Consider the following 114839-nt stretch of genomic DNA (forward strand, 5'->3'; position numbering starts at 1 on the left):
CGATGTTGCTGTCCGAGTTGCTGAAGTCGACCTTGCCGCCCGGCGCGACATTGCCGCCTGTGGCTTCGCCGTTCGCTGCGACATTCCAGCCCGCGCTGGCCGTGTCGTTGACCAGCTTGAGCTGTTCTTCGGTGGCGCCACGGCCCACAGTCGCGAAGGTCGGGTCGGTCAGCGTCTTGTTGCTCAAGCCTTGGACGTCGTTGGTGACACCGCTGAGATTCACGGTGCCGCTGGTCACGCCGCCGGCCGCGACGGCCGTGGTCGTCGTGCCGTTGTTGACCGTCAGACCCGTGGTGTTCAGCACGCTCTGGCCCACCGTTACGCTGTTGTTGACCTTGACGTCATCCGCCAGCTTGAAGTCCAGGTTCGTGCCGCTTCGCGTGATCGCGATGTTGCTGTCCGAATTGCTGAAGTCGACCTTGCCGCCCGGCGCCACATTGCCGCCTGTGGCTTCACCATTGGCTGCGACATTCCAACCTGCGCTGGCCGTGTCGTTGACTTGCTTGAGCTGCTCTTCGGTGGCGCCACGGCCCACCGTGGCGAAGCTCGGGTCCGTCAGCGTCTTGTTGCTCAGGCCCTGGATGTCGTTGGTGACGCCACTCAGGTTGACCGTCCCGCTGCTCACGCCGCCAGCGGCCACAGCGGTGGTCGTGGTGCCGTTGTTGATCGTGAGGCCCGTGGTGTTGAGCACGCTCTGGCCCACGGTCACGCTGTTGTTGACCTTGACATCGTCCGCGAGCTTGAAGTCCAGGTTCGTGCCGCTTCGCGTGATCGTGACGTTGCTGTCCGAGTTGCTGAAGTCGACCTTCGCACCCGGCGCGACGTTGCCGCCCGTGGCTTCGCCGTTGGCCGCCACGTTCCAGCCCGCATTGGCGGTCGCATCGACGGCCTTGAGCTGGCTCACGTTCACCGCATCGGTGTCGAGTGCGCCTGCGGCCACGTTGGTGATGCGCCGTTCAGCGCCCACACCGCCCACAGACACCTCTCCCACTGGCGTCGCACCGGCGACCGACGTAGCGCCCGGCGGCACATAGGCTGCGTTCGCATTCAGCGTCGCGAGGTCCGCGGCCGTCGTGCTGTTGGCACCCAGTGCCACCGCATTCGCGTAGGTGACGCTGGCATCGGTGCCAATGCTGACGCCGCTGTCGCCCGTGGCCTTGGCACGGTTGCCGATGGCGACGGTATTGCTGGCGGCGATGTTCTCGCCCGCGTTCAGGCCGATCGCGACGTTCGCGCTGCCCGTGACCCCACCGCCGGAAAGACCGCCCAGCGCCACGTTGAAGTCGCCGGTGGTGCCCTGCCCTGCGGAACTGCCGATGCCCACATTAGAGAAGCCGGCGGTAATCGCCCCCCCGTTCACGCCTATGCCGACGTTGGAGTCACCGGTGACGCGGTAGCCCGCACCCGACCCCAGCGCAGCGTTGCTCCCCCCCGTCACCGACACGCCGGCATTGGTGCCGACAGCGGTGTTGTCTGCGCCGGTGACCTGCCGGCCCGCACCGTAGCCGACGAAGGTGTTGTGCGCGTTGCCGGCCGCCGTGCTGCCCGAACCGGCCGTGTTGCCGACCGCCACCGTGCCCACGCCCGCGGCCACGGCATCCACGCCTGCCGCGATCGCATTGACACCGGTCGCGCCGTTGTTCTGGTAGTTGCCGCCGACCACGCCGTTGTCGTTGACGCTGTAGTAATGCGTCTGCGCGGCCTTGAGCTGGCTGACGTTTACCGCATCGGTGTCGTCAGAACCGGCGGCCAAGTTGGTGACGCGGCGTTCTTTGCCCGCGCTGCCCACCGACAGCTCGCCCACCGGCGCGGTGCCGGCCACAGTCGTCGCACCTGCCGGCACATAGGCGTTCTTGAGCGCCAGCGCGGCAGCGTCCTGCGTCGCCTTCGAATCCGCGCCGAGCGCGACGCCGTTGGCGGCGCTGGCCTGGGCTCTGCTGCCGATGGCCACGCCGTCGTTGTTGCTGGCCACGGCGCTGTTGCCGATGCTCACTGTGTTGTCGGCGGTGATGCCAGTCAACGTCGCCGAATCGACGACGCCTGCCAAAGTGCCGATGGCGATGTTGCTGCTGCCCTTGGTGCCGGCGCCGGCCACCGCGCCGATGCCGATGTTCGCATCGCCCGCGACAGAGGTGCCCGACAGGTCGCCCATGGCGATGTTGTCGTTGCCGTTCACGGCCTGGCCCGCGCTGCCGCCGATCGCGGTGTTGTAGGTGCCCTTGGTACCGATGCCGCTGTAGACGCCCATCGCCAGGTTGTAGTCGCCCTCGACGCTCTGACCCGCCGCGATGCCGAACGCCGCGTTCGAGCTGCCGGTGACATCCTTGCCCGCAGCGGAACCCACGGCAGTGTTGGCGGAACCCACGACACCGCGACCCGCTTCGGTGCCAATGCCGACGTTGTTCTGGCCGACCAGGCCGGCGCTGGCTCCCTCACCAGCCAGATAGCCGATGGACACACTGCGCTCGCCGTTCGCCTGCGCACCCACGCCCGCCGCCAGTGCATTGATGCCGGTGGCGCCGTCGTTGGCGTAGTTGCCGCCCTGCGTGCCGTTGTCGTTCACGCTGTAGTAGTGCGTCTGCCCCGCCTTGAGCTGGCTCACGTTCACCGCATCGGTGTCGTCCGAACCGGCGGCCAGGTTGGTGATGCGTCGCTCTTTGCCCACGCCGCCCACCGACACCTCGCCCACCGGCGTGGCACCGGCCACCGACGCGACGCCGGCTGGCTTGTAGGCCTCCTTGAGTGCCAGCGCCGCGGCATCCTGCGTCGACTTCGAGCCCGCGCCCAGTGCCACGCCGTTGGCCGCCGTCACTTCCGCGTCGGTGCCTACGGCAACCCCTGCGGAGACATCGGCCTTCGCGTTCTGTCCGAGTGCCGCGCCGGCCACCGTGCCTGCGACGGTCGCACCGCCGAGGTAAGTGGCAGTCGCGCCGTCGCCGAAGGCCGCGCCGCCATTGCCGGCGCGCGCCGAGGCGCCCATGGCCACGGAGCCGGTCGCGATGGCGTCGTAGCCGACCGCGATGCTCTTCTCACCCAGCGCCTGCGCCTTCACGCCGACTGCCACCGCGCCGCTGGCGACGCGCGTGTCGTTGCCGATCGCCACGGCGTCCTTGCCGTCCGCTGCCGTGGCGAACGAGATGTTGTCGCCCAGTGCGACGGTGTTGGCCACCGTGGTGGTGGCGCTGCCCAGCGTCTGGTGGTTGCCCAGTGCCAGCACGCTGGTGGCGTTGTTCACGCGGTTGTCCGAGCCCGCGACGAACACGCCCGACGACTTGTTGACTTCGCTGTCGGCGCCGACGATGAACGCGTTGTCGATGCCCTCAGCTTTGATTTCGAAGCCCTGCACTGACGCCTTCACGGCACTCGTCACCGTGTTGTGCATGCCCGCGACCAGCACGTTGCTGCCCTTGTCCAGCGTGTTGCCCGCACCGATCACGCCCACCTGGCCGAGCTGGGTGTTCTTGTCGCGGATGAGTGCGGCAATGCCGCCGGGATTGAAGGCTTCGGCAATGCCGCTGACATCGATCTTGTCGTTGTACGAATCGGTGATGGTGTTGCCGTAGCCGGCCACCAGCACACCGTTGCTGTCCTGCACGTTGTTGGCCGAGCCCGTCACCGTGACCGCAACACCGCTGAAGGTGCGGCTGTTCGTCGTGACGTCCGTGGTCGAGGTGCCGCGCGTGCCGACCGTGTTGTAGGCGCCGTAGAGGTTCGAGAACGCGCCTTGCGCCACGAACGAGGTGCCGAACAGGCCGCTCGCCGTGATGTTCTGGTTGACCAGCAGGTTGTTGCTGTTGCCCACCACCGTGGAGAACAGGCCCTGCGAGTTCGCGCTGTCGCCGATCAGCGTGCTGCCGCGGCGGAACGCGCCCGTGTGGTTGCTGCGGTTGCCGGTGACGGTAGACGTGCCGATCTGGATCGCATCGACACCCGCATAGGCGCTGCGGCCGATCGCGATGGCGCCGTCCTGGTTGGCGTCGGCGCTGTGGCCCAGGGCCACGCCGAAGGTATTGGCGCTCGCATAGCGGCCGACGGCAATGGCGTTCGCGGCGGCAGTGCTGTCGCCGATCGACACGCTGTCGGTGCCTGCGGCCGTGGCGCCCCAGCCGAGTGCCGTGGAGCGCAGGCCCTGCGCCTGCGCGGCATTGCCCGTGGTGGCCGCGCCGCCGATGGCGGTGGCGTTCGCGGCAGTGGCTGCGGCGTTGCGCCCCATGGCCACGGCCTCGGCCGCACTGGCGGTGCTGTCGCCGACGGCGATGCTGTCGGTGCCGCTGGCCAGGCTGCCGTAGCCCAGGGCGGTCGCCTGCGTGGCGGTGGCCGTCGTGGCGGCGTTGACGCCGGCCGCCAGCGAGTTGGTGCCTTGGGCACCGTCGTTGTCGTGATTGCTGCCTGCGCCGGTGGCGGTCGACTTGACGCTGTAGTAATGCGTTGTGGCTTCTTCCTGGGCCGCCTGGAGTTGCGCCACGTTCACCGCGTCGGTGGCTTGCGTGCCCGCTGCCAGGTTCGTGATCTGCCGCGTCTGGCCGTTGCCGCCGACGCTCGCTGCGCCCAACGTGCTCGTCCACGTGGACGAGGTGTCGGTCGACGCTGCGCCCGTGGTCGGGTCGAAGCCCGCCACACCCTTGTCGGTGCTCGCCACCGACTGGCTGCCGAGCGCCACGCCGTCTGCCACGGTCACGCGGGTCGAGTCGCCCAGTGCGGTCGACCGCTCACTGTTGGCCTGCGCGCCCGTGCCGATGGCAATGGCCCTGTCCTTGCCGACCTTTGCGGCCGTGCCCATCGCGATCGTGTTGCTCACGCTCAGCAAGGCCACGCTGACGGGGTTGCCGCTGGCATCGAGCTGGACGCCGCTGCCCGCGCCGGTCCCGAACGCCACGTTGTCGTCGCCCTTGAGCATGCTGCCCGCCAAGGTGCCGCTCGCCGTGTTGCGATTGCCTTCCAGTTGGGCCCCTGCGCTCTCGCCGCTGGCGGTGTTTCTGTCGCCCGTCACACCGTTGCCGGCGCCTTGCCCCACGGCGTTGTTGGAGTTGCCCGTCACGCCGTAACCAGCAGCCCGGCCCATGGCGTTGTTGTAGTTGCCCGTCACCTGAAAGCCTGCGCGCTCACCGACTGCGGCGTTGCCGTCGCCCGCCACATGCCGCCCCGCCTCGGGGCCCAGTGCTGCGTTGAACTTGCCTTTGACATCGGCGCCGGCACTCGAACCGACGGCACTGTTGCTCACGCCGTCCACGTCCTGCCCGGAACCCGAACCGACGGCGGTGTTGTAGTGGTTGGTCGCTGCCGATCCCTTGCCCGCTTCAAAGCCGATCACGGTCGCGGTGCCTCCCATGGCCTGGGCGCTGTCGCCGATCGCAATGCTCCGCGGCCCCTTGACGAGCGCGTCGCGGCCGATGGCGAGGGAGCCCCCGGCAGAGAAATTGGTCCCAGGCGCGGGGAGGGGCGCACCGTCTGCGCGAGCCCCGTGGCCGACGGCAATGTCGCCGGCTTCGTCTGCCCGCGCCTGGACGCCCATCGCCACCGATTGGTCTCCGTAGGCCCTGGCGCTGTCGCCGACCGCCGTGCTCGAATCGCCGTTCGCGGACGACATGGCACCGATCGCGACGGCGCCGTCGCGTGTCGCGCGGGCGAACTTGCCGAGCATCACGGTGTTGCTGGCGGACACCGACATCTGGCCGCCCTGCTCGTCCAGCCTTGGCGCGGCATTGGCCGTGGTCGTGTTCAACCCGGCCACGTCGGCCGCCGAAAGCACGGTAGCGCCGGACGCAGCGTTCACGACGTTCCCGCTGGCATCCATGGTGTATTGGCCGTTGCCCAGGCCATCGATGAGGCCCTGATAGGTCACGCTCAAGCCGGATGCAGTGAGGAACCTGTCGGCCACTTCGATTTCGAGCGCACCCCTGTTCGCCTGGATGGCCTTGCTGTCGGCAGCCGAAAGTGCGGTTTGGGCAGCGGCATCGCCGGCAGAAGCCCCCGCGCCCACGCCAAGCACCACGTTGTTGCTGCCGACCAGGGCTTGGGCCGCAGCCGCCCCCTGCGCGATGTTGTGGCTTCCCTGAATCCCGTTGCCGGCATTGGCGCCCAGCGTGCTGTTGTAGCTGCCTTGTACCGACTGTCCCGCCCCAACGCCCAGTGCGGTGTTTCTGTCGCCATTCGCGCTGCTGCCTGCATCCGCGCCCAGGCTCACATTCAAGTTCCCGGTGGCGCCGCGCCCAGCCCCGGTGCCCACGGCCGTGATCGCCTCGCCGGCCCCTTCGGCGCCGGTATACATGCCGATATAGACACTGCGCGCGTCTGCACCTGTGTGCGAGGCGCCTGCGCTCTCGCCCACCGACACCATGCCTTCGCCAATGGCGCGCGACCTGGAACCGATCGCGATGGTCCCGAACCCCTGCGCCTGTGCATCGCCGCCGACGGCAACGCTGCCTGAACTCTTGGCCGAGGCCCCGTCGCCGATGGCGACGGCCGAGTTGCCAGAGATGCCGAACGGGCGATCGAGACCGTCGGCCACCGCGTTCCGGCCAATGGCAACATCAGCCAATCGGACCGCGTTGGCGCCGTTACCCATCGCAACCGCATCGCTCCCGATCGCCTTGGCGTCGGGTCCGATGGCCGTGCTGTTCACCCCGAGGGCGCCGGAGTTGGCCTGCGTCGAATTGCCGACCACCGTCGAGTTCACATGCAGATAAGGCGTCTCGTCGACGCTCACCCAGCGCCCGCCCTTCCACGTCACCAGGCCTTGCGTGAGGCCGTTGGTGGTGGTGCCGGCGGTAGTATTGAAAAGCATCATCCCGTCGGCCGGCACGCCGCCCGGCAGGCCCCAGGTGGTGGCGTCGGTGAGCGCGACGCGCGGCATCATCACACCGCGGGTGTACGAGTTGATGTCGAGAACGGCGCCGGGCACCGCGTCAGGACCCGGGTGCCCCGTGGGGATGCCTTCGTTGATCATCATCTGCGACCATGCCTGGCCACCGCCCAGCAACGCCGCCCCCATCACCCCAGCCGTCACGGCCGCACGCACCACGCTCCCGCGCTTGCCGCGCGCCCGGGTCGTTTCCGACGCAGCAACCCAGGCGCCGAGCGCCTCATTCCAGATGGACCGATAAGACTTGTTCATTTCCCCAGTTCCTCGAATTCAGCCCGGCCCTTCCTCCGCAGAACCGCGACATGGCGGGCGGAGATAACCGGAGATGTGGAGTGATCGGAGCGCCGGGTGGCGCTACAGGGGGCGGATGATGTCGAGGGCCTTCACCGGGCACAGGGCGGGCGTGAGGTTTGGTCAGAATTGCAGCCAGCTTTTGTCTGCATTTGTGAATTTCTTTACTACTTCATAACCATCGCCAACAATGTTGCGTCCGTTCACGCTGCGGAATTCGTCAGATTTCGGGTTTGGATTCACTGTCAAAATTGCCCCCGCCACCTCTGGAGTCCATGCGCATCGCCATCCTTGAAGACGACCCGAACCAGCTCTCGCATCTCGTGCGGACACTCGAGCAGCTGTTAACAATTGGCGAGACGAATGTGACTTGCATCACGTTTTCAAATGGGTCGACCTTGCAGCAGGCGCTGCGGCGGGAAAGCTACGACCTGCTGGTGCTCGACTGGAACGTGCCCGGGCTGGCCGGCGTCGAATTGCTGCAGTGGTTGCGCAAGTGGCAAACCGACAAGGTGCCGGTGCTCATGCTGAGCTCGCGTGCTTCCGAGCACGACGTGGTGCAGGCCCTCACCCTGGGTGCCGACGACTACATCGTCAAACCTTTCCGACCGCTGGAATTGCGCGCACGCGTGCAGCGCCTGATGGCGCGGCGCGTGCCGGTGGCGGCGTCCGACGGCGAGCGCTTCGGGCGCTGGGAGTTCGAACGGGTGTCGCAAAGCGTGCTGATCCACCCCGCGCCGGGCGACGACGACGCAACGCCGCAGCGGCATGCCCTCACCGACCGCGAGTTCAAGCTCGCGCTGACGCTGTTCCAGCACATGGGCGACGTGGTGTCGCGCGCGCACCTGCTCGAAAGCGCCGGCTACAGCACCGAAGAATTGCCGTCGCGCACGCTGGACAGCCACATCTACCGGCTGCGCAGCAAGCTCGGCCTCGACGCCGAGAGCGGGCTGAGCCTGCGCACGGTCTATGGGCGCGGCTACCGGCTCGAAGCCACGCAGCAACCACTGCAGGCGGACGCCTGATGCCGACGAAAGACACCACGACCCACCTGCGCCGCCTGATGGCATGTGCCGGACTTATCGTCGCCGCAGCGGCGAGCGCACAGTCGCCACATGTGGTGAAGCCCGGCGAAACCTTGTGGGGCATCTCGGGCCAGCAGTTGGCCACGCCGCTGCGCTGGCCCGAAGTGCAGCAGCGCAACCAGGTGGGCGAGCCCCGCCTGCTGCAGCCGGGCACGGTGCTGTACTTTGCCGACGGGCGGCTCGTGCCCGAGGGCGCCGCGGTGGTCACGGCGGTCGAAGGCCAGGCCTCGCGCAAGCGCGCGGGCGGCGGCGAACAGGCGCTCACGCCCGGCATGCCGATCCAGGCTGGCGACACGCTCATCACCGGCACCGACGCCTTCGTGACCCTCGGCGTGGCCGGCGGCAGCCGCGTCGTGCTGCCCTCGCGCAGCGCGCTCGAGGTGCTGGCCATCGACGCCCACACGGTGCGGCTGCGGCTCATCGAGGGCCGCGTCGAATCGCAGGTGCACAAGCAGCAGCCGAACCAGCAGTTCGAGATCCGCGCGCGGTCGATGGGCCTGGGCGTGCGGGGCACGCACTTCCGCGTGCGCGACGAAGACGGCGTGCTGACCGGCGAGGTCATCGTGGGCGAGGTGGTCGTGCAGCGCACTGCACAGTCCGAACCGCCGCTCGTGCTGCGCGAAGGCCGCGGCGCGGTGCTGCTGGAGAACGGCCCGTCGCAGGCCGCAGGCCTGCTGCCGGCACCCCAGCTGGTGGCCGAAACAACGGCGCGCAACGATCGCACGTTCCGCTTCACGCCCGTGCCGGGCGCACAGACCTACCGCTTGCAGCTGGCACGCGACGAACGCTTTTTGCTGCCGGTGCACGAGCAACGCGGCCCGGGGCCTTCTTTCACGGTGCCGGCGGAACTGGCATCGGGCCTCTACCAGCTGCGCCTCACGGCCTTCGATGCCGCCAGGCTCGAAGGGCTGCCGGGCGACGGCACGGTCTACCTGCCCACGGTCGAAGGCGGCGCGGGCGGCCAGGGCACGTCGTCGGTGCTGTCAGACGGGCGCGTGGAGGTCCGCTGGCCGGGCGTCTCCGGGCAGCGCTACAGCTTCGAACTCTCGCGCAGCGCCGACTTCGCCGTGTTGCTGCTCAACGAGCCCTCGGTGTACGCCACCGGCATGACGGTCGGCCCCTTCGCGCTCGGCGGGCGCTACCACTGGCGCGCGCGCCAGGCCACAGCCGACGGCGCCACGCCCGCTGCAGCCGCTTTCAGCGGAAGCTTCGACATCCCGGTGCGCTGAAGCGGGGCCACGCGCATGCGGCTCCTCATCGAACGCCTGCTGATGGCGCTGCTGCTGCCGCTGGCGATGCTCGGCCTCGCGCAGCGCCCCGGCCTGCTGCAGATGGACGCCTACATCCACGACCGCCTGCTGATCCTGGCCTCGCACCGCGCGTCGCCCGACATCCTGATCATCGCCATCGACGAGCACAGCCTGCGCGAACTCGGGCGCTGGCCCTGGAGCCGCGAGACCCACGCGCGCCTGCTCGAAGGGCTCGCGCCAGCGGCGCCGCGCGGGGTGCTGCTCGACCTCTTCCTGACCGAGCCCAGCGCCGATCCGCGCGAAGACGCGCGCCTGGCGCAAGCCATGGGGCTGCTGCCCGTGTACCTTCCGCTGCTGCATGCGAGCCCCCTCGCCTTCACGAGCCACGAGTGGCCGGGCTTCCTACCGCCTCTGCCGGACTTTGCCGCGCAGGCCCGCGGCGTCGGGCACGCCGGCCTCGCACCCGACACCGACGGCGTGGCGCGCACGCTGTACCTGCTCGAAGGCTATCCGGCCCATCTGCAGCCCTACGTGGGCACCCTGATGGCGCAGCGAATCCCGCAGCCCGCGCCCGCCCCCGAGGCCACGTCGACCGACTGGTTGCGCCAGAGCCCGCTGCGCCTGCTGTTCGCCGGCCCGCGCGGCAGCTACCGCACCGTGCCGTATGTGAGCGTGCTGCGCGGTGAAGTGCCCGCCGAGCTGCTGCGCGACAAGCTGCTGCTCGTGGGCGCCACCGCGCCCGGCCTCGGCGACCAGACACTCACGCCCAACGCCAGCATCCGCGGCGTGCTGCCCGGCGTGGAAGTACATGCCAATGCCATCGACAACCTGATGCACGGGCGCAACGTGAGCGTGTCACCCCCGCTGTGGCATGCAGCCTGGACCGTTGTGCCGCTGTGGATCGCGCTGTGGCTGCTGGTCCGGCGGGGCCGGTACGCGCTGCCGATCGCCGTCGGCCTCGCGAGCACTTGCCTGCTGATCAGCGGCATCGCCATGCTGGCATGCCACTACTGGCTGCCGCCTGTCGCGCCGATGCTCGGCCTGGCCATCCTCTACCTGCTGTGGAGCTGGCGGCGCCTTGAATCGCAGTTCGTCTACCTGCGCCGGCGCGCGCAGGTGCTCGACGCCCTCCCCGGCGGCACCTTCGAAGTGATGCCCGTGCGCGCGCCGGCCCCTGCCGACCCGACTGAGCACCCCAAGCAGGCGCTCGACCGGGCCATTGCGCGCCTGCGCCGCATGCAGCAGCTGATGGACAAGGCCATGCAGGCCATGCCCGTGGCCATGCTGATCTGCGATGAAGAGGGGCGCATCGGTTCGGGCAACGCGGCGGCCTTCCGGCTCCTGAGCAGCGGTACGCTGCCATCGCACGGCGACGATGACGCCCCGGCCGTGCTGCGCGGCGTGCTGCTGCCCGAGCTGATCGCGCCGCTGGCCGTGCCGCCCGCCAACGGCGCGCCGCCCCGCACGGACGCCACCCACTGGACCGACCTGCTGCACGGCGAGTACGTGACCTCCGACGCGCGCGTGTTCCGCCTCGAAGCCGCGGCCTTCAGCGGCGACGCCCCCGAAGACCGGGGCTGGGTCGTGATGCTGCCCGAGCTCACGGCCGAGCGCGAAGCGCAGCGCCAGCGCGACGAATGGCGCCAGTTCCTGTCGCACGACCTGCGCAGCCCGCAGGTCACGATCCTCAGCATCCTGTCGATGCATGAAGCCACCGCCGATGCCGGCCTGCGCACGGCGATCCGCCGCGAAGCCGAGCGCACCCTCGCGCTGGCCGAAGGCTTCATGGACTTCGCGCTCGCCGAGTCGGACGACTACCGCTTTGCGGACACACACATCGGCGCCGTGCTGCTCGATGCGAAAGACCAGGTGTGGCACTACGCGCAGACCCACGGCGTGCGCGTCGAAGCGCGGCTGGACGACGACGCCGGCGACACCATCCTGCGTGCCGACGGCGCGCTGCTGACCCGCGCCATCGTCAACCTGCTGAACAACGCCATCCGCCACAGCCCGTCCGGACGCAGCGTGGAACTGCGCATGTCGCTCGAACCCGGCACCGGAAGTGCGGGCGCGGCCCGCGTGCGTATTTCCGTGGGCGACCAAGGCTCGGGCATGACGTCCGATCAGCTCGACGCCCTGATCCACGCACCACGCGGCCGGCGCGTGCCGGCGACGCCGGAAGCCGCCCCCAGCGAAACGAAAAGCGCCGGCACACGGCGCATGGGCCTGGGCTTTTCTGTCGTGCGCGCGGTGGTCCAGAAGCACCACGGCACCCTGGGCGCGAGCAGCACGCCCGGCGTTGGTACGACCGTCTGGTTGCTGCTGCCGTTGACCGATTCACGGCCTATCACATCAACATGACGGGTTTTCCCAATCCGATGGGGACAACGTTGTGGAAAACCGTGTGTGCAGCGCTCAGAACCGTTGCCTGGCGGGGCCTGCAACACGGTGCCTGCGAAAGAGGCAGCGGAGGTAAAAAATCCGGGGAAATATTTTTCTCGGCGTTTTTGCCACAGTTTTGGCGGCCATTCAGAACGCGCCGAGGCGATCGGCGACGTAGTTTTGGCACCGTCCGCCTGCCATCAGCCTCGTCGAGCCCGCCAGATCTGCTGCCGAGGCAGTGAGCGTCGACCGGGTTGCCCTCTTCAGCTGAACACGCTTTCGAGATCGACCTCTTCGGCGCTGTCGTCGAGCTTCAGGCTCTGCTCGATGTGGTCGAGGTGATGCAGCATCAGCTTCTCGGCGCGCGCCGCGTCGCCGCGGTTCACGGCGGCGACGATTTCCTCGTGCTCGTCCGCGCGGCAACTCGTGGCCGTGGGCGCGTCGTACAGCGAGATGATCAGGCAGGTCAGCACCGACAGCTCGCGCATCGAGCGTGCCAGCGCCGAGTTGCCGGCCAGCTCGGCCAGCAGCACATGGAACTCGCCCGACAGCCGCACGATGGCGCGCTTGTCGTCGCGGCGACGTGCGTCGGCCTCGAGCTCGATGTGGCGTTGCAGGCGCTCCCGCTTGGCGTCGTCGAGCGTGCGGATGAGCCGGCGCAGCACGCCCGGTTCGATGAGGCGGCGCGCCTCGAACACATCCTGCGCCTGCTCGATGGTGGGCTTGGCGACGAAGGCGCCGCGTTGCGGCACCAGCTCGACGATCTGCTCGTGCGCCAGCCGAGCCAGCACTTCGCGCACCTTGGCGCGGCTGGTCGCGAAGATCGTGGCCAGCCGGTCTTCGCCCAGCTTCGTGCCCGGCGCGAGACGGTGTTCCAGGATGGCGGCCGAAATCTTCTCGGCGATTTCATCGACGCTGTGTTCGCGGGCGTTGGGGGCACCGGTCGTGCCGGTGGCGCCAGCGGCGCCGTTCGCGCTGGTCTTGCGGGCTGGGGCTTTGGTGGGCATCGGCGCCGATTCTATCGACGCACCCTCCAGGCTGCAGTGCGCCACGGGGCCCACAACCTCAGCCTGCGGCGCGTGCGCCGTCGCGCGCCAGCAGCCGCGCCATGGCCTCGGGCAGGCCCTGATTCGGCTTGATCGGCGGCGGCGCAAAACTGCCCAGTCGCGCCGGCGCGGGCGCCAGCGACACGAGCGTCTGCGCATGGCACACGGCGCTCGACACGCCGTCGACCACGGGCACCGGAATGCGGTCCTTGATCGAACGCGCCAGGCCCGCCAGCGGCGCGCCGGCAATGATGATCACGTCCGCGCCGTCGTCCTCGATGGCCGACATGCACAGGGCCTCCAGCCGCTGGCCGTGGTCGTCCTGCACGTGGCCGATGTCCTTGAGCGGACCGTCGAGGCTGCGGATGCTCGCGAGCCGGTCGATGAGGCCGTTGGCCTGCACGCACTCGCGGTACCAGGCCGTGATGCGGCGCGAGATCGCGATGATCGAGAAGCGCTTGCCGAGCAGGCACGCGCTCATCAAGGCCGCTTCGGTGAGGCCGACCACGGGAATGTCGAGCGCCTCACGCAGGCCATCGATGCCGGGGTCGCCGAAGGCCGCGACCACGATGGCGTCGTGCCGCGTATGGTGCTCCGCTGCGAGCGTGGCGGCGGCGTACGCGCCGATCAGCGATTCGAAGCGGGTCTCGATGTAGGCCACGCCGAAGGGCGCCGTGAGCACCTCGATGCGCGTGTCGCTCGCTGCCGCGCGCCGGGCTTCGGCCGCGATCAGGTCGGAGACGCTTTGCGAGGTGTTGGGGTTGATCAGCAGCAGGTTCATGGCAATGTCTCCAGGCGAAAGGCTCAGGCCGGTCGGCGGCTCGGCAGCAAGGTGGGCTCGCCCCGGCGCAGGAATTCTCCGCGTCCGGCGCGCGGATGAAAACGTTCGCCGTCCCACACGACTTCGCCGCGTGCCAGCGTCAGCGCCGGCCAGGCTTTCACCTCGACGCCTTCATACGGCGTGTAGTCGACGTCGTGGTGCAGGTCGGCGTTGCGGATGGCGCGCGGCGTGGTGCCCCAGACCACGAGGTCGGCATCGGCACCGACGGCGATCGTGCCCTTGCGCGGGTGCAGCCCGTAGGCCTTGGCCGGGTTGGTGGACGTCAGCTCGACGAACTTGTTGATGGTGATGCGCCCGTCGAGCACGCCGTGCGAGAACAGCAGCGGCAGCCGCGTCTCGATGCCCGGAATGCCGTTCGGAATGTGGCGGAACGCCACCTCTTCGCCGCCGGGCTTCTTGCCCTCGGGCGCGTCGTAGCGGAACGGCGCGTGGTCCGACGAGAAGATCGTGAAGAGCCCATCGGACAGCCCGTTCCAGATCACCTGCTGGTTCTCGCGGTTGCGCGGCGGCGGGCTGCAGACGCAGCGCGCGCCCTGGTAACTGTCGTCGATGCCCAGGTCTTCAGCAGTCAGGAACAGATACTGCGGGCAGGTTTCTGCGAACACGCTCAGGCCATGCGCGCGCGCCCAGCGGATCTGCTCGACCGCTTCGCGTCCCGACACGTGCACGATCATGATCGGCACGTCGACCAGCTCCGACAGCGCGATGGCGCGGTGGGTCGCCTCGCGCTCGACCAGCATCGGCCGCGAATGCGCGTGAAAGCGCGGCGCGGTGCGCCCGTTGGCTTCGAGCCGCTTGGTGAGCCACTCGATGCAGTCGGCGTTCTCGGCGTGGATCATGGCCATCGCGCCCTGCTCTCTTGCCACCGACAGCACGTCGAGGATCTGGCCGTCGTCCAGCTTCAGATCGTCGTAGGTCATGTAGATCTTGAACGAGGTATAGCCCTCGGCGATGAGCTGCGGCAGCTCATGCTTCAACACTTCTTCGGTCGGGTCGCTCACGATCAGGTGGAAGGCGTGGTCGACGTGGGCGCGGCCCTCGGCGCGCTGGTGGTAGTCCTGCACGGCGGCGCGCAGCGACTGGCCCTTCTGCTGCGCGGCGAACGGGATCACGGTGGTCGTGCCGCCGCAGGCTGCGGCGCGGGTGCCGGTGTCGAAGTCGTCGGCCATGCGCACCGGCGGCTCCATCGGCTGGTCGAGGTGGCAGTGCGCATCGACACCACCCGGCGTCACATAGCGGCCGGCGGCGTCGATCTCCTGCCGACCGGGCGGCAGGCCGAGGCCGAGCTGCACGATGCGGCCGTCGCGGATGCCGATGTCCGAATCGAAGGTGTCGCTGGCGGTGGCAACGCGGGCGTTGCGCACCACAAGATCGAGGTCGCGGAAGGTCATGGTCTTTCTGTGCTTTTCTGTCTTGTCTGTCTGGCGGGATGGATGGGCCTCAGGCCTTCGCGTCGAACAGCCGGCCCCAGCCCTTCACGGCGCTCGGATCGACGCCGACCGTCTTCAGCGCGCGCCAGACCACGGTGGCCACCGAGTCGTAGATGGGGATGCCGAGCTCGCGCTCCATCTCCTCGACCAGCTGCGCACCGCTCAGGTTGGTGCACATGATCGTGATGGCGTCGGGCCGTTGCTGCGCCACTTCGCGCAGCATGCGGCGCAGCGTGTCGGGCTCGACCTCGCTGAAGGCGAAGTTCACCGTCAGGTCGAGGTGCCGCTCGGCCACGCAGTCGATGCCGATGCCCGCGTAGTTGGCGACGATGCGCTGCTGCACGTCGTCGACGTACGGCGACACCAGGCCCAGCGTGCGCGCACCCTGCGCGGCGAGCAGCTCGTTGAGCGCCAGCACCGAGGTGGTCGCCGGAATGCCGGTTGCCTCGGTGATGCGCGCGCACAGCGCCTGGTCTTTCTCGAAGCCGAGCCAGCTGGCCGAGGTGCCGCTCCAGCAGATGGTGTCGACGCGCGCGTCGGCCAGCAGCCGCGCGGCCTCGAGGATCTTGCTGTCGTCGAACTGGTTCAGCGATGCGTCGCGCATCGAGATCTCGGTGACGGTGAAGCGCGAGAAATGCGCCGAGACGCCGGGCACGCCCGCGACCATCGCACTGGTCAGCGGCTCGAGCGCGGTGTTCGACGAAGGCGTGAGCACGCCGATGAGTTTGCGAGGGGTCATGGCAGTCGAGGTGGGTGGCATCAGACCGGCAGCTTCTTGCTGTAGTCGATCAGCATCGTCGAGCAGACGAACAGGCCCGCGCCGGCCGCCGTGAACAGCATGAGCGCCATGAAGTACGAGCCCGTGGCCTGCACGATCAGGCCGACCACGATCGGCACGCCGATGCCCGCCACGTTGCCGCCGAGGTTCATCGTGCCGCCCAGGAAGCCGACCCGGGCACGCGTGCCGAGGATCGAGGGCACGCACCAGAACAGGCCGCACCAGCGCAGGAAGAACAGCGTGACCGACAGCAGCACGACCACGGCGATCGGGTCGGTGATCCGCGTCACCATGAAGATGGCGATGGTCGCGATGATCGACGAGATGCCGAACAGCGTGCGCAGCACCTTGCTCTGCGAGGCGCCGGCGGCCATCCATTTGTCGGCCAGCCAGCCGCCGAACATTTCGCCGACGAAGCCCGAGAAGAACATGATGAACACCGCGCCGCCCATCTGCTTGATGTCGAAGCCGTGCACCTTCGACAGGTAGTTGGGCATCCACGTGAGCAGGCCGTAGAACAGCGCGTTGAAGCACATCCAGCCGAAGAACATGCCCCACACCGAGCGGTAGCGGAAGAAGTCGAGCACACGGCCGCTCGCATTGGCCGATTCCTTGGCGGCGTCGGCGGCGTGGCTGGCCTCGATGTAGCGCGCCTCGGCTTCGTTCACGTCGGGATGCTGGCGCGGATGGTTGCGGATGTAGCGCCAGGCGAAGTAGCCGGCGATGACGGTGCCGACGCCGGCGATGACGAAGGCCAGGCGCCACGAGCCGAGCACAGCGATCAGCGCCGAGATCAGGATCGCGCCCAGCGCCGCACCCAGGGGGGCGCCGCCGTCGAGCAAGGTGGCGCCGCGTCCGCGTTCGGTCTGCGTCATCCAGATGCCGTTGAGCTTGCCGCCCGCGGGATAGATCGGCGCTTCGGCTGCGCCCAGGCCCAGCCGCGTGAGCAGCAAAGGCATCCAGCCCGTGCAGACGGCAGCGATGGCCTGGAAGAAGCCCCAGCCCACGGTGGCGCCGGCAATGACGACGCGCGGGCCGAAGCGGTCGGCCAGCATGCCGCCCGGGATCTGCATCAGCGCATAGGTCCAGAAGAACGAGCTGAGCAGCAGGCCCTGCACGGCCGGGCCGATGTCGAATTCCTTGGCGATCAGCGGCATGGCCACCGAGAGCGAAGCCCGATCGATGTAGTTGATCGAGATCAGGAACAACATCATCAGGAAGATCTTCCAGCGCACCTTGGTGGGCTGGAGCGTGGCATCGGGTGCTGCGGCAGTCGCCTTGGCGCCGTCCGTCATGGTGTTTTGCATCGGTTTGTCTCCTTGCAGTGGCACGGATGCCAGCTTGCAAGGAAACGACCCGGCACGCTGGCGAACTTTGCAGTCGCGGGTCGGGCTGGTCCGGGCCAGTGCACCACCGAGGCTGTGGAGCGGAATTTAGGCTTTGTCGAAATCAACGTCAACAACAATGTCGACAATCTTGTTAACGATAATGGAAAGCACCTAGCCCGCAGCCCCTTCCCGAGGGATCACGCGGCGTGGACGGCCGGTGTTTCCGCAAAGTACGCCATGGCCGCCGCCACCCCGCTGGCGGCCATCGGCACGCCCGCCAGCTTGAAACCCATCTCGACGCCGGTCAAGGCGGCCATGAGTGTCAGGTCGTTGCAGTCGCCCAGGTGGCCGATGCGGAACATGCGGCCTTTGAGCTTGCCCAGGCCCGCGCCCAGCGACAGGTCGAAGCGCTGGTGGATGAGGCGGCGCAGCGCGTCGGCATCGACGCCCGCCGGCGTGATGACGCCGGTCAGCACGGGCGAGTGCACGCGCTCGTCGGCGCACTGCGTCGGCAGGCCCCAGGCCTGCACGGCGGCACGCACGCCGCGGCCCCAGCGCTGGTGGCGCGCGAAGATCACGGGCAGGCCCTGCTCGAGCACCATGTCCAGCGCCTCGCTGAGGCCGTACAGCAGGTTGGTGCTCGGCGTGTAGGGCCAGTAGCCGCCCGCGTTCATCTCGATGATCTCGTCCCAGGCCCAGAAGGCCTTGGGCAGGCGCGCCGTCTTCGCCACTTCGAGCGCCTTGGGCGACACCGCGTTGAAGCTGATGCCCGGCGGCAGCATGAGGCCCTTCTGCGAGCCGCTGATGGTGACGTCCACGCCCCACTCGTCGTGCCGGTAATCGGCGCTCGCGAGCCCCGAGATGGTGTCGACCATCAACAGCGCCGGATGGCCCGCCGCATCGATCGCGCGGCGCACCGACGCGATGTCGGAGGTGACGCCGGTCGAGGTCTCGTTGTGCACCACGCACACGGCCTTGATGTGGTGGGTGGTGTCCTGGCGCAGGCGCTGCTCGATGAGGTCGGCCTGCACGCCGTGGCGCCAGCTGCGCGGCAGGCCGGTTTCGTCGCTGCCTTCGAGCGCGAGGAACTCGGGCTCCAGCCCGAGCCGGCGCGCCATCTTCTGCCACAGCGTCGCGAAATGGCCGGTCTCGAACATCAGCACGTGGTCGCCGGGGCTCATCACATTGACGAGCGCGGCCTCCCACGCGCCGGTGCCCGACGCGGGATACACGACGACCGGGTGCCGGGTCTGGAACACCTGCTGCAGCCCGCTGATGACCTTCTTGCCCAGCGTGGCGAACTCGGGCCCGCGGTGGTCGATGGTCGGCAGGCTGATGGCCCGCAGGATGCGGTCGGGCACGGGGCTGGGGCCCGGAATCTGCAGGAAGTGGCGGCCGCTGGGGTGGTTGTCGAGGGCGATCATGGTGTTGTCTCCGTTCTGTGTTCTGGATGGGTGGATGAAAGAAAGGTCTAGAGCTGCACCGACGCGTGGCCGATGCCCGGGAATTCAGCGGTGACAAGGTCGCCCTCGCCCGCTTCGAGAATGCCGACCCACGTGCCGGTCGTGACCACCGTGCCGGCCGCGACGGTCTCGCCGTGGCGCGTGGCGTGGCGCAGCCACACGGGCAGCAGCCACGCGGGGTCGCCGAGCGAATGCGTGCCGCGGCGCATCACGGTCGCGCGCGTTCCGATGCGCACCTCGCACGCTTGCGCGGCCCAGTCGCGGGCCACGAACGGCACCCATTCGCCGAGCACCAGCGCGCCGTGCGATTGCAGGTCGGCCAGCTTGCACAGCGCGGGCGCGTCGATGGCCTCTTGCCAGCGAGAGTCGACGATCTCGATCGAGACCGTCATCGCATCGACCAGGGCGCGTGCGCCGTCGACAGCCAGCGTCAATGCCAACGCCGCATCGACATCGCGCCCGATCCGCAGCGCGATCTCGGCCTCGATGCCGCGGATGTGGAACGGCCAGTCGCGCGCCGTTGCCGGGCTGGTCCACACGCCGCGCGGCGGCAGCGGTGCATGGGTCAGCACCGCATCGCGCGACGCGCCGCCGGCTTTCCAGTACCGGGGCGGCGCAGTGCCGAACCAGCCGAACGCCTGCGCCACCTGCTGCTGCACGGCGTAGGCATCGTCCGCCTGTGTGAGCAGGTCGGCCATCGACGCCGCGGGACACGTGACGTGTGCGCCGCGCGCACGCACCAGCGCCTCGGCCACAGCGTCGATTCTTGAAAGGGACATAGCGGTTGCCTCCAGTGATCTCGGAAAAAACAAACAGGAAAAATTCAGAAGCTCGCGCGCAATGGCGCGAGCCCCTTCACCTCCACCCGCACGGCCGTGCCCTGCGAGGCGAACAACATGCCGGTGCACGAACCGGTCGTCACGACCTGGCCCGCGCGCAGGCCCTGGCCCCGGGCCGCGCCCTGGTTGGCCAGCCACACGAGCAGCGCACCGACGTCGGGGTGCGTGTGCTCCCCGACCGTGTGGGCGACAACCTGCTCGTCGAAATGCATCACGACCTCGGTCTGCGCCAGGTCGAGCCACGCGCGCTCGAAAGGCACGGGCTCGCCGAGCACCAGGCCGCCGTGGCACAGCAGGTCGGCCAGCAGCGCCGAGGGGCTGGCGTCGAGCCAGTCGATCAGGCGGGTTTCCGCCACCTCGATCACGGGCAGCACCGCCGCGATGGCACCGGCGACCTCGTCGCGCGTGTAGGGCGCCGCGCGCGGCGGCAGGTCGGTGCCGAGGCGGAACGCGAGCTCGGCCTCGACACCGCGCAGATGCCATGCGCCGCCGACCAGCGACGCGCCGCCGGGCACCAGCCCTTCGGCCGGCAGCGGCGCGCACACGGGCTCGCGGCCCGGCGCGCTCGCACCGACCTTCCAGCCGCCGACAGTGCCGAGCGCCGCCAGCGTCGCATCCTGGATGGCATAGGCCGTGTGCCGGTCGTGCAGCGGCAGCAGCGACGACATCACGCGCCGGCCGTCGCGCCGCGCGCGGCACAGCGCCTGCGCGGCTTCGGCCGGCAAGAGCTGCGGTGCGACGGCCTCGGCCAGCGTCACAACACGGGGAAGCGCTGCCACGGATGGGCCTGTTCGAACGAGCGCGCGAGCGCGAGCAAGGCGTCGTCCGCCCCTTCGCGCGCCACGAGCTGCACGCCGACCGGCAGCTGTCCCGCAAAGCCGCACGGCAGCGCGATGGCAGGCAGGCCGACGGCGTTCGCGAAGCCGGCGAACACCGCATGGCCGCGCGGGCCGACCTCGCGCCCGTCGATGCGCGTCGGATGCGTCTCGCTGGCCGGCCAGGGCAACGCAGCCGCGGCGGGCGTGAGCAGGAAGTCGTAGCGATCAAACAGCTGCGCGAGCGTGTTGCGCAAGCGCTCGGCCTCGTACAGCAGCTCGAACAGCTCCGACGCGCTGGCCTTGCGGCCGTTCTCGGCATTGGCCTGCATCGCGGGGCCGAACAGCGACGGATCGAAAGGCCGGTTCGACAGCTCCTGCGGATGCGCCACCAGCCAGGCCAGCCCGACCTGCGCCAGCAGCGGCCAGCGCTGGTTGACGGCTTCGACGAGGCCGAAGTCCTGCGCTGTCGTGACCTCGTGGCCGAGTGCAGCCATGTGCCGCGCGGTCGCTTCGGTCAGCGCCGCGATCTGCGGATCGACCGGGTGATCGCCGAAGCGCGGAATGAAGAGAATGCGCGCGCGCTGCGGGCCCGCGCCCTCCTCCACCGGCCGGTCGCCGATCACCTGCATCACCGCCGCCACGTCGGCCACGCTGCGCGCGATCGGGCCCGCAACCTCGAAGCCCAGAAAGATCGGCGGCAGCCCGTCGCCACGCGGCACGCGTCCGCGCGAAGGCTTGAACCCGACGAGGTTGGTGTGCGAGGCCGGCCGGCGGATCGAGCCCCCGCCATCGGTGCCCAGCGCGATCGGGCAGCCACCCGCGGCCACCAGCGCCACCGCGCCGCCCGACGAACCGCCGGGCGTGAGCCTCGGGTCCCACGGGTTGCCGGTGGGGCCGAACACCGGGTTGTCGGTGTAGCCCTGCATCGTGAACTCGGGCACGTTGGTCTTGCCGAAGATCACGGCGCCGGCCTCGCGCAGCTTCGCCACCGGCAGCTCGTCGCGCGTGGCCACCACGCCGGCCAGCGCGCGGCTGCCCCAGTGCGTCGGCAGGCCGCGCACCTGCAGGTTGTCCTTGATGGTGACGGGCACGCCGTCGAGCGCGCCCAGCGCCCGGCCGTTGCGCCAGCGCGCCGTGCTTTGCTCGGCCGCGTGCGTGGCGCCTTCGCTGTCGAGCGTGATGAGCGCGTTGAGCCGCGGGTTGACCTCGGCGCTGCGCTGCAGGCAGGCATGCAGCGCGTCGGTCGGCGTGAACGCCGCATCGCGATAGCCGGCCGCGAGCTGCGCCGCATCGAGTTGCCAGAGCGGTGTGGTGCTGTGCATTGCTGCGTGCCTCACATGTGCGCCGGCAGCCACGTCACCAGCTGCGGCACGGCCATCAGCAGCAGCGTGAACAGGATCATGATCAGCGCGTACGGCAGCGCACCCCAGATCGCGTCCTGGATGCCGCCCTTGTCGGGACGGATGCCATGCACCACGAACAGGTTCATGCCCACCGGCGGCGTGATCAGGCCCAGCTCGCACATCAGCACGATGAAGATGCCGAACCAGATCGGGTCGACGCCCACAGCAATCGCGATCGGATAGGTGATCGGGATCGTCGCCACCTGCATCGACAGCACGTCCATGAACATGCCCAGGATCAGGTAGAACACGATGAGCGCCAGGATCAGCCCCGTGGCCGACAGACCCTGGCTCGCGACCCACTTCGTCATCGACTCGGCCACGCCCGTGAGGCTCACCGTCAGGTTGAGGATGAAGGCGGCCACGACGATCAGCAGGATCATCCCGCTCACGCGCGCCGTCGAGATGAAGCAGTTGCGCAGCAGCTCCCAGTTGAGCTTGCCCGACTGCCAGACGAAGCCCAGCGCCGCGAGCACGCCCAGCGCCGCGCTCTCGGCCGCCGTGGCGATGCCGAAGTACAGGCTCCCCATCACGATGCCGAACACCACCGCCGGCGGCACCAGGTGCACCAGCACGCGCAGCCGCTCGCGCATCGGCACCTTGGGCTCGCGCATCGCGTTGCCGCTGGCCAGGCTCGACACGGCAATCCAGACCATGAAGCTCAGCGTGAGCAGCAGGCCCGGGATGATGCCTGCGACGAACAGCTTGCCGATCGAGTTGTTGGTGAGCGAGCCGTACACGATCATGTTCACGCTCGGCGGGATCAGGATGCCCAGCGTGCCGCCCGCGGCCAGGCTGCCCAGCGACGCGCGCATCGGGTAGCCGCGCCGCTGCAGCGACGGCAGCGCCACCGTGCCGACCGTGGCCGCGGTGGCCACCGACGAGCCCGAGGTGGCCGCAAACAGCGCGCAGCTGCCGATGTTCGTGTGCAGCAGCCCGCCCGGCAGGCGGCCCAGCCACGCCGACAGCGCGATGTACATGCGGTCGGCAATGCCCGAGCGCAGCAGCAGCTCGCCCAGCAGCACGAACAGCGGCACCGACGTGAGCAGGCTCTCGTTCTGCACGCCCCACACGACCGGCGCGATCGAGTCCATGAAGGGCGCGCCGTAGGCGGCAATGCCGCCGATGATGCCGATGGCCGCCATCGACACCGCGATCGGCAAGCCGAGCAGCATCAACGCGAGCATCGCGAAGAATGCGAATCCGATCAGGGCGATGTTCATGGTGCGGCTCCTTCGGCGTGCTGCCGTGCCTTGAGGTCGTCGAGTTCTTCCTTCAGCTCTTCCTTCGCGCTCTTGGGATGGAAGTCGCTGTTCAGCGTCCGGATGTCGCCGCTGGCCAGCAGCCGCGTCGCGCGCCAGGCCAGCGCGCAGGCCACCAACGCGAAGATCACCAGGCCCGCGTACCACACGCCTTGCGGAATGATCAGCGGCGTGGCCCACGGCGTCTGCGCGGTGCTGCGGTAGGCCGTCGTGTCCTGGATCACCTTGAACGCGACCCAGGCGATGAACAGCGCGAACACCGCCAGCGAGACGATCGAGAGCCAGTTCAGCAGCGCCTGCACGCGCGGCGGAAACTTGTCGTGGAACACGTCCACGCGGATGTGGTTGCGCCCCAGCAGCGACAGGCTGAAGGCCAGCGTCGAGCCGACTGCCAGCGCGTAGCCGCCCAGCTCGTCCGCGCCCTGCAGCGAGACGTTGAACAGCTTGCGCGAGATCGTCTCGATGGCGACGATGAACGCCAGCCCCAGGAAGATCGCGCCGAAGGCCGTGGCCAGCACGGTCTCCATGCGGGCCCTGAAGTCGGCGCGCCGAGTGTGCGCAGAGGCGGCCTGGGCCGGTTGCCGGTCGCGGGTCATGGCGGCGCTGTTCATTGCAGGCCCAGCACCGGTGCCACCGTCGCCTGCCAGGTCTTCAGGCAGGTCGGGTTCGACTTGTTGCACACCTCGGCCCACACCGGCAGCGACACCTTGGTGACGGCGCCGCGCAGCAGCTCGGTGTCGGCGGGCGCGACGGGCACGTCGATCAGCTTGAACTTCTTGCCGGTGGTGCACGGGTCCTTGCCGGCGTTGCAGTTCAGCGCGTCCTTGAAGAGCTCTTCGGAGTACTTCCACATGTCGTCGCTCAGCGTGTCGAAGGCCTGCTTCATCTTGACCTTGGCCTCAGGCGCCAGTGCGTTCCACGACTTCATGGTCATGCCGTAGCCGTTCAGGGCCATCTGGAAGCCGATCGGCATCTGGTGCGTCGTCACCTCCGGCCAGCCGGCCGAGTTGGCCGAGCTGGGCCCGGTGATGGCGCAATCGACCACGCCCAGCGACAGCGACTGGTGCGTGTCGGCGAACGACACCGGCACCGGCGTGCCGCCCACCATCTCGATGAACTTGGCCAGGTTCTGGTCGTACACGCGGACCTTCAGGCCCTTGATGTCGGCCAGCTTGGCGATCGGCTTCTTGCAGAAAAGAATCTGCGGGCCGAAGGGCCACACGGCCAGCAGCTTCACGCCGAACTGCGCCTGCAGGCGCGCATCGACCGTGTCGAAGTAGGCCTTGGCCACCTTGCGGCCCGTGGCGTAGTCGGGCGCCGCGCCCACCAGGTCCAGGCCGAGGATCGTGGGCTCGTCGCGCGAGTTCTGCGACACGCGCAGCGAGACGAGGTCGAACAGGCCCGCCTTCATCACGCGCAGCTGCTCGGTGTCCTTGATGCCCAGCGTGTCGATGGGCTTGTAGTCGACATCGATCGGCAACCCGGTGCGGGCCGCGAAGTTCTCGAAGAAGGGCTGCTCCTTGTTCTTCTGGAGCAGGCCGGTGGCCAGCGGCTGGCCGATGGCTTTCATCTTGATGCGGTCTTGCGCGTGGGCCGCGGGCAACGCGAGCACCACGGCCAAGGCAACTGTGGCGAATGACTTGAAGCGAAGGTGAAACGGCATGAAAACTCCAGCAGAGGTGGGTAGGAGGGAACGGGGCGACATCGAAAGAAAGACGTGCCATTGAATCCCGCAGCGGCGCAGCGCAGCGGACTATCCCGCTGCGCGGGACAGCCGAAAAAACTGGTTTGGAATCAAGCACTTGGCGCGTTGCGCCAGTGGAAGACGCGCCGAAGACGAGGGGCCTTCAGCGACCGCCGTAAGCGGCAGTGATCTCGTCGGCGGCGGCGCGCACGGTGGCGCCCAGGTGCAGGAAGTCGGTGCTCTTGATGCGCTGCGTCGGGCCGACCAGCGAGATCGCGCCGAAGGGCTGGCCATGCTCGTCGCGGATGGCCGCGGCAATGCAGCGCAGGCCGACCGCGTTCTGCTCGTCGTCGATCGCATGGCCCGCGCGGCGCACCTCGCCCAGCGTTTCATGCAGCCGCGAGGCGCGCGCGATCGTGTTGTTCGTGAGCTTGGGCAGGCCGTAGGTGCGCAGGTACTGCAACACATCGTCCTCGGACATCGCCGCCAGGATCGCCTGCCCCATCGCGGTGCCATGCAATGGCGCACGGAAGCCCGGCTTGCCGATAGCGCGCATGAGTTCGCGGCTCTCGACCTGCGTGACGAACACGATGTCGCCCAAGTCGGCAATGCCCAGGTTGATGCTCTCGCCCGTGCTGTCGCGCAGCCGGCGCATCACCGGCAGCGCCAGGTGCGCGATGCGGCGGCGCCGCCCGAAGGCCGCGCCCACCGAGAAGCAGCGCACACCCACGTACCAGAGGTTCGTCTCGCGATCGAACTGCACGAAGCGCCGCTGCTCCAGCGTGGTGAGCAGCCGGTGCGCGGTCGACGACGACAGCCCCGTGTGCGCCGCGATGTCGACCAGCCGGAAGCCTTCGTCGTCCTCGGCAAGGAGTTCGAGCAACTGCATGGCGCGCGTGAGCGACTGCACGGTGCTGTCGTTGTCGCGGTCGATGCGGGTGACTTTGGGGGTCTTGGTGGAGGTGCGCGGCGAGCTGGCAGTCATGGCGGGCGTTGTGCAAATTGCGTGCCATCCGGCCTGCCCGTCCGGCACGCCATCCGGTCGCCGATGGTCTGCGACAACGCGCGCGTCAAAAACAGTGTTTACACTGATGTCGACATTTCAATGCAACCCCGCCACGATGGGCCGCCGCGCGCCGCCTGCAAGGGGCGGCCATGGCAGCGGTGGCTGGCCTTACGCCAGGGGCAATTCGCGCATGAGGTTGCTGCGCACCCACGTGAACGCGCCCGAAGCGAGGTTGCTGGCCTGCCAGCGGCGGAATTCGGGGTCGGCGGACAACAGGTCCGTGACCTTGGCATACGCCGTCGCGTTCTCGAACTGCACGGTCAGGACATAGTTGCCCAGTTCGCCTGCCGCCACGCTCCAGAACTGCGGGTTCGACGCGCCATGTTTTTTCCAGAGCGCCGCGCCCGCCTTCACGGCGTCGATGACGGCCCCGAGATCGGCGCCGGAATTGGGTCGCAGAACATATCGCGCTTCGTAGGCCATGGAAGTCTCCTTCGTCACCGCAAGAGACCGACATTGAAGCACCGGGGCGCGCGCGGGGCAAACGGCATGTGTGGCGCCCGCCGCTGCGCGCTGCCCCGGCCCGCGCGAAGCGGGCTTTTGCGGGCTGCTACTGCCCCAGCACCATCACCGAGGAGTAGTACTTGTAGCGGGTGTCGATGGGCGTCGCCTTCACATCGATCGAGCCGCCCAACGCGCCCGCAGTGACGGTGCCGATCACGCTCTTGTCGGTCTGCGAGGTGACCGACAAGGCCCTGTCGGTGCCGGCCGAGCCGACCGTCCACGTCACGGGAATGTTGGATTCCACTTCGACGGTGACACCCGCCGCGGCCACGAACTGCAGGGTCTGTCCGGAGGTCACGCTGGTGAAGCCGTTGTAGCCCGTCACCGGCACGCCGTTGATCTTCGCCCTGAGCGTGACATCGGGCTGGAACTCGAGGTTGTACGGAAACTCACCGCCCGTGACCTGGTACTCGGAGGCACACGCCGCATCCTTGCAGAGCTTCAGCTGCAGCTTGCCGGCGTACACGCCCGGCGTCGTCTGCACCTTCGGCGTGAGGAACACGGAGTAGGCGCCGTCCGCGCCCCGGGTCACCGCGAGGTTTCCGTACTGCGTGCTGAGCACCTGCTGCGCATCGACGATGACGGGGTACACGGTGCCACTCAGTTCGCGACTGAGCCGGGCCTTGACGAGCACCGGTGTCGGTGCGGCGTAGTTGCTGCCCGAGATGAACAGGCCGCTCAACGACCCCTCGAACGTGACCGCGACCGGCGCTTCACCTGGCGCGGCGGGGTCCGGAGAAGCCGGGACACCCGGCGCAGGCGTCCCCGTTCCCAACCCCAGGGGTGCCACGCCACCACCACCGCCGCCTCCACCACCTCCCCCGCAGGCGGCAATCGACAGGGCAAGGCAAGCCAGAAGGGCCGCAGGCCCTCCACGTTTGATCAGCATTTGAACTCCTCGGTTTTTTTATTTGCGCCTGCCGCACAGAGCGGCGGGCGTTCTGTGGGATGTCACTCCCGGAAACAATCTTCTCAGAAATGCGTGACGCGCATCGGACCGAGCCGCGGCGACGGCGGCGACGCCCCCGAGGTCTAAAGGGCTGTCGGCTACGCCACCGAGACGTTGCCCTCCTTGACCAGCCCGGCGAACTTGCAGCAGTCACCAGGAAAACTCGCGCCGGTCTGAGCGCAGGCGCGAGGTCTCGCCCGCCCTACGCGCTGCCCCAGCCCCCGCCGAGCGCCTTGTACAGGTTCACGGTGTTCACCGCCGCCTTCAACTGCAGTTCGATGAGCTGCTGCTGCCCGGTGTACAGCTCGCGCTGCGCATCCTGGCTCGAGAAGTAGTCTTCCATGCCGCTGCGATAACGCGTGCGCGAGATGCCGGCCACCTTCTCGAGCACCTGAACGCGCGCCTGTTGCGCCTCCAGCTGCGGTTGCAGGTGGTCGCCGGCGATCAGCGCGTGGGCCACCTCGCGAAAAGCCACCTGCGCCGCGGATTCGTACCCGGCCATCGCGGCGGCCAGCCGCTCCTGGTTGGCGCTGACATTGGCGGAGCGCCGGCCCCAGTCGAAGATCGGCAGCGACACGCCCAGCACGCCGGCCCAGCTGCTGTTGCTGCTGGCGAGCAAGGTCGACAGCTCCTTGCTGACACCGCCGGCCAGCGCCGTGAGCGAGATGGTCGGCAGCATGGCGGCCTTGGCCGCGCCCACGCCCGCGTTGGCGGCCTCGACGCGCGCATACGCCGCGAGCAGGTCCGGCCGGCGCTGCAGCAGGCTGGACGGCAACCCGGCCGCGACCTGCGCCGTCGAGTTCTCCGGCCAGGGCCGTGCGGTGCCCGTCTCGGGCGGCACGGGGCGGCCCACCAGCACGTTGAGCCATTGCAGGTCCTGCGCGACACGCATGCGGTATTCCTCCTGCCGCACGCGCGCGTTCTGCAGCAGCGACTGCACCCGGTACACGTCGAGCTGCGCGGCGCCGCCGACGGCGCGGGCGCGACCGATCATGTCGGCATTGGCGTTCAGCGCGGCCTCGTTGGCCATGGCCAGGGCGAGTAAGGCGCGGTCGGCGCGCAGCGTGAGGTAGGCGTTCGACACCTCGCCCACCAGGTTCATGCGCGCGGCGGCGTGGTCCTTGTCGCCGGCCTCGGCGAGCGCGCCGCTTTGTTGCGCGGCGCTTTGCTGGCGGCCGAAAAAGTCCAGCTCGTACGACATCACGCCCGCCTGGATGTCGAAGCTGTTCGACACGCGCCCGTCCGACGGCAGGTTGCCGACCGGGCTGAGCGAGCCCTGCGGCGTGGTCTGCGCCCGCTGGCCGTGCGCCGACAGGCCCACCTGCGGGAACAGCGAGGCGCGGCTGCCGGCATAGGTGGCGCGCGCCTCGCGGGCCTTCGCGGCATAGACGCGCAGGTCGCGGTTGTTGTCAAGCGCCGTGGCGATCAGGCCGCGCAGCTCCTCGTCCTGCACGAAGCTGCGCCAGTCCACGGGCTGCGCGCTGGGCGCCGTGGCGCCAGCCGGCCATTGCGTCGGCACCGTGAGGTCGGGCTCCTTGAGCGGCGGCGTGAGGTTGCAGCCGGTCGTCACCAGCACGATGCACACGGCCAGCACCGCGAGGAGCAGGCGCAGCGACAGGCGCGCAAAGCCCGCGCCCGGGGCGCGAATCCCCGCGCTCGCCATCAGGGCCGACGCCGCCTGCCAGGGCCGTACCTGCACCGCCACATGGCTCGGCGGCACGTTGAAGACGTGACGTACCAGGTGTTCGCGCTGCGCCTCGGTGGCAGCAAACTTCAACTCGGCGCCCGCCCTGCCGCGCGCGGCGAGGTGGGCCGACAGCCAGCCGATGGGCTCGACATGCACCTCCAGCGGCTGCCCGACGCGCAGGCGCTTCAGCAGGCCCCGGCCTTCGAGCAGTGCGCCGTCGGTCGCGATGTTGACGAAGCGCGACTCGCCCTCGCCCGCCGCCGTGCGCACCCGTGTCAGTGCGCGCCAGGGAAAGCGCTCTTCCTGCTGCGGGCGCGGCAGGTCGACGCAGGCCATGAGCGCGCCCAGGCACAGCACCAGCGCGATGCCGGTCCACACGAGGTTGAGCTGGTCGCCCGGCGTCAGCGCCGCGCCGCTCAGCGCCGCCATCGCGGCCGCGCCCTGCAGCGCGACGAGCAGGCCGCCGAAGACGCCCACCAGCTTCCAGTGCACCACCGTGCGCGAGCGATCGAGCCCCTTGGCCGTCACCTTGAACGGATGGCCGAAGGGCTTGAGCATCGCGCGGGCCAGCGTGCCGCTCACGGCCATCGCCGCCACCAGCTGGCTCACCTCGCTGAACACGGGCAGGCAGCGCCGCTGGCTGATCCAGTAGCTGTAGGCCCAGAACATCATGAGCGACGGCAGGCCGTAGGCCGCAAAGGCCTGCGGCGTGGCATGGAAGGCCGAGACGCCGGCATACCAGTACAGCGCCGGCGCCAGCAGGATCAGCACCATGAACGGCTTGCCCAGCCAGTGCAGCAGCCCGTGCACGAAGTGCAGCCGCGCCGGCAGGCTGTAGCCCCGGCCGAGCAAGGGCCCGTTGGGCAGCAGCGCGAGCTGCACGGTGCCCAGGCACCAGCGGCTGCGCTGGTTGATGTAGTCGACGATGCTTTCAGCCGACAAGCCGTTCGACAGCCGCTCGCCCAGCCAGCGCGTGATGCGGCCCCGGCGCAGCAGCAGGTAGGTGGTGTGGATGTCCTCGCACACGCTGCCGACCGGGAACCCGCCGGCCTCGGTGATCGCGTCGCGCCGCACGATGAACGAGGTGCCCACGCAGAAGGCGGAATCGACCGCGTCCTTCGCGGGCTGCAGCACGTCGAAGAACACGCGCTGCTCGTCGACCCAGCTGTCGGTGGCGCGCAGGTTGTGCTGGATGGGGTCGGCGTTGTAATAGAACTGCGGCGTCTGCACGAGCCCCACGCGCTGGTCCTCGAACAGGCCGAGCATGCGATAGACGATCTGGCGCTGCGGCGCGAAGTCGGCGTCGAGCACGAGGATGAACGGCGCATCGGTCACGCCCGCGGACAGGCGCAGGCCGTTGTTGAGGTTGCCGGCCTTGGCGTAGCTGTTGTCGGGCCGCCGCGCGTAGTGCACGCCGCGGCGCTCGCAGTAGTCGCGCAACCAGTCGCGCCGCGTGTCGTCGAGCACCCAGACGTTCAGCCGCGGGTAGTCGATGGCCTGCGCGGCGATGATGGTTTTCTCGAGCACGGCCAGCTCTTCGTTGTAGGTGCAGATGAAGACATCGACGGCCGGCACGTCGTCACCACGAGCGCGCAATGCGGCCTCGCCCCGGTCGGCCTGCGCGCGGTTGTCGCGGCGCCGCATGAGCATGTGGATCGACATCAGCGTGTAGACGATGGCCGTCAGCTCGAAGCACAGGAACACCCACGCGAACAGGGTTTCAAAGCCCAGGTCCGACGGCGGCATCGTCGCCACGATGCGCCAGACGGCGTAGCGCAACAGCAGCAGCGCCGTCAGCGCGCCGAACAGCACGCGGTGGGACATACGCTCGACTTTGGCCCAGGTCATGAGGAGCAAGGCAAGCCCCCCGACCAGTGCGTTGAGCTGGAATTCCGGAGTGGCGATCAGGCTGGACATGATGGAACGGCTCCTGAGGCAGTGGTCTTGCCGGTGAAGGGGTTGAAGCCCGTGGCGGCCAGGGCGATCCAGGCGGTCGCGCCGAGGTGCGGCCAGCGGTAGTAAAAGAAATCGGCACCGGTCGAATCGGGGCCGATGGCCAGGCCGGTGGAGATGCGCGCGCTCGGCGTCGCGTAGTACAGGCCGTTGCCGGCGCGCTGCGAAGCGAGCAGCTGCCACAGCGCCTCGGGCGCCGCACCCTTGCGCGCCACCAGCGTGGCAGCGGCCTGCGCACTGCCTTCGGTCCAGATGCCGTCGGGCTCGCGCGAGAAACCGTAGCCCGCGCCGGAGCGGTGGTGCTTCTCCACCCAGTCGAGGCTGCGACCCCACGCACACGAGCCCTCGGGCGCCGCGAGCAAGGGCCACAGCTGCGCGTCGAGGCCGGAGCCTTCGGTGGAGACGGTGGCGCCGTCCTCCTTGGTGCCGATGTGGAAGCGCTGTTCCGACGGGTTCCACATGCGGCCCACGAAATCGAGTGCGGTGCGCGCCTGTCGTTGCTCCGCCGCGTCGGGCTGGCCATCGGCCCGCGCCGCGCGCGCGGCCCATGCGGCGGCCATCGCGATGTCCAGGTTGTGCTCGGTGGACTTCCAGGTCTGCGCGCGCTGGGCGTTGTCCCAGCCGTGGCGCCCGCCGTTGTAGCCGTCGGGGCCGTTCTTGGCGCGCGTGTTCTGCTCGGTCCAGGCCAGCAGCCGACGCGCGGTCGCCAGGTAGGCGGGCGTCGGTTCGGCCTGGTGCAGGTTCAGCAGCAGCAGCGCGGCCCAGGCCACGTTGCCGGTGGCGGTGCTGACCTGGTAGGCGTCGGCGATCCACTGCTTGCGCCCGGCGTCCCAGCGGCCGGGCAGCGCGGGCTTTTCCTCGGTGACCGGCCCCGCGCGGTAGGCGTTGCGCACGCGGCCGTCGGGCATGGTCTGGTCGTGCGCCACGGCACGCACCACGGCATCGCCGATGCGCCGGGCGGCAGCGCGGTCGCCGCACGCCAGCAGCGCGATGCCGGCCAGCGCGTTGTCGTAGGTGAAGCCGGCGCCCGCCAGCGCGGGCTCGAACGGCGGCTCGCCGGGCGCATTCGCCGGGCGGTAGCTGGTCAGGAACAGCGGCCCCGAGGCCGCGCTGCCCTGGTCTTGTGCGACCGCACGCCGCAGCCCGTCGCAGCTGTCGCGTGCAAGGGCCTGCTGCGTGGCGCCGGGCGAAGGCGCAGCAGCAGCGACGCCAGCGAGCGCCATCGATGCGGCGGCGCACCGTGCCAAGGCGCGGAAAGAAGGAGGAATCGACATGGCGTTCTCAGTGGGCTGCGCAACATGTCCGCTCATGCTTTGGCCAAGCTGGCCGACACCACCTTGCCCGGCACGCACAAGGTCTGGCGGCTCCCGTCTGCGGACTGCGGCGGCTCGGCCGCCTCGATGCGCGCCACGGCGTAGATGGAGCCCTGCTCGGCAAAGGGGAAGGGCACGCTGTACGTGCTCTGCAGCGCATCCGAGGCCACGGGCAGCAGCTGCTCGACGCGCGCCGGCACCGCGACGTTTTCCGCCACCTTCACGTCGAGCATCGAGCCGACGCTCAGGCGCTTGGCCAGCCGCGCGGGAAACACGGCGACGACGCCGATCCGACTGCAGTCGGTCACGCGCACCAGCGACGCACCCGCGGTGACGTACGCGCCCTCGGGCGTCAGCACCGTGTGCACCATGCCGGGCTGGGTCGCCTTCACCTCGTAGGCTGCGAGCTTGTCGACGCGGCGGCGCTCTTCTTCCTCGAGCTGCGAGATCTCCTTGAGCTGCTTGTAGATCGCGGTGCCGTCCTGGCGTGCGCGGTCGGTGCTGTTGCGCAGCGCTTCGCGCCGGCTGGCGAGCGTCTGGAACATGCTGTTGCCGCCGGTGCCCACGAAGGCGCCCTGCCCTGCGCTCGCCACGGTCTGCGCCTGCCCCGCGAAGGCCTGCTCGGCCACCGCCGCGGCGGCGCGCGCGGTGCTCAACTGGGCCTCGGCCGCGTTCATCACCTGTTCGCTGATGGCGCCCTCTTTCAGCAGCGCTTCGTTGGTGCGCACCTTGTTCTCCTGCTCGGCCACCATGCTGTGTGCCACGTCGCGCTGGCGCTGCGCGATTTCCCACGCATCCCAGGTCTGCGCCAGCGAGGCCTGCCGTGTCACCTGCGCCTGCTGGCCGATGGAGCGCATCTCCTGGCTGTCGGTCTTGTACTGGTTGCCCAGCTGCGCCATCTGGCTCTGCAAGCCGAGGCGCTGCGTGGTCAGCGTGGTGAGGATCTCCTGGCTGACGGTCGGGTTGCGCACCGTGGCCACCAGCGTGCCGGGCGCTACCGCGTTGCCCGAGCGCACCGCCATCTGCGTCACCACACCGTTGATCGGCGAGGTGACGATGCCGACCGGCGCCTGCAGCACGGCCCGCGTGGCCTGCGAGGACATCAGCGGCTCAACCAGCGTGGCGACCATGAGCCACAGCACGAAGGCCAGCAGCACATAGCCCGCCAGCTTGGGAACGAGGGCGCCTCGCTGGCGCCGGCCGCGCCCGGCACGCGCATGCGGCCTGGCGGGCTGTCGGCCCGGTTTCGATGGAGAAGAATTGGATCTGAGCACTCGCATAGCCACCTCTTGAAAACGTCGATGGCCTGCCATGTCCGGCATGCCCTCAGATGAAGAAAAAAGTCTTGACGCACCCCTGCCCGATCGCAGGTCCGCGCCTTCGATTTCTCGTGCTGCGGTGCAATAAAGTTACGCCCAAAGCGCGGCGCGAGCTGCTTCCGGGAGAAACAATATGTGCGAACTTCACATCTACTTTTCGACCCCGGACCGGGCGAAGTCCTACATTGGTTTTGCTGCGTCGGGGGGTTGACACGGGCGGGAGGTGTCGGCACGCCGGAACGCCGCGGAATCGCGTTTGTCTCGGGAGACCGCAGGCGCGGCGGAACGCGCGAGCCGATGAAGCCATCCGCCGGCGCGTGGCGCCAAAAACGCGGCGTGTGCGCCGCGATCAACAGGCCGTAACGATATTGCCGCGAATGGTCACAGCCGCCGCCAGAACGTGTGGCGGGCGCGCATCAGCGCTTGCCATGCCCGCGACAGCAGCGTGGGCTCAACACGGCGGCGCCGTCCCCAGGCGTTGCCGCACGGCCCATTCCTGGATGAAATACTCCGCGCGAAACTTCAGTCGCTCGAGCGCGACTTCACGGCTGGGCTGCTGGGCAATGACGAGCACGCACCGCTGGGCGGGACCCTCGCGCAGTTCTGCCTTGCCCGCGTAGGCGCCCTCGGCGGTCTGCTGGAGTTCGAGCCAGCAACTCCAGCCTTCAGGCAGACCCAGGTTCGCAAGGGCAGCGGTCATGGCACTTCCAGAATAGTTCGCCGCCGGGCGTTACTCAAATGCCGGGGCATTGACCCTGCCAGTCGTGGGTCGGGGGTCGTGGCCGAGTGGCCTGGCCGTTCAATCCAGCGTCGCAAGGTAGGCCGCGATGTCGCGCGCGTCCGCTTCGCTCATGCCCATCTCGGGCATGAGCGAAGCGGATCTACGGTGAGTGTGGCGCAGCCATCGCACCATGTGTTCGGGCGTGTTGGCGAGCTTCCCGACGATGATGTCGCGCCGCGCGATACTGGCCAGCGACGGTCCCCCGTGCGGCGACGGGCCCGTGACGCCGGGGATGACGTGGCACGCATTGCAGGCTTACTGCGACAGCGCCCGCTGGCCACGCCGGACGCTGTCGTGGATGCTGTCGTTGGCGCGCGCTCCCCTCGACAGCACGCGGCCTCAGGCCACCGCGCCGAGTTCTTCCATGAGTTCTTCCTTGCGCTGCGCCAGCTGCTCGCGCATGGCCACGAGGTCAAGGCCGCGCGCGGCACGTGCCTTCACGAAGATCTCGTTGCGCTCTTCCTTCACGTGATGGTCGATGTACTCGCCCAGCACGATCACCTTGGCGTCGAACTTCTCGTCGATGTCGGTGGCGTCCAGGATCTGCGCGATGAGTTCCTTGGCGCTGGCGTGTTCCACCTCGGCTTCGTCGAGCAGGTCGGTCTCCTTGATGGCCTGGCGCAGCGCGGGGTAGAAGATTTCTTCCTCGATCTGCGTGTGGACCTTGAGCTCCATGCAGATCTCGTTGGCCAGCTCGCGCTTCTTCTGCGCGGTGGAGGCGGCGTGCGACTCGACCAGTTCGCCGTACGCCTTGAACATCTTCTTCACGTGGCGGTGGTCGGTGTCGAGAAAGCTGCAGGCATCGGGATCATTGCGTCGGGTCGTGGGCATCGTGGGGCTCCTTGGGTTGAAGGAATGATGAAAGGAACGGAGATCGCACGATGAAACGGCCGCAAGAAAAACGACGTAGGAAAGCTCCGTACCCGCATGGCGGCGCACGGCGCAGGCCGCAACAACTCGCAACAGCGGTGCCTGCCGCGTCCGCCACGTCCGACCCGCAGCCGGTGCGCGGCCTGACACCGTGGCGATGCCGGCGCGCTAGCGTTGAACCGACCCCACGGCGCCGACGAAGAAGAAAGAAGTTCGGCGCCATCCGTTCAACGAACCCTGCGAAAGGAGCTTTCCGATGATCCGCAAACTCGCTTCCGGCCAGTACCGCCTCTATGCCCGCAAGGTCGATCCGCAGACGGGCAAGCGCCGCAACCTGGGCACCTTCGATTCGCGCGAAGACGCCCAGCGACACGAGCGCGAGGTGCAGTACTTCAAGCATCACCACTGAACCACGGGGCGCCCGACATGAAGCGCTCGGACTGGACGCACGGCAACGCGGCGCGCCTGCTGGAGAACGGCGACGCGTTCTTTCCACGCGTCTTCGAAGCCCTGGGCCAGGCCCGGCACGTGGCTTTGCTGGAGACCTTCATCCTTGAGGAAGACAAGGTGGGCAACGCCCTGTGCGACGCGCTGTGCGCCTGCGCGGGGCGCGGCGTGCGCACGGTGCTCACCATCGACGGTTTCGGCTCGCCCGGGCTCTCGGAGCGCTTCCTCGGCCGGCTCACCGGCGCCGGCGTGCAGGTGCGCATCTTCGACCCCGGCCGCTCCCTGTTCGGCCAGCGGCTGAACCTGCTGCGGCGCATGCACCGCAAGCTCGTGGTGGTGGACGACGCCGTGGCCTTCGTGGGCGGCATCAACTTCTGCGCCGACCAGATGCTGGACTTCGGCGAGATGGCCAAGCAGGACTACGCGGTGGAACTGCAGGGGCCGATCGTCGCGCGGATTCGCGCGTTCATGGCGCGCACGGCGGACATCGACAGCAGCGCCGGCTCACCCCGTTCAGCCGCCGGCACCGCCGCCGTGCTGTTCGCGGCCCGCGACGACAAGGCCTCGCCCGACGGCATCGAGAAGATCTACCGGGAGGCCATTCGCACCGCACGCTCGCGCGTGTGCATCGCCAATGCCTACTTCTTTCCGGGCTACCGGCTCTTTCGCGACCTGTGCCGCGCGGCCGGGCGCGGCGTGGAGGTGAAGCTGTTCCTGCAGGGCATGCCCGACATGAAATCGGTGCGCTTTGCCGCGCGCCTGCTCTACGGCCACCTGCTGCGCGCGGGCGTCGAGGTGCATGAATACTGCGCCCGCCCGATGCACGGCAAGATCGCGATCGTGGACGACGGCTGGGCCACCGTCGGCTCGAGCAACCTCGACCCGTTGAGCCTGGCGCTCAACATGGAAGCCAACGTGGTCGTGGTCAGCCGGTCGTTCAATGCCGAAGTGGCCGCGCGGCTCGCGACACTGGAAACCCACTGCGAGCCCGTGCGCCGGGACACGCTGCCGCTGTGGAACCGATGGCCGCCGCTGGGCAGCTTCCTCGTCTTTCATGTGCTGCGCTGGGTGTCGCGCGTGGGCGCGTGGCTGCCGCGCCGGCGGCAGCGCGTGAAGGCCCTGGGCGACGGCGCCGGCCACCGCCCTCCTCACAGCAGCCCACCGCCGCTCAGATGAAGGGCACGCCGCCCGTCACGGCCACCGTCGCGCCCGAGATGTAGCTCGCCTGGTCGGAGGCCAGCAGCACGTACACCGCCTGCAACTCGGCCGGCTGACCGGGGCGCTTCATCGGCGTCTGCAGGCCGAAGTTCTTCACGCGGTCGGGCGGCAGCGTCGACGGAATCAGCGGCGTCCAGAACGGACCTGGCGCCACGCAGTTCACGCGGATGCCCTTTTCGGCCAGCAGCTGCGCCATGCCGCCCGACAGGTTCTGGATCGCGCCCTTGGTTGCGGCATAGGCCACGAGCGTGGCGTTGGGCTTGTCGGCGTTGACCGAGGCGGTACTGATGATTGCGCTGCCGGGCTTCATGTGCGCGACCGCAGCCTTGCACAGGAAGAAGTTCGCATACACGTTGGTGCGGAAGGTGCGGTCGAATTCTTCTGCCGTGATCTCGTCGAGGTTCTTGTGCGACATCTGGAACGCGGCGTTGTTCACGAGCACGTCGAGCCGACCGAAGCGCGCCATGGCGGTGTCGACCAGACGCACGCAATGCGCCTCCTCGCAGATGTCGCCCGGCACGGCCACGCAGGTGCGTCCGGTCTCCTCGACGAGCCGCACGGTGAACTGCGCATCGTCTTCCTCCTGCGGCAGGTACGAGATGAGCACATGGGCGCCCTCGCGCGCGAACGCGAGCGCCACGGCGCGGCCGATGCCGCTGTCTCCGCCGGTGATGAGCGCGGCCTTGTCCTTGAGCTTGCCGGAGCCGACATAGGAGGTCTCGCCGAAATCGGGACGCGGGTCCATGGCCGACTCCAGGCCCGGGGGCGTCTGTTCGGGGGTGTCGAAAGGCGGCCGGGGCCCGGCCTGCATGGGGTGTGTCATCGAAGGCTCCATTCATTCAACAGGAAGAAGGTGGGTAGCAAGGCTCATGGTCGGCCCCGCCCTTTTGCCCCTTTTTCGGCAGGCAGGCGGATGCGCGACCCCGGCGTGGTCGCGATGTCGAAGGTCAACTCGCACTGCGCGAGAAAGATCGCCTGGCGGCGCGCGGTCTGCGTGCCGATGCAGTCGCGCGGCAGCAGCACCTCGAGCTGGTGCATGCGCGCGTCGGTGGCGGTGCTGAGCACGCACTGGTCGCTGGCAACGCCCGTCACGATCAACCGCCGGATGCCCAGCACTCCCAGCAGTTGCGCCAGCGGCGTGGCAACAAACGCCGACTGCTGCGGCTTGAGCACGAAGTAGTCGTCGGCCTCCGGCAGGAGCTGGGCGGTGATGCGGGCCCCGGCCGCGCCGTTGCCCATCGACAGCTCGACCTGCGCGGCGAAATCGGAGCGCCACCGGCCGCGGTTGTCGTTCGCGTAGATCACCGGCACGCCCCGCGCCTTGCACCGCCGCCGCAGCGCCGCGATGCGCGGTGCGACGGCCAGCGCCGCAGGAAGCAGCTTGTCGGCGTCCGGAAAATCCCAGGCGCTGATCATGTCGACGATGAGCAGGCCCGTCGCCCCGTTGGCGGTTTCGACCGCCAGCGAAGAAGCCTTCGAGGGCTGACTGTCAGTTGCACCACCCGGTTCGCGCGCCGCAGCCATGCACGGCGACCTTACTTCGAGGGGGTGTCCGAGGTGGCCGGTGGCGCGTTTTGCGGCGCTTGCTGTTGCACCGCAGGCGGCGTGCCTTCGTGCGCCGGGCCTTCGCCGCGCCGATCGATCGCATAGAAAAACAGCAGCGCGCCGATGAACACCAACAGCGCGACGCCCGCGCCGTAGACGAACAGGTTCGAATTCTCCCGGTCGTCGTTCCTGGCTTGCCGTCTTGCAGAGCTTCTGTTCATGGCGTGTTTCCTTTCTTCGGCACCTGGAAAAGTGCATGCGCTAGGTGTCGCGCCATCGGCCGGGCCGCCGCATCGGTGGCCGCAGCAACGCGGTGTAGGAAAGCTCCGTTTTCTGGCCGGCTTCTAGGCGAACGTGTTGACGACGATGCGCAGCACCTCGACCCGCTCGGGCAGTTCGATCAGAAACTCCGGGTCGCGCGGCAGGTGGTGCACGACGTTCGGGTCGCCCCCGGTGAACGCGCTCATCGCGGCCACGTCAGGCCAGTAGGAGGTGGTGACGAACTCGGTCTCGGTGGCGCGGTCTTCGCGAAACAGCTGCACCGCGAGCGCCGTCTTGAGCAGCGGCGGAATGCCTTCCACCTGCAGATAGCGCTCGTAGGCGTCGGCGCGGTCCCGCGCGACGCGCCCGCGCCAGATGCGGGCAATCGTGGCGGTGCTCATACCGGCACGCCTTCGATCATCTTGTCCGGTGCAGCCCCGGAAGTGGGCAGGTGCCGCCCCAGGAAATCGCGCAGCCGCGGCACCACCTCGGCCAGGTGCGTCTCGAGCAGCCAGTGGCCGCCATCGTCGAACGCGTGGAACTCCGCATGGGGCAGATCGCGCAGGTAGGCACGCCCGGCCTCGATCGGCATGTAGCCGTCCTGCGGGCCCCACAGGATCAGCGTCGGCGGGCGGTAGGTGCGCAGGTACTCCTGGTAGCGGGGAAACCACCGCAGGTTCTCCTTCAACCCCCTCATGAGACCGAGCGCCACGCCGCGCCGGGCGGGCGTGTCCATCAACGCCCAGTGCAGCCGCCAGAGATCGGGCGCGAGCCGCGGCGCCACGCGCGGCGACACCTCGCCGATGAACTCTTCACGAAAGCCTTCTTCGCTCACGGCGCCCGCCAGCACCGCGAGATGCGCCGGGCTCGGGTCGTTCCAGTACGCCTTGATGGCCGCGTACTTCGGCCCCAGCGTGTCTTCGTAGATGTCGCCGTTCTGGATGATCAGCGCCGTGATCCGCCCCGACCGCCGCATCGCATGGCGCAGGCCGATCTGCGACCCGTAGTCGTGCAGGTACAGCGCGTAACGGCGCAGCGCGAGCGCGGCGGTGAAGCGATCGAGAAAGTCGGCGTAGCCGTCGAAATCGAAGGCGAAGCCTTCATCGGGCGTGCCGCTGTAGCCGAAGCCCGGAAAATCGGGCGCCACCACGCGCCAGCGGTCGGCCAACGCCGGCATCAGCGCGCGGAACTGGAACGAAGAACAGGGGTAGCCATGCGGCAGCAGCAGCACAGGGGCGCCCACCGGACCGGCCGCGCGGTAGAACACCTCGACGTCGTCGATCTGCACCGTGCGGTGCGTCACCGCCGTCGTGCCGGTGGTGGATGCCGCAGCAGAAGGCGCCTCTGTCGGCGCGCTCATGGCATCGAGCCGCCCCCCCGGCGGGACTGATGCTGGTTGCCGCTGCCGACCTGGCTTTCGCGGTCATGGCGGCTTTCGGGTGTGCGGCGCGGCTCGTTGCGCGGCGTGAGGGGTTGGTTGCCGGCCTTGTTGTGTTCGGTGTCGCGACCATCGTCGTCGGTCGCGTCGTTCTTTCGGGGGTTGGGATTCACCATGTCGACTCCTTGAAATCGTGAGACATACAAAGGAAGAGGCTTCTTTTTCGTCCCGTGCCGGAGGCGCGAATGTGGGAGGAGACCGACCCCGGATGTCGTCCTGGCCGCGCGGGCAAAGCGGCGCGCGCCCGCTGCGGGTACCGCGCTCCACATACTGCCACGTACTGCCATGTACTGCGTTTCCTACGCCGCAGGTCGTCCATCCCTGACAACACGTCACCCTGACCTGCCTAGTCTGCGAAAGGTCAGCCATGAGACTTGCAATCCGGCGCTCGGCAGCTGGCATCTTTCTTTGGAGACCCACCATGACCCTCTCACGTCTTTCCACGCTCCTGGCTTCCGGCACCCTCGTCCTCGCAGGCGTGGCCTTCGCCCAAGGCAATCCGCCGACCACCGCCCCCGCCAATCCCGCGACAGGGGCCGGGCAGCAAAGCCCCACCGGCGGCCCGATGGGCACCACCGGCACCACGCCGCAAAACACGCAAAGCGGCAGCACCATGTCGCCGGCGCCGAGCACCGGCAGCACGGGTTCGAGCACGATGAACACGCCGCCGCCGAGCACCGATACGTCGACCATGGCCGCCAACGATCCGCGGCCCGCACGTGCCGACCGCAACTGAGCCCGGCGGACGGCCTCCCGCATCGGCCCCTGTGCAGCGCGCGACCCGGTTCACGGTCGCGTCGTTCGCAGGGGTGATGCTGGTTGCGGCACTGGCGGGCCTGCCACCCCAACCCGCCAGCGCCGCCAGCGCCGGGCCGCTCCCTGCGGCTGAACAGTTCGCCCAGGCGGCCGTCGCCGCCGGGGACAACGCGTCGCAGCCGTTCGCCGTCCTCGACAAGACGGCCGCACGCCTGTACCTGTTCGACCGCGCCGGGCGCATGACCGCGTCATCCCCCGTGCTGCTCGGCTTGGCCCGGGGCGACGATTCGGTGCCCGGCATCGGCACGCGGCCCATGGCCGACATCCGCACCGAGGAGCGCACGACACCCGCGGGGCGCTTCAACGCGGAACCAGGCACCAACACCTCGGGCGAAGACATCACCTGGATCGACTACGACGCCGCGATCTCGATGCACCGCGTGCGGGCCACCAACCCCAGCGAGCAGCGGCTGCAGCGGCTGGCCTCCGCCACCGCGAGCGACAACCGCATCTCGTACGGATGCATCAACGTGCCGGCGGCGTTCTACGACCGGCACGTGAAGCCGATGTTCGCGAGCCGGGGACGCGCGGTGTATGTGCTGCCCGAAGTGGCCTCGCTCGACGCGCGGTTTCCGTTCTTGCGAGCGAGCGGGAACTGAGCGCGCCCGCCTTAGGGCGCTGACGGCGCCCTGGCGTCGGCCGGCTCGCGCGGCAACTCGTAGAGAAAGAACGGTGCCGCATCGGGCCGGCTGCGCTGCAGCAGCGGCTTGGCCACGTTGTAGACGGGCACGCCGCTGATCGTGCGTGCCCGCAGCGTGCCCCGGTGCGCGTGGCCGTGGAACACCGCATCGATCGGGTAACGCACCAGCGGGTCCTCCAGTCGGCTGCTGCCCAGGAACGGGAAGATTTCGACCGGCTCGCCCTCGACCGTGCCGACCACGGGCGCGTAATGCAGCAGCGCAATGCGCCGCCGCGTGCGCAGCTTGGCCAGCGCCGATTCGAGCTTCATCGCCTCGTTCAGCGCCTCCTGCACGAACAGCTTGATCGCAGGCTCACCCCACGCGCCCAGCGCACCACGCCCGAACCCGCCGCCGAAGCCCTTCACGCCCGCAATGCCCACGCCTTCGATCTCGCAGACCGAGCCGTCGAGCACCCGCACGCCGGCGTGCGCGAGCGTGCCGCTCACCACCTCGGGCGTGCCCGATTCGTAGTCATGGTTGCCCAGCACGGCGACGATGGGAATGTGCACCGCGCCCAGTTCCTCGGCGAGCACGCGGGCTTCCTCTTCGGTGCCGTAGTCGGTCAGGTCGCCGCACAGCAGCAGCGCGTCGGCTTCTTCGTTCGCCTGCGCGAACAGGCTGCGCAAGGTGCCGCCGGCGTCCTTCTGGACGTGGATGTCGCCGACGGCGGCGAAGCGGATGTGGGATGAGGATTTGGGCGTAGACATGGGTGATCCGGTCGGTTGCGCTTCAAACGTGGGAACCAGCCTGTACCCCGCCGCGCGCGGCCGTCATCGGCCTCTTCCCGCAGCGGCTGTAGGCGCCTGCCGACGCGCGATGGGGCCGTTGGCTTTGCCCTGTCGTCCCTTGACAGCGCGACCTTTCACACATGCCATCGCCCCCCACGCTCGCCCGCTCGCTCGAGGAAGAAGTCCCGCCCCGCGTGGCCGACTTCTATCGGCAGAGCCTGCGCGCCCTGCGCGATGCGGGCATTCCGTTCCTGGTGGGCGGCGCCTTTTCGCTGGCCTGCTACACCGGCATCCGCCGCGCGACGAAAGACCTGGATCTGTTCATCCTGCGCGAAGACTTCGAGCGCACTGCGCAACTCATGCAGCGGCACGGCTGGCGCACCGAGCTGACCTATCCGCACTGGCTGGCGAAGGTGTACGACGGCGACGCGTTCATCGACCTGATCTTCAACTCGGGCAATGGCGTGACGCCGGTCGATGCGCGCTGGTTCCACGGCAACTGCCGCGCCGACGTTCTGGGCGTGCCGGTGCTCGTGGCCAACGTCGAGGACTGCCTGCTGTCCAAGGCCTTCATCATGGAACGCGAGCGCTACGACGGCGGCGACATCGCCCACCTGCTGCTGGCCCGCGCCGAGCGGCTCGATTGGGCCAGCCTGCTGGTGCGCTTCGGTCCGCATTGGCGGGTGCTGCTGAGCCACCTCACGCTGTTCGGCTACATCTATCCCGGCGAGCGCCACCGCATTCCCGACTGGGTCATGGCCCGCCTGGTCGATCGCCTCACCGAGGAAATGCACGGCCCGCCCGCCCCCTCGGAGCGCCACGTGTGCGCAGGCACGCTGCTGTCGCGCGAGCAGTACCTGCACGATGTCGAACAGGCCGGCTACGTGGACGGGCGCCTCACGCCGGCCAGCGGCATGACGGAACGCGACGTGGCGGTGTGGACGCGGGACATCGCGCCCGCTCATGCACCGCCGCGCGCCCCCACCGATGAGAGGGAGCAACCCCCTGCAGGAGGTTCCCATGGACGATGACAACCTGTGGCGCATCGAAGAACAGTTCTGGTCTGCCGGCGCCGACTTCTACGAACAGCACCTGGCTGAACACGCGTTGATGGTGTTCCCCGCCCCCGTGGGCGTGCTGGACCGCGCGGCGACGCTGGACTCGATTCAATCCGGCAGCCGCTGGGTTCACGCCAACTTTGAAAAGCGAGAACTGCTCAGGCCGTCCGACCACGTGGCCCTGCTGGTCTATTCGGCGACGGCGTCACGGCATGAAGGCGTGGCCTATCGCGCCCTGTGCAGTACGACGTACGTGAAAGAGGGCGATGCGTGGCTGCTGGCCTTGCACCATCAAACGCCGCAATGAGGAGCGCGCGCAAGGCGGCGTCCACGCGTTCTTCCTTTGCACCACCGGCTTTTCGGTGGTTGTCCTACACCTGCGGCCGCAGAGAAGACTAGACCTGTATCTGCGCCGGCTCGCAGTTGTGCGCACCTTATTTCTTGCCGCAACCGCGGCCGCCCAACCTACTTTTCTTCAAAGGATTCCAGATGCGAAAAGTCAACGCTGTGATGACCCGCGATGTCGAGGTCATCAGTCCCGACGCCACCATCGCGGAGGCCGCCAAGCGCATGCGCGACGGCGACTTCGGGATGATGCCGGTGGGCGAGAACGACCGCATGATCGGCGCGATCTCGGACCGGGACATTGCGATCCGCGGCATCGCCGAGGGACACGACGGCAACGCCAAGGTGCGCGACGTCATGTCGGACGGCATCCGCTGGGCCTACGAGGACGACGCCGTCGATCATGCGGCGCAGCTCATGGCCGAGCACCAGGTGAGGCGCCTGCCCATCGTCGACCGCGACAAGCGGCTGGTGGGCATCCTGGCGCTGGCCGATGTCGCGGTGAAGGAGCCCAAGGCCAAGCCGGCCACGGAAGCGCTCTGCGGCATTTCGCAACCCGTCGAGGCCTGACCCGACGAAGCGCTGCCGATCGATTCATCACCCCCTTGTTGGAGGACTCGCCATGTACGTCGCACCTTCCCGCCTGCTTGCAGTCGCCGCCATCGCGGCGAGCCTCGCCGTGACCGGCTGCACGGTCACCCGCCCCACCGGAGCGGCGAGCGACGTCCCGGCTTCGTCGGCATCGGCCATCGACGCCCAGGTCGACGCGTCGTTGTCCCGGCTCTACGACACCGTCACCGGCTCGCGCGCACTCGTTGCGGGCGCGCAGGGCGTGCTGGTCTTCCCTTCCGTGGTCGGCGGCAGCCTGGGCGTAGGCGCTGAATATGGTCGCGGTGCCCTGCGCACCGCGGGCCGCACGCAGGCCTACTACAGCACGACCGCCGGCTCCATCGGCTTCCAGGCCGGTGCCCAGTCGAAGGCCGTCTTCTACGTGTTCACCTCCAAGGAGGCGCTGGACAAGTTCCGCCAGAGCCGCGGCTGGACCGTGGGCGCCGACGCGACGGTCGCGCTGGCACGCTACGGTGCCAACGGCGTGATCGACTCGAGCACCTTCCGGCAACCCGTGGTCGCCTTCGTGGTGACCAATGTGGGCCTGGAGGCGGGCGCGTCGGTGCAGGGTGCGAAGGTCACCGAAATTCGACCTTGACGCTGGATCACCGGCGATGAAGCCGAGCTGCTGCGGCAGCACGGCATCGGTTGAGAGGCCGCCAAGCACTGGCGCGGTTCAGGGTCAGCGTCAGGACGATGTGCGGGCGTGGAACGCCCCCCACGGCATGCACCGCAGCGCGTCGGCCAGGTCGATGCGCCCTTCTCCGGCCGTCAACGACTCACCGGTCAGCAGGCTCTCGAACGCCATCTCCCTCACGCCTTCGGGCAGGCGCACCGTCGTGCCTTTCCAGACCTGCGCATCGGGCAGCGCCGGCGCCACATCGTCGCCCGTACTGCGGCGCGACAACGCGGCGAACAGGCGCCCCGTCACGACCACGAGCATCTGCCCCTCGTGGCGGCGCGCGAAGGCCACGACATGCCGTGCCAACGGCCCTTCGACCTGCAGCGGCTCGTAGCTGCCCTCGCGAAACAGCAGCGGTTGGTCCCGCCGCAATGACAGCAGCCGCCAGATGAACCACAGCTTGGCGCGGCCGTCGTGCGGCGACGCCACCATCGCGCGCACCTGCACCGCCAGGTCGCCCTGCCCCGCCATCGCCTGCAGCGCGGCCAGCCGCTCCTGCCGCAGTGCGTAGTCCACCGGCCGCCGGTTGTCCGGATCGACCAGCCTCAGTTCGATGAGTTCGCTGCCCTGGTAGAGGTCGGGCACGCCCGGCGAGCCGTATTTCAGCAGCGTGAGCGTGAGGCCGTTCCAGGCGCCGAACCACGCCAGCGTGTCGGCCAGCCGCTGGATGTCGGCGAGGCAGTCGTTCGTGGCCGGATCGGCCAACAGCGCGCGCACGAAATGTTCGAGCCCGGCCTCGTAGTCCGCGTCGGGTTGCGACCATCGCGTGCGCAGCTTGGCCTCGCGCGCGGCCTTCTGCATGTACTGCCAGATGCGCTCGCTGAAGCCCGGCGCGGTGTCGGCGTCGAGGCCTCCCACGGGCAAGGTGCCCAGCAGCGTCTGGTACAGCAGGTACTCGTCGGCGCGCGACGGTGCCTCGCCGCCGGCCCGCTTCGTTCGCGCCCCACGGCACAGGCCATGCCAGCGCGCCAGCGCCTGCATCCATTCCTCGGGCATCTCGGACAGCACGTCGATGCGGTGGCGCACGTCTTCCGAGCGCTTGTTGTCGTGCGTCGAGGTCGCGAGCATCGTGTGCGGCCAGCGCTGCGCGCGGTCGGCGCTCGCCGCATGGAAGGCCTCGACCTCGATGCCGAAGCGGTCGGGCTCGCCGCCCACCTCGTTGAGCGCACTGAGCGGAAAGTAGCGGTAGAACGCCGTGTCCTCCACGCCCTTGGCCGCCACCGGCGCGCTGAACTGCTGGAAGCGCACGGCGAAGCGCCGCACCTGTTCGTCGAGCGCGGCCGGCGCCGAGGCGACGGCCTCGCCGCGCAGCGCGCTGCGCACGAAGTCGAAGACCGAGCGGTCGGCATCGCCGCTCTGCCGCACCGCCTCGTCCACGGCCTCGTCGATGAAGCGTGCGTCCTGTGCCGAGGGCCCGTCGACGATGTAGGTCCGGTACACGGGCATGCACGCGCCGACCTCGGCCAGCGCGCGGCGCAGTGCATTGAGCGTGTAGTCGCGCGTGCGGCGGTCGGCCCGCGCGATGCGCAGCAGCTCGGTGGAAAGCACGTTCAGCTCCGACGACAACGCATTGCGCATCACCTCGCGCCGCCCCGCGCGGCAGACCGCCGCGAAGTCGTCGGTCTCGCCCGTGAAGCGCTGCCAGGCATGCACCACGGCGGCCTCGGCCGTGGTGTCGACGAGCACGCCGTTGGCCACGTTCGCGAAGCGGTAGCCGGTGGTGCCGTGCACGTGCCAGCGGTCGGGCACCTCTTCGTGCGCGCCGGCGATCTTCTCGGCCACCACGTACAGCGGACGCGCGGGTCGGCCGTCGACATCGTGCGTGGGCAGCACGAGCCCGGCGCGGCGCGCATAGCCTTCCTGCAGCTTGCGGAAGTAGTCCGCCGGGTCGTACAGGCCGTCGGGGTGGTCGATGCGCAGGCCGTCCACCACGCCCGCCGCCGCGAGGTCGAGCGCGAACGACTGCGTGGCCTCGAACACCTCGTCGCGCTCCATGCGCACGGCCGCGAGGTCGTTGATGTCGAAGAAGCGGCGGTAGTTGATCTCGTCCGCCGCGACGCGCCAGTGCGCGAGCCGGAAGGCCTGCGCCTCGATGAGCCGGTGCAGCGCATCGCGCGCGTCGGGCTGGGCCAGGTTGAGCTCGGCCACCGACGCCGCAAGCGCCTGCGCGACCGCCGGATGGCGCTGCGCCAGCCGCGCGAGCCGGGCCTTGAGCAGCTCCTTGTCGCGCACGCGTTCGGCCTGCGCCTGCGGAGAAGTCGTGTCCCGCCGCGGCAGGTGGCCGAACGCGGTCGACAGGCTTGCGAGCCGGTCGACCGCCACCGCATCGCCCAGCCGCGCGAGCGCGCGTTCGAGCACGAAGGGATAGCTCTCGGGCGCCAGCGGAAAGCGGTGTTCGTAGTAACCGACGGCCAGGCTGCCCGTGTCGGCCTCGAAGCGCAGCACCAGCTCGCCATGGTCCAGCGCTTCGCCGTAGTGCACGCCCAGCACGGGCAGCAGCACCTTGCCGGTCAGCTCGACGTTGAGCGGGTGCCAGTCGATGTCGAAATACGGCGCGAACGGCGAGGCGGGGCCGTTCTCCAGCACGTCCATCCACCACGCGTTGTCGGCGCCGAACACGCCCATGTGGTTGGGCACCATGTCCAGCAGCTGGCCGAGGCCGTGGGCCTTCAGCGCGTCGACGAAGCGCGCAAAGCCTTCCTCGCCGCCGAGCTCGGGGTTGACCTGTGCGTGCGCGACCACGTCGTAGCCATGCATGCTGCCCGCGCGGGCCCGTTGGATCGGCGAGCAGTACACGTGACTCACGCCGAGCTGCGCGAGGTACGGCAACACGCGGATCGCGTCGTCGAAGCCGAAGCCCTTGTGGAACTGCAGCCGGTAGGTGGCGCGCGGCACGCGGGTCTGCAGGCCGGGTGATTCGATGTGGGTCTCGACCTTGTGAGGTCGCGCCGCGCGCAAGGCCTCGCCCAGCGCGCGCATGCGTTCGCCGCCCACCAGCGCCGCCACCGGCTCGGGCAGCTTGCGCCGCCAGTTCGGGTGCGTGTCGACGGTGCCGGGCAGGTTGGCCTGCGCGACCACGCCGGCCACGTCTTCGAGCTGCACCATCATCAGCGCCGAGGGTGTCGCCGCGAGAAAAGCGTGTGCCGCTTCCACGAGGCGCGCGGACGGCAGCGCGCGCCCCGCGGCCTGCGCCACCTCCTCGCGCGACAGCAAGCCCGCCTGCTGCAGCGCCTGCATCAGCGCGATGCGCTCCTGCGCGCGGTCCATGAGCTGCTGGTCGAACACCGCGGGGTCGGGGAACAGGTCGAGCGCGAGGCGTTCGCGCAGGTCGGCGGCGGTCCACCAGCCGGCAAAGGTCGCGAGGTCGTGCGTGCCGATCGCGACCAGCGCGGCGGCCGGGTAAGCCTCGGGCGGCTTGAAGCGGCCGATGTCGTGCTGCTTCTCGAAGTACAGCAGGCGGTACGAGAGCACGTCGGCCTGCGCGAGCGCGTCGCGCACCGCATCCTCGACCGTGCCGAGGTCTTCGCCCACGACCATGCAGCGGTTGCGGTGGCTTTCGATGGCCACGATGGCGAGCATCTCGTCGAGCGGGTAGGCCACATACGCGCCCTCGCGCGCGCTGGAGCCGCGCGGAATCCAGAACAGCCGCATCAGCCCCATCACATGGTCGATGCGCAGCGCGCCCGCGCCACGCATGCCGGCGCGCAGCGTCTCGATGAAGAAGCGATGACCTTCGGCGCGCAGGCGATCCGGGCGCAGCGGCGGCAGGCCCCAACCCTGGCCCGCGGGATTGAACTCGTCGGGCGGCGCGCCGACGCTGGCGCCCGGTGCGAACACCTGCTGCGCGCCCCAGGCGTCGGAGCCCGCGCGGTCCACCGACACCGCGAGGTCCATGTACAGGCCGATGCCCATGCCGAGCGCGTCGCAGCGCGCCGCCACGCGCGCCAGCTGCCGCGCCGCCACCCACTGCAGGTACTGGTGGAACTGCACGCGCGATGCATGCGCCACGGCAAACGCGGTCACCTTGGCCGAATCGGGATCGCGGTAGGCAGCAGGCCAGTCGTGCCAGTCCCACGCGCCGCCTTCGGTCGCGAGGAAGTGGGCCTGCAGCGTTTCGAACAGCGCGTGCTGCCGCAGCGCCTCGCCGCGCTCCGCGACGAAGGCCAGGAACGCGCGGCCCGTCTCGCTGGGCGCGCTGTCCACGGGCAGGTGCCGTGCGCAGAAATGCGTGAAGAGCAGCGTGAGCACCTCGAACTTCGCCGCCGCCACGCCGGCGTGGTCGACCAGCGGGCTCGCGCGCAACGCAGCGAGCCGCGCCTGGAAGTCGGGCGACTGCACGCGCGCGCGGGCTGCATCGCAGGCCTCGAAACCGTCGACCGCCTCCACGTCGATGCACAGCACGTTGAGCTGCTGGCGCGACGACGGGCTGTACGGGCTCGTGTGCAGCGGCGTGCTCGCGAACAGCGCATGCAGCGGGTTGAGCCCGATGACGTCGGCCCCCTGCGCCGCCATGCGCACGGCCAGGTCTTCGAGATCGCCGAAGTCGCCGATGCCCCAGTTGCGCGGCGAGCGCAGGCTGTAGAGCTGCACGGCCGGCCCCCAGACGCGCCCGCCGTCGCGCACCGCGGGCGGCCGGTAGCAGCGGCCCGGCGAGGCCAGCACGCAGGTCTCGCCACGCAGGCCATCGATGTGCAGCCGGTGGTAGCCGGCTTCGAGCGCCAGCGGTATCTGCAATGTGCGCTGGCACCAGGCAACACCGTCGATGTCGGTGCGGTCGGTCTCGGCAAAGGCGTGGGCGTCGGCCTCGCCTTCCACCTCGCGCCCGTGCTCGTCCGCGAGCTGCCAGCGCAGCCGGCTCAGCGACACCGGCATCCGCAGAGTCACCGACCACGCGACGCTTCCGGCCCGCACGACCTGCACCGGCGGCAGCGCCTGCGCCCAGCGCGCGCGATGCGCGGCGGCCAATGCGGGGCCCGCGTCGGCGGTGCTGTCGAGCCGCACGCCGAACTCGGCCAGCAGCGCGATCAGGCTGTCGGTGGAGGCTTCGCGCCGGACGCCGAAGGCATCGACGTAGCCGGGCGCGATGCTGAAATGCGCGCACAGCTGGCGGAAGGCGTTATCCACCATGCAGTGCTTCCAGCGTCACGTGGACCGCGCCGCGCGACAGGCTCAGCGTGCTGTCGCCGCGCGTCACGCCGTCGCTGTGGACCACCTCACCCGGCAGTTCGGCGAGCAACTCCACGGGTCGCGTTCCGAAGTGCGCCAGCAGATACAACCGCGCCGTGCCCAGGTCCCATTGCACCTGCAGCGTGCCGTTCTCGCACCGCCAGCTGCCCGCGCCCACCATGCCGCCAAGCTTGGGCACGATGAGGCGATGGCGCAGTGCCAGCAGCTGCTGCACCTCGCACAGCCGCGCAAAGTGCGCGCGCGTGCCGCGTTCGCGCCAGCGCAGCTTCGACGCGAGGAAAGTCGCCTCGGCATTCGGATCGGGAATGCGGGCGCGAGCGACTTCGTCCGCGAACGCGGCGAACCCGCCGAACTCCGCGCGCCGGCCCTCGGACACCGCGCTCGCCAGGTCCGGCCCGAAATCGCAGAAGAACTGGAACGGCGTGGAAGCCGCGAACTCGTCGCCCATGAACAGCATCGGCACGTGCGGCGACAACAGCAGGCAGGCCATGGCCGCGCGCACCAGCACCGGATCGCCCAGCGCGTGGATGCGCTCGCCGAAGGCGCGATTGCCCACCTGGTCATGCGTCTGCAGGAACGACACGAAGGCCGTCGAAGGCAGCCGCGTGCTCGGCTCGCCGCGCGCCTCGCCATGGCGGAAGGCGGACGGCTGTCCCTGGTAGATGAAGCCCTCGGCCAGCGCCTGCGCGAGCCGGCGCACCGGGTCGTCGGCATAGTCGGCGTAGTAGCCGTCGCGTTCGCCAGTGACCAGCACATGCACCGCGTGGTGCAGGTCGTCGTTCCACTGCGCCGTGCCGGCCACGGGCCGGCCGCGGCTGTCGCGCAGCAGCATCGAGGCCTGGTTGGCATCGTTCTCCAGCACCAGGTGCACATGACGTTCGCGAGCCGGTCCGTTGTTCAGCGCCTCGCGGATCTCATGCACGATGTGCGGCCGCGTCTCGTCGTGGATGGCGTGCACCGCGTCCAGGCGCAGGCCGTCGAAGCGGAACTCTTCCACCCAGTAGAGCGCGTTGTGAATGAAGAAATCGCGCACCGTGCGCGAGCGCGGTCCGTCGAAGTTGATGGCCGCGCCCCACGGCGTCTGCTTGCCGGCGTTGAAGAACTCGGGGCCGTAGGCATGCAGGTAGTTGCCCTCGGGCCCGAAGTGGTTGTAGACCACGTCGAGCAGCACCATGAGGCCGAGCGCATGCGCAGCATCGACCAGCGCCTTCAGGTCGTCGGGCGTGCCGTACGAGGCGTCGGGTGCGAACGGCAGCACGCCGTCGTAGCCCCAGTTGCGGCGGCCCGGAAAGTCGGCCAGCGGCATCAGCTCGACCGCGGTGATGCCCAGTTCAGCCAGCTCGCCGAGCCGTGCCGTCGCGGCGCGCAGCGTGCCTTCGTCGGTGAAGGTGCCGACGTGCAGCTCGTAGACCACGGCCTCCTCCCACGGCCGTCCGCGCCAGGCGTCGTCGGTCCAGGCGAAGCGGCGCGGATCGATCACCGCGCTCGGGCCATGCACGTCGTCGGGGTTGAAGCGCGAGGCCGGGTCGGGCACGCGCGTGCCGTCGGGCAGGCGGAAGCTGTAGCGGTCGCCGTGTTGGGCATCGAGCACCGTGAGGCGGTGCCAGCCCTTGGCGTCGCGCGTCATCGGCTGCGAGGCCAGGGGATGTTCGAGCACGACGGTCTGCGCCGAGGGTGCCCAGAGCGCGAACTCGACGCCCTTCTCCTGCACCGTGGCGCCGAAGGGCATGGCGTGGGAATGGCTGCTCATGGCCGCACGTCCGGCCGGCTCAGCACCACGAGCGAGCGGCATTGCAGCGGATAGGCGGGCTCGCTCCACGCGGGCGCGAGTGCGGCGGCGTCCTCGCCGGGAAGCGGCGGCGCCGTGCCGGCCGTGTCGACCAGAAGACGCCAGGCGCCGTGCGGGGCCGCCGGCAGCGTGAACGCGATCTCGTCGTGGTGCGCGTTCATCAGCACCAGAAAGTCGTCGTCGTGCTGCGCCTCGCCGCGCGGCCCGCGGTCGGCGATGCCGCCGCCGGGGATGTACATCGCGATGCAGCGCGCGTTGGTGTCGCTCCAGTCTTCGGGGCGCATCTCGGCGCCGTCGGGCTTGAGCCAGTGCACGTCGGTGAGCGTTTCGCCCTCGGCGGGCTTGCCTGCAAAGAAGTTGCGGCGCCGGAACGACGGGTGCGCGCGGCGCAGCGCCACCATGCGCTCGACGAAAGTCGTGAGCGCCAGCCGTTCGGGCGTGGGTGCCCAGTCGATCCAGCCGAGTTCGTTGTCCTGGCAGTAGACGTTGTTGTTGCCCTGCTGCGTGTGGCCGCGCTCGTCGCCGGCCAGCAGCATCGGCACGCCCTGCGACAGCAACAGCGTGGCCAGCAGGTTGCGCTTCTGGCGCTCGCGCAGGGCGAGCACCTCGGGGTCGTCGGTGGGGCCTTCGACGCCGCAGTTCCACGACACGTTGTGGCTGTTGCCGTCGCGGTTGTCTTCGCCGTTGGCCTCGTTGTGCTTGTCGTTGTACGACACCAGGTCGTGCAGGGTGAAGCCGTCGTGCGCGGTGATGAAGTTGATGCTCGCCGTGGGCCGCTTGCCCGACCAGCCGTACAGGTCTTCCGAGCCGGTGACGCGCTTGGCCACCTCGCCGATGAGGCCGCCGTCGCCTTTCCAGAAGCCGCGCAGGCCGTCGCGGTACTGGTCGTTCCACTCGGCCCAGCCGAGCGGGAAGTTGCCGACCTGGTAGCCGCCATGGCCCAGGTCCCACGGTTCGGCGATGAGCTTCACGCGGTTGAGCGTCGGGTCTTGCCGGATCGCATCGAAGAAGCCGCCGAGGTTCTCGACCTTGCCCGACTCGCGCGCCAGCGCCGAGGCCAGGTCGAAGCGGAAGCCGTCGACGTGCATCTCCTCGGCCCAGTAGCGCAGCGAATCCATCACCAGTTGCAGCGCGTGCGGCTGCTCGAGGTTGACGGTGTTGCCGCAGCCGGTGAAGTCGTCGTAGTAGCGGCGGTTGTCGGCGTTGGCGATGTAGTAGCTGGCGTTGTCCACGCCGCGCATCGAGAGCGTGGGCCCGAGCTGGTTGCCCTCGCAGGTGTGGTTGTAGACCACGTCGAGGATCACCTCGATGCCCGCGGAGTGCAGCGACTTGACCATGGTCTTGAACTCCTTCACCTTGCCCGAGGCGCTGTAGCGCATCTCGGGGGCGAAGAAGGCCAGCGTGTTGTAGCCCCAGTAGTTCTGCAGGCCCTTCTCGGCCAGGTGGCGGTCGTTGAGGAAGCTGTGCACGGGCAGCAGCTCGACCGTGGTCACGCCCAGGCGCTTGAGGTAGTCGACCACCGGCGCGCAGCCGAGTGCGGCGTAGGTGCCGCGCAGTTCGGGCGGCACGTCGGGGTGCGTCATGGTGAAGCCGCGCACGTGCATCTCGCAGATCACCATGTCCTGCCACGGCACCGAGGGGCGGCGGTCGTCGCCCCAGGTGAAGGCGGTTTCGAGCACGCGGCCCTTGGGCATGAGCGGCGCGCTGTCGCGCCGGTCGAACGACAGGTCTTCGCGCTTGCTGCCGACCGTGTAGCCGTAGAGCGCGTCGCCCCAGCGCAGCTCGCCCACGAGGTCTTTCGCATACGGATCGACCAGCAGCTTGTGCGGATTGAAGCGATGGCCCTCCTCGGGCTTGTAGGGCCCGTGCACGCGGTAGCCGTAGGCCTGGCCGGGGCGGGCCTCGGGCAGGTAGCAGTGCCACACACCGTCGGTGCGCTCGCGCAGGGGAATGCGCTGCAGCTCATGCCGGCCGCGCTCGTCGAACAGGCAGAGTTCGACCTTGTCGGAGTGCTGCGAAAAGAGCGCGAAATTGACGCCCTCCCCGTCCCAGGTGGCGCCGCGCGGGTAAGGTCGGCCGGGCCAGACGGCCGTGATCGTCGGATGGGTCTTGGATGTCATTCAGGGGCCGATGGGCGTAGGAAAGTCAGCGGGGCGGTCGGTCGGAGCTGTCGAAGCGCGGCGGTGTGCCCACGGGCGTCACGGCGGGCGGGGCCGTCTTGCTGCCGCTGACCTGCTTGGGCCACCAGCGCTCGATCTGCGCCTTCGCCCAGTCCTTGCCCGCCAGCCCGAAGGCCAGTGCCAATGCAAAAACCACGCCGGCCAGAATCACGAGGAAGCTCTCGCGCACGATGTCGCCGCCCACCTTCACCTGGTCCAGCGCAATGAGGATCACGAAGGCCATCACCGCGTACTGCGCCACCTTCCCGAAGAGCACGGCGTCCTGCATCTTCACGCTGCGGAAATAGCTGCCCACGGCCTCGCCCACGAAGCGCGCAAAGTAGGAGCCGAAGGCCAGCACCAGCAGCGCCACGAACACGTTGGGCACGAACCACACGATGCGCCCCAGCAGGTCGGCGATGTAGCTCAGCCCCATGCCGTTGAAGGCGATGAGCAGCGAGGCCAGGATCACCAGCCAGTACATCAGGACGCCGAACAGGCTGCTGGTGTCGCCCTGGAACCCGCCCTGGCGCAGGAAGTTGTCCAGCCCCGCGCGCTCGGTGAGCACATTGAAGTTGACGGCGCGCAGCGCCTTGGTCACGGCGAAGCGGGCCGCCTTGGCGACCAGCCAGCCGACGAGCACCACCACCAGCCCGATCAGCAGGCGCGGAATGAAGGCGCCGACCTGGTAGAGGATGGCGCGCAGCGGCTCCAGGTGAATGCCGAAGTTTTCCATGGTGTGTCTTCCGGTGAGGTGGCTGGAGAGGGGTGAGTCAGGCGCGCGGCGCGTTGATCAGCGCGAGCACGCCGTGCAGCGGCACCTGGGCCCAGTCGATGCGGTTGTCGAGTTCGTAGCGCAGCTCGTACAGGGCCTTGTCGAGTTCGAACAGCGCGAGCAGCTCGGCATCGATTGGTGCGCCGTCGACGCCGTAGCCGCCCAGGAACGCCTCGCGCGTGGCGCGCTCCCACGCGATGGCCGGTGCGGCCAGCCGCTGGGCTTCTTCGGGGCTTTGCGCCACGCGGCGCAGCGCCGTCCAGCGCGCGTAGTTGAACGAGCGCAGCATGCTCGCCACGTCGCGCAGCGGCGAGCTCTTGGTGCGGCGCTCCTCGAAGCTGCGCGCGGGCTCGCCCTCGAAGTCGATGATGACGAAGTCGTTGTCCTTCACCAGCACCTGGCCCAGGTGGTAGTCGCCGTGGTAGCGGCTCTTGATGCCGCCGCCTTCCACCGGATGGCGCGCCGCGATGCTCGCCTGCAGCGCATCGGCTGCGTCCAGCAAGGTGCGTGCGTCGGCCTGCGCGGCGCCGGGCACGAGATCAAGGCGTTCGCGCAGCAGCGCGAGCGTGGCGGTGGCGTCGCTCGCGGCCAGCGTCTTGAAGCTGGCGAAGTCGGCCGCCGCAAGCGGCTCGGGGTCGAAGGCCGCCGCGCCGGTGCGCACGGCGAGCGCCCGGTGCAGCTCGGCGGTGCGCCGCCCCAGCGTGGCCATGAGCGCCAGGAAGCCGCCGTGCACCGCGGCCACCTCGGCACCTTCGACCCGGCCTCGCGCCTCGCCGTCGGTGGTGGCCGCATCGCGCAAGAAGCGCTCCAGGTAGCCGAGCGTGTGGTCCCAGCCGTCGCCCTGGTTGGGCATGTAGCTCTGCACCATCGCCAGCGTCATGGTGCGGCCGTCGTTCGTCAGGTACTCGAGCGCGCCGAGCACGGGCACGCAGTGCGGGTAGTGCGCGTCTTCGGTCAGGAAGCGGCCCATCTCCAGCTCGGGGTTGATGCCCTCGCGCACATGGCGGTAGCCCTTGAGGAACAGCGTTTCGTCCAGCGTGATCACCGTGTTGCTGCTCACGCCGCTCGGGCGTCCGACGGCCAAGGCGTCGATGTCGACCTGCAGGCCCGCAAAGGCCGCCGTCGGCCGGAACACCAGCTTGCCGCCGGCGGTCGGCAGCTCGGCGCCGCTGGCGATGGTGCGCAGCAGCGCGCGGCAGAAGGCCTCGTCGTAGAAGGCGTCGCCCATGAGGCCGACCTGCGCCTGCTGGCGCACCTTGGCGAGCGCGGCCTGCGCCACGCCGGCCATGCGCTCCTCGTCGCGCTCTTCCCACGCCAGCGCCAGTGGCATGAAGTAGGTGGCGCCGCCGGCCGGGCCTTCGAGGTCGAGCAGCGCCAGCATCCAGCTCAGGCCGTCCACGTCCCACACGGCATGGTCGGCCACGCGCGCACGACGGATGGCCGTGCCCTTGGAGGCGTACCAGCGCTGGATCTCGATGTGGCGCGGCAGCGTCTCGGTTTCGAACTGGGCGCGCATGCGCTCCGACATGCCGATGCGCCACGGCATCACGCGCTCGCGGAAGAAGCTGGTCCAGCCGTCGAACAGCACGAGCGTGGGCCACTCCTGCAGCGCCACGCCTTCCTGGTGCCAGCTCGGCGCGTCGGCCTCGGCCGTGAGCTTGAACCAGTAGAAGCCGTACGACGACATCGTGAGCAGGTAAGGCAGCTCGCCGATGGGCGGGAACGGCGCGCGGCCCAGCATCTCGATGGGCACGAAGCCCTTGAACTCCGACAGGTCGAGTTCCACCGGCTGCGCTGCGCGCGAGAGGTTGAACACGGTGAGGATCACGTCGCCGTCGTACTCGCTCAGGTAGGCCAGGATCTTGCGGTTGCCCGGCTTCAGAAAGCGCCGTCGGCCGCGCCCGAACGCATAGCTGGTCTTGCGCACGGCGAGCATGCGCTTGGTCCAGTTGAGCAGCGAGCTGGCGTCGCGCGCCTGCGCTTCCACGTTGAGCGCTTCGTAGCCGAACATCGGGTCCATGATCGGCTGCAGGTACAGGCGCTGCGGGTCGGTGCGCGAGAAGCCGGCGTTGCGGTCGGGGCTCCACTGCATGGGCGTGCGCACGCCGTTGCGGTCGCCCACGAACACGTTGTCGCCCATGCCGATCTCGTCGCCGTAATAGATGATGGGCGAGCCCGGCATCGACAGCAGCATGCCGTTCATGAGCTTGACGCGGTCCATGTCGTTTTCCATCAGCGGCGCCAGCCGCCGGCGGATGCCCAGGTTGATGCGCGCGCGCATGTCGGCCGCGTACATGGTGTACATGTAGTCGCGCTCCTTGCTGGTCACCATCTCGAGCGTGAGCTCGTCGTGGTTGCGCAGGAAGATGGCCCACTGGCAGCCCTCGGGAATGTCGGGCGTCTGCGCCATGATCTCGACGATGGGGTGCCGGTCTTCCTGCGCGATGGCCATGTACATGCGCGGCATGAGCGGAAAGTGGTACGCCATGTGGCACTCGTCGCCGTCGCCGAAATACTCGCGCACGTCTTCGGGCCACATGTTGGCCTCGGCCAGAAGAAAGCGGTTCTTGTACTGCGCATCGATGGCGGCGCGCAGCTTCTTGATCACCGCGTGCGTCTCGGGCAGGTTCTCGTTGCTGGTGCCGTCGCGCTCCACCAGGTAGGGAATGGCGTCCAGGCGGAAGCCGTCCACGCCCATGTCGAGCCAGAAGCGCATGGTCTTGAAGATGGCCTCGAGCACCGCCGGGTTGTCGAAGTTCAGGTCGGGCTGGTGGCTGAAGAAGCGGTGCCAGAAGTACTGCTTGGCCACCGGGTCCCAGGTCCAGTTCGAGGTTTCGGTGTCGGTGAAGATGATCCGCGTGCCCTGGTAGATCTGGTCGGTGTCGCTCCACACGTAGAAGTCGCGCTCGGGCGAACCGGGCGGCGCCAGGCGCGCGGCCTTGAACCACGGGTGCTCGTTCGAGGTGTGGTTGATGACCAGCTCGGTGATCACGCGCAGGCCGCGCTTGTGCGCCTCGGCCAGCATTTCGCGGAAGTCGTCGAGCGTGCCGTACTGCGGGTGTACGTCTTCGTACCCGGAGATGTCGTAGCCGTCGTCGCGCAGGGGCGACGGGTAGAACGGCATGAGCCAGATGGTGTTGACGCCCAGCTCCTTCACATAGTCGAGCTTGGCGGTCACGCCCCGGAAGTCGCCCATGCCGTCGTTGTTGGAGTCGAAGAAGGCCTTGACGTTGAGCTGGTAGATCACCGCGTCGCGATACCACAGCGGATCGTCACTGGTGTCGATCTCGACGGTTTCGAGCGCGATGTGGGAGACGGGTGCGTTCATGGGCGATTCGCCTTCCTGATCTTGGAGAACTTAGAGAAAGTAGTCGAAGTCGCGCTCGTCGCCGTGGCGGCGACGCACCACGAAGATGTGCGCGGGCACGCTGCGGGGATCGAGACGGATGTAGTGCCAGTCGCCCTGCCAGGTGAAGCGCTGGTTGCTCAGCAGGTCGTGCATCTGGAACGCCTGCCCGTCCTTCACGCCCACGCTCGCGGGCTCCAGCCCGACCCAGCCGGTCTGCACGTGGTGGGGGTCGAGGTTGACCACGGTGACGATCACGTTCTCGCCGTCGGGCGATGCCTTGGCATAGGCCAGCAGCTGGTCGTTGTCGATGTGCAGAAAGCGCAGGCCCCGGTCGCGCTGCAATGCCGGGTTCTCGCGGCGGATGCGGTTGACCTGCGCGATGAAGGGCTCGAGGCTGTCCGGGTCGTCGTCGGCGCGGTGGCGCAGCTGGTACTTCTCGGAGTCGAGGTACTCCTCGCTGCCGGCGCTGCGCGGCAGGTGCTCGCGGCGTTCGTAGGCCGGCCCGTAGATGCCGTAGTTGGCCGCGAGCGTGGCAGCGAGCACGAGGCGCGACATGTAGACGGCGGTCTCCCCGGTCTGCAGCTGCTCGTGCAGGATGTCGGGCGTGTTGGGCCAGGCGTTGGGACGGAAGTAGTCGATGCCGGGCTCGGTCGAGAGCTCGGTGAAGTAGGCCTGCAGCTCCTCTTTGGTGTTGCGCCACGTGAAGTAGGTGTAGCTCTGCGAGAAGCCCAGCTTGGCGAGCCGGTGCATCACCTTCGGCCGCGTGAAGGCCTCGGCCAGAAAGATCACGTCGGGGTGCGCGCGCTTCACTTCGCCGATGACCCACTCCCAGAACGGGAAGGCCTTGGTGTGCGGGTTGTCGACACGGAAGATGCGCACGCCCTCCCCGATCCAGTGGTCGATCACGCGCTTGAGCTCGGCCCACAGGCCGCGCCAGTCCTCGCACTCGAAGTTGAAGGGGTAGATGTCCTGGTACTTCTTGGGCGGGTTCTCGGCGTACTGCACGGTGCCGTCGGGGCGCCAGCGGAACCAGCCGGGATGCGCCTTCACATACGGGTGGTCGGGCGCGCACTGGAAGGCGATGTCCAGGGCGATCTCCAGGCCGTGCGCGCCGGCGCGCGCCACCAGGTGGCGGAAGTCTTCGGCCGTGCCGAGCGCCGGCAGGATTGCCGTGTGCCCGCCTTCGGCCGCACCGATGGCCCAGGGGCTGCCCACGTCGTCGGGGCCGGCCTGCAGTGCGTTGTTGGGCCCCTTGCGCTGCTCGCGGCCGATGGGGTGGATCGGCGGAAAGTACAGCACGTCGAAGCCCATGGCGGCGATGGCCGGCAGGCGCGCCTCCACGTCCTTGAAGGTGCCGTGCACGCCGGGCGCGGGGCCGGTCGAACGCGGAAAGAGTTCGTACCAGGTGCTGAAGCGCGCGCGCTCGCGGTCGGCGAACAGCGGTAGCTCGGCCGAATGGCGCACCGCATGCTGGCGGTCGGGATGGCGTCGTGCCAGCTCGGCGTATTCGTCGTCCAGTGCCAGCGCCTTCAGCGACACCACGTCGGAGCCGGGGCTGGCGGCCACGGCATCGAGCTCGGTGGCCCAGCGCTGCAAGGCGAGGCGGTCGGCGCCCTCGGCGCGCGATGCGGCGGCCGCGATTTCGAGCGCCCCGACCTGCGCGGCAATGCGCACGTCGTCGGGGTCGACGCGCCGCGTCATCTCGCTGCGCCACGACTCGAAGGGGTCGACCCACGCGACGACGGTGTAGACATAACGGCCCGGCGACGGCGGCGAGAACGCGGCCTCCCACACGTCGTTGCCGAGCGGCTTCATCGGCACTTCGCGGAAGGCGGGCTGCTCGTGCGCGCGCCAGCACAGCTGAACGCGCACCACGTCGTGGCCGTCGGTGAAGCAATGGGCGCGCACCGGCACGCGCTCGCCGGCCACGCACTTCACCGGAAAGCGGCCGTGGTCCACGCTCGGCAGCACGGCATCGATGACCGCGCGGACCGCGCCGTGGTCCAGGGCGATGTCGGTGCCGTCGTTCGCTGCGGCGGCGGGCTTGGTCGAAAAGATGTTCTTCATCGGGCAACGTGCTCCAGGATCAGCGTGGACAGGGGCGGCAAGGTGAGGCACACCGATTGCCTGCGGCCGTGGGAGCGCACCGGCGCCGTGTCGACGCCGCCGAAGTTGCCCCAGCCCGAGCCGCCGAATTCCGTGGCGTCGGTGTTGATCACCTCCTGCCAGTGGCCGCCGAGCGGCACGCCCAGCAGGTAGTTGGTGCGCGGCACCGGCGTCATGTTGCTCACCACGAGCAGCGGCGGGCTGCCGTCGCCGGCCTTGCGCAGGAAGGCGAACACGCCGGTGTCGGCGTCCTCGGCCGCGACCCACTCGAAGCCCGCCGACGAGAAGTCGACCTGGTGCAACGCGGGCGCACCGCGGTACACGCGGTTGAGCTGGGCCACCAGGCGCTGCAGGCCGCCGTGGCCTTCCTGCTCGCAGACCCACCATTCGAGTTCGCCGTCGTGCGTCCACTCGCGGCGCTGGCCGAACTCGCCGCCCATGAAGAGCAGCTTCTTGCCCGGGTGCGCCCACATGAAGCCGTACAACGCACGCAGGTTGGCGAACTGCTGCCAGCTGTCGCCGGGCATCTTGTTCAGCAGCGAGCCCTTGCCGTGCACCACCTCGTCGTGCGACAGCGGCAGCACGAAGTTCTCGTGAAAGGCATACACCAGCGAAAAGGTCAGCTTGTGGTGGTGGTACTTGCGGTGCACCGGCTCTTCCTTCATGTAGGCGAGCGCGTCGTGCATCCAGCCCATGTTCCATTTCTCGCCGAAGCCCAGGCCGTCCATGTCGGTGGGGCGCGAGACGCGCGGCCACGCGGTCGACTCTTCGGCCACCGTGACGGTGTCGGGGTGCGCGCGGTACACGGCGCGGTTCAGCGTCTGCAGGAAGTCGATGGCCTCCAGGTTCTCGCGCCCGCCGTGGCGGTTGGGCACCCACTCGCCATGGTTGCGCGCGTAGTCGAGGTAGAGCATCGACGCCACGGCGTCCACGCGCAGGCCGTCGAGGTGGTACTTGTCGAGCCAGAACAGCCCCGACGACACGAGGAAGCTGCGCACCTCGGGCCGGCCGTAGTTGAAGATGCTGGAGTTCCACTCCGGATGAAAGCCCTGGCGCGGATCGGCGTGCTCGTACAGGTGCGTGCCGTCGAAGTACCCGAGCCCGTGCTCGTCGGTCGGAAAGTGCGAAGGCACCCAGTCGAGCAGCACGCCGATGCCCTGCTGGTGCAGGTGGTCGACGAGGTACATGAAGTCCTGCGGCGGGCCGAAGCGCGCGGTCGGTGCGAAGTAGCCGGTGGTCTGGTAGCCCCATGAGCCGTAGAACGGGTGCTCGGTCACGGGCATGAGCTCCACGTGCGTGAAGCCCATCTGGTTCACATAGGCGGCGAGCCGGTGCGCGACTTCGCGGTAGCCGAGAAACTGGCCGTCCTGGCGCTGCCACGAGCCCAGGTGCACCTCGTAGACCGACTGCGGCGCATCGAGCGCGTTGCGCTGGCCGCGTGTCGCCATCCATTCGTCGTCGCCCCAGGTGTAGGCCAGGTCGCAGATGCGCGAGGCGGTGGCCGGCGGTGGCTCCGCGCTGAACGCGACGGGGTCGGCCTTGTCGACCGTGTAGTTGCCGTGGTGCGAACGGATGCGGTACTTGTAGGCGTCGCCTGTCGCGGCAGCCGGTGCGTGCCCGTGCCAGATGCCCGAGCCGTCAGGGCTCGGCACGAGCGGATCGGCGTCGCCCGACCAGCCGTTCCAGTCGCCGACCACCGAGACCGACGCGGCGTTGGGTGCCCACACCGCGAAACCTGCACCGCCCTCTTCCTCGTCGAGGTGGCAGCCGAGCAGGTCGTACAGCCGGGCGTGGGTTCCTTCCCGAAAAAGGTAGACGTCGCGTTCGCCCTGGCGGGGATGGTTCGTTGTCGTTGGCACCGGCGCTCCCGTTGAAGGCCAGTGGAACGGTTGTTCGAGGACCGACTTCGGTTCGCCTCCAGCCTTTCCAGGTTATGCAAGCCCGATGCAGGCGGTGGGTAAGGCCTTGACCGCCTCGGCTTGTCGGAGAACAGCCCGTGCCCCGGGCTGCTGCATGCGCTCAGGCGTGCACGCCGAAGTCGTCGGGGGTCAATTCGATCGGTTGCCGGGGGGTTGCCCGGTAGCGCGCAACGGCGACGGCCATGAGCACGTCTAAATTCGCCTTGCACGCGTCGATCAGCGCGTCGCCGATCTCGCGCACGCCGAACGCATCGTGCAGCGTGTCTTCGGAAATCTGCGCGACGATGCGCGCGCCCTCCGGACCGTCGGGATACACCGCGAATCGCACCGACGCGGTGTCGAAACAATAGATGCCTTCGAAGTCCATGTCGCCTATCTCCTTGTGCCTGCCCGCAGGGCCGGTGAGCTTGAGAGGGGGCGCGCCCGAAGGCGCACCCGGCGACGGATTTTTCCGCTTGCGAAGGCAGGAAGCAAGCTACAGCTGCGACTGCCGACAAGCGCGCAGGGTATTGAGCAGCAGACGCACCTGCGCGTGACCGCGTTGCGCATCGTGGGCCTGCATCTGCAGGATCTGCCGGATACCCATGGGTAGGCGCAGCGCCAGCGCCTCGCGGTAGCGCGCCACGGCCGCATCGTCGGCGCGCTCGCAGGCGTCGAGCACCGACGACTCGCTGGCCGCCACGCCCACCGCCGCCTTCACGTGCGCCCAGCCGCGGTGCACCGCGCCCAGCGCCGTGCCGCCGCCCGCCGGCTGGCCGCCGCAGGTGATGACGAGCTCCACCAGCTGGCTGGCCGCGGCTTGGCATTGCGCGGCGCGCGCGGCGAGCACGTCCTTGTGGCGCCGCGCCCTCACCTCGTCCGCGCCGGCGCGGAATGCGTGTGCGTCGTCGCGGGCGCCTTCGAGCAGGTGGTTCAGTACGTGGACCACGTGGTCTGTGGACAGCGCATCGCCCGGGAGGGTGTCACGCGCCGGATCATCTGTGTCTGCATGAAACAGGTTCTGGTCCTTTGCCATGTCGGACTCCTTTTTTCAAAGTTGAGAGGACTGGCTTCATCCTGGCGCGCCTCGCGAGCGCGCTCGTCGGGTCGGGGCGCGGCTGCGTGTAGGTCTTGCCCGGCGGCGGATGATAAAAACATGTCTCATGAAGGAACCTGACGCCCCGGCGCTCGCGCTGATCGACACCTGCGCGCACGCATCGCTCGCGCTGCTGGAACGCAACCTGACGCCGCACGGCATCCTGGCCGCCAGCCGCACCGAGGCGGCCGAAGCGCGGCGCTACACGCGCATCTTCGGGCGCGACGCGGCCATCTGCGTGCTCGCGATGTGCGGCAGCGGCGTGCCCGCGCTGGAGCAAGGCGCGGTGGCCAGCCTCGACGCGCTCGCCGCCCACCAGGCGGCCAACGGGCAGATTCCCAAGTACGTCGACCCCGAGGGCCGCGACGCCGACTTCTGGTACCTGGGCTGCATCGATGCCACGCTGTGGTGGCTGATTGCCGTGGACCACGTGCGCCGCCACGGGCAGGTCGGTCCCTCGCACTGGGCCGGCGAGGTGGAACGCGCCATCGGCTGGCTGCTGGCGCAGGAGCACCAGCACTTCCGGCTGCTGCAGCAGAACGAGGCCAGCGACTGGGCCGACATCATGCCGCGCTCGGGCTACGTGCTGTACAGCAACGCGCTCTGGTACGAAGTGAAGCGGCGCTACGCGCTGGACCATGCCGAGGCCACGAAGCACCACTTCAACCATTTGTTCAACCCGTTCCAGCGCGACCTGCCCGAGTACCACCGCGCGCGGCTGCTGCAGCACTACGCGCGGCGCGGCCGGCGCGACCCGGGCCTGTATCTGAGCTTCGTCAACCTGGCCGTGGTCGGCGACGAGGGCGATGTGTTCGGCAACGTGCTGGCCCTCCAGGCCGGGCTGGCCGATGCGGCGATGGCGCAGCGCATCGTCCAGACGCTCACCGAGGCGCATGCCAGCGTGCCCTACCCCGTGCGCGTGGTGCTGCATCCGCTGTCGCGCCAGCATCCGCTGTGGCGGGCCTACATGGGCCGCCACCAGCAGAACATCGTGCACCAGTACCACAACGGCGGCCTGTGGCCCTTTGTCGGCGGGTTCTGGGTGATGGCGCTGGCCCAACTGGGCGCGCAGGACCTGGCGTGGTCGGAGCTGGTGCGACTGGCCGAGGTCAACGCGCTGGAGGACTGGCGCTTCACCGAGTGGTTCCACGGCCGCACGCTGGCGCCCATGGGCATGGCCGGGCAAAGCTGGAATGCCGCGACCTTCCTGCTCGCGCTGCGCGCCTTGCGAGAGCCACAGGCGCAGTGAGGTGCGGCCTTGCCGCCTCAGGCGGGCTTGTCGCGCATTCGCCTGAGTTCGGCGCGGCCCAGGGGCGTGATGCGCAGGACGACGCCCGGCCGTTCAGGCGCATCGGACTCGGTCGGCAGGTCGGCCTCAATAAGGCCCGCGGCCACGAGTACCGCTGCATTGCGGATGTCCACGGGATCGGTCACCGTCAAAGGGAAAGCCTCGTCTTCGATCCGCCGCAGGAAGTCCATCGGCATGGGTCGCTCCTTTTTTTGGAGCAGAAAGTGTAGGCCGAACGGCCTCGCCGTGTCCCGGGCAAACCCTCGACGCAGCGGGTCATCGACCCCGCTGAGCGCTACTTTCTTACAGGCCCAAAAATCCGGGCGCCTCGCAGGCGGCAACACCCTCCTTTCTCCTACTGCGCGTGCCGACCCGGCGTGATACCCCGCACGGTCAAGCCCACGATTCGAGAACTTCGACCCCAAGGAGCCGCCGACATGGACAGTCCCACGACCCCCTTGATCTCGCGCCGCAGCGCCCTCATCGCCGGCGCCGCCACCGCCGCGGCAGTTTCGACTGCCGTGCCTGCCACGGCAGCGGCGCAGGCCACGCCCCCAAGCGCCGCCGGGCCCCTGATGAAGCTGTCGCTGACCGTCAACGGGCAGGCGCATGCGCTGCAGCTCGACACGCGCACGACCCTGCTCGACGCGCTGCGCGAACACCTGAACCTCACCGGCACCAAGAAGGGCTGCGACCATGGCCAGTGCGGCGCCTGCACGGTGATTGCCGACGGCCGGCGCATCAATTCCTGCCTGACGCTCGCCGTGATGCACGACGGCGGCCAGGTGACGACCATCGAAGGGCTCGGCACGCCGCAGCACATGCACCCGCTGCAGGCGGCCTTCGTGAAGCACGACGGCTACCAGTGCGGCTACTGCACGCCGGGCCAGATCTGCTCGGCGGTGGGCGTCATCGACGAGGTCAAGCGCGGCATCCCGAGCCACGTGAGCGCCGACCTCAATGCCCGGCCGCTGCTGTCGGCCGACGAGCTGCGCGAGCGCATGAGCGGCAACATCTGCCGCTGCGGCGCGTACTCCAACATCGTCGATGCCATCACCGAAGTGGCCGGGAGCCGGGCATGAAACCCTTCACCTACGAGCGCGCGCAATCGCCCGCGCAGGCCGCAGCCGCCGTCGCACGCCAACCCGGCGCCAAGTTCATCGCGGGCGGCACCAACCTGCTCGACCTGATGAAGTTGCAGATCGAGGCGCCCACGCACCTCGTCGATGTGAACGGCCTGGCGCTCGACACCATCGCGCCCACGGCCGAAGGCGGCCTGCGCATCGGCGCGCTGGTGCGCAACACCGACCTGGCCGCCGACGCGCGGGTGCGGCGCGATTACGGCGTGCTGTCGCGCGCGCTGCTGGCCGGCGCCTCGGGCCAGTTGCGCAACAAGGCGACGACGGCGGGCAACCTGCTGCAGCGCACGCGCTGCCCCTACTTCTACGACACTGACCAGCCCTGCAACAAGCGCCAGCCCGGCAGCGGCTGCAGCGCCGTCGGCGGCATCACGCGCCAGCTGGCGGTGATCGGCAGCAGCGCCGCATGCATCGCGACGAACCCGAGCGACATGGCGGTGGCGATGCGCGTGCTCGACGCGGCGGTCGAAACCGTGCGCCCCGACGGGCAGGCCCGCGTGATCCCGATTGCCGATTTCCATCGCCTGCCTGGCGACACGCCGCACATCGAGACGGTGCTGCAGCGCGACGAGCTGATCACCGGCGTCACGCTGCCCCGGCCCGTCGGCGGCACGCACGTCTATCGCAAGGTCCGCGACCGGGCCTCGTATGCGTTTGCGCTGGTGTCGGTCGCGGCGATCGTGCAGCGCGACGGCTCGGGCCGCGTGGCGCTGGGCGGCGTGGCGCACAAGCCGTGGCGCGTCGAGGCCGCCGAGGCGGCCCTGCCGCAAGGCGCGAAGGCCGTGGCCGCGCAGCTGCTGGCCGGCGCGCAGCCGACCCACGACAACGCCTTCAAGGTGCCACTGGCCGAGCGCGCGCTGGCCGGGGCGCTGCTGCAAGCGAGGAGCTGAGCCATGAAATTCGACACCCCCGCCACCACCAACCCCATCGACCAGCTCAAGGTCATCGGCAAGCCGACCGACCGCATCGACGGCCCGGCCAAGACGACGGGCACCGCGCGCTACGCCTACGAACGCAACGCCGAGGCGCCCCAGGCGGCCTACGGCTATGTGGTCGGCGCCGGCATCGCCAAAGGCCGCATCGCGTCGATGGACCTGAATGCCGCGCGCGCGGCACCGGGCGTGCGCGCCATCGTCACCGCGCGCAATGCCGGCACGCTCGGCAAGGGCGACTTCAACACCGCCAAGCTGCTGGGCGGCCCCGAGATCGACCACTACCACCAGGCCGTCGCACTCGTGGTGGCCGACACCTTCGAGCAGGCGCGTGCCGCCGCGCAGCTGGTGCGCATCGACTACACGCGCGCACCCGGGCGCTTCGACCTCGCGGCGGAAATGGGCGCGGCAAAGCTGCCCGAGCCCTCGCCGTTCGCCGGCCCGCCGGAAACGAAGACGGGCGATTTTCCCGGCGCGTTCGCCGCCGCCCCCGTGCGGCTCGATGCCACGTACACCACGCCCGACGAGTCGCACGCGATGATGGAGCCGCACGCCTCCATTGCGCAGTGGCAGGGCGACAAGCTCACGATCTGGACGTCGAACCAGATGATTGCCTGGGGCGTCGGCGACGTCGCCAAGACGCTGGGCATTCCGAAGGCGAACGTGCGGCTGGTCTCGCCCTTCGTCGGCGGCGGCTTCGGCGGCAAGCTGTTCGTGCGCGCGGATGCGCTGCTGGCCGCACTGGGCGCGCGCGAGGCCGGACGGCCCGTGAAGGTGGCGCTGCAGCGGCCCTTGATGATGAACAACACCACGCACCGGCCCGCCACCCGCCAGCGCATCCGCATCGGTGCCACGCCCGACGGCAAGATCACCGCCATCGCGCACGAAGGCTGGTCGGGCGACCTGCCCGGCGGGCAGGCCGAGACGGCCGTCAACCAGACCCGCCTGCTGTACGCCGGCGCGAACCGCCTGACCACCACGCGGCTCGCCGTGCTCGACCTGCCCGAAAGCAACGCCATGCGCGCGCCCGGCGAGGCGCCCGGGATGATGGCGCTGGAGATCGCCATGGACGAGATGGCCGAACAACTGAAGCTCGACCCGATCGAATTTCGCGTGCGCAACGACACGCAGGTCGATCCGGAAAAGCCGGAGCGCCCCTACTCCCAACGCCGCTTGATCGAATGCCTGCGCACCGGCGCCGAGCGCTTCGGCTGGAACCGGCGCAGCGCAACACCGGCGCAGCAGCGCGACGGACGCTGGCTCGTGGGCATGGGCGTGGCCGCGGCCTTCCGCAACAACCTGCTGACGAAATCGGCCGCACGCGTGCGCCTGGACAGCCGCGGCATCGTCACGGTGGAAACCGACATGACCGACATCGGCACAGGCACCTACACCATCATTGCGCAGACCGCCGCCGAGACCATGGGCGTGTCGCTCGACAAGGTGCAGGTGCGGCTGGGCGATTCGGCGTACCCCGTGTCGGCCGGCTCCGGCGGGCAGTGGGGCGCGAACAACTCGACGGCGGGCGTCTATGCCGCGTGCATGAAGCTGCGCGAGGCCATCGCGGCCAAGCTGGGCGTGGCGGCGGCCGACGCGCAGTTCGCGAACGGCATGGTGCATGCCGGCGGGCGCCCCGTGCCGTTGGCCGAAGCCGCGGGCGCGAACGGCCTGGTCGCCGAAGACGGCATCGAGTACGGCGACCTCGACAAGAAGTACCAGCAGTCCACCTTCGGCGCGCACTTCGTGGAGGTGGGCGTCGATGCCGTCACCGGCGAAATCCGCGTGCGGCGCATGCTGGCCGTGTGCGCCGCAGGTCGCATCCTCAATCCCAAGTCGGCGCGCAGCCAGGTGATCGGCGCGATGACGATGGGCGTCGGCGGCGCGCTCATGGAAGAGCTGGCGCTCGACAAGCGCCATGGCTTCTTCGTCAACCACGACCTCGCGGGCTACGAGGTGCCGGTGCATGCCGACATTCCGCACCAGGACGTGATCTTCCTCGAAGAGACCGACCCGATCTCGTCGCCGATGAAGGCCAAGGGCGTGGGCGAACTCGGCATGTGCGGCGTGGCGGCCGCGGTGGCCAATGCGGTCTACCACGCGACCGGCGTGCGCGTGCGCGATTACCCGATCACGCTCGACAAACTGCTGGACCGCTTGCCGCCGGTGGCGTGAGGCGAGCGGTGAGGCAGCGGCTCAGAACCGCGTCCCCACGCGCAGCCTGAACTCCTCGTCCGCGCTGCCCTCGTCGTCCGCGCGTGCGAGTCTCATCCGCGCCTGTTCATGCCGCAGCGCCAGCTCGCAGCGCCGCTCGCGCGTGGTGGCGTCACCCGGTGTCTTGTCGTCGAAGTCCATCAGAAACTGCGACTCTTCATGGGTGAGCCCGTGAAGAACTTCCTGGCTGTGGGAGTTGATGGCGAGAAGCCCGTCCGCCAGAAGACGCGTCCGCCGATCGTTCGGGATGCGAAGTGCCTGCATGGAGAACTCCTTTCGGGAAAAGTCCTGTGCTGTCAGGTCACCATCGCGCGGCGGGCGAGCAGCCATGTAGGCAGGCACCGCGACTTGCGTGCGGTCAATGCAGCGATTGATTTGTCGGCGGGTGTGGGGGACAGACCCGGCGGCGGTGGCATCGCGCTGGCCTCTTCAGGAATTTCCTTCGCTGCAACCTCTTGTCTTCAAGAAGCTTCAGGGGTCACAAGGGACGCCGAGGAATGAGGGCTGGAGCGGGTGAAGGGAATCCAACTCATGCCTCTAAGCCCCGAAAATACTGAAGATAACCCCTTCAATTCAATAATTGTTCCCCTCTCCGTTCCCCTGAATTCGGGGTTCGAATCCCTTGGGGACTCCTGACCGATTGAATTTGTTGTCCTTCCGCGAACCGATGGCGCAGAAGTCAGTTTGCTTGCACATCACGGCATCCCGCGAATATAGCGAGGCATGCCCCGTCAACTCAAGGGCAAACGCCCTCGACCGACTAGACCGCACGGTCCACCGGATCGCTACGAAAATTCACGCGCTCCGTATTCTGGCAACCAAGATTGATACAGTTGACGGGAGGGCCCCACGCCCTCCCTTCGAGCAACCGAAAGGACGGAAGGCTACTTTTTCGAGAAGGTCCGGCGTGCAGAAGACTGACATCCAAATTCCCCCCGATGATCCTATCGATCTCTGGGATTTCACCCGGCTCATCGCCAAGTCCATCTGCCCCAGCATGCGAGAAGCCGAAGACTATGCCTGGCTCCAGAAAAAACTCGTAAAGCTGCCGACCTCGGATCTCGAGATTCAATCCGACATGACCGCGGCCGAACGCGCGACGCTGCTTCGAATCTTGCCAGGTCTGCCACCTCACGCCGGCATGTCCGCCGGAGAGCGAGAGGTGTTCATGGATGCCTATTTGAAGCATCCTGATCGCCCCTCTTGGAGGCCCGTGCTTGTGAGCGAAGAAACGGTTGCCGCCAACGGCCTCCAGATACTCGAGATCCAAGAGAAGCATCGCCTCGCACTTCAGCAAGAAATCGCATCCGGCCAGCTCATCGCATTCAATCAGCATCACATCGACGAAGCCCGTGCGGGAAAGAACATCTTCATCCGTCGCGAAGATGCGTTGAACTACCTCAAGGCACATCGGTTTCGCACGGTTGATGATCCGGGCTCTCGTTCCGTCCACTCGGTGTCGAAACCGAAAGCCTCGGCCGCAAAAACGGCAACATCATCCAAAACGCTGGAAGCCGATCACCAAGATGATTCGGTGAAACTAGGCTCCACCAGCGCCCCCGAAGGGACGACAGCACTCGTTGATCTCGCTGCTCCCACAACGACGCCAAGCTCGGTATCCCCGCGGCCAAAAATGAGGCCGCCATCCTCCCAACAGGACAGCAAGTTTCACCGGTCTCCGAGGGAGAGCATAGAAACTTCAGTGGAACCCACGCGGCACAGCACTGCCACAGTAATCTTGCGCCGACGCCAAGTCGAGGCCCGAACCTCGTTGTCCCGCTCGGCCATCTATGACCGGCTCGACGCAAACTCCCCGCGCTATGACGCCACCTTTCCCAAACAGGTGAAACTCGGCAGTTCAAGCGTTGGCTGGCTGGAAAGCGAAATTGAAAACTGGCTCGCAGCGAGAACCCGCGCGTCGCGCCAATGAGTATCGAAGGCGCCGCCACTCTACAAGTCCGACATACAACGGCCTCACCCCAAGGAAGCCATCGTTCGTAACGACCTTTCGCGCCCAAGCTTCTACGAGCGGCAAAACCCCAAGAGCGGCTACTTCGTCGACGCAGATTCCCCAGCGCAGTGAAAATTGGCCACAGCGCGATGGGCTACCGCGAAGATGAGCTTGATGCATGGATCGCTTCGCGTCCCGAGAAGAAAAGGCGAGGTGTTTCTCGGTTAAGCCATCAGGCTTTCTCAATTAAACCCAGAGCCCGAAAACGCGTGCACCCCACGTTCATTGACGGCCGGGCCTGCGCCAGGAGCACCAGCGGCGGTTGCGATCAGCGAGAGGTAGGACCATCGCCTCTATCACGCTGAGCATCGATTCGCTCGTCATCCTCTACGGACTCCTCCGGTCATAGCCCGGAGAAGCGCCACCGGGGCCTGTCCTCGCCCGAAGCATTTCCCGCCTTCCTTATGAAACGCCCAAAAATCCGCTTGCGTGATATGTCGCTCCAGGTCATGCACCAATGCCTTGCGCGCGCTCTCGCGAAACTCGTGTGCACGCAATCGATCCGCACCGAAATAGCTATATTGCGCCGAACGGGAGTTGTAGTGCCGGCCCCATCCCTTGGTGATGTGCTTTCGCCAATGCTCTTCCAGCAGCGGCATGACGCGATGGTTCATGCTCTTGATCGAGCAGTTTACGAAATAGACCACGCGAAAATGATAGCCTGACTGCAAGCCGTACTCACGCCAGTACAAGTGTCCGATCACTGGGTAGTGCTCCCGCAGAAAGCGGTCATATTGCGCAAGATGAGCCTTTACCTGCCGCAGAGTAAAAGGTGAGGTCCACGTCTGCGTATCCACACCCCCTTGCATACAGTAGCCCAGATTCAAATGAATCGAAAACACATCTGGGTATAAAGCAAAGATCTGATCAATATATTCCCGCGAAGAAGCAGTTCGTGCGCGCATACGCCTGCGCCACCCGTCCAGGGCGTTTTGCACTTCTCGTCCGCCCCCTTTCTTGCGTACAAGCTTGATAAGCTTGTTGAAATGTCGGACGAATTTCTCTGCCTCACCATCACGGAACGTGCGCCAATGATGAAGTGAAGGTTGAACGTGAGCAATCCGCTCCATGACTCTGCACAACAACTCAAAGTAAGGATTGAATCGATGCCCAGGTAAAAGTCTCCGTATCTCATCCGGACCAAGATCAAGCAATATAGCTAGATGTGCTGCCATTGGCTCAAGGAGCCTGACAGTTTTCACCTCACGAGGTCCTGATCCTTTCCTTGTGATGCGCCGACTTTTGAGGGAGCAGATATCGCCATCGGATTCAACAATCAACTTGATCATCAACGCGCCCGACCTAATCCCCCAAACTGCATCTTCCTCCTCAGTCAGCACCCGCTGTGTAACCACTTGATCGTCGCACGGGCTCTGACTGACAAACGAAATCCTTCCAGAAACCGGAAGCTTCCACAGCGCTTCCTCATAACGGCTGAAGTCATCGACACTTTTCATGAGCGTAAGCCTGCAGTCGAGGCATCCAAGCTGACTCCAGACCTCGCTAACTGGCTTCGACCAACTCCTCGCGCACCTGTTTTCTTGGCGATAGCAATCTCTCTCACTTCAACTCTCTCCCTTTCGGCACTCGATACTTCACGGCAAGGGCAACTTCTCGCGACAAAATCAATCTAAAAGATTCACGTTCCGGAAACATGAAATCTCTCGAATTTTCTGAAAGATGATTTCGAAGATCAACACTCATCACCAGAGAGGTTTCGAAAATGAAACGTAGAGCTCATGAGTAGCCCCGAAAACTGCCCATAGTTTTTTGACACGCACCCTTTCTTCCATAATCGGATCAACGATGGAGATTCTTAGGAGTTTGAGGAAAAAAATATGATGCTCCTCATTAGAAAATTTGTTGCGCTTCGAGTCAAAAATAGTCGAATATTTTCAATTATTCTCTTTTTTATAGGTCGAGATAGTTCCTGCATCGCATTTTGTCACCTTCTTCTTCGTTAAGGCAAGATAAACTTCGCATCGCCCGCCCTTTTTGACGCCCCTCTTAGAACGAGAGGTCGACATGCACGGGGGATATTCTGAAAAGTCACTACAGAGCTCGTGATGTACTCGCCCCAATTTGACGAACCGCTACCCATTTCCGCGTACGGAAAGCTCCTGGCCCCCGCGATCCAGGAGCACAGCAGCAACACCAAGATTCCAATGGAAATGATTGCGCCTGTTGCCTTGGCCGCAATGGCCAGTGCTGCCCAAAATCAGTACAACGTTGAACGGCCCGGGATGGCTCCCAGCTCCATCTCCTTAAACGTGATACTTATCGCCGGCTCCGGCGAAGGAAAGGATGCTTCGGCCAGTGCACTGCTGCGTCCATTTCATGATTTTGAACAGAAGGCCGCAGATGCGGCGCGCGAAGCCAGGGTCGACCTAGCAGTGGCGACGAAGCTTTGGGAAATGCAAAGAAAAACAGTGGAAGCCAAATATCGCGGGGATCTTGGCAATCGCAGAATAGCCGACCGGGCCGCGCGGGAACTTAAGAAGCTATATCTCGCACAACCCAAGGGCGCAACGATCCCGAAGCTTCTTTTCAACGATGCAACACCCTTGGCGGTGAAACAATCACTGTGCTTGCGTTGGCCGTCTGGACTGCTTTACTCGATGGAGGCCAGTAGTTTCTTCAAGGGCGGCTTGATGCGCGACATGGCCTTTTGGAATGATCTCTGGGGAGGGGCCCCCCTTCACTTGGATCGAGCCAATAACCATGAGCGCGTCTCTGTATCGGCACCGCGAATGTCCATGATCCTCGGCATCCAGCCGGGAATGCTGGAGCGCTTCATGCAACGTCGAGGCCGGGAAGCTGAAGACAGCGGCTTGGTCAATCGTTTTCTTTGGGCCAGCCCTCCCCCATCCAGCGGCAATCGTCGGATCGAGGAAGCTGAGCCCAAGAAAAAGCATCTGGCCGCTTATGCGAAGCGATGCGTCCAACTCCTCGACGATGGCGCGAAACTTACCGAGGGTATTGACGATAAGCGAACATCGCTGACTCTTTCTCTGGATGCGCAGAAAGTCTTTCGTAAGGCTTTCAATGCGGCGCAATGGGAAATCCGATGGGGACCCTTCCACGAAATGAGCGGCTTTGCGGCAAAACTAACGGAACAGGCGACCCGAGTTGCCGCAGTGCTGCATGTGGCAGATGGACCGGAAGGCCCGATCATGGCTGAGACACTGGAGCGTGCGATCCAGATCGTGCGCTGGCATACTAGACAGTATTTGCGCTTGGTCTCACCAGAAAATGCGCAAGATCGTCGTACCCAAGACAAAGTAGAAATGCAACAACGTTTGCATGATCTTAGGATGGCAGGTCAACCCTTGGTGACTCTGAAAGATCTGCAGTTTCTCTTTCTTGAGGCCAGCTGGACGCGTCTTCGCATCGAGCGCGCTTTGAACGCCTTAGCTCAAGAAGGGTGGGTGGTCCCGCATCCGATTGGTCGAACAACGCGCTATCGTCTGTTTGACAGCCCGATTCCTGCTTCTGCCTCGGAAACGCCTTCTGATTCAAAAGGCAAGGTCAGTGAAACGCTCTAGAAGAAAGTAAGAGAGCCGGTTACATTAAGCTGATCGACTGCAAGATCATTTCCTGTTCTTGCTCGAAAATCTATCACCATGACAAAAGAACGACTGAAGGCGTTGGCTGAAGAAACACAGAAGATTAAAGAAAGACTGGCGGAAATTGCAGTCGAAGAAGCTGAGCTGCGCCAGGAAGAGCTGCATCGCATCGTGGATGCTTTCAAGAACGCCTTGACGGACTATGGTCTGGACGCTGAGAAGGCGATGGCCTTGCTGCAGTCATCCATTTCAAGAAGAGGTCCGGGCAAGCGCCAGCCAAGCAGCGCCGCTCAAAAGCAGTCGCCTGTTGTATACAAGAAACCCCAAGGGTCTGAGACATGGGGCGGCATTGGCAGAAAGCCCAAGTGGGTGCTCGAGGCCGAAGCGCGAGGATTGACTTTGGAAGAGCTCAAGGCAACGTCTTGAGAGGCATGGCAGCCTTTCTTCATCGTGGGAGAAAGCAAATGATCTCATTTGAGAATTAGCTGTCGAGGCATGGCCGAAGGACGCCACGACGCTTGACCACGGCGCGGCCGTCCCTGGACTTTCTTCTCCTTGGGCTGACTCAAGGCGAAGGACCGATATTTGGGGCCGCTCTTGCGCGTGAGGTACTGATTGGCCTTGGCCATGTACCTCAGGATCTTGCGTAGCCCCGTCCGCGCTGCAAAGTCATCGTGGTCGATCTTGCCTGTCCCCAGCCCCGTACCTTGCTTCTTGGAACGCTGAATCCACCCGTCCCGATTCCCGTTCCAATACTTGCCCATGCCATCCGTTGCATGGACCCCCCAATACTCACCGAGTTCGCGTGCCACCGCGATGCCGTTATTGCGCCAGGTGTCATACGAAACCAGAAGGTGAGCATGCAGCCCCGTACGCCTGCCCTCCTCGATCCGCCATGCATAGTCCCAGATGCCCTTGAGCAAAGGATGCGAAGAAGCATCGAGCATCCGATCCAGATGGGTCTGGATCAGCTGCGGCGTCACGTGCATGCGGTGCCGTGGCTGATACCCGAGGTGCACCAAGACCATCAGATGGCGTGATCGGCTGCGGAACAATTCTGCTTCCCACATGAGGAAGCGCCCCACAGGACGCTTGCAGTTGTTTCGGTGCTTCCTTAGGCTCGCGCGGTACTTGTGCGTTCGGCAATGCGCTCGAATAGTCTCGAGCAGCTCGTTGAAAATGTCTGCGTAATACCACCCCGAGGACGGACAGACCTGCAGAGGCTGACCCAGTTCGAACGTTTTCAGATCGATGCCCAGCGATGGAGAGGACGCAAGAGAGTCGAAGAAGGCCTGCATCCTCGGGCTGTAGAAGTACCCCTCATCGTGCACATCCAAGACCGCCTTGGCGTCGTGGTAGTACCTCGAAAACGCCCTCTTCTCCAGCGTCAACTTGCCTCGTGCTGTTCGCATGATATTGAATGCCAGCTCGTTGGACAGCTGTAGTTCCTCTACCATTTTTTCGATTCGAGCGAAGGAGGTCAGCTTCGCATAGTCTTCATGGATCAGCAGCTTGGTCTGCTGATCCTTTTCCGCGAATTCGACGTGATGAGTGAGATCTAGAGTACTGTAGATTTCATGCAACTCTGAGAACTCAGAATCTGAACTGATTGACGATTTTTTCTTCGGATCTTTGGAGGAAGACGAAGGTGAATAGGTTACTTTTGATTCCATGGTAAGCAATAGTCGATGTATGGTTTCGATTGAAATCCCACATCGATATTGCAAGGAAACTTGAAATCTTCAGTGGGGCCTTTCATAGGAAGTTGTGAGTCGCATAAAAATACATTGACAACTTACTTCATCGAGTGGAAAAGCGACTGCATCTCGTGCATCGAATGCCGGCCAGCCTCGTTTATCGCTGGAGCAACGCAAGTGTTGCAGGAACACTAACGTTGTGTAGCATTACGCCTCCGTAGGAAGCCTCATGGCAATGACAGTTCAAGACTACGCGGCCGAGATCGGTGCAAAGCAGCTTGTGCACTTCCCCTAGGGTCAGAGATCGGTGGAAATCCAACACTTGGGGCTTGCCATGTCCGGGAGTGGTTTTTGCAAGACAAATTCCCCCTTCGTAACCCATGCCTCTTTCGACCGAACGCGGCAATCAGCGAGGACATCCCGAGGCAGCAGTCGGATCGCCAGTCAGATCAGACCGGGCAACAAGAGTACGTTCGTCCAGATATCCCAGCATGGGAATGAAGTCCGGGATCAAGTCGATCGGGCTGAGAGCGTAGCCGACGACGATTGCAGCGAGCGCTTTACGGGCCAAGTTTTTTTGGATGCCGATCGGCGAACCACAGTGTCACCGCACCCCGCTTGACACGCGGGTCCATTGTTAAATGCCTTGCAGAACTGACAGCGAAATTCCTTCGGTTGATTGCTGTGCATCGATGCTATCAAGCGAAGTCGCGCGTCGATATTCGACGGGAGACATGTTGCCCCGCAGGGGCTACTTTTCCAGCGCAGTGATCAATGGGCAGGATTCGCGCGTGCCATTCGCGCAGCAGTCGTCAATCAATGTCGACAAGGCCGCTTCGATACGATGAAGGTCCGCCAGTTTTGCACGCACATCGGCAAGTTTTTTCTCCCCGAGTTGTCTCGCATCGCCGCAATGCGTGCCATCTTCCAATATCAACAATCCGGCCACTTCATCGAGGCGAAAACCCAGAGCCTGCGCGGACTTCACAAACCGGACCCTCGCCACATCATTCTGGCTGTATCGCCGGATGCTGCCGTAAGGCCGCTCCGGCTGCGCCAGCAAACCCTTGCGTTGATAGAAGCGGATGGTCTCCACACTGACCCCTGCGGCCTGGGCGAATACGCCGATGCTTAGTTGGTCCATCCCGCTTGACTCCGTACTTGACTACGGAAGTATTGTGGACTCCTCGAAAAACATGAATGCAGTCAATGGAATGGATCGCACGGATGGCCGACAAAGCCGGCGCCTTGGGCAGCATTGTCTCGGCCGCGGCGTGCCCAGCATGTTTCCCAGCTTTGGCAAGCTTGGGGGCAGCGGCGGGCCTTGGCATATTCAGCGGCAACGAAGGCCTGTTTCTCACCACCTTGCTGCCACTGTTCGCCGGCGTTGCCCTGGCGGCCAACGCCGTCGGCTGGTATCGCCATCGCCAGTGGCATCGCGGCTTGATGGGCGTGACCGGCCCGGCGATGGTGCTCGCGGCCATGCTGCTCTTCTTCGGTCGATGGTGGACCGCCGAGTTGCTGTACGCAGGGCTGGCATTGATGATCGGCGTATCGCTGTGGGATCTTCTGTCGCCGGCGTGCAGGAGATGCGGGGGGAATGGCTGCGTGGATGGGAGAGTGCGTCGATGACGACAGGCCAAGGCTTGCACGGCGCAGTCAGTTTCGAATCCGTGCTGACATGCCCACACTGCGGCCACGCGAAGCGTGAGGAGATGCCTGTGGACGCCTGCCAGTTCTTCTATGAGTGCGAGAACTGCAAAATCTTGCTTCGCCCCAAATCCCGCGACTGTTGTGTGTTCTGTTCGTTCGGTTCGGCGAAATCCCCCCCAATCCAAGCGCAGCAAGACTGCTGCAGTCCATAGCGCAGGCGTGCAACCTCCCGTTGCGCAGTCCCGCCGCGTCACTCTCCGGGCTCGTGGCGAGCCAGCGGGCAATCGATGTGGGCACCTGCTGAGGGGGCCGCCCTCCTCACTCCTTACTCAGCAGGTGCGCTTGCGACTATCTCTCGCCGGACGGAATGGTGCCGTCTCGCATCGCCTGAAGGGTCTCTTTTCGGACCTCGTCGCGCGTCTTCCCCGGACCGCTCTTGGCGACAGGCCATGGGGCGCCATAGCGGCTCGCCCATGTCCAGAACGGATGCTTCTGAGCGGCTTCGAGTTCTGCGGTGATCTGGGCTCGGGGTTTGGCCGGCCCTGCATGCTCGGGGTGGTAAACCACACCCGCTTCAGTTGGCGCGAAGTGGGACGGTTCCGCGTAGGTCGGGGGCGCGAGAACAGCTGCGCTAATGACCATGGCAAGCGCTGAACCTATACGTTTTGACGACATGACACTCTCCTTTGACCGTGTGAGTGCATGCCGGGCTAAAAAGCCATGACAGCCCGGATGCTCTCGGTAGGCCGTCGGTTGATCTCCCTGTCGTCAGTCTAGAAATCCAACCCGTCGATGGCCGCACAGGTGGATTACAAATTCTTCATCTGCCGTCGTACCCGTGTCCAGAGCGATCGAATGGCGGTATCGATTTCTCATGCGCTCAGGCACTTGAATGCACCCCTTCGCGCCCGATGGAACGCAGCACATCATCATCTTGCTGGGGTCAAAGTGAGAGGAGTCAGCATCCCGGAGATGTAGCGCGTCTTTTCAGCAAACGTGGCCCGCGTTTGCCGAAACTCGGCTTAAATTCCTCGGCTTGGTCGATAGCCGCGCTCTCCAACCTCACCCGTGCGACAAAACCACTCGACATGAAGCAACAGATTTTGAACAGACTGACTCCCCTTTGGCGCGTTGCGATGGCGAGCACCTTGCTCGCCTTGTCCGGCTGCCTCGGGTTACCACCGTCGCCGCCGTCGTCGCCCACTCACACACTTGCCGCCTCGGCAGACGCACCGCTGTCCCATGTCGTAGAAGCCTCACGCGCGGCGCAAGGAGCCAGTGGCTTTCGTTTGCTGCCCTCCGGGCCGGACGCACTGCAGGCACGCCTTGAGCTTGCGCGATTGGCCACGCGATCGTTGGACCTGCAGTACTTCATCTTTCAATCCGACGCCACGGGTCGCGAGATGATGCGGGCCTTGCGAGATGCCGCGGCGCGGGGTGTTCGAGTGCGGCTATTGATCGACGATCTATACACACAGGGTCAGGACGAACTGCTGGCCTGCCTGGCCGAGCACGAGCGCGTCGAGGTGCGGCTTTTCAACCCGTTCGCGTTGAGGGCTGGCGGCGTGTTCGCTCGATTCGCGGCATCGCCATTCTTCTTTGGGCGCTTGAATCATCGAATGCACAACAAGTTGTTCGTCGCCGATGCAGCCTGGGCGATCACGGGGGGGCGCAACATCGGCGATGAATACTTCACGCGCAATGACGCGGGCAACTTCATCGACCTGGATGTGCTGGCTGCAGGAGAAGTCGTCGGTGACATGTCTCGCCAGTTCGACCTCTACTGGAACAGCGCCGCCACTGTGCCCATCGAATACGTTGCCGCACGGTCGGCGCCCGCGCACGCGCTGCGCGATCGCTTCGAGGCGCTGACCCGGTCAGCATCGGCTCCGGCGCTGGCGGGCGCCGATGCACCAGACGCGCTGGGCCGCTCATCGGTGGCGAAGGAGTTCGCTGCCGGCCGTGTGCATCTGGCGTGGGGCGAGGGGGAATCCTACGCGGACCTGCCTGGCAAGGCGCTTTCCGCATCACAGACCCAGGGAAGACAAGAGCATGGCTCCAACCTCGTGAGACTCAACGCCTTGGAGCACATCCGTGCCGCATCGGGGGAGATATTGCTCACTTCACCCTATTTCATTCCGGGACGCGCCGGCGTAGACCTCCTCGCCGAAGCAGCTCGCAGGGGTGTCAAGGTCAGCGTGTTGACCAACTCACTCGCATCAACCGATCAGCCGCTCGTACACGGGGCCTATCGGCGCTATAGACCAGCACTCCTGACCGCCGGTGTTGCGCTGTTCGAGTTGAGCCCGCAGCGAGCCGGGCGCGAAGAGCAGCGCAAACTCTTTGGACTTTCTGTGGGGGGCCTACATACCAAGTCGTTGGTGATCGACAGAAAGGAGTTGTTCGTCGGATCGATGAATTTCGACCCTCGCTCCGATCGCATCAACACCGAAAGCGCGTTGGCGATCCATGTTGCAGAAGTTGCCGAAGACGCCGCTCGCCTGGCTGCATTGTCCAAGATTCAGGCGGCGCATCAACTGCGGCTGTCCAACGGACAGGCGCTCGAATGGATCACACCGGCCGGTGGCGAGGGTCCCGTTCATCCAGACGAACCCGAGTCGGAATTCTGGCAAAAAATCTGGCTGCTGCTCACCAACGAGTTCGCGCCGGAAGGCTGGCTGTAGTGCGCCGATGGTCGGCAATGTGCTATTCGATATAGCTCCCGTTCAGCTGAGGGTCACGAACGCGTTTGGCTTCGACCAACAGCGCTTGCACTTCGGCGCCCGGAAGACGCGGGCCTTCGCCGGGCGCTCAAAGCACTACGACGGCACGTTCTTGCACGTCTTCAGCTGTGCTTCGTACCGTGCCTTGCGCCAGCGGTTTTCGCCCGGCGTGGTCAGTGCGCGTGGACCGTAGTCCAGCGGTAGCACGAGGGGCGGCGGCGGGCAGTTCGGCGAGCCTTTGCCCGAGAGCATGTCGGTGCGCTGCGCGGCAGCCACCTGCTGGGCCTTGCGCGCCTTCTCGATGGCTTGAAAATCAGGGCCCGCCAAAGCGGGCAAGGTGACTCCCAAGGTCAGGGCGCTGACGAGAATGAGGAATGACTTTTTCATGATGAACTCCTGGAATTGATCGGAAGGAAGCAAACGCGAGCCGTGACGCTCGCTGTCGCCGATCAATCCAGCCACCGGCAGTACAGGATGCGCACTGGCAACCGTACGTGCCGACCTCCCGCGTCGAAATATTCCCCGTCAGGCACCGGCGCCACACGCACCGGCCACGCCGCGGCCTCATGTCCGCGGCACTCACCACCGAACGTGTGCAGCGATGGCGCCGGGGCGCTGTAGCACAGCGCGCAGGGCACGGCATCCATCGCCACAGGCATTGTGGCCAAACCCATGACTGCGGCGACAACAGGTGCCGTCGCGACCGGAGCGACCGCGCGTGCCGTCCACCCGTCGTCCTGGGAAACAGGCATCGACGCCTGCGCCGCCGTACCGAACAAGGCAAGAACCAGGTACAGGTGCACCGCAGCACCGAAAGTAGTGCGGCGTCGTTGCGGGCGATCAGGCTGGACCATGGCCTTTTCTCCAGAACGCGCGACGAGGTGCGTGCCGATCGCGAGGTTCTCGCGGCCGTCGCATCAGCAGGTAGGCCGCCGGGATCACGAACATCGACAGCAACGGGGCCGTGATCATCCCACCCACCATCGGCGCGGCAATGCGCTGCATCACCTCCGAGCCCGTGCCTGTTCCCCACATGATCGGGAACAAGCCCGCCAGGATGACCGCCACCGTCATGGCCTTGGGGCGCACGCGCAGCACCGCGCCTTCACGGATCGCGTCCAGCAGGTCCGCGGTGCTCGTCTTACCCTCGTCGATGCGCTCGTCCCAGGCATGCTTCAGGTACAGCAGCATGATCACGCCGAACTCCGCGGACACACCTGCCAGCGCGATGAACCCGACCGCTCCCGCGACGGACAGGTTGTAGTTCAGCAGGTAGAGCAGCCAGATACCCCCCACCAGCGCGAAGGGCAGCGCCGCCATGATCAACAGGGCTTCGTCGAAGCGCTTGAAAGTCAGGTACAGCAGCACGAAGATGATCAGCAGCGTGAATGGCACCACCACCTTCAGCTTCGCCGTGGCACGCTCCAGAAACTCGAACTGTCCGGACCAGGAGACGGAGTAGCCCGGCGGCAGCTTCACCTCCTTTGCGACCGCTCGCTGCATGTCCTGCACCGCCGAACGCAGGTCCCTGCCGCGAATGTCCACGTAGACCCAGCCCGACAGCCGCGCGTTCTCGCTGCGCAGCATTGGTGGCCCGTCGGTGACGCGGATGTCCGCCACATCGGAGAGCACGAGCCGCGCGCCGCGCTCGGTGACGATCGGCAGGGAGCGCAACTGCTCCAGGGAGCCGCGGATCTCGCGCGGGTAGCGCACATTGATTGGGAAACGCTGTAACCCTTCGACCGTCTCGCCGATGTTCTCGCCGCCCACCGCCGAGGCGATGACCGATTGCACGTCGGCGATGTTCATGCCAAACCGCGATGCCTCGTCGCGCTTGATGTTCACGTCCACGTACCGGCCGCCGGTGAGCCGCTCGGCCAAGGCGCTGGACACGCCCGGCACGTCTTTGAGGACGCGCTCGATCTCGCCGGTGATGCGGTCGATGGTGGCCAGGTCGGTGCCCGCCACCTTCACGCCCACCGGGCTCTTGATGCCCGTGGCCAGCATGTCGATGCGATTGCGGATCGGCGGCACCCAGATGTTGGTCAGGCCGGGCACCTTGACGATGCGGTCGAGTTCCTCGACCAGCTTGTCCTGCGTCATGCCGGCACGCCACTGTTCCTGCGGCTTGAACTGGATGGTGGTCTCGAACATCTCCATCGGCGCCGGATCGGTCGCTGACTCGGCGCGCCCGGCCTTGCCGTAGACGCTCGCCACTTCGGGAACCGTCTTGATCAGCCGGTCGGTCTGTTGCAGCAGCTCGCCGGCCTTGCCCGCTGACAGCCCCGGGAATGCCGATGGCATGTAGAGCAGGTCGCCCTCGTCCAGGCGTGGCATGAACTCGCCGCCGATGTGCTGCAGCGGCCAGAGGCTCAGCACGAGTATGACTGCGGCGCCCGCCAGCGTCAGTTTGGGCCGGCGCAGCACCGCGTTCAGCAGGGGCCGGTAGACCGCGATGAGCAGCCGGTTCAACGGGTTGGTCTTCTCATCGGGGATCCTGCCGCGGATCAGATAGCCCATCAGCACCGGAATCAATGTCACCGAGAGCCCCGCTGCGGCGGCCATCGCGTAGGTCTTGGTGAAGGCCAGCGGCGAGAACATGCGTCCTTCCTGGGCCTCCAGCGTGAAGACCGGAATGAACGACAGGGTGATGATCAGCAGCGAGAAGAAGAGCGCGGGGCCCACCTCGGCGGCCGAGTCTGCGATCACGCGCCAGTGGGTTTCCCCGCGCAGCGTCTGGTCCGGGTGGTCGTGCTTCCACTTTTCGATGTGCTTGTGGGCGTTTTCGATCATCACCACCGCGGCATCTACCATCGCGCCGATGGCGATGGCGATGCCACCGAGCGACATGATGTTGGCATTGACACCCTGGTAGCGCATCACGATGAAAGCCGCCAGGATGCCGATCGGCAGCGAGACGATCGCGACGAACGCGGAGCGCAGGTGGAACAGGAAGATGAAACACACCACCGCGACGACGATGAATTCCTCGAGCAGCTTGAAGCCGAGGTTGCGCACCGCGCGTTCGATCAGGTTGGACCGGTCGTAGGTCGGTACGATTTCCACGCCCTTGGGCAGGCTGGCCTGCAGGGTCTGCAGCTTCTCTTTGACGGCGGTGATGGTCTCCAGCGCGTTCTTTCCCGAGCGCATCACAATCACGCCGCCGACCGCTTCGCCTTCGCCATCGAGTTCGCCGATACCTCGGCGCATTTCCGGCCCGACCTGAATGCGCGCGACGTCGCCCAGGCGCACCGACACGCCCGCGTCGGTTGTCATCAGCGGGATCTTGCGGAAGTCCTCCACGCCCTGGAGGTAGCCCGAGGCGCGCACCATGTATTCCGCCTCACCGAGTTCGAGCACCGATCCGCCTGTTTCCTGATTGGCTTTCTGGATCGCCTCCACCGCCTTGGTGTGCGGGATCCGATAGGCGGCGAGTTTCTCGGGATCGAGCACGACTTGGTACTGACGCACCATGCCACCGATGGAAGCGACCTCGGCCACGTTGGGCACGGTTTTCAGCTCGTACTTGAGGAACCAGTCCTGCAAGGCGCGCAGTTGCGAGGCGTCCTGTGTGCCGCCGCGGTCGACCAGTGCGTACTGGTAGATCCACCCCACGCCAGTGGCGTCGGGCCCGAGCGAAGCCTTGGCAGCCGCCGGCAGACGTGACTGCACCTGGTTCAGATATTCCAGCACCCGCGAGCGCGCCCAATAGAGATCGGTGCCGTCCTCGAACAGCACGTAGACGAACGAGTCCCCGAAGAAGGAATAGCCGCGGACCGTCTTGGCGCCCGGCACCGACAGCATGGTGGTGGTCAGCGGATAGGTGATCTGGTTCTCGACGATGCGCGGTGCCTGGCCCGGGTAGGTGGTGCGGATGATCACCTGCACGTCGGAGAGGTCCGGCAGCGCGTCGAGCGGCGTACGCATTACGGAATACACGCCCCAGGCGCTGATCATCAGCGTCGTCAGCAGTACCAGGAAGCGATTGGCGATGGACCACCGAATGAGCTTGGCGATCATGGCTTGCTTCCCGGTGTTGCGGCCGGCACTGGCATAGCCGCTGAAGGGGCCTTGGGGTCCGCAGCGATGCCTGCCGAGGGAGCCGTCGCCGTGGGCGTCACCCGGGTGAGCTGAGGCAGATCGTCCGTGTCGATGAAGAACTCGAAGCTCGCGCGGTCGCCGGGCTTCAGGGTGCTCGGCGCGCCGCCGGGCGGCAGCTTGAACTCCATGGTCATAGCGCCCCACTTCATCGTCGGAATCGGCCCGTGCGAGAAGGTCATCGCGTCCTTGGTGATGCTTTCCACCTTGCCTTCGCCCACGTGTCTTGGAGCTCCTGCAGCCGGCGTGGCAGGAGCGGCCGTCGCCGCAGGCGCCGCTGTGCCGGGAGCGGCGTTCAGGCGCGCCTCGACCCCCTTGAGGCTGGCCTCCGAGTCGATCAGGAACTGCGAGGACACCACGACGCGTTGGCCGGCCTGCAACCCGCGCTTGATCTCGGTCTGGCCGCCGGTTTCGATTCCGATCTCGACGTCGACCGGCCGGAACCGGCCGTTGTCCTCCGCCAGCATGACAACCGCGCGCTTGCCCGTCTGGATGACGGCTTCGGTCGGGATCAGCAGCGCCTTGTCGGCACGCATGTCCGTGAACTGCATCGACACGAACATGCCGGGCACCAGCCTGCCGGTCGGATTGGCCAGCTCCAGCCGTGCCTTCAGGGTGCGCGTCGCCGGATTCACATCGGGAAGAATGGCCTGCACCTTGCCCTCGAAGGTCTCGCCGGGCGCGGCAGGCGTTCTGGCCTGCACCCGGGCGCCCAGTCGCAGCAGTGCCGATTGGCTCTCGGGCACTTCGGCATTGGCCCAGACCGTGGTCAGGCCGTTGATGCGAAACAGCGTGGTGCCGGCGCTCACCGTCATGCCTTCGCGAGCGGCCAACTCCGTGACGACACCGCCGATGGGCGCGACCAGCGTGATGCGCGGCTGCGTGCGACCGCTGCGGGCGACGAGCTCGATCTGCCCCTCGTTCATGCCGACCTGGCGCATGCGCTGGCGCGCGCCGTCCACCAGTGAGGCCAGGTCCGTGCCGCGCATGCGCTGCACCGAAAGGAACTCCTCCTGCGCCGCGATCCATTCCGGCACATAGAGCTCGGCCAGTGGCTGGCCTTTTTTCACCGGATCGAGCGTGGCGCGCACGTTCAGGCGTTCGACGTACCCGGTCGCCCGGGCCTGCACGATGACCTGGTCGCGCTCGTTGAAGGCGATGCTGCCGACGGTGGTCACTTGCGGCGATACGGTGCCTTCGGACACAACAGCGGTTCGCACGCCCAGGTTCTGCTGCACGCGCGCGCTCACCGTCACGCTGTTCTGGTCGCCGTCACCACCTGCGTAGACAGGCGACATCATCATGTCCATGAAGGGCGACTTGGCGGGCTTGTCGAATCTGTTCCCCGGCACCATGGGGTCGTGGTAGTAGAGGATCTTCTTGCCGTTGGTCGGGTCAGTGTCGCCGGCCTTCAGGCCTGCTGCGATGTGGCGTCGTGTTGCGTCTTCGCCGGTTTCATTGGGGGAGGCTGTGGGAGCAGCCGTTGTGCTCGCTGACGGTGTGGCCATCGACGACGGGTTCCCGGAGGAGGCGGACGACGGTCCGAGGCTCCTGCCGCGTTGTACCCCGAAGGTGTAGGCGCCGAAGGCTGCCACAGCAAGGACTGCTGCCGCGATCAAGCCAAGGAAGAGAGGTCTTGTTTTCATTTCTGCGGCTCCTTGGTCTCGCCCGTGGCCGCAGACGGGCCGGTATCGAGCATCGGATGGGTGGCGGGAATCAGGAACTCGAGCTGGGCCCACAGCGCAGCGGTCTCCATCTCGAGGCGAAGGCGTTCCAGGCGCGTGTCGACTTCCATGCGTCGTGTCTCGAGTGCGGCGCTCAAGGTGGCCGCACCGCCGCGGTAGGCAGCCAGCACCGCCTGCGTGCGTTCGGCGGCGAGCGGGATGAGCGAGCTGTCATACAGGACGAGCCGCTTGCGATTGCTCTGCCACTGCTGTAACCATGAGAGAGCTTCGGCGGCGCTCTCTCGCGTCGCTTCCTCACGCTGAGCCTGCAACTGCTCGACCGCCGCCAGCTTGGCCGCGAGTTCCCGATCCTGGCGCTTCTTCGGGTCCAGCTGCAGCGGGATCGACAGGTTCAGGGACACCATGTTCGAGTAGGCCGCCCCCCGCTGGCTGTACATCAGCTCGACGCTCCAGTCGGAGCGCTTGTTGCTTTGCGCGATGTCGGCTTCCGCGCGCGCCACGGCTTCCTGTCGCGCCATCAGCGCGATCTGCGGGTGTTCACCGATCTGGGCCTGCAGATTGCGAGCGTCCAGGCGCACGGAGCCCAGTTCCGGGAGCATCGTCGAGGGCTGGTGGGTGCCCGGCCCGACCCAGCGCGCCAGACGCGTCTGGGCCGTGGCGATCCGGCGCTCCTGGGCAAGGATGCGCTCGTCCAGTTGCGCCAGCGCGGAACGCGCCGCGAACACGTCAGCCTGCGTGCCGCGGCCGCCGCGGTAGGCGGCGTCGGCGCCCTCGATCTGCAGGTTCAGCTCGGCGCGTTGGGTTTGCAGCAGTTCCCGCATCCGCCCTTGGTAGTAGCGATCGAGCCAGGCGATCGCGGTGTCGCGACGCAGGTTGGCCAAGGCCACGGCGCGGCCTGCTTCCGCGACCTCGGCTTCTCGGTCATAGCGCGCGGCGCGGGCCTGGCGCTTGTCGGCGCGGGTGAATTCCTGCATCACGCCGATCGAGCGCATGGTCATGAAATCGCGCGTGAGGCTGAAACGGTCGCTTCCGTTGACGGGCAAATTGCTGATGCCGGCCTTGAGCACGGGATCGGGCAATTGCCCGGCGGCCACGGCCATGGCGCGTGCAGCGCCGGCGGCCGCATCCTGCGCGACGAGTTGCCGCGAACGCTCCTCTGCGAGCCGCAGCGCCGCGTCGAGGGAAAGCGTCTGTTGTGCGCGGGCGTTCAGGCCGATGGCGCTGGCGCACAGCGCCAGCGCTACCGCCAGAAGGCGAACGGGGCGGCGTGCGGATCGCACGATCGGTGCAGCCGGAAAAGGAATGGGGAACATGGAATCTCCTGACGAACCTGCGAGTAGGTTGTCGGGCCACACCGGCGCGCCGAGCACAGCTCGACGAACACGGCAAGGCACGACCGATGCGCCGTAGCGGCCCACAACGGGCCCTCGGCACAAGGTCGGTCAGGCGATCAAGTTCGGTAGACGCAGTGCAGGATGGCGTGCGGCGGAGATGCCGCAACCAGTGCACTCAAGGAAGCCGCCGCAGGATGCAGCGGGGATGCCGTCTCAGGCACCCAGGGGGTCATGGGGTAGAGGGCCGACAGCAACACCGCGGGGACCGTCAGTGTGGACGCATGGTCGCTTTGCTGGCCATACTTGCAGTGCTCGGCGCACAGGTTGCCGGAAGCCGTGTCCGTCGCGCCGACCATGTCAGCACAGGGCGATCCTTGCATGGCCGAGTCACGGGCGTCGTCTGTTGCAGCGACAGCATCTTGCGCCATCGATATCTCGGTGGACGAACCACCCGCCAGACCCGCGGAGAGCGCGGGGCAGGCGTAAGCGGCAATTGCCAACTGCGAGAACAGCAGCAAGCCGATCAGTCCGCGGGCCACCATCCGCACGAGTCCGCGTGTCATCGCTGCACCTGCGGAAATATCGACACGACCACATTCCCAACGCGTGGTGCGCCGGTGAGCCGTGTGAGGAGGTTTGCAGTGACGAGCATGGGAGGACGCGTGGAACGCTGCTGATGGAGTCAGTGCTTGGGAAGTGGTTCCGCGAATTCTAGGCCTGTTGCTCAGGAAACGGGGCAAGCCGCAGCGACATGTGCGGCTTGCGGTGGACGTTGTGATCGGCGCTCAGTTGCCCAGCCGTCGCCCGACGGCCGGGTCGCTCAGCGGCGCATGGTCGCGGATGCGTCCGGCAGTTGACCCTGCTGGGTGAGGCGCTCCACCGGCGTGCCGAACTCCGGCTGCTCACCGCGCAGGCGTGCATACGCAGCAGCGGCTTGTCGATAGGCAGGGCGAGTCGTGTCCGCACCCGCTTCACCGTTGGTGGCGGCGGCCAGACCCGAGCGCATCCAGGCCAGCGTGTCCGCCTGGACCGTCGCACGGGTGTTGGAGGACACGCTCACGACGGCGCGTGGATTGCCTTCGGGGTAGCCCTGGTCCACCGAGCTTTGCAGCCAGCTTTGCGTGTCCGCAGCCACTGCTGCGCGGCTGGTGCTCGACGTCAGCGGCGCCGGGCGAGGATCGCCTTCGGCATAGTTACCAGCCAGTGCGGGTCCGGCGATCGCGCCGAGCAATGCGGCCAGCGTCAGGGAGGTCTTGAGAGAAGTCTTCATGTTCGGTCCTTTGGCAGTGGAAGGGTTGGCATCTGCGGAAATGAGCAGCGCTGTGGCTTGTCTTTTTCCGATGCATCAACTTTAGGCCGCGGGTCCGCGAGTTTCCGCACGCGCAGATTACAGCTTTGTCATCTGCATGGCTGTGCTCGGCCGATCTCACGATCGAATCAGCTTTTATCTGACAGACGGCACTCGCCAGTGGCCAATCATTCGAGCAATCAATCGGGTCGGCCCCTCGACCAGATCACCAAGGCCGCTACTGCATGTCCTGCATTCGGGTTTTGCTCCTCTGGGCACTCATACTTGCCGTACCTTTCCAAGGGTACGCAGCAGTGACCATGGCGTTCTGTGACGCCGAGCATGTGGAGTCCGCAGTCGCCGTGCAAGCAGATCCGCACCAACACTCGAAGGCCTCGGTGCCGGATTCCGTCGACTCGCACGACATGGACGCTGAGGACATGGCGCACCATGACGTCGATTCAGGCAGTGCCCACAAATGCGGCACCTGCGGAGCGTGCCACGCGGTAGCGTTGGTGCCAAATACCGCTATCGTCCGCGTCCAATATCTGCCGGCAGCGGACTTGGCAGAGCCTCGCTTCATGCCCACCGCCTTCTTCCCGCCTCTCCTCGAACGCCCGCCTCGGGCCTGAAGTGCCTGTTCGCCTTCGACCTCGTGGTCTGAGGCTGAGCGCTTCGCGTTGCCGGTAGTCGCCCTTCCGTTCTCGGGTAGTCGCGACGCATCCCAGCTATGAATCTTCGAGGATCACATGCTCAATTCATCAAATCGCACCAGGACCGAGTCCACGCGCGCGGGTACTCCTTCAAGCGGAATCCCCATCCAACGAAGGCCTGGTATCAGGCCCCGCCGTTGGCGCCTCTCAGCCAAGCCAAGTGATCCTCGCGCCGTTGCTGGTTTCGGGGGAATTAAATCGAGGGAGGACGCGCCATGAAGCCACAGCAAAGCGGCATCGATCGCCGCAAATTCTTGATGGACCTGGGCTCTCGCAGCGTGATCGGAGGATTGGCACTTCCACCCTCGCTGACTTGGGCTGCCGCTGCTGCGCCTATCGAACGCACGGAACTGCGCGGGACTGAATTCGACCTTGAGATCGCAGAGACACCTGTCAACCTGACAGGACAGGCACGCATTGCGACAACGGTCAACGGTCAGATCCCGGCGCCGACGCTCAGATGGCGCGAAGGCGACACGGTCACACTGCGCGTGACCAACCGACTACCGGTCGCAAGTTCGATCCACTGGCACGGGATCTTGGTTCCCGCGGAAATGGATGGCGTGCCCGGCTTGAGCTTCAACGGTATCGCGCCCGGCGAGACCTTCGTCTATCGCTTTCCGGTCAAGCAGACCGGCACCTACTGGTATCACAGCCATTCCCGATTCCAGGAGCAAACGGGCCTGTACGGGCCTATCGTGATCGACGCCCGAGATGGCACTCGCTTCAGAACAGACCGCGAGCATGTGGTGCTGCTTTCGGACTGGACGGATGGCGTACCGGAAGAACTCTTCAGGAAGCTGAAGGTCATGAGCGGGTTCTTCAACTTCAACCAACCCACGCTTGGCGACTTCAAGCGAGACATCGCCGAGATGGGTCTTCAAGGGGCGCTAGAAAAGCGAAAGATGTGGAACCGCATGCGCATGGTCCCGACCGACCTCGGGGATCTCACCGGTACGACCGAACTGCGCAGCGCTGCACGCTACCTTCTCAACGGCAAGACTGCCGATCACAACTGGACCGGCATCGTCAAATCTCGCGAGAAGGTGCGCCTGCGGTTCATCAACGGATCAGCCACGACCATCTTCGACGTTCGCATACCGGGGCTGAAGATGAGCGTGGTCGCCGCGGACGGCCAGGACGTTCATCCCGTGACAGTGGATGAGTTTCGGATCTCTGTGGCCGAGACATATGACGTGATTGTTGAGCCGTCCGACGACAAGGCCTATACCCTCTTCGCCCAATCGATCGACCGGACCAATTTTGTGCGCGGCACGCTTGCGCCTCGCGTCGGAATGCAGGCTCCTGTCCCCGAGGTGGACAAGCCAAGCTGGCTGACGATGACCGACATGATGGGCGCCATGGGCTCGGTGGGAGCGATGGATTCGGCCCAGGGCCCGGGCGGGATGGCCGGCATGCAGGAGATGGGGGATATGCAGGGCATGGACCATTCAAGCATGGCGGGAATGAATATGGGTGGCGACGCGAAACCTGCAATGAAGCCACCCCGCGTGCGCCACGCCCGTACAGAGTACGGCCCGGGCGTGGACATGCACGTGGACATGCCGCGAACGAATCTCGATGACCCAGGTATCAACCTTCGCAACAACGGTCGGCGAGTATTGACCTATGCCGACCTTCGCACGATCGGAGGACCGATCGACAGCCGTGAGCCCGGCCGCGACGTCGAACTTCATCTCACCGGCAACATGGAGCGATTCATGTGGTCGTTCGATGGACAGAAGTTTTCCGAATCAAAGCCTGTGCACTTCCGTTTCGGCGAGCGGCTCCGATTGGTTCTTGTCAACGACACGATGATGAATCACCCGATTCATTTGCATGGAATGTGGGGCGAACTGGAATCTCCCACCGGCGAGTTTCTGGCTCGCAAGCACACGATCAATGTCCAGCCCGCGCAACGCGTGACCTACCGTGTGACCGCGGACGCCATGGGGCGTTGGGCTTATCACTGTCATCTGCTGTACCACATGGAAGCAGGCATGTTTCGCGAGGTGCACGTGTCATGAACCCGCTTCAGATCAAACTCGCGCGCAGCAGCATCCCCGCTGCAATCGCATCATCGCTTCTCTGCTTCACCGTTTCCGCAATTGCACAGAGCGATGCGTCCAAGCGCATGGACGACATGCCTGGGATGGGGGCGAACATGTCCGATCCCAAGCCAAAGGAAGGTGCATCCAACAAGGCTGAGTCGACGACGCCGCCAAAAGAGCGCACCAAGAAGAAAGAGCCTCAATCCACCGCAGTGCCGATGGATCATGGACAGATGCAGGACATGCCCGGAATGAAGGGCGGCAGCTCCGACATGAAGGACATGCCTGGAATGAAGCACGACGGCTCCGGCATGAAGGACATGCCTGGAACGAACATGGGGTCCATGCCCGGCATGGGCCCGATGCAAGGCGGCAGCCCCCCTCCTGATGCTCGCGACCCGGACGCCTACGCAGAGGGAATGCCCAAAATGGCCATGCCTGGGATGGACATGGCGGATGACGAGCGCTACGGGCAGATGCTGGTCAACGAGTTGGAGTATGCAAAAGGTCGGGATGCCCGAGGCCAGAACCTCAACGTCGAGGCCTGGTACGGGGGCGACTACAACAAGCTTTGGATCAAAGCTGAGGGAGAGCGCCGTGCAGGCCGCCTTGATGCCTTCCGCACGGAAGCGCTCTGGGATCATGCCATTGCGACGTTCTGGAGCACGCAGCTGGGTGTGCGGCACGACAACGGCGGTGGAGGCCGCTCGCGCAGCTGGCTTGCGTTCGGTGTGCAAGGCCTGGCTCCGTACTGGTTCGAGACCGAGGCGACCGCGTACGTGGGGTCAGGTGGAGCCCTTGCGGCGCGCCTCGAACTGCGCTACGAGTTGCTTCTGACTCAGAAATGGATTCTCCAGCCCAAGCTCGAGGCCAACTTCTATGGCAAGAACGATCCGCAGCGGGGCATCGGCTCCGGACTGTCCGACATGGAGCTGGGGCTGCGTCTGCGCTACGAGATGACAAGACAGTTCGCTCCCTACATTGGGGTGACCTGGACGAGGAAGTTCGGCAATACAGCGGCTTATGCAAGACAAGCTGGTGAACGCGTTCGAGACACGCAAATCGTGGCCGGCGTGAGGTTTTGGTTTTGACTGGAGCAAACCATGCCGAAACTGATAGCAGCGATTCTTGTCGGGCTGGCTGTTGCCATCTTGATCGCCGTTGTAGGGTTTGCGGGTGTGTGGTGGACAGGCAGCTACAACGTCGCCGCGGATGAGCCGCACTCGCGGCTCGTCGCCTCGGCCTTGACTTCAATTCGTGAACGTTCCATCACTGGGCACGCGCAAGGAATCCCCGTGCCAGACATCAGCGCACCGCAGATGGTGGCGGCCGGCGCTAAACAGTACGCGCAGATGTGCGTTCAATGCCACTTGGCGCCCGGCAAGGACGACTCCGATCTGCGCAAGGGCCTGAACCCGCAGCCACCTAACCTCTACTTGCATGGCGTCCATGATCCCGCGAGGGCGTTCTGGACGATCAAGCATGGCGTCAAGATGACCGGCATGCCAGCCTGGGGAGGCACGCACGACGACCAAGCGCTGTGGTCGATGGTGGCTTTCTTGCGACGGCTACCAGAGCTTTCTCCAGCGGAGTACGAGCGACTCACCGAGCAGCCACCGGCCTCTCACCAGGAGGCGCAATGACCTGCTTCCCGCGTGAAGGCGCCGGCGCGCCCACCACATCCACTTCGAAATTTCCAATTCGCAGTGCTTTTGTTCCATGGCGCACGACGCCCGGCTTTTGTCCTGTTGAGAAAGATCGAAGTAGCAGGAATGAAGGAAACCATCAGTGTTGCAGCGAGAAAGGAGAACCTTGGATGCGTCCTCCCTGAACCTCGAAGGACCGCGCGATCTTTTCTCCGGCAATCGCTGGAGCGAGCGGGCTACGCGACTGAATTGCTCGCGGACGGCTTTCGCAAAAACTTCATCCAGGTGTCGACTCCCCAAAAAGCTCGAAGGAGCGACAGATGTTTCATTTGCCCCAATGCCGGCAACGACTACAGGAGATTTTCATGTCAAACCAAGACCCATCCCCTCAAGGCAAGCACTCGATTCTGAAAGGAACGCTCATCGGATTCGGCGCCGCCATTCTGCTTTCGGGCACTGCCTATGCGCAAGACCACACCTCCGAAGCTGTTCCGCAAACGAACACGAAGCCACAGGTGGCCGCCGAAGCCAAGAAGAACACGAAGCCGATGGGGACCAAGCCGATCAAGGATGGCAGCACTGCCGAGGGCCAAGGATCAGGTGTGAAGAATACGACCAAGCCAGAGGCAGCGGGCCAAGGAAAAGCGGCGGCTCGCGAGGCACGCCCGCACAAGGACCCTGGTCAGGGCGGCACACCGAAATAGCCACGATCCAACTCCATGCGGCCAGGTCGCAACTGCGAAGGATGCGAGGACCGACCGCACATTCCCAGGCCGCTGAGTTTCGGCGGCCTATCTTGTAGCCGGGTCACCGGCGTTCACTTTGAAGGAGTTCCAAATGTCACATGAGACCTATGCCGCCTGCATCGAAGCCTGCAACGGGTGTGCTACAGCCTGCAATCATTGCGCGTCGTCCTGTTTGAAAGAAGATAACGTCAAGATGATGGCAAGGTGCATCGCGCTTGACTTGGACTGCGCTGCCGCCTGCCATTTCGCTGCGGCCGCGATGGCCCGAGGCAGCGAACTTGCCAAGGAGATATGCGCACTCTGCGCGGATATATGCGACGCATGCGGCGAAGAGTGCGCGAAGCACAAGGAAGAACACTGCAAGGCTTGCGCCAGAGCCTGCAAGGAATGTGCTGCTGCTTGCAGAGCGATGTCGCAATGAAGGGGTGTGGCTGGCTGAGTCATGCAGGAGCCTTCCCGCAGGATTCAGTCGGTTCGATGCCCGCTTCATTGCTGCGGCACGGAAGGGGGCGCCGTCCGCCACTCGGGAAGCCCGGAGACCAGGTCGGCGCGCCCCATGGTCTTTGAAAGCGCTCGCCAACAATGGGCCTCAATCCGGATCACAGCAAGTGAGAGATCTCGTTCAACGGCCTCAGGCCCGAGCCGAACCGTCCGATCGCTTCACGATGCGTCCCGAGCTCGCTGTAGGGCAGATATCGGATGCCGAGTTCGGCGACGCGCGAGAACGCCGGGCGGCGCAGCTGGAGCCGGACATCCTCGCGACGCGCATCGGGCGCCACCAGGAACATCGAAACGCCGGTGCCCAGCGCAGTGCCCAGTGCGAGGTCCAGCATTCGCACGATGCCCGAGTAAATGGAAGTCGAGTGCTCCACCTCGAAGGCTGCAGCGATTTTCGAACCGTCTGGCTCTACCCAGATGACGTCGATCAGGCGTACCGAGTCCAGGCCTGGCTGGGCGCCCGCGGGTAATTGCGTCAAGCAACCGTCGCCGAGCCGCCCCCCCGCGTACCCGCGTCCCTGGTCGTTCGAGGCGATCCAGACGCCGAAGCCGAGCGACTTGCCCAGATCGCGCAGCCATCCCTGGATTTGCGTGTGGGTTGCCTCGCTCTCGCGGTCCGCGGCCCAGCGCTTGTGAGCGGCCGCTGAATCTTCACGGACCTTCTCGAGGTCGGCCTCCCAGCCCTGAACGGCCGCGACGTCGTCGCTGCGCGGCGGCGCCGTGTACCGGCCCGAGCCGATGTCGAAGAGCAATCCGGCAAGCGCCCCCATGTCGTTGGACAACTGTTGACGGTGCTGTGTGTTCAGCCGGATGCAGCCCTCGCGCATGGATAGGTAGTGGTCCCACTTGCCGAGCTTGACGTTGCTGCCCGTGACGGCGTTGTAGCCTTTCACGATCGCGGTGTTGAACGGCATCACGATCGTGGGATGGACGAAGTACAGCAGGTTCGCCACGGCTGGCCCGAGGCCCTTGATCCGGTGCGCGTCGATGCGGCGGATGGCCTCGACCACCTCCTCGGCGTTGTCGCAGCAGTCGCAGGCATGCAGCAGTCGGGCGAAGGCTTGCTGATTGGCCGCGTTCTCGTAGATGTCGGGGATCCGCAGCTTGGGCTTCCAGAGAAACGCGTGGTCGGCGCCCTTGAAGATCTGGCGTTGCTCCGCCACCGACGCGACGACGGTTTCGAGCGAGGAGCCGCGAAACGCGCTGCCGAAGGTCCCTGCATCGATGTCCTTGACCACCTGGGCCAGACCCCGTCGGATGGAGCGGAAATTCTTCAGCCGCTCGTCCCACAGAAACCACGAGTTGTAGGTGCTCAATGAATCGGACTTCCAGTGACCGATGAGAACTTCAAGACCAAGGGACATGGGCGTGGAGGAGCGAAATGCGCAAGGCGCGACACCGTCAATTGAAGCACGGCCCGATCCGGTCAGGTCAGCGTTTCTCGCGGGATTCTCCGGCAGCCGTGTCGCAGCCTAATCCCGCAATGGGGTCTCATGAGGGCACAGGCGGCCCTGGTTCAGTGAAGCGCGCCGCATGCCGGGCAGCGCACATCAACTTTCTGGCGCTATCGAAAAGCCGATCTCGGTGACACCCGAGCGGGATGTAGCGCGGGTCTGGCCGCCATGCATTCGTGCGATGGCAGCCACGATCGCCAAGCCGAGCCCGTGATGTTCCGATGAATCGGTGCGGGACCGCTCTGCCCGGAAGAACCGCTTGAAAAGATTGGGCAACACCTCGGCGGCGACCGGTTCACCGCGATTGGCAACCTTGATCCATATCCCGTCGGGCTGGGTGTCGATCACCACCGCGATCGTGGAGCCGGGCGTCGCATAGCGGCTCGCGTTGCTCAATAGATTCGACAGCGCACGGCGCACCAGCCCGGCATCAATCCCGATGCGCGCGTCGCCGCTCACATGCACCTTCAAACCTGCGTCTTCCAACGTGGCTTCGTGAAAATCCAGCACCGTTCGCACCTGGTCGGCCAGACTCACCGGCGCGGATCGGCGCGCCACCGTACCGCGGTCCGCCTTCGACAGGAAGAGCATGTCGATCACGATCGCGGAGACCCGTCTCGCTTCTTCCAGCGCCGACAGCAAGGCGTCTCGCAGTTCCTCGATCGATCGCGGCCGGGCCAACTCGACTTCGACCATCCCGATCAGGTTGGCCAGCGGCGTGCGCAGTTCGTGCGCCACATCCGCATTGAAGGATTCGAGTTGCTGGTAGGCCTGTTCGGCGCGATCAAGCACTGCATTGAACTGCGCCACCCACGGCGTGATTTCGGAGGCATACGGGGCGGGGTCGATGCGTCGCCCCGGATGCTCCGGTCCGGTCGCTGCGGTCTGCTGAACGAGCTTCTTCAATGGCTGCATCCCCCGACGCACCAGCAAGGCGCCGGTCAGCGAAATGACTGCCGAGCCGAGGACGACCGCCCCGACGAGCGTCCAAGCCAGCCGAGCCAGAATCTTGGCGTCCTCCAGGACATCGATGCCAAGCTGTAGTTGCATTGCAGCGTCGCCTGACGGCATTGCTTGCTCCTGCATGGGCATCCAAATCCAGCGACCCGAGGTCCGAGCCGGCGTGGACGAATAGACGATCTCATCGCCACGGCGCAACACCAGGCTGATCTCAGCATGGGTCGAAAAGAAGTCGTCCAGCTTGTGGCGCAGTCCGTCGCGACCTGGGTCATCGCGCGATTCCTGGATCAGGTGCTTGATCAGTTCGGACTGGCGCTCGAATTCGCTAGCCTGCTTGACTTGGAAGCTCCACGCGGTGACGGCATAGATCGCCAGACACACCAGACTCAGACCGATCAAGGCTTGGGCTGCAAACCAGCGCGACAGTGCGGTCTGGATGGACCCGGTGCCCTGCGCGCGCCGCTGCGGCGGCACTGCCACGGCGTCGGTGGCCTGGCACAGTCCTTGCGCCTCGGTCTTGGCGGCGCTCACGGGATGCCGCCTTGCCGACTCTCCAGCACATATCCCATGCCGCGTACCGTGTGCAGCAGCTTCTCCTCGAAAGGATCGTCGATCTTGCTGCGCAGCCGCCGGATGGCCACTTCCACGATGTTGGTGTCGCTGTCGAAATTGATGTCCCACACCTGCTCGGCCAACTGGGTGCGCGACAGCACGTTGCCCTGGCGGCGCATGAGCAAGGTCAACAGTGCGAACTCCTTGGCCGTGAGGTCAAGCCGTTGCCCGTTGCGGGAAGCCCTGCGTGCGACCACGTCGAGGTGCAGGTCCTTCAACGCGTAGTTGGACACCTCATGCAACTTCCCGCGGCGCAGCAGTGCCTGGATCCGGGCGAGCAGCTCCGAGAACGCGAAGGGCTTTGCAAGGTAGTCGTCCGCACCGCTTTGAAGTCCGCGCACGCGGTCCGCCACTTCGTCGCGCGCCGTGAGCATCAGCACCGGCATGGATTTGATCTTGCGCACGGCCTCCAGCACGGCGAATCCGTCGATTCCCGGCAGCATCACGTCGAGTACCACCAAGTCGTAGTCGCCGTCGAGCGCCAGGGCGCGGCCCTCGAGACCAGAGCGCGCCAAGTCCACCACGAAGCCGCTCTCAGTGAGGCCTTTGACAAGGTAGTCGCCGAGCTTGTGCTCGTCTTCAATGACCAGTATGCGCATTGCCAAATGCTACGGCGTGGGGTCACACGTGTGGATTACTTCTTTGTAATCCACGTGGCGGGTGATTGGCGGACTGCCTTCCTAGAGTCATTGCATGCCAGCCAGTTGACTGGCATCGCCGGCTCGGTGGTCGATGCCGACGCGTTCAGTGCAGCTCGCGAAGTCGAGCAATTCGTTGAAGGAGACCTATCATGAAGAACCGTCAGATCCTCTCGCTCGCACTTGCCGTTGGCGCAGGCGCTGCATTCGTTGCGCCGTTTGCAGCCTACGCGGAAGGCCCGTCCCACTTTGCGCCCAACGAAGCTGGCGTGGTCTATCACCCGAGTGAAGCGGGACAGGCCAAATCTCAGGCCCAGGTATCGGCTGAACTCGCGGACGCGCAGAAAACCCCTGCCGGGGCCAGCATGCTGCGCTGGGGGGCGATGAGTACGCCGAAGGTCGGAGCCGCCAAGTCGCGCGCCGACGTGGTGGCCGAACTGGAAGCCGCGCAGAAGCAACCCAACTGGGATGCCGCAGCAAGGCTCGGTGCGCCCCTGCCGGCGCCCAGAGGTGATGCGAGCAAGGCTCGCGCACAAGCGCAACCCTAAGTATTGCGCACAAACCTGGATGTCCATACAGGCCACCTGACACACTGCTCCATTTAGAATTCGCCGCATGCACCGGGTTCGCCTGTTCGTCCTTTGGATCATGATGTTCGCCGTGCCCTTCCAGGGGTACGCGGCGGCAGCCATGGTCTTTTGCGGACCTGGCCACGCCGGTGCGGCGGCCGAAGTGTCGCTCGCACAGCCCGGCGCGCACGACCATGCCCGGCACCCTCATGCGGACGGGCACGGCGATCACGAGCACAAGGCGGCTCAGGCCGCCAAGCCTCCTGCGAAGGACGGCACCGCCAAGACGGCGAGTGCCGAGCCTGATGCGATGCACAAGTGCGGCACCTGCGGCGCGTGCCATGCCACGGCGCTGACCAGCACGCTGGACGTGGCCGTTTTCCACGACCTTCCCAATGCCGACCTGGCGGAGCCTGCCATCACGGTGGCCACGCTCGCTCCGCGCGTTCTCGACAAACCTCCTCGCGTTTAACGCGTTCGTGCGCCTGTGACGCTCGTCACGGGTCGCCGCGAACGCTCATGTATCGCCTGCGTCATGCCTTTTCGGGCAGCTCTGACGTACTCCGTTCATGAACTTGCGAGGACTCCATGTTCCATTCATCGCCGACCCGTTGGTTGGCAGCTTTTCCCGCCCTGGCTGCGTTCGCCGCTTTGGGGGGCCTGAGTGCCGCCGTCGCGGTGGCTCAGCCCGCGTCCGCGAAATCCGCTGAGGCTGCGGCGCCCACAGTCCTGACCTACAAGTCCGCACTCGAGGGCTATCAGCCTTTTGCCGACGAAAAGCCAATTCCCTGGAAAGAAGCCAACGAGACGGTGTACCGCCGCGGTGGCTGGCAGGCCTACGCCAAGGAGGCCTCAGGCTCCGGCGCGGGCGAGGCCGATTCGCCCAAGGGCGCAGCCCCTGCGCCGGCTGCGCAGCCAGGCCATTCGATGCCCATGCCTGCGAAGAAGGAGAAGCCATGAAGCGCGTCCTTCGTTTGACAGCCATTGCCGTTGCGACGGCCGTCCTCGCCGGATGCGCGTCCGTCAGCATCGACGACGCCCTGAGCGACACCAATACCAATGCCCAGCAGTTCACTGGCGGAAAACTCGAACTCAGCCGGACCCAGGAGCAGCGCGACCGCCGCGCGGCGCTGTCACAGGAACTGCTCGCCAAACCGCTGTCGCAGAGTGACGCGGTGCAGCTCGCGCTGGCCAATAGCCCATCTGTCCAGGCCCTGATCGCCCAGAGCTGGGGCGACATCGCAGCGACCAACCAGAGCAGCAGGCTACCGAACCCGATCCTCTCGTTCGCACGAACCCGCCTGAACAGCGAGCTCGAGCTCGAACGCCTGTTGTCGTTCGGGCTGGTGGACCTCATCCTGCTGCCGCAACGCCTGTCGATCTCCAGGAGCCAGGCGGCCCAAGCCAAAGTCCAACTGACCGGCGCCGTGGTCGACCAGGTCACGCAGGTCAAACAGGCTTGGGTCCGTGCAGTCGCTGCACAGCAGTCGCTGAAGTATGCCGAGCAGGTCAACAAGTCGGCCCAGGCCAGCGCCGAACTCGCGCGCCGCATGCAGCTCATCGGGAATTTCTCCAAGCTGCAACGTGCACGCCAACAGGTTTTCTACGCCGACGCCACGACCCAACTCGCCTCGGCACAGCACGCCACCACCGCTGCGCGCGAAGAGTTGGTTCGTGTCCTGGGGTTGAACGATGAGCAGGCCGCCAAACTGACCTTGCCCGAACGTTTGCCTGACCTGCCCAAGACCCCTCGCGAGGCGAAGGAAGTCGCTGCAACCGCGACCGAACAGCGACTGGATGTCCAGCTGGCACGCGCCCAACTGGATGTCGCGGGCAAATCGCAAGGCATCAACCTGCTGTCGACCTTCATCGATGTCGAGGTGGGCGGCCGGCGGGACACCGTGTTCGACAACGCGGAAAACACAAAGAGCACCCGCCGGGGCTTCGAGCTCGACATCCGGTTGCCGTTGTTCGACTGGGGATCGGCGCAGCGCGACATGTTGAATGCGCAGTCGCTGGCCGCGGCCAACCGCTACGACGCCACCGTGCGCGGCGCCTCTTCGCAATTGCGTGAGGGGTACTCGGCTTACCGCACGGCCTACGACATCGCGCGGCACTACCGCGACGAAATCGTCCCATTGCGCCAAGCGATGGCCGACGAGAACGTGCTTCGCTACAACGGCATGCTGATCGGCGTCTTCGAGCTGTTGGCCGAAGCGCGCGACCAGATCGCCAGCGTGACCAATGCCATCAATGCCCAGCAGCAGTTCTGGTTGGCCGATGCCGCGCTGGCGGCTTCGGTGATGGGCAAGCCCACATCCATGGGCGCCCCGATGGCCAGCTCGGGTGGCGAAGGCGCTTCCGCTGGCGCGGCCCACTGAGCCAATGCCGAGCTCTCCAACCCATTTGAACAACATGACAAACAGACGCAATTTCCTGAGCGGTGCGGGTGCCATCACGGGCGCCATCGCCGCGGCCAGCGTGAGCAAGGTGGCAATGGCTGCCTTGCCGGAGCCCGTGCTCCAGACGACGCCCAACACCATGCCGCCGCTGATGCCTTCGAGCGGACGCCCCTACAACCCCGTGGTCACCCTCAACGGCTGGACGCTGCCCTGGCGCATGAACAACGGCGTCAAGGAATTCCACCTGGTGGCCGAGCCCGTGGTGCGCGAGATGGCGCCCGGCTTCAAGGCCAACCTGTGGGGCTACAACGGCCAGTCGCCCGGCCCGACTATCGAGGTCGTGGAAGGCGATCGGGTGCGCATCTTCGTGACCAACAAACTGCCCGAGCACACTAGCATCCACTGGCACGGCCAGCGCCTGCCCAACGGCATGGACGGCGTCGTGGGCCTGAACCAGCCCCCGATCAACCCAGGCAAGACCTTCGTCTACGAGTTCGTCGCGCGCCGCCCTGGCACCTTCATGTACCACCCGCATGCGGACGAGATGACGCAGATGGCGATGGGCATGATGGGTTTCTGGGTGACGCACCCCAAGGCCGAGCATCCGCTGATCGAGAAGGTCGACCGCGACTTCGTGTTCCTGCTCAACGCCTACGACGTCGAGCCTGGCAGCGCCACGCCCAAGATCATGACCATGCTGGACTTCAACCTGTGGTCCTGGAACAGCCGGATCTTTCCTGGCATCGACTCGCTCAATGTGCGGCTCAACGACAAGGTGCGCATTCGCATCGGCAACCTGACGATGACGAATCACCCGATGCACTTGCACGGGCACGAGTTCCTCGTCACCGGCACCGATGGCGGGCCGACGCCCAAGAGCACGCGCCAGTACGAGGTGACCACTGACGTGGCGGTCGGACAGATGCGCCAGATCGAGTTCCTTGCCGATGAGGAAGGCGACTGGGCCTTCCACTGCCACAAGAGCCATCACACGATGAACGCGATGGGCCATGACGTACCGACCATGATTGGCCTGGACCACAAGGATGTGGCCAAGCAGATCACAAGCCTGGTGCCCGACTACATGGTCATGGGCGAGCGCGGCATGGCTGACATGGCCGAGATGGAAATGCCGATTCCCGACAACACCGCGCGAATGATGACCGGCGAAGGCCCGTTCGGCTCGGTCGAGATGGGCGGCATGTTCAGCATGGTCAAGGTGCGCAAAAACCAGAAGGCCGGCGATTACTCGAACCCGGGCTGGTTCAAGCACCCGAAGGGCACGGTCGCCTACGAACTCAATGGACCACCGCCTGAGACCACGCGCCAACGTGGTGCCGGCGCAGCCGCGATGCCAGCCCAGAACATGCCCGCAAAGAACATCGAAGTTCAGATTCGAAAGCCCGGCAGCGGCCATTCGAATCACTAGTTTTCTCACCCTCCGTTTCAACCTCCAACTCTCAAAGGAAAACCCATGAAACACACCTTCCGCAACACCGCTCTCGCAGCACTCGTGGCCTTGGCCGCCGCTGGCGCTTCGGCATCCGGCACCCATGCCGGTGGTCACGGCCACGATGCCGACGAGGCAATCGGCAAGCCCGGTGTGGCCAGCAAGGCCACCCGCACCATCAACGTCGACATGACCGACGGCATGCGCTTCACTCCCGCCGACATCAAGGTGAAGCAGGGTGAGACCGTGCGCTTCGTCGTCAAGAACTCCGGCCAACTCAAACACGAGCTCGTGATCGGAACCGAGAAGGAGCTCAAGGAGCACTACGAAGTCATGAAGAAGAACCCGGAGATGGAGCACTCCGATCCGAACATGGTGACGCTGGCCGCGGGCAAGACCGGCGAGATCGTCTGGCAGTTCACCAAGGCCGGAAAAGTCGACTTCGCGTGTCTGCAGCCCGGCCACTACGACGCCGGCATGAAGGGCGCCGTGAACGTGAGCAAGACTGGCAAGTAAGCAACACGCTCCGCCGCACACTTCCATCGGAACGCGGCGGGACTCCAAATTCATTCATAGCACAGGAGATCCTCATGTCAAACATCCGCATCGCACTCTTGGCATTCGTTGCCGCACTCTCGTTCGCCGGCGCAGCCGGTGCGCAGTCCTCCAAGTCCATGGCCGACATGCCGGGCATGTCCGAGAAGGCCCCTGCGGCCGGCGGATCGGACGCCGCAGCCTCTGAGCTCGCCGAAGGCGAGATCCGCAAGGTCGACAAAGACAACAAGAAGCTCACGATCAAGCACGGCCCGCTCAAGAACCTCGACATGCCTGGCATGACGATGGTGTTCGGGGTCAAGGACGACGCCATGCTCGACAAGCTCGAGACTGGTGCCAAAGTCCGTTTCCAGGCGGAAAAGATCGACGGCAAAATCGTCGTCACGAAGATCGAATTAGCCCGCTGAGCGCATAGAAACAAGCGAGCGGCGACTACCAACAGGACGGAGGAAAGAATGGCTTACTCGAGTGCTTCGCAAGTCGTTCGGCAGATCCTGGAGGGGCCGGTCACCCGGCCAGCGCTGCAGCGCTGGCGACGCCAGCAGTTCTTCTCCGAGGCTGGGTTCGGCGGTTACTTCGGCGTGTTCAACAACTTTGCCGAAGCGCGGGATTGGCTGCCTGACGGTCCGGAATTCGACCACGCGGCCTTGGCGGAAGAGTACGTGAATGTCCGCACGAAGAAGGTGTTTGCATACGACTACCCCGTGATGTGGTGGCTCGAACGCGCGTTCAGAGACGGCGCCACCAAGGTGCTCGATATCGGCGGCTCGGTGGGAGTTCACTTCTACGCCTACCGCCGCTATTTCGAGATGCCGCAGGACCTGTCCTGGCGCGTCGTCGAAGTACCTGCGATCGCGACCATCGGGAGGGAAATCGCCAGCCAGGCCGATGCCACTGGACTGAGCTTCGCGGAGGATCTGTCGCAGGTGCTTCACGGCAACGACATCTGGCTGTCGGCCGGTGCTCTGCACTATGTCGAGAATGCGCGTCCCGGTGATCTGCTTCAGCGGTGCGACACGCGGCCACGGCATGTCCTGCTGAACAAGCTTCCGCTCTACGACGGCGAGGACTACGTCACGGCACAGAACATCGGCGCTGGCTGCTTTGCTCCGATGCACGTCTACAACCGCCAACGCTTCATCAACGAGATCGAGGAGCTGGGCTACACCCTGCGCGAACAGTGGCAGGTTCCTGAGCGTTCGCTCTACCTGCCGGGATTTCCCGAGCGATGCTTCCCGACGTTCAGTGGCCTTTACTTTGCCATTTGAACAGCGCCAGCCAGGGCGTCGACAGGCCCAGGCCAGTCCCGACGGGTCCCAGCGCACGCCATCTGCAGTCGAGATGGAAAAGATGAGCCATCGCACGACCGTGACGGCGCGTGCTGCAGTGATCGGGATTCTCGGTGTGGCGATCTGCGCCAGTCTGACGGGCTGCGCCGATTTCTACCGGCAGCATCGCGAATTCCAGGACGGCTGGCGCACAGGCGAGATTGTCGAGATCGGCCGCGCAAACGAGATTCAGCGCGGCGGGCGCACAGATTGCAGGAAGGCAGCCAGCGCCGAGGATCTTGCAGTACTGCACTTCGCCGTCCTGGTCGATCGTTCCACGGGGCAGCGCCACGCGCACACTGTGATGCTGGATCTTGCGGCATCCATCGAGTTGGGCGACATCGTCTCGACCAACGTCGTCAGGTGCGGCACACCCATTCGCGTGCTGTTGCCTGCACGAGCGTCCGGTGGCTGACGCGGCCGCCACACGACCTCCAGCCATCTTTGCAGGCAGCCCACCAAAAACCTGAGCACCTCATGAAATTGTTTGCGTCCCTTCTTCTCTTCACCTTCGGTGGACTCGCTTCAGGTTTTTCGTTCGCGGCCGATCCTGCCGCACCGGCGCCGATCGACAGGGTCTCCGCCAAATCGAAACCCGACATTGCAAACGGCGAAGTCGTTTTCAATGGCAAGTCGTGCGCCGCGTGCCACAGCGCGGATGGGAACTCGGCCATACCCGCCAACCCCAAGCTGGCTCAACAGCATCCTGAGTACCTGGTCAAGCAACTCCAGGAATTCAAATCCGGCAAACGTAAGAGTCCGATCATGAGTGGCATGGCCGCAATGCTGTCCGAGAAGGAAATGCGCGACGTCGCCTGGTTCCTTGGTTCCAAGCCCATCAAGCCCGGGTTTGCGAAAGACAAGGATCTGGTGGCTCTGGGCGAACGAATCTATCGCGGCGGCATCGGGGAGCGCAGTGTCCCGGCCTGCGCAGGCTGTCACAGCCCCAATGGCGCCGGCCTCCCGATCCAGTACCCGCGACTGGGGGGGCAGCACGCCGAGTACACCGCCGCTCAGCTGACCGCATTTCGCGATGGGGGGCGACTCAACAGCGTGCCCATGAGCGGCGTTGCAGCCAAGCTCAACGATCGCGAGATCAAGGCCGTGTCCGACTACATCGCGGGGTTGCATTGAACGGCACCATGCGTCGAGGGCTGGCGGCACCCTAGGAGGCAGGCATGTATGTGACGGGGAGATGGGTTTCAACCAATGTTGTCGGCACGATGTTCATCGCCTGGGTCGTTGTCGTGGTCATCTTCCTGGGCGTCCTCGGGTGGCAACTGCGAAAGCGTCGAAAGGGAAATTCCATTGACAACAGACACCGAGGATCGGCTCGACCGAGCAGTTCGAAGAAGACCAAACGCCGCCGGCGAGGTATTCAATGACCGTGCCGGATTCTGGTAGAGCCGACGTCTGACAGACACCGCGTACACCACGCGCCAGTCTGAGCGGTCGACGGCGCCCTTGTTCTCGCGCACTCAGTCTCGTTCTCTCCCGACAAAAAGCCACGAGGCGCTGACCACTGCTCTGCGAACTGCTTCGGCCGGCCTCTTGAAGGAAATCTCATGCTCATTCAGCCCATTGATTACTTTCTCGCTGTCTGGTTTGTGCTGGCGGCCTTGTCGACGGCCTACGTCGCCTGGGACCAGTTGCGCCATAACCCCGAGCCGCTGGTGATGAAGTGGGGGTTCATCCTCGTCACCCTCTACCTGGGGCCTTTGGGTCTTCTGCTGTACGTGATGGCGGACAAGGAGCCAGCTCCCGGAGCGCACGAAGAATTCGTCAAACCACTGTGGAAGCAAGGCGTCGGCTCGACGATCCACTGCGTTGCAGGTGATGCGACCGGGATCATCCTGGCCGCCGTCGTGACCGCGATGCTGGGTCTTCCGATGTGGGTCGACCTGATCGTGGAGTACGTCGCAGGCTTCGCGTTCGGCCTTTTCATCTTTCAATCCCTCTTCATGAAGAACATGATGGGTGGCACGTATCTGGAGAACGTCAAGAAGTCCTTCATGCCGGAATTCATCAGCATGAACGCGATGATGGCGGGCATGGCGCCGACGATGGCGCTGCTGATGATGGGCCGGGACATGCGCGCCATGGATCCGACCGAACTCGTCTTCTGGGGCGTGATGTCCCTGGGTGTGGCCGTTGGGTTTGCGGTGGCCTATCCGGTGAACGTCTGGATGGTGTCGCGCAAGATGAAGCACGGATTGATGACCGAACGTCGGCCCGAGAAGGCAACCGGCGGCCCATCGGACATGCCCGCGAAAGGCGATCATGGGATCGCCGCAATGGCTACGGCGGCGCACGGCACGCCAACCAATACGGGGCACGGTGGTCATGGTGCTCACGCGGGGCATGAAGAAGGCTCGCTCCCGGAAAAAGCGCCAACTGACGCTCCAGTCGGTCACGCGCACGGCACGCAGCCCGGCCAAGATGGACAAGGCGGCCGCAATGGTCACGGCATGCGCCCCAATGTGACGCGGCCACAATTGGCCGCAGTGACCATGACGACCACGCTCATGCTGCTCGCCGGCATGACGATGCCAGCGATGTTCGTGAACATGCGCCTGTCGAACCGGGACGTGCGCGGTGCCATCATGCCGCCGTCGATGATCATGGGCTGGGACACTCCGGGCGACGCGATGCGCGACATGTCGGCCATCCACCCGCGTCTGGTCACACAGGCTGCCGCAGCGCAGGCCCGTGGCGACGTGGACCTGGTCCCGACGCTGGACAACGGGGTCAAGGTCTTCAATCTCGAGACCAGCGTCATCCGTTGGAACATCCTCCCGGATGTGACGGTCGAAGGCTATGCGTTCAATGCGACGATTCCTGGCCCGAGGATTCGGGTCACGGAAGGTGATCGCGTGCGCATCAAGGTGACCAACCGCCTGCCCGAAAGCACCACGGTGCACTGGCACGGCTTGATCTTGCCGAACGAAATGGACGGTCCCGCCAAGATCACACAGAAGCCGATCCAGCCCGGAGACTCGTACACCTATGAATTCACGACAGAGCAGGCTGGAACTTTTTTCTATCACACACACGACCATGTCGATCGACAGCAGGCCTTCGGCCTGTACGGTGCACTGATCATCGATCCCAGGAGCCCGCAGGAGGCCCCCAAGGCCGACCATGAGTACGTGTTGCAGTTGCAGGAGTGGCTCAAGCGCGAAGGCCTGACCTATCCGGCCATGCTGATGGAGGGCGGCCTTCCCAACTACTTCACTATCAATGGCAAGGCATTCCCCGCAACCGACACGGTGAAGATGAAAGTCGGCGAGACGATCAAACTCAGGTTCGTGGGCAGCAACAACAACTTCGTGCACCCCATGCACGTCCATGGCGGCCCGTTCACTGTCGTCGCCAGGGACGGGTACGTCTTGCCGGAGTCGGCGCGCTTCCAGGCCGACACCGTCAATGTCGGACCCGGTCAGCGCTACGACGTGATCTGGAAGGCTTTGCGGCCCGGAAAATGGCTGGTCCACTGCCATATCCCGCACCACACGACCAACAACAATGTCGAGCAGGACGGAGGCGGCGGCCTGATGATGGTCCTGGAGGTGGAAGCCTGAATGCAGGGAGCCACACGGTTGGAGGATCTGGCGCCAGTCGCTTGACCTTCACACGATGTCAAGCTTGATACTGGGATCACTTTCATCAAGGAGTCTCTCATGCAAGAGTTCGTCATCCAGTCAATGTCCTGTGGCGGCTGCGCGAGCCGGATCGCTCAGGCCGTCAAGAATCTGGACGCCACGGCGAAGGTCGAAGTCGATCTGCCGACCAAAACGTTGCGCGTCGACAGCGCCGAGGACCGTGAGTCTGTGACCGCGGCCCTGACGAAAGCCGGCTACCCGCCGAAGTGATCCGCTCGCACGGGACAGCGGCCTCAATCGGCTGATGTGGTCTCGCGCGGGCCTGTGTGGACTGAATGCGCCGCCGTGCGGGGTGCACCCTGGCAATTTTCATTGGAGAACTCGAATGAGCCCTACGCCTTCCAACCTGCATGAACACCACCAGGGGCATCACAGGGCGCACCCGCCCGCCTCTGGAGAACCTTCGCCTGAGACCGATGCGACGCTGAAGGATCCTGTTTGCGGGATGACGGTGACCACGCAATCCAAACACGTCTTGCAGCACGAGGGTGGGTCGGTCTATTTCTGTAGTGCGGGGTGCAAATCCAAGTTCGAGGCCGACCCGACAAAGTATGCAAAGCGCAGCGCACAGGCGGCAGCCCCGCTCGTTCTCGCGCCTGCAGACTCCGCGCAGACTAACCCCGTGGGCACAATCTACACCTGCCCCATGCACCCGGAAATCCGGCAGGACCACCCAGGCAATTGCCCCAAGTGCGGCATGTCGCTGGAGCCCGAGATGCCGACACTCGAGGAGGGGGAAGACCCGGAACTGAAAGATTTCAAGCGGCGCTTCTTCTGGACGCTGCCGCTCACCGTCGTTGTCACCGTGCTCGCCATGGCCGGCCATCGATTCCAGTGGTTCGAGATGGGCATGCAGAGTTGGATTGAGCTCGTGCTCACCGTGCCGATCGTGCTGTGGGCCGGCTGGCCGTTCTTCGAGCGCGCGGTGCAATCCGTGGCGAACCGCAGCCCGAACATGTGGACCCTGATCGGTCTGGGCACGGCCGCCGCCTTTGTCTACAGCGTCGTGGCCACCGTGGCGCCCGGCGTGTTTCCTGCGTCGTTCGTCTCGATGGGGCGCGTGGCGGTGTATTTCGAAGCGGCCGCGGTGATCATTTCCTTGACTTTGCTGGGTCAGATCCTCGAGCTCAAGGCACGGTCGCAGACCTCCGCAGCCATCAAGTCACTGCTGGGCCTCGCTCCAAAAACCGCGCGCCGCATCGGCCCTGACGGCGCCGAGGAGGACGTACCGATCGGCCATGTGCATGTGGGCGACAAGCTGCGCGTGCGCCCTGGAGAGAAAGTGCCCGTGGACGGCGTGGTGATCGAAGGCAGCAGCGCCGTCGACGAGTCCATGCTGACAGGTGAGCCCTTGCCCGTGACCAAGCGCGTGGGCGACAAGCTCATCGGCGCGACGATGAACACCAACGGCGCACTCGTCATGCAGTCGGAGAAAGTCGGCTCGCAGACCGTGCTCGCGAGCATCGTGCAGATGGTCGCGCAGGCCCAGCGCTCCAGGGCGCCGATGCAGCGGATGGCCGACCAGGTCGCCGGCTACTTCGTCATGACCGTCATCGCCATCGCGGTGCTGACCTTCTTCGCCTGGGGATTCTTCGGGCCGCAGCCCAGCTGGGTCTACGGCCTGATCAACGCCGTGGCGGTGCTCATCATTGCCTGCCCCTGTGCACTCGGCCTCGCCACGCCAATGTCGATCATGGTGGCCACGGGCAAGGCGGCCACGCAGGGCGTGCTGTTCCGCGATGCGGCCGCGATCGAAAACTTCCGCAAGGTCGATGCGCTCATCGTCGACAAGACCGGCACTCTGACGGAAGGCCGGCCGCAGTTCGAGCGCGCGGTGCCTGCGCCAGGCTTCACTGAAGACGAGGTGCTGCGCCTCGCGGCCAGCCTGGACCAAGGAAGCGAACACCCCCTGGCCGACGCCATCGTGCGCGCGGCGCGCGAGCGCAACCTGGCTCTTGTCACGCCCGACGGTTTCGAATCCAGCAGCGGCATTGGCGTGAGCGGCGGCGTGGGCGGCCGGAAGCTGGCGCTCGGCAATACGGCGCTCATGGAACAGCTGCGCGTGCGGGTCGACGACCTCAAGCCGCAGGCCGAGGCCATGCGGGCCGAAGGCGCCAGTGTCATGTTCCTGGCGGTGGACGGCCAGCCGGCCGGCCTGCTCGCGGTCTCGGACCCGATCAAGCCCACCACCTTGGAGGCGCTGGCCGCACTCAAGGCCTCGGGCCTGCGGGTCATCATGGCCACCGGAGACGGCTTGACCACCGCTCGTGCCGTCGCCGCGAAGCTGGGGATCGACGAGGTGCACGGCGAGGTCAAGCCAGCCGACAAGCTCGCGCTGGTCGATAAGCTGCAGCGCGAAGGCCGCATCGTCGCGATGGCGGGCGACGGCATCAACGACGCGCCTGCGCTTGCCAAGGCCGACGTCGGCGTGGCGATGGGCACCGGCACCGATGTCGCGATGAACAGCGCCCAGGTGACGCTGGTCAAGGGCGACCTGCGCGGCATTGCGCAGGCGCGCGTCATCTCCGAGCAGACGATCGCCAACATGAAGCAGAACCTCGGTTTCGCCTTCCTCTACAACGCACTGGGCGTGCCACTGGCCGCAGGGGTGCTGTTTCCGTTCACCGGATGGCTGCTCTCGCCGATGATCGCGGCGCTGGCGATGAGCCTGAGTTCGGCCTCGGTCATTACCAACGCCTTGCGCTTGCGTGGAGCCAAGAGCGATGCTCATGCGTCCCACGTCGGCGAAAGATCAACCTAGGGGTGTGCGGCCCCGGGCGGCTTCGCTGCGCGCGAAGGAGTTCCCATGAAGAGACCCAAGCCACTCGAGCTGCACTTGCTGGAGATCTACCAGGAGGCCCTGCGACAGCGAAACTGGGCGGTTGCCGAGCACTTGCTGTGCGCCATCGAGGCCTGCGCCCCTGCCGATGCCCCGGTCAGCGAGACAGTGGCCAAGGCCTACGGGGTTCTGGCCGCCGAGGCGCAAAAGCCTCGTTGCTGCGGAACGCGAACGAAGCGTCACTGAGGCTTGGCGGTCAAGCTTTGGCGCGGGGTTTGAGAAGATTGGCCAGGGCCTTCTGGTCTTCGGCCAGTTGCATGCGCATGAGCTGAAGCACTCGCGAGGCGAGGCCGGACAGCGGCTGCCCCGGGGGCAGTACCAGCACCCCCGCGAAGGAGACTTCCAGAGACAGTGGACGGATGACCAGGCCACGTTGGGCGTACTCCATGGCGGTGACCGGATTGACAAAGCCGATGCCCATGCCGCTCAGAGCCATCTCGCACACGCTTGCAGCGTAGGGGGTTTCGACCAGCACGCTCAACCCGACGTTGAACTCCGCCAAAGCCCGCTCCAGGCGCCGCCGCGACGCGTCCTCGGGGTTGAGCGCCAGGAACGGCTCTTCCGCGAGCTGATGCGGCTGGATCGTCCTGGCCTTGGTCAGCCGGTGCTTCGCATGCATCACCACCACCCCCGGAAAACGTGCGAACTCGGAATGCTCCAGGCCGGTCGTCGGCATCTCGTCGGCCATCAATCCGAAGTCGACCTGGCGCCCCAGCACGGCCTCGTGCACCTCCCGCGAACTGAGCACCTGCAGCGAGATCTGGGGACGGTCTTCGGAATCGCGGCGCTCGGACACGAGCCGCGACAGCACGCGGGGGACGAAGGTCAGGCCGAAGGCCGGGTAGACCGCCATGCGCAGCGTGTTCACGCCGAAGCGCTTGAGGCTGCGCATGCGGTGCTCGATGCTGCTGAGACCCACGAAGACACGCTCGACCTCGACCAGCAGGGCTTGCGCTTCGGGCGTGGGCTGCAGGCGGCCTCGCAGCCGGCGAAACAACGGGAATCCAGCCGCTTCCTCGAGCCTGCGCAGCGACTGGCTGATGGCGGGCTGCGTGACGCCCAGCAGCGCGGCGGCCTTGCTCGCAGAGCCCACGGACATCACGGAACGGAACACCTCGATCTCTCGGAGCAACATATAACAACCGCTTATGGAGAAAGAATTTCGAGCGCGATCCGGATTATCTCCATCGTCCTAGAGTTGGCGTCTTCAGCCACCTTCCGGAGAAGCGACATGAAACTTCAGACAGTTCTTGCAGTGACCGTCCTGGCATGTGCCGCACCTGCGTGGGCGCACGATTTTTCCGGCGACATCGCCAAATTCCAGACCATCGCCGCCACCAAGAAGCCGGACAGCCAGCAAGCGCTTGCAGCGAAGCTCGCCCTGGAGCGCGCGCAGGGCGAGATGGAGCAGTCGGATGTGAAGATGGTGTTGCGCATCCGCTCGATGACCAACGCCGGCCTGCGCGCCATCGGCGAACAACCGGCCTTTCTCACCAGCGAGTACAAGCGCCTGGAGGCGGCACTGGCCAACCCCAAGACCAACGACCCGGCCAAGATCGCCGTGGCCAAGGAAACCTTCGCCCGCCTGTCGGTGGAGATGAAGGTCTACACCGATCTCGAGAACATGGCCGTCGATCAGATGAAGCAAGCGCTGCAGCTCATCGAATCCGCACCCGCCAACTGATCGCACTTCCAACGAACAGCTCCGTCTTCCATCGTGAACTCTCCCATCCCCAATCTCGACACCTCTCCTCGGGGCGCATTCGCCAGCCTCGTCCCGCCGGTGTGGCGTGCCTCCACCGTCGTCTTCGATTCACTCGACGATTTCGTCAACCGCCGCACCCGCCTGCCGGATGGCTTCAGCTACGGCACGACGGGCACGCCGACGCAGCGTGCCCTGGAGACGCGCATCGCCGAACTGGACGGTGCCGCACATTGCGTCGTCTTTCCCTCCGGGCAGGCGGCCATCTGCAGCGCGCTCCTGGCGCTGCTCAAGAAGGGTGATCACCTGCTGATGACCGACGCCGCCTACGGCTTGGCCAAGTCCTTCGCCGTCGAGCGGTTGCAGGCGCTCGGCATCGAAGTCGAGTTTTATCCGCCGCGTATCGGCGCCGGCATCGAGCGCCTTGTGCGCCCGAACACGCGGCTCATCTGGCTGGAATCTCCCGGCACCGCGACGATGGAAGTGGAGGATGTGCCGGCGATCACCGCCGTGGCGCGCGCTCACGGCGTGCTGACGGCCATCGACAACACCTGGGCCAGTCCATTGGGCTTCGCGGCGCTGGCGCACGGCGTCGACCTGTGCATTCACGCATGCACCAAGTACATGGGCGGCCACTCCGACGTGCTGATGGGCAGCATCGCCACGAACGACGAAGGCCTGTACCGGTCCCTGCGTGGCCTGCAGTCGCTGATGGGGCTGGCCGTGAGCCCGGAGGACTGCTTCCTGGTCGCCCGAGGTCTCGACACGATGCAGGTGCGCATGGAGCGCCAGGCCACCAGCGCACAGTTGATCGCCGAGCGACTCGCAGCGCACCCGCTGGTGCGCCGGATGCTCTTTCCCGCGCTGCCCGGCGCGCCGGACCACGCACTCTGGGCGCGTGACTTCAGGCAATCCGGCTGCGTGATGTCGCTGCAACTCGTGGACGGCCCCTACGACGCCTACCGGGCACTGTTCGGGCACCTGAAGCTGTTCTCGATCGGCGCGAGCTGGGGCGGCGTGCGCAGCATCGCCGCCTTTTACCCCGCGGAAGAACTCGCCAAGCGCAATTTCTGCGACGTTCAAGGCCCTGTCATTCGCCTGTCGATCGGTCTGGATGACCCCCAGGCGCTGCTTGACGAGTTGCTGGGCGCCTTGAGCGCCTGCGAAACGAGTTTCAACCTCTGATCCACGCTACTGGAGCCCGCGATGACCTTCAAGCCAACCATTCACTCTGCCTTGCTTCGTCCCTTCCTTGTCGTCGCCGGACTCGCGTTGTGCGCCGGTGTCGCCGCGCAATCCGCGCCGCCGCTGGAGGGCACGCTCAAGAAGATCAAGGACACCGGGGTGATCACGGTGGCCACGCGCGGCGCTTCGATCCCGTTCAATTACCTTGACGACAACAACAAGCAGGCCGGCTTTGCCTGGGAGATTGCGCAGAGCGTGGTCGACCAGGTCAAGAAGGAGCTCAAGCTTGCGAAGTTGGAAGTGAAGACCCTGGAGGTCACGCCGCAGACGCGCATTCCGCTGGTTGCCAACCAGACCGTCGATCTGGAGTGCAGCTCGACGACGAACAACGCGGAGCGGCAGAACCAGGTGTCGTTCTCCACGACCTTCTTCGTCGTTGGCGCGCGGCTTCTGGTGCGCAAGAACTCCGGCATCAAGCACTGGTCCGACCTCGTCAGCAAGAACGTCGTGGTCAGTGCGGGCACCACGGCCGAGCGCATGCTGCGGCAGCTCAACGAGAAGAACAAGTGGGGCATCAACATCATCCTGGCCAAGGACATCAACGAGAACTTCCTGACCGTGGAGACGGGGCGCGCTGTTGCGGCGACGCAGGACGACATCATTCTCTTCAGCAACATTGCCCGCGCCAGGAACCCGTCGGACTGGGAGGTGGTCGGCGTGCCGCAGCAGAAGGAAGCCTATGGCTGCATGCTGCGCAAGGGTGACGTGGCTTTCAAGAAGCTGGTAGACGGCGTGATCACCGGGATGATGCGCT

The 114839-nt window shown here is 66.3% G+C and carries 98 protein-coding genes and 1 pseudogene (1 of these 99 running past the window's edge); 43 read left to right on the plus strand and 56 right to left on the minus strand.

All coding sequences use genetic code 11. The features are described 5' to 3' along the window. A partial coding sequence (locus CY658_RS31430; protein WP_143713825.1) for an ESPR-type extended signal peptide-containing protein occupies positions 1-7114 on the minus strand: 7114 nt, incomplete at its 3' end. A gap of 314 nt (positions 7115-7428) precedes the next feature. Between CY658_RS31430 and CY658_RS31435 the strand changes: the two genes are divergently transcribed. The 3 genes from CY658_RS31435 to CY658_RS31445 are packed head-to-tail and all read left to right on the plus strand — an operon-like array spanning position 7429 to position 11849. Next, positions 7429-8178 carry a response regulator transcription factor gene (locus CY658_RS31435; protein WP_101493891.1) on the plus strand — a complete coding sequence of 250 codons (750 nt, stop codon included), beginning with the start codon at positions 7429-7431 and terminating at the stop codon, positions 8176-8178. Beyond that, positions 8178-9467, plus strand: coding sequence for a FecR domain-containing protein (locus CY658_RS31440; RefSeq protein WP_101493892.1), 1290 nt, complete (start codon positions 8178-8180; stop codon positions 9465-9467). The genes CY658_RS31435 and CY658_RS31440 overlap by 1 nt, the downstream gene beginning before the upstream one ends. A gap of 15 nt (positions 9468-9482) precedes the next feature. Further along, positions 9483-11849: a CHASE2 domain-containing protein gene (locus CY658_RS31445; protein WP_101493893.1), complete on the plus strand. Its 2367-nt coding sequence runs from the start codon at positions 9483-9485 to the stop codon at positions 11847-11849. Between the two features lie 284 nt (positions 11850-12133). Here the strand turns inward: CY658_RS31445 and CY658_RS31450 are convergent, their stop codons facing one another. The 21 genes and pseudogenes from CY658_RS31450 to CY658_RS31550 form a co-directional block, all read right to left on the minus strand. After that, the gene (locus CY658_RS31450; RefSeq protein ID WP_101493894.1) at positions 12134-12877 is read right to left on the minus strand and encodes a GntR family transcriptional regulator; all 744 of its coding nucleotides are present in this window, start codon (positions 12875-12877) and stop codon (positions 12134-12136) included. Between the two features lie 58 nt (positions 12878-12935). Next, entirely contained in the window at positions 12936-13697 is a 762-nt protein-coding gene (locus CY658_RS31455) for an aspartate/glutamate racemase family protein (RefSeq protein WP_101493895.1), read from the minus strand. Between the two features lie 23 nt (positions 13698-13720). Then, positions 13721-15148, minus strand: a complete 1428-nt coding sequence (gene hydA / locus CY658_RS31460) for a dihydropyrimidinase (RefSeq protein ID WP_101493896.1) — start codon at positions 15146-15148, stop codon at positions 13721-13723. A 49-nt stretch (positions 15149-15197) separates the two neighbouring features. Continuing rightward, complete coding sequence (locus CY658_RS31465; protein ID WP_101493897.1) at positions 15198-15926, minus strand: maleate cis-trans isomerase family protein; 729 nt, start codon at positions 15924-15926, stop codon at positions 15198-15200. A gap of 20 nt (positions 15927-15946) precedes the next feature. After that, positions 15947-17272: an MFS transporter gene (locus tag CY658_RS31470; RefSeq protein WP_374221148.1), complete on the minus strand. Its 1326-nt coding sequence runs from the start codon at positions 17270-17272 to the stop codon at positions 15947-15949. 218 nt (positions 17273-17490) lie between these two features. Further along, positions 17491-18717, minus strand: coding sequence for a pyridoxal-phosphate-dependent aminotransferase family protein (locus CY658_RS31475; RefSeq protein ID WP_101493898.1), 1227 nt, complete (start codon positions 18715-18717; stop codon positions 17491-17493). Between the two features lie 47 nt (positions 18718-18764). Next, the gene (locus tag CY658_RS31480; RefSeq protein ID WP_101493899.1) at positions 18765-19535 is read right to left on the minus strand and encodes a fumarylacetoacetate hydrolase family protein; all 771 of its coding nucleotides are present in this window, start codon (positions 19533-19535) and stop codon (positions 18765-18767) included. A 44-nt stretch (positions 19536-19579) separates the two neighbouring features. Beyond that, a complete protein-coding gene (locus CY658_RS31485) occupies positions 19580-20374 on the minus strand; it encodes a 2-keto-4-pentenoate hydratase (RefSeq protein ID WP_257885040.1) in 795 nt (264 codons plus the stop codon). Beyond that, positions 20350-21735 (minus strand): amidase, encoded by a 1386-nt coding sequence (locus tag CY658_RS31490; RefSeq protein WP_101493900.1) that lies wholly within the window; start codon positions 21733-21735, stop codon positions 20350-20352. Before CY658_RS31490 ends, CY658_RS31485 begins: the two co-directional genes overlap by 25 nt. Positions 21736-21746: 11 nt before the next feature. Beyond that, on the minus strand, positions 21747-23039 hold the full coding sequence (locus CY658_RS31495; protein ID WP_101493901.1) for a TRAP transporter large permease: 1293 nt from the start codon (positions 23037-23039) through the stop codon (positions 21747-21749). Further along, positions 23036-23689 (minus strand): TRAP transporter small permease subunit, encoded by a 654-nt coding sequence (locus CY658_RS31500; RefSeq protein WP_101493902.1) that lies wholly within the window; start codon positions 23687-23689, stop codon positions 23036-23038. The genes CY658_RS31495 and CY658_RS31500 overlap by 4 nt, the downstream gene beginning before the upstream one ends. After that, complete coding sequence (locus CY658_RS31505; RefSeq protein WP_101493903.1) at positions 23686-24741, minus strand: TRAP transporter substrate-binding protein; 1056 nt, start codon at positions 24739-24741, stop codon at positions 23686-23688. The genes CY658_RS31500 and CY658_RS31505 overlap by 4 nt, the downstream gene beginning before the upstream one ends. Positions 24742-24925: 184 nt before the next feature. Further along, complete coding sequence (locus tag CY658_RS31510; protein WP_101493904.1) at positions 24926-25747, minus strand: IclR family transcriptional regulator; 822 nt, start codon at positions 25745-25747, stop codon at positions 24926-24928. A 189-nt stretch (positions 25748-25936) separates the two neighbouring features. Then, positions 25937-26251 (minus strand): NIPSNAP family protein, encoded by a 315-nt coding sequence (locus CY658_RS31515; protein WP_101493905.1) that lies wholly within the window; start codon positions 26249-26251, stop codon positions 25937-25939. Between the two features lie 127 nt (positions 26252-26378). Then, a complete protein-coding gene (locus CY658_RS31520) occupies positions 26379-27014 on the minus strand; it encodes a hypothetical protein (RefSeq protein ID WP_101493906.1) in 636 nt (211 codons plus the stop codon). Positions 27015-27483: 469 nt separating this feature from the next. Beyond that, the gene (locus tag CY658_RS31525) at positions 27484-30885 is read right to left on the minus strand and encodes an efflux transporter outer membrane subunit (protein ID WP_101493907.1); all 3402 of its coding nucleotides are present in this window, start codon (positions 30883-30885) and stop codon (positions 27484-27486) included. Beyond that, complete coding sequence (locus CY658_RS31530) at positions 30873-32195, minus strand: hypothetical protein (RefSeq protein ID WP_101493908.1); 1323 nt, start codon at positions 32193-32195, stop codon at positions 30873-30875. The genes CY658_RS31525 and CY658_RS31530 overlap by 13 nt, the downstream gene beginning before the upstream one ends. Before the next feature lie 32 nt (positions 32196-32227). After that, positions 32228-33514, minus strand: a complete 1287-nt coding sequence (locus tag CY658_RS31535) for an HlyD family efflux transporter periplasmic adaptor subunit (RefSeq protein ID WP_101493909.1) — start codon at positions 33512-33514, stop codon at positions 32228-32230. Positions 33515-34004: 490 nt separating this feature from the next. Beyond that, on the minus strand, positions 34005-34253 hold the full coding sequence (locus CY658_RS31540) for a hypothetical protein (protein ID WP_101493910.1): 249 nt from the start codon (positions 34251-34253) through the stop codon (positions 34005-34007). Positions 34254-34352: 99 nt separating this feature from the next. After that, positions 34353-34574: pseudogene (locus CY658_RS31545) on the minus strand (c-type cytochrome); the annotation flags it as partial. Between the two features lie 99 nt (positions 34575-34673). Next, positions 34674-35165 carry a hemerythrin domain-containing protein gene (locus CY658_RS31550; RefSeq protein WP_101493911.1) on the minus strand — a complete coding sequence of 164 codons (492 nt, stop codon included), beginning with the start codon at positions 35163-35165 and terminating at the stop codon, positions 34674-34676. Between the two features lie 295 nt (positions 35166-35460). Here CY658_RS31550 and CY658_RS31555 point away from each other — a divergent pair, with 295 nt between their 5' ends. Together CY658_RS31555 and clsB are read left to right on the plus strand one after the other, a co-directional pair. Beyond that, on the plus strand, positions 35461-35613 hold the full coding sequence (locus CY658_RS31555) for a hypothetical protein (RefSeq protein ID WP_101493912.1): 153 nt from the start codon (positions 35461-35463) through the stop codon (positions 35611-35613). Between the two features lie 17 nt (positions 35614-35630). Beyond that, positions 35631-36827 carry a cardiolipin synthase ClsB gene (gene clsB, locus CY658_RS31560; protein ID WP_101493913.1) on the plus strand — a complete coding sequence of 399 codons (1197 nt, stop codon included), beginning with the start codon at positions 35631-35633 and terminating at the stop codon, positions 36825-36827. On the opposite strand, the gene CY658_RS31565 is transcribed toward clsB, so the two are convergent. The 6 genes from CY658_RS31565 to CY658_RS31590 form a co-directional block, all read right to left on the minus strand. Beyond that, positions 36820-37692, minus strand: a complete 873-nt coding sequence (locus CY658_RS31565; protein ID WP_101493914.1) for an SDR family oxidoreductase — start codon at positions 37690-37692, stop codon at positions 36820-36822. The two genes, clsB and CY658_RS31565, sit on opposite strands and share 8 nt — an antisense overlap. Positions 37693-37736: 44 nt before the next feature. Next, on the minus strand, positions 37737-38393 hold the full coding sequence (locus CY658_RS31570; RefSeq protein WP_101493915.1) for a cysteine hydrolase family protein: 657 nt from the start codon (positions 38391-38393) through the stop codon (positions 37737-37739). Positions 38394-38404: 11 nt separating this feature from the next. Continuing rightward, complete coding sequence (locus CY658_RS31575) at positions 38405-38635, minus strand: hypothetical protein (RefSeq protein ID WP_101493916.1); 231 nt, start codon at positions 38633-38635, stop codon at positions 38405-38407. A 123-nt stretch (positions 38636-38758) separates the two neighbouring features. Then, positions 38759-39076, minus strand: coding sequence for a hypothetical protein (locus CY658_RS31580; protein WP_101493917.1), 318 nt, complete (start codon positions 39074-39076; stop codon positions 38759-38761). Continuing rightward, positions 39073-40035 carry an alpha/beta fold hydrolase gene (locus CY658_RS31585; protein ID WP_101493918.1) on the minus strand — a complete coding sequence of 321 codons (963 nt, stop codon included), beginning with the start codon at positions 40033-40035 and terminating at the stop codon, positions 39073-39075. The genes CY658_RS31580 and CY658_RS31585 overlap by 4 nt, the downstream gene beginning before the upstream one ends. Continuing rightward, positions 40032-40229, minus strand: coding sequence for a hypothetical protein (locus CY658_RS31590; RefSeq protein ID WP_101493919.1), 198 nt, complete (start codon positions 40227-40229; stop codon positions 40032-40034). Before CY658_RS31590 ends, CY658_RS31585 begins: the two co-directional genes overlap by 4 nt. A gap of 305 nt (positions 40230-40534) precedes the next feature. Between CY658_RS31590 and CY658_RS31595 the strand changes: the two genes are divergently transcribed. Beyond that, positions 40535-40849, plus strand: coding sequence for a proteophosphoglycan ppg4 (locus CY658_RS31595; protein ID WP_101493920.1), 315 nt, complete (start codon positions 40535-40537; stop codon positions 40847-40849). Then, entirely contained in the window at positions 40833-41528 is a 696-nt protein-coding gene (locus tag CY658_RS31600; protein ID WP_257885041.1) for a L,D-transpeptidase, read from the plus strand. Before CY658_RS31595 ends, CY658_RS31600 begins: the two co-directional genes overlap by 17 nt. A gap of 11 nt (positions 41529-41539) precedes the next feature. Here CY658_RS31600 and CY658_RS31605 read toward each other — a convergent pair whose 3' ends face one another. Beyond that, on the minus strand, positions 41540-42316 hold the full coding sequence (locus CY658_RS31605; RefSeq protein WP_101493921.1) for a metallophosphoesterase family protein: 777 nt from the start codon (positions 42314-42316) through the stop codon (positions 41540-41542). Between the two features lie 161 nt (positions 42317-42477). Between CY658_RS31605 and CY658_RS31610 the strand changes: the two genes are divergently transcribed. The 4 genes from CY658_RS31610 to CY658_RS31625 all read left to right on the plus strand — a co-directional run bounded on the left by CY658_RS31610 (position 42478) and on the right by CY658_RS31625 (position 44947). After that, the gene (locus CY658_RS31610) at positions 42478-43368 is read left to right on the plus strand and encodes a nucleotidyltransferase (protein WP_101493922.1); all 891 of its coding nucleotides are present in this window, start codon (positions 42478-42480) and stop codon (positions 43366-43368) included. Beyond that, positions 43358-43702, plus strand: a complete 345-nt coding sequence (locus CY658_RS31615) for a nuclear transport factor 2 family protein (RefSeq protein ID WP_180839099.1) — start codon at positions 43358-43360, stop codon at positions 43700-43702. Before CY658_RS31610 ends, CY658_RS31615 begins: the two co-directional genes overlap by 11 nt. Before the next feature lie 182 nt (positions 43703-43884). Beyond that, a complete protein-coding gene (locus tag CY658_RS31620) occupies positions 43885-44310 on the plus strand; it encodes a CBS domain-containing protein (protein ID WP_101493923.1) in 426 nt (141 codons plus the stop codon). Between the two features lie 52 nt (positions 44311-44362). Beyond that, positions 44363-44947, plus strand: a complete 585-nt coding sequence (locus CY658_RS31625) for a BPSL1445 family SYLF domain-containing lipoprotein (RefSeq protein WP_101493924.1) — start codon at positions 44363-44365, stop codon at positions 44945-44947. A 90-nt stretch (positions 44948-45037) separates the two neighbouring features. On the opposite strand, the gene CY658_RS31630 is transcribed toward CY658_RS31625, so the two are convergent. The 9 genes from CY658_RS31630 to CY658_RS31670 form a co-directional block, all read right to left on the minus strand. After that, positions 45038-50158, minus strand: a complete 5121-nt coding sequence (locus CY658_RS31630; RefSeq protein ID WP_101493925.1) for a malto-oligosyltrehalose synthase — start codon at positions 50156-50158, stop codon at positions 45038-45040. Further along, positions 50148-51968, minus strand: a complete 1821-nt coding sequence (gene treZ, locus CY658_RS31635) for a malto-oligosyltrehalose trehalohydrolase (RefSeq protein ID WP_101493926.1) — start codon at positions 51966-51968, stop codon at positions 50148-50150. Before treZ ends, CY658_RS31630 begins: the two co-directional genes overlap by 11 nt. Continuing rightward, positions 51965-54127, minus strand: a complete 2163-nt coding sequence (glgX, locus tag CY658_RS31640; RefSeq protein WP_101493927.1) for a glycogen debranching protein GlgX — start codon at positions 54125-54127, stop codon at positions 51965-51967. Before glgX ends, treZ begins: the two co-directional genes overlap by 4 nt. Before the next feature lie 25 nt (positions 54128-54152). Further along, positions 54153-54902, minus strand: a complete 750-nt coding sequence (locus tag CY658_RS31645; protein WP_101493928.1) for a mechanosensitive ion channel family protein — start codon at positions 54900-54902, stop codon at positions 54153-54155. 37 nt (positions 54903-54939) lie between these two features. Further along, entirely contained in the window at positions 54940-58269 is a 3330-nt protein-coding gene (treS, locus tag CY658_RS31650; protein ID WP_101493929.1) for a maltose alpha-D-glucosyltransferase, read from the minus strand. 30 nt (positions 58270-58299) lie between these two features. Beyond that, positions 58300-60357 (minus strand): alpha-1,4-glucan--maltose-1-phosphate maltosyltransferase, encoded by a 2058-nt coding sequence (locus CY658_RS31655; RefSeq protein WP_101493930.1) that lies wholly within the window; start codon positions 60355-60357, stop codon positions 58300-58302. Then, on the minus strand, positions 60354-62255 hold the full coding sequence (glgB, locus tag CY658_RS31660; RefSeq protein ID WP_101493931.1) for a 1,4-alpha-glucan branching protein GlgB: 1902 nt from the start codon (positions 62253-62255) through the stop codon (positions 60354-60356). Before glgB ends, CY658_RS31655 begins: the two co-directional genes overlap by 4 nt. A 160-nt stretch (positions 62256-62415) precedes the next feature. After that, positions 62416-62682 carry a hypothetical protein gene (locus CY658_RS31665; protein ID WP_101493932.1) on the minus strand — a complete coding sequence of 89 codons (267 nt, stop codon included), beginning with the start codon at positions 62680-62682 and terminating at the stop codon, positions 62416-62418. Between the two features lie 108 nt (positions 62683-62790). Further along, positions 62791-63330: a PA2169 family four-helix-bundle protein gene (locus CY658_RS31670; RefSeq protein WP_101493933.1), complete on the minus strand. Its 540-nt coding sequence runs from the start codon at positions 63328-63330 to the stop codon at positions 62791-62793. Positions 63331-63457: 127 nt separating this feature from the next. Between CY658_RS31670 and CY658_RS31675 the strand changes: the two genes are divergently transcribed. After that, on the plus strand, positions 63458-64639 hold the full coding sequence (locus CY658_RS31675) for an amylo-alpha-1,6-glucosidase (protein ID WP_101493934.1): 1182 nt from the start codon (positions 63458-63460) through the stop codon (positions 64637-64639). A 17-nt stretch (positions 64640-64656) separates the two neighbouring features. Here CY658_RS31675 and CY658_RS31680 read toward each other — a convergent pair whose 3' ends face one another. Next, entirely contained in the window at positions 64657-64875 is a 219-nt protein-coding gene (locus tag CY658_RS31680; RefSeq protein WP_101493935.1) for a hypothetical protein, read from the minus strand. A gap of 240 nt (positions 64876-65115) precedes the next feature. Here CY658_RS31680 and paoA point away from each other — a divergent pair, with 240 nt between their 5' ends. Genes paoA through paoC form a run of 3 tightly spaced genes read left to right on the plus strand, consistent with a single transcriptional unit; the run spans position 65116 to position 68921 of the window. Then, entirely contained in the window at positions 65116-65760 is a 645-nt protein-coding gene (gene paoA, locus CY658_RS31685) for an aldehyde dehydrogenase iron-sulfur subunit PaoA (RefSeq protein ID WP_101493936.1), read from the plus strand. Beyond that, the gene (locus CY658_RS31690; RefSeq protein WP_101493937.1) at positions 65757-66707 is read left to right on the plus strand and encodes an FAD binding domain-containing protein; all 951 of its coding nucleotides are present in this window, start codon (positions 65757-65759) and stop codon (positions 66705-66707) included. Before paoA ends, CY658_RS31690 begins: the two co-directional genes overlap by 4 nt. Positions 66708-66710: 3 nt before the next feature. Further along, a complete protein-coding gene (gene paoC, locus CY658_RS31695; protein ID WP_101493938.1) occupies positions 66711-68921 on the plus strand; it encodes an aldehyde oxidoreductase molybdenum-binding subunit PaoC in 2211 nt (736 codons plus the stop codon). Positions 68922-68942: 21 nt separating this feature from the next. On the opposite strand, the gene CY658_RS31700 is transcribed toward paoC, so the two are convergent. Beyond that, positions 68943-69224, minus strand: coding sequence for a hypothetical protein (locus tag CY658_RS31700; protein ID WP_101493939.1), 282 nt, complete (start codon positions 69222-69224; stop codon positions 68943-68945). A gap of 643 nt (positions 69225-69867) precedes the next feature. Here CY658_RS31700 and CY658_RS33130 point away from each other — a divergent pair. Continuing rightward, positions 69868-70890 carry a helix-turn-helix transcriptional regulator gene (locus CY658_RS33130; RefSeq protein ID WP_308217221.1) on the plus strand — a complete coding sequence of 341 codons (1023 nt, stop codon included), beginning with the start codon at positions 69868-69870 and terminating at the stop codon, positions 70888-70890. A 401-nt stretch (positions 70891-71291) separates the two neighbouring features. Here CY658_RS33130 and CY658_RS32615 read toward each other — a convergent pair whose 3' ends face one another. Next, positions 71292-72428 (minus strand): hypothetical protein, encoded by a 1137-nt coding sequence (locus CY658_RS32615; RefSeq protein WP_143713826.1) that lies wholly within the window; start codon positions 72426-72428, stop codon positions 71292-71294. Between the two features lie 609 nt (positions 72429-73037). Between CY658_RS32615 and CY658_RS31720 the strand changes: the two genes are divergently transcribed. Further along, on the plus strand, positions 73038-74516 hold the full coding sequence (locus CY658_RS31720; protein WP_101493943.1) for a YfjI family protein: 1479 nt from the start codon (positions 73038-73040) through the stop codon (positions 74514-74516). A 78-nt stretch (positions 74517-74594) separates the two neighbouring features. Further along, positions 74595-74963, plus strand: a complete 369-nt coding sequence (locus tag CY658_RS31725) for an H-NS histone family protein (protein ID WP_101493944.1) — start codon at positions 74595-74597, stop codon at positions 74961-74963. 44 nt (positions 74964-75007) lie between these two features. On the opposite strand, the gene CY658_RS31730 is transcribed toward CY658_RS31725, so the two are convergent. The 3 genes from CY658_RS31730 to merR form a co-directional block, all read right to left on the minus strand. Then, positions 75008-76210 (minus strand): hypothetical protein, encoded by a 1203-nt coding sequence (locus tag CY658_RS31730; RefSeq protein WP_143713827.1) that lies wholly within the window; start codon positions 76208-76210, stop codon positions 75008-75010. Positions 76211-76640: 430 nt separating this feature from the next. Next, positions 76641-76805: a YkvA family protein gene (locus CY658_RS31735; RefSeq protein WP_374221149.1), complete on the minus strand. Its 165-nt coding sequence runs from the start codon at positions 76803-76805 to the stop codon at positions 76641-76643. 180 nt (positions 76806-76985) lie between these two features. Further along, entirely contained in the window at positions 76986-77378 is a 393-nt protein-coding gene (gene merR, locus CY658_RS31740) for an Hg(II)-responsive transcriptional regulator (RefSeq protein WP_101493946.1), read from the minus strand. A 65-nt stretch (positions 77379-77443) separates the two neighbouring features. Between merR and merC the strand changes: the two genes are divergently transcribed. The 3 genes from merC to CY658_RS31760 all read left to right on the plus strand — a co-directional run bounded on the left by merC (position 77444) and on the right by CY658_RS31760 (position 80571). Next, positions 77444-77866 (plus strand): organomercurial transporter MerC, encoded by a 423-nt coding sequence (merC, locus tag CY658_RS31745; protein WP_101493947.1) that lies wholly within the window; start codon positions 77444-77446, stop codon positions 77864-77866. After that, a complete protein-coding gene (locus CY658_RS33090) occupies positions 77863-78099 on the plus strand; it encodes a GDCCVxC domain-containing (seleno)protein (RefSeq protein ID WP_101493948.1) in 237 nt (78 codons plus the stop codon). Before merC ends, CY658_RS33090 begins: the two co-directional genes overlap by 4 nt. 876 nt (positions 78100-78975) lie before the next feature. Continuing rightward, entirely contained in the window at positions 78976-80571 is a 1596-nt protein-coding gene (locus tag CY658_RS31760; RefSeq protein WP_180839100.1) for a phospholipase D family protein, read from the plus strand. A gap of 135 nt (positions 80572-80706) precedes the next feature. Here CY658_RS31760 and CY658_RS31765 read toward each other — a convergent pair whose 3' ends face one another. The 7 genes from CY658_RS31765 to CY658_RS31795 all read right to left on the minus strand — a co-directional run bounded on the left by CY658_RS31765 (position 80707) and on the right by CY658_RS31795 (position 88997). Continuing rightward, positions 80707-81072, minus strand: coding sequence for a hypothetical protein (locus tag CY658_RS31765; protein WP_257885042.1), 366 nt, complete (start codon positions 81070-81072; stop codon positions 80707-80709). Then, a complete protein-coding gene (locus CY658_RS31770) occupies positions 81060-81464 on the minus strand; it encodes a hypothetical protein (RefSeq protein WP_101493952.1) in 405 nt (134 codons plus the stop codon). The genes CY658_RS31765 and CY658_RS31770 overlap by 13 nt, the downstream gene beginning before the upstream one ends. Beyond that, positions 81451-84630 carry an efflux RND transporter permease subunit gene (locus tag CY658_RS31775; RefSeq protein WP_101493953.1) on the minus strand — a complete coding sequence of 1060 codons (3180 nt, stop codon included), beginning with the start codon at positions 84628-84630 and terminating at the stop codon, positions 81451-81453. The genes CY658_RS31770 and CY658_RS31775 overlap by 14 nt, the downstream gene beginning before the upstream one ends. Then, positions 84627-86354 (minus strand): efflux RND transporter periplasmic adaptor subunit, encoded by a 1728-nt coding sequence (locus CY658_RS31780; protein ID WP_101493954.1) that lies wholly within the window; start codon positions 86352-86354, stop codon positions 84627-84629. Before CY658_RS31780 ends, CY658_RS31775 begins: the two co-directional genes overlap by 4 nt. Further along, the gene (locus tag CY658_RS31785) at positions 86351-87706 is read right to left on the minus strand and encodes a TolC family protein (RefSeq protein ID WP_101493955.1); all 1356 of its coding nucleotides are present in this window, start codon (positions 87704-87706) and stop codon (positions 86351-86353) included. Before CY658_RS31785 ends, CY658_RS31780 begins: the two co-directional genes overlap by 4 nt. 137 nt (positions 87707-87843) lie before the next feature. Continuing rightward, positions 87844-88290 (minus strand): hypothetical protein, encoded by a 447-nt coding sequence (locus CY658_RS31790; protein WP_101493956.1) that lies wholly within the window; start codon positions 88288-88290, stop codon positions 87844-87846. 257 nt (positions 88291-88547) lie between these two features. After that, positions 88548-88997: a hypothetical protein gene (locus tag CY658_RS31795; protein WP_101493957.1), complete on the minus strand. Its 450-nt coding sequence runs from the start codon at positions 88995-88997 to the stop codon at positions 88548-88550. A 946-nt stretch (positions 88998-89943) separates the two neighbouring features. On the opposite strand from CY658_RS31795, the gene CY658_RS31805 reads away from it, so the two are divergent. The 5 genes from CY658_RS31805 to CY658_RS33210 all read left to right on the plus strand — a co-directional run bounded on the left by CY658_RS31805 (position 89944) and on the right by CY658_RS33210 (position 94592). Beyond that, on the plus strand, positions 89944-91755 hold the full coding sequence (locus CY658_RS31805) for a copper resistance system multicopper oxidase (RefSeq protein WP_101493959.1): 1812 nt from the start codon (positions 89944-89946) through the stop codon (positions 91753-91755). Continuing rightward, a complete protein-coding gene (locus tag CY658_RS31810; protein WP_257885043.1) occupies positions 91752-92870 on the plus strand; it encodes a copper resistance protein B in 1119 nt (372 codons plus the stop codon). Before CY658_RS31805 ends, CY658_RS31810 begins: the two co-directional genes overlap by 4 nt. A gap of 12 nt (positions 92871-92882) precedes the next feature. Continuing rightward, complete coding sequence (locus CY658_RS31815; RefSeq protein WP_101493960.1) at positions 92883-93422, plus strand: c-type cytochrome; 540 nt, start codon at positions 92883-92885, stop codon at positions 93420-93422. Between the two features lie 368 nt (positions 93423-93790). Beyond that, positions 93791-94129 carry a hypothetical protein gene (locus CY658_RS32620; RefSeq protein ID WP_143713828.1) on the plus strand — a complete coding sequence of 113 codons (339 nt, stop codon included), beginning with the start codon at positions 93791-93793 and terminating at the stop codon, positions 94127-94129. A 301-nt stretch (positions 94130-94430) separates the two neighbouring features. After that, entirely contained in the window at positions 94431-94592 is a 162-nt protein-coding gene (locus CY658_RS33210; RefSeq protein ID WP_374221150.1) for a four-helix bundle copper-binding protein, read from the plus strand. A 178-nt stretch (positions 94593-94770) separates the two neighbouring features. Here CY658_RS33210 and CY658_RS31825 read toward each other — a convergent pair whose 3' ends face one another. The 3 genes from CY658_RS31825 to CY658_RS31835 all read right to left on the minus strand — a co-directional run bounded on the left by CY658_RS31825 (position 94771) and on the right by CY658_RS31835 (position 98294). After that, a complete protein-coding gene (locus tag CY658_RS31825) occupies positions 94771-96033 on the minus strand; it encodes a type II restriction endonuclease (protein WP_101493962.1) in 1263 nt (420 codons plus the stop codon). Between the two features lie 186 nt (positions 96034-96219). Continuing rightward, entirely contained in the window at positions 96220-97614 is a 1395-nt protein-coding gene (locus CY658_RS31830; protein WP_101493963.1) for a heavy metal sensor histidine kinase, read from the minus strand. After that, complete coding sequence (locus tag CY658_RS31835) at positions 97611-98294, minus strand: heavy metal response regulator transcription factor (protein ID WP_101494012.1); 684 nt, start codon at positions 98292-98294, stop codon at positions 97611-97613. The genes CY658_RS31830 and CY658_RS31835 overlap by 4 nt, the downstream gene beginning before the upstream one ends. A gap of 191 nt (positions 98295-98485) precedes the next feature. Between CY658_RS31835 and CY658_RS31845 the strand changes: the two genes are divergently transcribed. The 10 genes from CY658_RS31845 (at position 98486) to CY658_RS31890 (ending at position 105771) form a co-directional block, all read left to right on the plus strand. Continuing rightward, positions 98486-98881, plus strand: a complete 396-nt coding sequence (locus CY658_RS31845) for a hypothetical protein (protein ID WP_101493965.1) — start codon at positions 98486-98488, stop codon at positions 98879-98881. A 67-nt stretch (positions 98882-98948) separates the two neighbouring features. Then, positions 98949-99374, plus strand: coding sequence for a hypothetical protein (locus CY658_RS31850; RefSeq protein WP_257885044.1), 426 nt, complete (start codon positions 98949-98951; stop codon positions 99372-99374). 116 nt (positions 99375-99490) lie between these two features. After that, a complete protein-coding gene (locus CY658_RS31855; RefSeq protein ID WP_101493967.1) occupies positions 99491-99862 on the plus strand; it encodes a hypothetical protein in 372 nt (123 codons plus the stop codon). Beyond that, a complete protein-coding gene (locus tag CY658_RS31860; protein WP_101493968.1) occupies positions 99859-101283 on the plus strand; it encodes a TolC family protein in 1425 nt (474 codons plus the stop codon). Before CY658_RS31855 ends, CY658_RS31860 begins: the two co-directional genes overlap by 4 nt. Before the next feature lie 34 nt (positions 101284-101317). Continuing rightward, on the plus strand, positions 101318-102733 hold the full coding sequence (locus CY658_RS31865) for a multicopper oxidase family protein (protein ID WP_101494013.1): 1416 nt from the start codon (positions 101318-101320) through the stop codon (positions 102731-102733). 45 nt (positions 102734-102778) lie between these two features. Beyond that, on the plus strand, positions 102779-103270 hold the full coding sequence (locus CY658_RS31870; RefSeq protein ID WP_101493969.1) for a cupredoxin domain-containing protein: 492 nt from the start codon (positions 102779-102781) through the stop codon (positions 103268-103270). Positions 103271-103344: 74 nt separating this feature from the next. Further along, the gene (locus CY658_RS31875; protein WP_180839101.1) at positions 103345-103716 is read left to right on the plus strand and encodes a copper-binding protein; all 372 of its coding nucleotides are present in this window, start codon (positions 103345-103347) and stop codon (positions 103714-103716) included. Positions 103717-103764: 48 nt separating this feature from the next. Continuing rightward, entirely contained in the window at positions 103765-104577 is an 813-nt protein-coding gene (locus CY658_RS31880; RefSeq protein ID WP_101493970.1) for a methyltransferase, TIGR04325 family, read from the plus strand. An 82-nt stretch (positions 104578-104659) separates the two neighbouring features. After that, positions 104660-105052, plus strand: coding sequence for a hypothetical protein (locus tag CY658_RS31885; protein ID WP_101493971.1), 393 nt, complete (start codon positions 104660-104662; stop codon positions 105050-105052). A 62-nt stretch (positions 105053-105114) separates the two neighbouring features. Further along, the gene (locus CY658_RS31890; protein WP_101493972.1) at positions 105115-105771 is read left to right on the plus strand and encodes a c-type cytochrome; all 657 of its coding nucleotides are present in this window, start codon (positions 105115-105117) and stop codon (positions 105769-105771) included. Between the two features lie 68 nt (positions 105772-105839). Here the strand turns inward: CY658_RS31890 and CY658_RS32625 are convergent, their stop codons facing one another. Beyond that, on the minus strand, positions 105840-106115 hold the full coding sequence (locus CY658_RS32625; protein WP_143713830.1) for a hypothetical protein: 276 nt from the start codon (positions 106113-106115) through the stop codon (positions 105840-105842). Between the two features lie 87 nt (positions 106116-106202). On the opposite strand from CY658_RS32625, the gene CY658_RS31895 reads away from it, so the two are divergent. The 4 genes from CY658_RS31895 to CY658_RS31910 all read left to right on the plus strand — a co-directional run bounded on the left by CY658_RS31895 (position 106203) and on the right by CY658_RS31910 (position 111324). Continuing rightward, entirely contained in the window at positions 106203-108218 is a 2016-nt protein-coding gene (locus CY658_RS31895) for a DUF4396 domain-containing protein (RefSeq protein WP_101493973.1), read from the plus strand. Between the two features lie 99 nt (positions 108219-108317). Further along, entirely contained in the window at positions 108318-108509 is a 192-nt protein-coding gene (locus CY658_RS31900; RefSeq protein ID WP_101493974.1) for a heavy-metal-associated domain-containing protein, read from the plus strand. Positions 108510-108624: 115 nt separating this feature from the next. Beyond that, the gene (locus CY658_RS31905) at positions 108625-111060 is read left to right on the plus strand and encodes a heavy metal translocating P-type ATPase (protein ID WP_180839102.1); all 2436 of its coding nucleotides are present in this window, start codon (positions 108625-108627) and stop codon (positions 111058-111060) included. Positions 111061-111105: 45 nt separating this feature from the next. Next, positions 111106-111324 (plus strand): hypothetical protein, encoded by a 219-nt coding sequence (locus CY658_RS31910; RefSeq protein WP_101493975.1) that lies wholly within the window; start codon positions 111106-111108, stop codon positions 111322-111324. Positions 111325-111334: 10 nt separating this feature from the next. On the opposite strand, the gene CY658_RS31915 is transcribed toward CY658_RS31910, so the two are convergent. Beyond that, positions 111335-112273 carry a LysR substrate-binding domain-containing protein gene (locus tag CY658_RS31915; protein WP_101493976.1) on the minus strand — a complete coding sequence of 313 codons (939 nt, stop codon included), beginning with the start codon at positions 112271-112273 and terminating at the stop codon, positions 111335-111337. 96 nt (positions 112274-112369) lie between these two features. On the opposite strand from CY658_RS31915, the gene CY658_RS31920 reads away from it, so the two are divergent. The 3 genes in view from CY658_RS31920 to CY658_RS31930 are tightly spaced (at most 33 nt apart) and all read left to right on the plus strand, a layout consistent with a single transcriptional unit that may run on beyond the window. Then, positions 112370-112822, plus strand: a complete 453-nt coding sequence (locus CY658_RS31920) for a hypothetical protein (RefSeq protein ID WP_143713831.1) — start codon at positions 112370-112372, stop codon at positions 112820-112822. A gap of 33 nt (positions 112823-112855) precedes the next feature. Then, positions 112856-114025, plus strand: a complete 1170-nt coding sequence (locus tag CY658_RS31925; RefSeq protein WP_101493978.1) for a trans-sulfuration enzyme family protein — start codon at positions 112856-112858, stop codon at positions 114023-114025. 21 nt (positions 114026-114046) lie between these two features. Continuing rightward, positions 114047-114839: the 5' portion of a transporter substrate-binding domain-containing protein gene (locus tag CY658_RS31930; RefSeq protein ID WP_101493979.1), read on the plus strand. 134 nt of this gene lie beyond the right edge of the window; the window shows 793 of its 927 coding nt (coding positions 1-793); it begins with the start codon at positions 114047-114049; its stop codon lies off the right edge, out of view.

It is taken from the genome of Variovorax sp. RO1, from assembly GCF_002849325.1.
GTDB lineage: Bacteria > Pseudomonadota > Gammaproteobacteria > Burkholderiales > Burkholderiaceae_C > Variovorax.

Bases quoted from the DNA above. Each gene is read 5' to 3' on its own strand.
- CY658_RS31435 (WP_101493891.1), top strand. From the start codon at position 7,429: ATGCGCATCGCCATCCTTGAAGACGACCCGAACCAGCTCTCGCATCTC.
- CY658_RS31440 (WP_101493892.1), top strand. From the start codon at position 8,178: ATGCCGACGAAAGACACCACGACCCACCTGCGCCGCCTGATGGCATGT.
- CY658_RS31445 (WP_101493893.1), top strand. From the start codon at position 9,483: ATGCGGCTCCTCATCGAACGCCTGCTGATGGCGCTGCTGCTGCCGCTG.
- CY658_RS31450 (WP_101493894.1), bottom strand. From the start codon at position 12,877: ATGCCCACCAAAGCCCCAGCCCGCAAGACCAGCGCGAACGGCGCCGCT.
- CY658_RS31455 (WP_101493895.1), bottom strand. From the start codon at position 13,697: ATGAACCTGCTGCTGATCAACCCCAACACCTCGCAAAGCGTCTCCGAC.
- hydA (WP_101493896.1), bottom strand. From the start codon at position 15,148: ATGACCTTCCGCGACCTCGATCTTGTGGTGCGCAACGCCCGCGTTGCC.
- CY658_RS31465 (WP_101493897.1), bottom strand. From the start codon at position 15,926: ATGACCCCTCGCAAACTCATCGGCGTGCTCACGCCTTCGTCGAACACC.
- CY658_RS31470 (WP_374221148.1), bottom strand. From the start codon at position 17,272: ATGCAAAACACCATGACGGACGGCGCCAAGGCGACTGCCGCAGCACCC.
- CY658_RS31475 (WP_101493898.1), bottom strand. From the start codon at position 18,717: ATGATCGCCCTCGACAACCACCCCAGCGGCCGCCACTTCCTGCAGATT.
- CY658_RS31480 (WP_101493899.1), bottom strand. From the start codon at position 19,535: ATGTCCCTTTCAAGAATCGACGCTGTGGCCGAGGCGCTGGTGCGTGCG.
- CY658_RS31490 (WP_101493900.1), bottom strand. From the start codon at position 21,735: ATGCACAGCACCACACCGCTCTGGCAACTCGATGCGGCGCAGCTCGCG.
- CY658_RS31495 (WP_101493901.1), bottom strand. From the start codon at position 23,039: ATGAACATCGCCCTGATCGGATTCGCATTCTTCGCGATGCTCGCGTTG.
- CY658_RS31500 (WP_101493902.1), bottom strand. From the start codon at position 23,689: ATGAACAGCGCCGCCATGACCCGCGACCGGCAACCGGCCCAGGCCGCC.
- CY658_RS31505 (WP_101493903.1), bottom strand. From the start codon at position 24,741: ATGCCGTTTCACCTTCGCTTCAAGTCATTCGCCACAGTTGCCTTGGCC.
- CY658_RS31510 (WP_101493904.1), bottom strand. From the start codon at position 25,747: ATGACTGCCAGCTCGCCGCGCACCTCCACCAAGACCCCCAAAGTCACC.
- CY658_RS31515 (WP_101493905.1), bottom strand. From the start codon at position 26,251: ATGGCCTACGAAGCGCGATATGTTCTGCGACCCAATTCCGGCGCCGAT.
- CY658_RS31525 (WP_101493907.1), bottom strand. From the start codon at position 30,885: ATGTCCAGCCTGATCGCCACTCCGGAATTCCAGCTCAACGCACTGGTC.
- CY658_RS31530 (WP_101493908.1), bottom strand. From the start codon at position 32,195: ATGTCGATTCCTCCTTCTTTCCGCGCCTTGGCACGGTGCGCCGCCGCA.
- CY658_RS31535 (WP_101493909.1), bottom strand. From the start codon at position 33,514: ATGCGAGTGCTCAGATCCAATTCTTCTCCATCGAAACCGGGCCGACAG.
- CY658_RS31540 (WP_101493910.1), bottom strand. From the start codon at position 34,253: ATGACCGCTGCCCTTGCGAACCTGGGTCTGCCTGAAGGCTGGAGTTGC.
- CY658_RS31550 (WP_101493911.1), bottom strand. From the start codon at position 35,165: ATGCCCACGACCCGACGCAATGATCCCGATGCCTGCAGCTTTCTCGAC.
- CY658_RS31555 (WP_101493912.1), top strand. From the start codon at position 35,461: ATGATCCGCAAACTCGCTTCCGGCCAGTACCGCCTCTATGCCCGCAAG.
- clsB (WP_101493913.1), top strand. From the start codon at position 35,631: ATGAAGCGCTCGGACTGGACGCACGGCAACGCGGCGCGCCTGCTGGAG.
- CY658_RS31565 (WP_101493914.1), bottom strand. From the start codon at position 37,692: ATGACACACCCCATGCAGGCCGGGCCCCGGCCGCCTTTCGACACCCCC.
- CY658_RS31570 (WP_101493915.1), bottom strand. From the start codon at position 38,393: ATGGCTGCGGCGCGCGAACCGGGTGGTGCAACTGACAGTCAGCCCTCG.
- CY658_RS31575 (WP_101493916.1), bottom strand. From the start codon at position 38,635: ATGAACAGAAGCTCTGCAAGACGGCAAGCCAGGAACGACGACCGGGAG.
- CY658_RS31580 (WP_101493917.1), bottom strand. From the start codon at position 39,076: ATGAGCACCGCCACGATTGCCCGCATCTGGCGCGGGCGCGTCGCGCGG.
- CY658_RS31585 (WP_101493918.1), bottom strand. From the start codon at position 40,035: ATGAGCGCGCCGACAGAGGCGCCTTCTGCTGCGGCATCCACCACCGGC.
- CY658_RS31590 (WP_101493919.1), bottom strand. From the start codon at position 40,229: ATGGTGAATCCCAACCCCCGAAAGAACGACGCGACCGACGACGATGGT.
- CY658_RS31595 (WP_101493920.1), top strand. From the start codon at position 40,535: ATGACCCTCTCACGTCTTTCCACGCTCCTGGCTTCCGGCACCCTCGTC.
- CY658_RS31605 (WP_101493921.1), bottom strand. From the start codon at position 42,316: ATGTCTACGCCCAAATCCTCATCCCACATCCGCTTCGCCGCCGTCGGC.
- CY658_RS31610 (WP_101493922.1), top strand. From the start codon at position 42,478: ATGCCATCGCCCCCCACGCTCGCCCGCTCGCTCGAGGAAGAAGTCCCG.
- CY658_RS31615 (WP_180839099.1), top strand. From the start codon at position 43,358: ATGGACGATGACAACCTGTGGCGCATCGAAGAACAGTTCTGGTCTGCC.
- CY658_RS31620 (WP_101493923.1), top strand. From the start codon at position 43,885: ATGCGAAAAGTCAACGCTGTGATGACCCGCGATGTCGAGGTCATCAGT.
- CY658_RS31625 (WP_101493924.1), top strand. From the start codon at position 44,363: ATGTACGTCGCACCTTCCCGCCTGCTTGCAGTCGCCGCCATCGCGGCG.
- CY658_RS31630 (WP_101493925.1), bottom strand. From the start codon at position 50,158: ATGGTGGATAACGCCTTCCGCCAGCTGTGCGCGCATTTCAGCATCGCG.
- treZ (WP_101493926.1), bottom strand. From the start codon at position 51,968: ATGAGCAGCCATTCCCACGCCATGCCCTTCGGCGCCACGGTGCAGGAG.
- glgX (WP_101493927.1), bottom strand. From the start codon at position 54,127: ATGACATCCAAGACCCATCCGACGATCACGGCCGTCTGGCCCGGCCGA.
- CY658_RS31645 (WP_101493928.1), bottom strand. From the start codon at position 54,902: ATGGAAAACTTCGGCATTCACCTGGAGCCGCTGCGCGCCATCCTCTAC.
- treS (WP_101493929.1), bottom strand. From the start codon at position 58,269: ATGAACGCACCCGTCTCCCACATCGCGCTCGAAACCGTCGAGATCGAC.
- CY658_RS31655 (WP_101493930.1), bottom strand. From the start codon at position 60,357: ATGAAGAACATCTTTTCGACCAAGCCCGCCGCCGCAGCGAACGACGGC.
- CY658_RS31665 (WP_101493932.1), bottom strand. From the start codon at position 62,682: ATGGACTTCGAAGGCATCTATTGTTTCGACACCGCGTCGGTGCGATTC.
- CY658_RS31670 (WP_101493933.1), bottom strand. From the start codon at position 63,330: ATGGCAAAGGACCAGAACCTGTTTCATGCAGACACAGATGATCCGGCG.
- CY658_RS31675 (WP_101493934.1), top strand. From the start codon at position 63,458: ATGAAGGAACCTGACGCCCCGGCGCTCGCGCTGATCGACACCTGCGCG.
- CY658_RS31680 (WP_101493935.1), bottom strand. From the start codon at position 64,875: ATGCCGATGGACTTCCTGCGGCGGATCGAAGACGAGGCTTTCCCTTTG.
- paoA (WP_101493936.1), top strand. From the start codon at position 65,116: ATGGACAGTCCCACGACCCCCTTGATCTCGCGCCGCAGCGCCCTCATC.
- CY658_RS31690 (WP_101493937.1), top strand. From the start codon at position 65,757: ATGAAACCCTTCACCTACGAGCGCGCGCAATCGCCCGCGCAGGCCGCA.
- paoC (WP_101493938.1), top strand. From the start codon at position 66,711: ATGAAATTCGACACCCCCGCCACCACCAACCCCATCGACCAGCTCAAG.
- CY658_RS31700 (WP_101493939.1), bottom strand. From the start codon at position 69,224: ATGCAGGCACTTCGCATCCCGAACGATCGGCGGACGCGTCTTCTGGCG.
- CY658_RS32615 (WP_143713826.1), bottom strand. From the start codon at position 72,428: ATGAAAAGTGTCGATGACTTCAGCCGTTATGAGGAAGCGCTGTGGAAG.
- CY658_RS31720 (WP_101493943.1), top strand. From the start codon at position 73,038: ATGTACTCGCCCCAATTTGACGAACCGCTACCCATTTCCGCGTACGGA.
- CY658_RS31725 (WP_101493944.1), top strand. From the start codon at position 74,595: ATGACAAAAGAACGACTGAAGGCGTTGGCTGAAGAAACACAGAAGATT.
- CY658_RS31730 (WP_143713827.1), bottom strand. From the start codon at position 76,210: ATGGAATCAAAAGTAACCTATTCACCTTCGTCTTCCTCCAAAGATCCG.
- merR (WP_101493946.1), bottom strand. From the start codon at position 77,378: ATGGACCAACTAAGCATCGGCGTATTCGCCCAGGCCGCAGGGGTCAGT.
- merC (WP_101493947.1), top strand. From the start codon at position 77,444: ATGGAATGGATCGCACGGATGGCCGACAAAGCCGGCGCCTTGGGCAGC.
- CY658_RS33090 (WP_101493948.1), top strand. From the start codon at position 77,863: ATGACGACAGGCCAAGGCTTGCACGGCGCAGTCAGTTTCGAATCCGTG.
- CY658_RS31760 (WP_180839100.1), top strand. From the start codon at position 78,976: ATGAAGCAACAGATTTTGAACAGACTGACTCCCCTTTGGCGCGTTGCG.
- CY658_RS31770 (WP_101493952.1), bottom strand. From the start codon at position 81,464: ATGGTCCAGCCTGATCGCCCGCAACGACGCCGCACTACTTTCGGTGCT.
- CY658_RS31775 (WP_101493953.1), bottom strand. From the start codon at position 84,630: ATGATCGCCAAGCTCATTCGGTGGTCCATCGCCAATCGCTTCCTGGTA.
- CY658_RS31780 (WP_101493954.1), bottom strand. From the start codon at position 86,354: ATGAAAACAAGACCTCTCTTCCTTGGCTTGATCGCGGCAGCAGTCCTT.
- CY658_RS31785 (WP_101493955.1), bottom strand. From the start codon at position 87,706: ATGTTCCCCATTCCTTTTCCGGCTGCACCGATCGTGCGATCCGCACGC.
- CY658_RS31790 (WP_101493956.1), bottom strand. From the start codon at position 88,290: ATGACACGCGGACTCGTGCGGATGGTGGCCCGCGGACTGATCGGCTTG.
- CY658_RS31795 (WP_101493957.1), bottom strand. From the start codon at position 88,997: ATGAAGACTTCTCTCAAGACCTCCCTGACGCTGGCCGCATTGCTCGGC.
- CY658_RS31805 (WP_101493959.1), top strand. From the start codon at position 89,944: ATGAAGCCACAGCAAAGCGGCATCGATCGCCGCAAATTCTTGATGGAC.
- CY658_RS31810 (WP_257885043.1), top strand. From the start codon at position 91,752: ATGAACCCGCTTCAGATCAAACTCGCGCGCAGCAGCATCCCCGCTGCA.
- CY658_RS31815 (WP_101493960.1), top strand. From the start codon at position 92,883: ATGCCGAAACTGATAGCAGCGATTCTTGTCGGGCTGGCTGTTGCCATC.
- CY658_RS32620 (WP_143713828.1), top strand. From the start codon at position 93,791: ATGTCAAACCAAGACCCATCCCCTCAAGGCAAGCACTCGATTCTGAAA.
- CY658_RS33210 (WP_374221150.1), top strand. From the start codon at position 94,431: ATGGCCCGAGGCAGCGAACTTGCCAAGGAGATATGCGCACTCTGCGCG.
- CY658_RS31825 (WP_101493962.1), bottom strand. From the start codon at position 96,033: ATGTCCCTTGGTCTTGAAGTTCTCATCGGTCACTGGAAGTCCGATTCA.
- CY658_RS31835 (WP_101494012.1), bottom strand. From the start codon at position 98,294: ATGCGCATACTGGTCATTGAAGACGAGCACAAGCTCGGCGACTACCTT.
- CY658_RS31845 (WP_101493965.1), top strand. From the start codon at position 98,486: ATGAAGAACCGTCAGATCCTCTCGCTCGCACTTGCCGTTGGCGCAGGC.
- CY658_RS31850 (WP_257885044.1), top strand. From the start codon at position 98,949: ATGCACCGGGTTCGCCTGTTCGTCCTTTGGATCATGATGTTCGCCGTG.
- CY658_RS31855 (WP_101493967.1), top strand. From the start codon at position 99,491: ATGTTCCATTCATCGCCGACCCGTTGGTTGGCAGCTTTTCCCGCCCTG.
- CY658_RS31860 (WP_101493968.1), top strand. From the start codon at position 99,859: ATGAAGCGCGTCCTTCGTTTGACAGCCATTGCCGTTGCGACGGCCGTC.
- CY658_RS31865 (WP_101494013.1), top strand. From the start codon at position 101,318: ATGACAAACAGACGCAATTTCCTGAGCGGTGCGGGTGCCATCACGGGC.
- CY658_RS31870 (WP_101493969.1), top strand. From the start codon at position 102,779: ATGAAACACACCTTCCGCAACACCGCTCTCGCAGCACTCGTGGCCTTG.
- CY658_RS31875 (WP_180839101.1), top strand. From the start codon at position 103,345: ATGTCAAACATCCGCATCGCACTCTTGGCATTCGTTGCCGCACTCTCG.
- CY658_RS31880 (WP_101493970.1), top strand. From the start codon at position 103,765: ATGGCTTACTCGAGTGCTTCGCAAGTCGTTCGGCAGATCCTGGAGGGG.
- CY658_RS31885 (WP_101493971.1), top strand. From the start codon at position 104,660: ATGAGCCATCGCACGACCGTGACGGCGCGTGCTGCAGTGATCGGGATT.
- CY658_RS31890 (WP_101493972.1), top strand. From the start codon at position 105,115: ATGAAATTGTTTGCGTCCCTTCTTCTCTTCACCTTCGGTGGACTCGCT.
- CY658_RS31895 (WP_101493973.1), top strand. From the start codon at position 106,203: ATGCTCATTCAGCCCATTGATTACTTTCTCGCTGTCTGGTTTGTGCTG.
- CY658_RS31900 (WP_101493974.1), top strand. From the start codon at position 108,318: ATGCAAGAGTTCGTCATCCAGTCAATGTCCTGTGGCGGCTGCGCGAGC.
- CY658_RS31905 (WP_180839102.1), top strand. From the start codon at position 108,625: ATGAGCCCTACGCCTTCCAACCTGCATGAACACCACCAGGGGCATCAC.
- CY658_RS31910 (WP_101493975.1), top strand. From the start codon at position 111,106: ATGAAGAGACCCAAGCCACTCGAGCTGCACTTGCTGGAGATCTACCAG.
- CY658_RS31915 (WP_101493976.1), bottom strand. From the start codon at position 112,273: ATGTTGCTCCGAGAGATCGAGGTGTTCCGTTCCGTGATGTCCGTGGGC.
- CY658_RS31920 (WP_143713831.1), top strand. From the start codon at position 112,370: ATGAAACTTCAGACAGTTCTTGCAGTGACCGTCCTGGCATGTGCCGCA.